Source organism: Dokdonella fugitiva (assembly GCF_004342425.1).
Taxonomy (GTDB): Bacteria; Pseudomonadota; Gammaproteobacteria; order Xanthomonadales; family Rhodanobacteraceae; genus Dokdonella_A; species Dokdonella_A fugitiva.
Window position 1 is genome coordinate 453,315 of sequence record NZ_SLWQ01000002.1, and the last position, 115,343, is coordinate 568,657.

Annotated in this window: 102 protein-coding genes (2 of these 102 cut by a window edge); 61 read left to right on the plus strand and 41 right to left on the minus strand. The window is 70.0% G+C overall.

Going from position 1 to position 115,343, the window contains the following annotated elements:
- Positions 1–260, minus strand: the beginning of a protein-coding gene (locus EV148_RS06335) for a TetR/AcrR family transcriptional regulator (RefSeq protein ID WP_131995153.1). Its footprint begins 454 nt before the window's first position; the window shows 260 of its 714 coding nt (coding positions 1–260); its start codon is at positions 258–260; its stop codon lies beyond the left edge, outside the window.
- A 624-nt stretch (positions 261–884) separates the two neighbouring features.
- Here EV148_RS06335 and EV148_RS06340 point away from each other — a divergent pair.
- The 6 genes from EV148_RS06340 to EV148_RS06365 all read left to right on the plus strand — a co-directional run bounded on the left by EV148_RS06340 (position 885) and on the right by EV148_RS06365 (position 8,452).
- On the plus strand, positions 885–1,892 hold the full coding sequence (locus EV148_RS06340) for a PhoH family protein (protein ID WP_131995155.1): 1,008 nt from the start codon (positions 885–887) through the stop codon (positions 1,890–1,892).
- Complete coding sequence (gene ybeY / locus EV148_RS06345) at positions 1,882–2,397, plus strand: rRNA maturation RNase YbeY (protein ID WP_131995158.1); 516 nt, start codon at positions 1,882–1,884, stop codon at positions 2,395–2,397. The genes EV148_RS06340 and ybeY overlap by 11 nt, the downstream gene beginning before the upstream one ends.
- A gap of 91 nt (positions 2,398–2,488) precedes the next feature.
- Positions 2,489–5,047, plus strand: a complete 2,559-nt coding sequence (locus tag EV148_RS06350) for a right-handed parallel beta-helix repeat-containing protein (protein WP_131995161.1) — start codon at positions 2,489–2,491, stop codon at positions 5,045–5,047.
- A 121-nt stretch (positions 5,048–5,168) separates the two neighbouring features.
- Positions 5,169–6,011, plus strand: a complete 843-nt coding sequence (locus tag EV148_RS06355) for a CorC family transporter (protein WP_131995164.1) — start codon at positions 5,169–5,171, stop codon at positions 6,009–6,011.
- 100 nt (positions 6,012–6,111) lie between these two features.
- Entirely contained in the window at positions 6,112–7,296 is a 1,185-nt protein-coding gene (locus tag EV148_RS06360; protein ID WP_241987997.1) for a lipoprotein N-acyltransferase Lnb domain-containing protein, read from the plus strand.
- A gap of 136 nt (positions 7,297–7,432) precedes the next feature.
- Positions 7,433–8,452: a magnesium and cobalt transport protein CorA gene (locus tag EV148_RS06365; RefSeq protein WP_241987998.1), complete on the plus strand. Its 1,020-nt coding sequence runs from the start codon at positions 7,433–7,435 to the stop codon at positions 8,450–8,452.
- 140 nt (positions 8,453–8,592) lie between these two features.
- Here EV148_RS06365 and EV148_RS06370 read toward each other — a convergent pair whose 3' ends face one another.
- The 3 genes from EV148_RS06370 to EV148_RS06380 all read right to left on the minus strand — a co-directional run bounded on the left by EV148_RS06370 (position 8,593) and on the right by EV148_RS06380 (position 14,346).
- On the minus strand, positions 8,593–10,902 hold the full coding sequence (locus tag EV148_RS06370) for a hypothetical protein (RefSeq protein WP_131995170.1): 2,310 nt from the start codon (positions 10,900–10,902) through the stop codon (positions 8,593–8,595).
- 90 nt (positions 10,903–10,992) lie between these two features.
- Complete coding sequence (locus EV148_RS06375; protein ID WP_131995173.1) at positions 10,993–13,749, minus strand: serine/threonine-protein kinase; 2,757 nt, start codon at positions 13,747–13,749, stop codon at positions 10,993–10,995.
- 30 nt (positions 13,750–13,779) lie between these two features.
- The gene (locus EV148_RS06380; RefSeq protein WP_131995176.1) at positions 13,780–14,346 is read right to left on the minus strand and encodes an ECF-type sigma factor; all 567 of its coding nucleotides are present in this window, start codon (positions 14,344–14,346) and stop codon (positions 13,780–13,782) included.
- A 185-nt stretch (positions 14,347–14,531) separates the two neighbouring features.
- Here EV148_RS06380 and EV148_RS06385 point away from each other — a divergent pair, with 185 nt between their 5' ends.
- A complete protein-coding gene (locus EV148_RS06385) occupies positions 14,532–16,610 on the plus strand; it encodes a carbon starvation CstA family protein (RefSeq protein ID WP_131995179.1) in 2,079 nt (692 codons plus the stop codon).
- Positions 16,611–16,720: 110 nt separating this feature from the next.
- Here the strand turns inward: EV148_RS06385 and EV148_RS06390 are convergent, their stop codons facing one another.
- The gene (locus tag EV148_RS06390) at positions 16,721–16,909 is read right to left on the minus strand and encodes a YbdD/YjiX family protein (RefSeq protein WP_131995544.1); all 189 of its coding nucleotides are present in this window, start codon (positions 16,907–16,909) and stop codon (positions 16,721–16,723) included.
- Between the two features lie 297 nt (positions 16,910–17,206).
- On the opposite strand from EV148_RS06390, the gene EV148_RS06395 reads away from it, so the two are divergent.
- The 7 genes from EV148_RS06395 (at position 17,207) to EV148_RS06425 (ending at position 26,525) form a co-directional block, all read left to right on the plus strand.
- On the plus strand, positions 17,207–18,181 hold the full coding sequence (locus EV148_RS06395) for a hypothetical protein (RefSeq protein WP_131995182.1): 975 nt from the start codon (positions 17,207–17,209) through the stop codon (positions 18,179–18,181).
- A gap of 90 nt (positions 18,182–18,271) precedes the next feature.
- Positions 18,272–18,412, plus strand: coding sequence for a DUF3096 domain-containing protein (locus EV148_RS06400; protein WP_131995185.1), 141 nt, complete (start codon positions 18,272–18,274; stop codon positions 18,410–18,412).
- A 6-nt stretch (positions 18,413–18,418) separates the two neighbouring features.
- The gene (locus tag EV148_RS06405) at positions 18,419–19,027 is read left to right on the plus strand and encodes a CU044_2847 family protein (protein ID WP_131995188.1); all 609 of its coding nucleotides are present in this window, start codon (positions 18,419–18,421) and stop codon (positions 19,025–19,027) included.
- A 22-nt stretch (positions 19,028–19,049) separates the two neighbouring features.
- Positions 19,050–20,858, plus strand: a complete 1,809-nt coding sequence (locus EV148_RS06410; protein WP_131995191.1) for an autotransporter assembly complex protein TamA — start codon at positions 19,050–19,052, stop codon at positions 20,856–20,858.
- A 59-nt stretch (positions 20,859–20,917) separates the two neighbouring features.
- Positions 20,918–24,763 (plus strand): translocation/assembly module TamB domain-containing protein, encoded by a 3,846-nt coding sequence (locus tag EV148_RS06415; RefSeq protein ID WP_131995194.1) that lies wholly within the window; start codon positions 20,918–20,920, stop codon positions 24,761–24,763.
- 2 nt (positions 24,764–24,765) lie between these two features.
- Entirely contained in the window at positions 24,766–26,139 is a 1,374-nt protein-coding gene (locus tag EV148_RS18640) for a class I SAM-dependent methyltransferase (protein ID WP_199222722.1), read from the plus strand.
- A gap of 32 nt (positions 26,140–26,171) precedes the next feature.
- Positions 26,172–26,525 (plus strand): hypothetical protein, encoded by a 354-nt coding sequence (locus EV148_RS06425; protein ID WP_131995197.1) that lies wholly within the window; start codon positions 26,172–26,174, stop codon positions 26,523–26,525.
- A 22-nt stretch (positions 26,526–26,547) separates the two neighbouring features.
- On the opposite strand, the gene EV148_RS06430 is transcribed toward EV148_RS06425, so the two are convergent.
- Together EV148_RS06430 and ubiH are read right to left on the minus strand one after the other, a co-directional pair.
- The gene (locus tag EV148_RS06430) at positions 26,548–27,819 is read right to left on the minus strand and encodes a UbiH/UbiF/VisC/COQ6 family ubiquinone biosynthesis hydroxylase (RefSeq protein WP_131995200.1); all 1,272 of its coding nucleotides are present in this window, start codon (positions 27,817–27,819) and stop codon (positions 26,548–26,550) included.
- Entirely contained in the window at positions 27,816–29,027 is a 1,212-nt protein-coding gene (ubiH, locus tag EV148_RS06435; protein ID WP_241987999.1) for a 2-octaprenyl-6-methoxyphenyl hydroxylase, read from the minus strand. The genes EV148_RS06430 and ubiH overlap by 4 nt, the downstream gene beginning before the upstream one ends.
- Before the next feature lie 94 nt (positions 29,028–29,121).
- On the opposite strand from ubiH, the gene EV148_RS06440 reads away from it, so the two are divergent.
- The 13 genes from EV148_RS06440 to EV148_RS06500 all read left to right on the plus strand — a co-directional run bounded on the left by EV148_RS06440 (position 29,122) and on the right by EV148_RS06500 (position 41,201).
- Positions 29,122–29,772, plus strand: a complete 651-nt coding sequence (locus EV148_RS06440) for a hypothetical protein (protein ID WP_131995203.1) — start codon at positions 29,122–29,124, stop codon at positions 29,770–29,772.
- Positions 29,773–29,809: 37 nt separating this feature from the next.
- Entirely contained in the window at positions 29,810–30,367 is a 558-nt protein-coding gene (locus EV148_RS06445; protein ID WP_131995550.1) for a cob(I)yrinic acid a,c-diamide adenosyltransferase, read from the plus strand.
- An 82-nt stretch (positions 30,368–30,449) separates the two neighbouring features.
- The gene (locus EV148_RS06450; RefSeq protein WP_131995206.1) at positions 30,450–30,935 is read left to right on the plus strand and encodes a hypothetical protein; all 486 of its coding nucleotides are present in this window, start codon (positions 30,450–30,452) and stop codon (positions 30,933–30,935) included.
- Positions 30,932–31,867, plus strand: a complete 936-nt coding sequence (locus EV148_RS06455) for a histone deacetylase family protein (RefSeq protein ID WP_131995209.1) — start codon at positions 30,932–30,934, stop codon at positions 31,865–31,867. The genes EV148_RS06450 and EV148_RS06455 overlap by 4 nt, the downstream gene beginning before the upstream one ends.
- A 134-nt stretch (positions 31,868–32,001) precedes the next feature.
- On the plus strand, positions 32,002–32,496 hold the full coding sequence (locus EV148_RS06460; RefSeq protein ID WP_131995212.1) for a hypothetical protein: 495 nt from the start codon (positions 32,002–32,004) through the stop codon (positions 32,494–32,496).
- A 78-nt stretch (positions 32,497–32,574) separates the two neighbouring features.
- Positions 32,575–34,935, plus strand: a complete 2,361-nt coding sequence (locus tag EV148_RS06465; RefSeq protein WP_131995215.1) for an LPS-assembly protein LptD — start codon at positions 32,575–32,577, stop codon at positions 34,933–34,935.
- Between the two features lie 116 nt (positions 34,936–35,051).
- Positions 35,052–36,371: a peptidylprolyl isomerase gene (locus EV148_RS06470; RefSeq protein WP_158287349.1), complete on the plus strand. Its 1,320-nt coding sequence runs from the start codon at positions 35,052–35,054 to the stop codon at positions 36,369–36,371.
- Positions 36,372–36,382: 11 nt separating this feature from the next.
- The gene (pdxA, locus tag EV148_RS06475) at positions 36,383–37,378 is read left to right on the plus strand and encodes a 4-hydroxythreonine-4-phosphate dehydrogenase PdxA (protein WP_131995221.1); all 996 of its coding nucleotides are present in this window, start codon (positions 36,383–36,385) and stop codon (positions 37,376–37,378) included.
- A gap of 254 nt (positions 37,379–37,632) precedes the next feature.
- A complete protein-coding gene (rsmA, locus tag EV148_RS06480) occupies positions 37,633–38,442 on the plus strand; it encodes a 16S rRNA (adenine(1518)-N(6)/adenine(1519)-N(6))-dimethyltransferase RsmA (RefSeq protein WP_131995224.1) in 810 nt (269 codons plus the stop codon).
- The gene (gene apaG, locus EV148_RS06485; RefSeq protein ID WP_131995227.1) at positions 38,439–38,822 is read left to right on the plus strand and encodes a Co2+/Mg2+ efflux protein ApaG; all 384 of its coding nucleotides are present in this window, start codon (positions 38,439–38,441) and stop codon (positions 38,820–38,822) included. The genes rsmA and apaG overlap by 4 nt, the downstream gene beginning before the upstream one ends.
- A 69-nt stretch (positions 38,823–38,891) precedes the next feature.
- Positions 38,892–39,740 (plus strand): symmetrical bis(5'-nucleosyl)-tetraphosphatase, encoded by an 849-nt coding sequence (locus EV148_RS06490; RefSeq protein ID WP_131995230.1) that lies wholly within the window; start codon positions 38,892–38,894, stop codon positions 39,738–39,740.
- 327 nt (positions 39,741–40,067) lie between these two features.
- Positions 40,068–40,361 carry an ArsR/SmtB family transcription factor gene (locus tag EV148_RS06495; RefSeq protein ID WP_131995233.1) on the plus strand — a complete coding sequence of 98 codons (294 nt, stop codon included), beginning with the start codon at positions 40,068–40,070 and terminating at the stop codon, positions 40,359–40,361.
- A 90-nt stretch (positions 40,362–40,451) separates the two neighbouring features.
- Positions 40,452–41,201, plus strand: coding sequence for an SDR family NAD(P)-dependent oxidoreductase (locus tag EV148_RS06500; protein ID WP_131995236.1), 750 nt, complete (start codon positions 40,452–40,454; stop codon positions 41,199–41,201).
- A gap of 42 nt (positions 41,202–41,243) precedes the next feature.
- On the opposite strand, the gene EV148_RS06505 is transcribed toward EV148_RS06500, so the two are convergent.
- Positions 41,244–41,732, minus strand: a complete 489-nt coding sequence (locus EV148_RS06505; protein WP_131995239.1) for a dihydrofolate reductase — start codon at positions 41,730–41,732, stop codon at positions 41,244–41,246.
- Positions 41,733–41,841: 109 nt separating this feature from the next.
- Here EV148_RS06505 and EV148_RS06510 point away from each other — a divergent pair, with 109 nt between their 5' ends.
- Positions 41,842–42,822 carry a hypothetical protein gene (locus EV148_RS06510; RefSeq protein ID WP_131995242.1) on the plus strand — a complete coding sequence of 327 codons (981 nt, stop codon included), beginning with the start codon at positions 41,842–41,844 and terminating at the stop codon, positions 42,820–42,822.
- Here EV148_RS06510 and EV148_RS06515 read toward each other — a convergent pair.
- The 4 genes from EV148_RS06515 to EV148_RS06530 all read right to left on the minus strand — a co-directional run bounded on the left by EV148_RS06515 (position 42,800) and on the right by EV148_RS06530 (position 46,594).
- A complete protein-coding gene (locus tag EV148_RS06515; protein WP_131995245.1) occupies positions 42,800–43,594 on the minus strand; it encodes a thymidylate synthase in 795 nt (264 codons plus the stop codon). The genes EV148_RS06510 and EV148_RS06515 overlap by 23 nt on opposite strands.
- 32 nt (positions 43,595–43,626) lie before the next feature.
- Positions 43,627–44,535 (minus strand): prolipoprotein diacylglyceryl transferase, encoded by a 909-nt coding sequence (lgt, locus tag EV148_RS06520; RefSeq protein ID WP_131995248.1) that lies wholly within the window; start codon positions 44,533–44,535, stop codon positions 43,627–43,629.
- A 296-nt stretch (positions 44,536–44,831) separates the two neighbouring features.
- Positions 44,832–46,037 carry a class I SAM-dependent rRNA methyltransferase gene (locus tag EV148_RS06525; protein WP_199222723.1) on the minus strand — a complete coding sequence of 402 codons (1,206 nt, stop codon included), beginning with the start codon at positions 46,035–46,037 and terminating at the stop codon, positions 44,832–44,834.
- A gap of 83 nt (positions 46,038–46,120) precedes the next feature.
- Positions 46,121–46,594 carry a transposase gene (locus tag EV148_RS06530; protein ID WP_220485052.1) on the minus strand — a complete coding sequence of 158 codons (474 nt, stop codon included), beginning with the start codon at positions 46,592–46,594 and terminating at the stop codon, positions 46,121–46,123.
- Positions 46,595–46,712: 118 nt separating this feature from the next.
- Here EV148_RS06530 and EV148_RS06535 point away from each other — a divergent pair, with 118 nt between their 5' ends.
- Entirely contained in the window at positions 46,713–48,731 is a 2,019-nt protein-coding gene (locus tag EV148_RS06535) for a thioredoxin domain-containing protein (protein WP_131995251.1), read from the plus strand.
- Between the two features lie 314 nt (positions 48,732–49,045).
- Positions 49,046–51,856 carry a PKD domain-containing protein gene (locus EV148_RS18870; RefSeq protein WP_241988000.1) on the plus strand — a complete coding sequence of 937 codons (2,811 nt, stop codon included), beginning with the start codon at positions 49,046–49,048 and terminating at the stop codon, positions 51,854–51,856.
- A 388-nt stretch (positions 51,857–52,244) separates the two neighbouring features.
- On the opposite strand, the gene EV148_RS06545 is transcribed toward EV148_RS18870, so the two are convergent.
- The 11 genes from EV148_RS06545 to EV148_RS06595 form a co-directional block, all read right to left on the minus strand.
- Positions 52,245–54,218: a ferritin-like domain-containing protein gene (locus EV148_RS06545; protein WP_158287350.1), complete on the minus strand. Its 1,974-nt coding sequence runs from the start codon at positions 54,216–54,218 to the stop codon at positions 52,245–52,247.
- Positions 54,219–54,339: 121 nt separating this feature from the next.
- A complete protein-coding gene (locus tag EV148_RS06550) occupies positions 54,340–55,767 on the minus strand; it encodes an acetamidase/formamidase family protein (protein WP_199222724.1) in 1,428 nt (475 codons plus the stop codon).
- A gap of 4 nt (positions 55,768–55,771) precedes the next feature.
- A complete protein-coding gene (locus EV148_RS06555) occupies positions 55,772–55,975 on the minus strand; it encodes a KTSC domain-containing protein (protein ID WP_131995262.1) in 204 nt (67 codons plus the stop codon).
- 78 nt (positions 55,976–56,053) lie between these two features.
- Positions 56,054–56,443, minus strand: a complete 390-nt coding sequence (locus EV148_RS06560) for a hypothetical protein (RefSeq protein ID WP_131995265.1) — start codon at positions 56,441–56,443, stop codon at positions 56,054–56,056.
- 100 nt (positions 56,444–56,543) lie between these two features.
- Positions 56,544–57,527: an aldo/keto reductase gene (locus tag EV148_RS06565; protein ID WP_131995268.1), complete on the minus strand. Its 984-nt coding sequence runs from the start codon at positions 57,525–57,527 to the stop codon at positions 56,544–56,546.
- A 16-nt stretch (positions 57,528–57,543) separates the two neighbouring features.
- Positions 57,544–58,599: an NAD(P)-dependent alcohol dehydrogenase gene (locus tag EV148_RS06570; RefSeq protein ID WP_131995271.1), complete on the minus strand. Its 1,056-nt coding sequence runs from the start codon at positions 58,597–58,599 to the stop codon at positions 57,544–57,546.
- 294 nt (positions 58,600–58,893) lie between these two features.
- A complete protein-coding gene (locus EV148_RS06575; protein WP_131995274.1) occupies positions 58,894–59,376 on the minus strand; it encodes a TPM domain-containing protein in 483 nt (160 codons plus the stop codon).
- A 1-nt stretch (position 59,377) separates the two neighbouring features.
- Positions 59,378–60,271 (minus strand): TPM domain-containing protein, encoded by an 894-nt coding sequence (locus tag EV148_RS06580; protein ID WP_131995277.1) that lies wholly within the window; start codon positions 60,269–60,271, stop codon positions 59,378–59,380.
- Between the two features lie 101 nt (positions 60,272–60,372).
- Positions 60,373–61,014, minus strand: a complete 642-nt coding sequence (locus tag EV148_RS06585) for a LemA family protein (protein WP_131995280.1) — start codon at positions 61,012–61,014, stop codon at positions 60,373–60,375.
- 353 nt (positions 61,015–61,367) lie between these two features.
- Positions 61,368–62,129 (minus strand): TerC family protein, encoded by a 762-nt coding sequence (locus EV148_RS06590; protein WP_131995283.1) that lies wholly within the window; start codon positions 62,127–62,129, stop codon positions 61,368–61,370.
- 8 nt (positions 62,130–62,137) lie between these two features.
- Positions 62,138–62,509, minus strand: coding sequence for a diacylglycerol kinase (locus EV148_RS06595; RefSeq protein ID WP_131995286.1), 372 nt, complete (start codon positions 62,507–62,509; stop codon positions 62,138–62,140).
- Between the two features lie 76 nt (positions 62,510–62,585).
- Between EV148_RS06595 and EV148_RS06600 the strand changes: the two genes are divergently transcribed.
- The 5 genes from EV148_RS06600 (at position 62,586) to EV148_RS06620 (ending at position 67,366) form a co-directional block, all read left to right on the plus strand.
- Positions 62,586–63,257: a phosphatase PAP2 family protein gene (locus tag EV148_RS06600; RefSeq protein WP_158287351.1), complete on the plus strand. Its 672-nt coding sequence runs from the start codon at positions 62,586–62,588 to the stop codon at positions 63,255–63,257.
- 115 nt (positions 63,258–63,372) lie between these two features.
- Positions 63,373–64,074 carry a response regulator transcription factor gene (locus tag EV148_RS06605; protein WP_131995293.1) on the plus strand — a complete coding sequence of 234 codons (702 nt, stop codon included), beginning with the start codon at positions 63,373–63,375 and terminating at the stop codon, positions 64,072–64,074.
- Positions 64,075–64,096: 22 nt separating this feature from the next.
- Positions 64,097–65,479, plus strand: a complete 1,383-nt coding sequence (locus EV148_RS06610; protein ID WP_131995296.1) for an ATP-binding protein — start codon at positions 64,097–64,099, stop codon at positions 65,477–65,479.
- A 55-nt stretch (positions 65,480–65,534) separates the two neighbouring features.
- The gene (locus EV148_RS06615; RefSeq protein WP_131995299.1) at positions 65,535–66,821 is read left to right on the plus strand and encodes an ATP-binding protein; all 1,287 of its coding nucleotides are present in this window, start codon (positions 65,535–65,537) and stop codon (positions 66,819–66,821) included.
- Positions 66,818–67,366, plus strand: coding sequence for a response regulator transcription factor (locus tag EV148_RS06620; RefSeq protein ID WP_131995302.1), 549 nt, complete (start codon positions 66,818–66,820; stop codon positions 67,364–67,366). Before EV148_RS06615 ends, EV148_RS06620 begins: the two co-directional genes overlap by 4 nt.
- 148 nt (positions 67,367–67,514) lie before the next feature.
- On the opposite strand, the gene EV148_RS06625 is transcribed toward EV148_RS06620, so the two are convergent.
- On the minus strand, positions 67,515–70,751 hold the full coding sequence (locus EV148_RS06625) for an Ig-like domain repeat protein (RefSeq protein ID WP_158287352.1): 3,237 nt from the start codon (positions 70,749–70,751) through the stop codon (positions 67,515–67,517).
- A 237-nt stretch (positions 70,752–70,988) separates the two neighbouring features.
- Here EV148_RS06625 and EV148_RS06630 point away from each other — a divergent pair, with 237 nt between their 5' ends.
- Positions 70,989–72,050 carry a choice-of-anchor Q domain-containing protein gene (locus tag EV148_RS06630; protein ID WP_131995308.1) on the plus strand — a complete coding sequence of 354 codons (1,062 nt, stop codon included), beginning with the start codon at positions 70,989–70,991 and terminating at the stop codon, positions 72,048–72,050.
- Positions 72,051–72,119: 69 nt separating this feature from the next.
- Here the strand turns inward: EV148_RS06630 and EV148_RS06635 are convergent, their stop codons facing one another.
- From EV148_RS06635 to EV148_RS06655, 5 genes are all read right to left on the minus strand, one after another.
- Positions 72,120–73,193, minus strand: coding sequence for a winged helix DNA-binding domain-containing protein (locus tag EV148_RS06635; RefSeq protein WP_131995311.1), 1,074 nt, complete (start codon positions 73,191–73,193; stop codon positions 72,120–72,122).
- Entirely contained in the window at positions 73,190–73,591 is a 402-nt protein-coding gene (locus EV148_RS06640; protein ID WP_241988001.1) for a DUF3037 domain-containing protein, read from the minus strand. Before EV148_RS06640 ends, EV148_RS06635 begins: the two co-directional genes overlap by 4 nt.
- On the minus strand, positions 73,578–74,345 hold the full coding sequence (locus tag EV148_RS06645) for a HipA family kinase (protein ID WP_131995317.1): 768 nt from the start codon (positions 74,343–74,345) through the stop codon (positions 73,578–73,580). The genes EV148_RS06640 and EV148_RS06645 overlap by 14 nt, the downstream gene beginning before the upstream one ends.
- 283 nt (positions 74,346–74,628) lie before the next feature.
- On the minus strand, positions 74,629–76,800 hold the full coding sequence (gene dcp / locus EV148_RS06650) for a peptidyl-dipeptidase Dcp (protein ID WP_131995320.1): 2,172 nt from the start codon (positions 76,798–76,800) through the stop codon (positions 74,629–74,631).
- A 194-nt stretch (positions 76,801–76,994) separates the two neighbouring features.
- Positions 76,995–77,603: an arylesterase gene (locus EV148_RS06655; protein WP_131995323.1), complete on the minus strand. Its 609-nt coding sequence runs from the start codon at positions 77,601–77,603 to the stop codon at positions 76,995–76,997.
- Between EV148_RS06655 and EV148_RS06660 the strand changes: the two genes are divergently transcribed.
- Positions 77,602–78,363, plus strand: a complete 762-nt coding sequence (locus EV148_RS06660) for an ABC transporter ATP-binding protein (protein ID WP_131995326.1) — start codon at positions 77,602–77,604, stop codon at positions 78,361–78,363. The two genes, EV148_RS06655 and EV148_RS06660, sit on opposite strands and share 2 nt — an antisense overlap.
- Positions 78,360–80,840 carry an ABC transporter permease gene (locus EV148_RS06665; protein WP_131995329.1) on the plus strand — a complete coding sequence of 827 codons (2,481 nt, stop codon included), beginning with the start codon at positions 78,360–78,362 and terminating at the stop codon, positions 80,838–80,840. The genes EV148_RS06660 and EV148_RS06665 overlap by 4 nt, the downstream gene beginning before the upstream one ends.
- Here EV148_RS06665 and EV148_RS06670 read toward each other — a convergent pair.
- Positions 80,729–81,274, minus strand: a complete 546-nt coding sequence (locus tag EV148_RS06670) for a hypothetical protein (RefSeq protein WP_131995333.1) — start codon at positions 81,272–81,274, stop codon at positions 80,729–80,731. The genes EV148_RS06665 and EV148_RS06670 overlap by 112 nt on opposite strands.
- A 178-nt stretch (positions 81,275–81,452) precedes the next feature.
- On the opposite strand from EV148_RS06670, the gene EV148_RS06675 reads away from it, so the two are divergent.
- Both EV148_RS06675 and EV148_RS06680 read left to right on the plus strand, forming a co-directional pair.
- Complete coding sequence (locus tag EV148_RS06675; RefSeq protein ID WP_131995336.1) at positions 81,453–82,712, plus strand: M24 family metallopeptidase; 1,260 nt, start codon at positions 81,453–81,455, stop codon at positions 82,710–82,712.
- A 286-nt stretch (positions 82,713–82,998) separates the two neighbouring features.
- A complete protein-coding gene (locus EV148_RS06680; protein WP_131995339.1) occupies positions 82,999–83,337 on the plus strand; it encodes a DMT family protein in 339 nt (112 codons plus the stop codon).
- 73 nt (positions 83,338–83,410) lie between these two features.
- Here EV148_RS06680 and EV148_RS06685 read toward each other — a convergent pair whose 3' ends face one another.
- The 5 genes from EV148_RS06685 to EV148_RS06705 all read right to left on the minus strand — a co-directional run bounded on the left by EV148_RS06685 (position 83,411) and on the right by EV148_RS06705 (position 87,759).
- On the minus strand, positions 83,411–84,550 hold the full coding sequence (locus EV148_RS06685; RefSeq protein WP_131995342.1) for a choice-of-anchor Q domain-containing protein: 1,140 nt from the start codon (positions 84,548–84,550) through the stop codon (positions 83,411–83,413).
- A 145-nt stretch (positions 84,551–84,695) separates the two neighbouring features.
- Positions 84,696–85,385, minus strand: a complete 690-nt coding sequence (gene hda, locus EV148_RS06690; RefSeq protein ID WP_131995345.1) for a DnaA regulatory inactivator Hda — start codon at positions 85,383–85,385, stop codon at positions 84,696–84,698.
- Between the two features lies 1 nt (position 85,386).
- Entirely contained in the window at positions 85,387–86,577 is a 1,191-nt protein-coding gene (locus tag EV148_RS06695; protein WP_131995348.1) for an AI-2E family transporter, read from the minus strand.
- Positions 86,574–87,137, minus strand: a complete 564-nt coding sequence (locus EV148_RS06700) for a CDP-alcohol phosphatidyltransferase family protein (RefSeq protein ID WP_131995351.1) — start codon at positions 87,135–87,137, stop codon at positions 86,574–86,576. The genes EV148_RS06695 and EV148_RS06700 overlap by 4 nt, the downstream gene beginning before the upstream one ends.
- A gap of 10 nt (positions 87,138–87,147) precedes the next feature.
- Positions 87,148–87,759, minus strand: coding sequence for a DUF2066 domain-containing protein (locus EV148_RS06705; RefSeq protein WP_158287353.1), 612 nt, complete (start codon positions 87,757–87,759; stop codon positions 87,148–87,150).
- Between the two features lie 265 nt (positions 87,760–88,024).
- Here EV148_RS06705 and purM point away from each other — a divergent pair, with 265 nt between their 5' ends.
- The 5 genes from purM to EV148_RS06730 all read left to right on the plus strand — a co-directional run bounded on the left by purM (position 88,025) and on the right by EV148_RS06730 (position 92,646).
- On the plus strand, positions 88,025–89,077 hold the full coding sequence (purM, locus tag EV148_RS06710; RefSeq protein ID WP_131995357.1) for a phosphoribosylformylglycinamidine cyclo-ligase: 1,053 nt from the start codon (positions 88,025–88,027) through the stop codon (positions 89,075–89,077).
- A 111-nt stretch (positions 89,078–89,188) separates the two neighbouring features.
- Positions 89,189–89,869 (plus strand): phosphoribosylglycinamide formyltransferase, encoded by a 681-nt coding sequence (gene purN / locus EV148_RS06715; RefSeq protein ID WP_131995360.1) that lies wholly within the window; start codon positions 89,189–89,191, stop codon positions 89,867–89,869.
- A gap of 278 nt (positions 89,870–90,147) precedes the next feature.
- Positions 90,148–90,858: a DUF3108 domain-containing protein gene (locus EV148_RS06720; protein ID WP_158287354.1), complete on the plus strand. Its 711-nt coding sequence runs from the start codon at positions 90,148–90,150 to the stop codon at positions 90,856–90,858.
- A 149-nt stretch (positions 90,859–91,007) separates the two neighbouring features.
- The gene (locus tag EV148_RS06725; RefSeq protein ID WP_131995366.1) at positions 91,008–91,565 is read left to right on the plus strand and encodes a hypothetical protein; all 558 of its coding nucleotides are present in this window, start codon (positions 91,008–91,010) and stop codon (positions 91,563–91,565) included.
- Complete coding sequence (locus tag EV148_RS06730; protein WP_131995369.1) at positions 91,549–92,646, plus strand: hypothetical protein; 1,098 nt, start codon at positions 91,549–91,551, stop codon at positions 92,644–92,646. Before EV148_RS06725 ends, EV148_RS06730 begins: the two co-directional genes overlap by 17 nt.
- A 207-nt stretch (positions 92,647–92,853) precedes the next feature.
- Here EV148_RS06730 and murA read toward each other — a convergent pair whose 3' ends face one another.
- Together murA and EV148_RS06740 are read right to left on the minus strand one after the other, a co-directional pair.
- The gene (gene murA / locus EV148_RS06735; protein WP_131995372.1) at positions 92,854–94,113 is read right to left on the minus strand and encodes a UDP-N-acetylglucosamine 1-carboxyvinyltransferase; all 1,260 of its coding nucleotides are present in this window, start codon (positions 94,111–94,113) and stop codon (positions 92,854–92,856) included.
- 123 nt (positions 94,114–94,236) lie between these two features.
- Entirely contained in the window at positions 94,237–94,476 is a 240-nt protein-coding gene (locus EV148_RS06740) for a BolA family protein (protein WP_131995375.1), read from the minus strand.
- A gap of 220 nt (positions 94,477–94,696) precedes the next feature.
- On the opposite strand from EV148_RS06740, the gene EV148_RS06745 reads away from it, so the two are divergent.
- The 16 genes from EV148_RS06745 (at position 94,697) to EV148_RS06820 (ending at position 110,518) form a co-directional block, all read left to right on the plus strand.
- The gene (locus EV148_RS06745; protein ID WP_425479846.1) at positions 94,697–95,710 is read left to right on the plus strand and encodes a KpsF/GutQ family sugar-phosphate isomerase; all 1,014 of its coding nucleotides are present in this window, start codon (positions 94,697–94,699) and stop codon (positions 95,708–95,710) included.
- An 84-nt stretch (positions 95,711–95,794) separates the two neighbouring features.
- On the plus strand, positions 95,795–96,337 hold the full coding sequence (locus EV148_RS06750; RefSeq protein WP_131995378.1) for a KdsC family phosphatase: 543 nt from the start codon (positions 95,795–95,797) through the stop codon (positions 96,335–96,337).
- A 6-nt stretch (positions 96,338–96,343) separates the two neighbouring features.
- Positions 96,344–96,928, plus strand: coding sequence for an LPS export ABC transporter periplasmic protein LptC (gene lptC / locus EV148_RS06755; protein WP_131995381.1), 585 nt, complete (start codon positions 96,344–96,346; stop codon positions 96,926–96,928).
- A complete protein-coding gene (lptA, locus tag EV148_RS06760) occupies positions 96,879–97,502 on the plus strand; it encodes a lipopolysaccharide transport periplasmic protein LptA (protein WP_131995384.1) in 624 nt (207 codons plus the stop codon). Before lptC ends, lptA begins: the two co-directional genes overlap by 50 nt.
- A complete protein-coding gene (gene lptB / locus EV148_RS06765) occupies positions 97,502–98,221 on the plus strand; it encodes an LPS export ABC transporter ATP-binding protein (RefSeq protein ID WP_131995387.1) in 720 nt (239 codons plus the stop codon). The genes lptA and lptB overlap by 1 nt, the downstream gene beginning before the upstream one ends.
- 156 nt (positions 98,222–98,377) lie before the next feature.
- Positions 98,378–99,799, plus strand: coding sequence for an RNA polymerase factor sigma-54 (locus tag EV148_RS06770; protein ID WP_131995390.1), 1,422 nt, complete (start codon positions 98,378–98,380; stop codon positions 99,797–99,799).
- Positions 99,800–99,957: 158 nt separating this feature from the next.
- On the plus strand, positions 99,958–100,278 hold the full coding sequence (gene hpf / locus EV148_RS06775) for a ribosome hibernation-promoting factor, HPF/YfiA family (RefSeq protein ID WP_131995393.1): 321 nt from the start codon (positions 99,958–99,960) through the stop codon (positions 100,276–100,278).
- A gap of 31 nt (positions 100,279–100,309) precedes the next feature.
- Positions 100,310–100,765: a PTS sugar transporter subunit IIA gene (locus EV148_RS06780; protein WP_131995396.1), complete on the plus strand. Its 456-nt coding sequence runs from the start codon at positions 100,310–100,312 to the stop codon at positions 100,763–100,765.
- Positions 100,766–100,943: 178 nt separating this feature from the next.
- Positions 100,944–101,897 (plus strand): HPr(Ser) kinase/phosphatase, encoded by a 954-nt coding sequence (gene hprK, locus EV148_RS06785; protein ID WP_131995399.1) that lies wholly within the window; start codon positions 100,944–100,946, stop codon positions 101,895–101,897.
- On the plus strand, positions 101,891–102,799 hold the full coding sequence (gene rapZ, locus EV148_RS06790; protein WP_131995402.1) for an RNase adapter RapZ: 909 nt from the start codon (positions 101,891–101,893) through the stop codon (positions 102,797–102,799). Before hprK ends, rapZ begins: the two co-directional genes overlap by 7 nt.
- Before the next feature lie 139 nt (positions 102,800–102,938).
- On the plus strand, positions 102,939–103,331 hold the full coding sequence (locus EV148_RS06795) for a PTS sugar transporter subunit IIA (protein ID WP_131995405.1): 393 nt from the start codon (positions 102,939–102,941) through the stop codon (positions 103,329–103,331).
- 99 nt (positions 103,332–103,430) lie between these two features.
- On the plus strand, positions 103,431–103,700 hold the full coding sequence (locus tag EV148_RS06800) for an HPr family phosphocarrier protein (RefSeq protein ID WP_131995408.1): 270 nt from the start codon (positions 103,431–103,433) through the stop codon (positions 103,698–103,700).
- A gap of 122 nt (positions 103,701–103,822) precedes the next feature.
- Positions 103,823–105,559, plus strand: coding sequence for a phosphoenolpyruvate--protein phosphotransferase (gene ptsP, locus EV148_RS06805; protein ID WP_131995411.1), 1,737 nt, complete (start codon positions 103,823–103,825; stop codon positions 105,557–105,559).
- 301 nt (positions 105,560–105,860) lie between these two features.
- Positions 105,861–106,796, plus strand: a complete 936-nt coding sequence (locus EV148_RS06810; RefSeq protein ID WP_241988002.1) for a 2OG-Fe(II) oxygenase — start codon at positions 105,861–105,863, stop codon at positions 106,794–106,796.
- A 64-nt stretch (positions 106,797–106,860) separates the two neighbouring features.
- Entirely contained in the window at positions 106,861–107,640 is a 780-nt protein-coding gene (locus tag EV148_RS06815) for a class I SAM-dependent methyltransferase (RefSeq protein ID WP_131995417.1), read from the plus strand.
- Positions 107,641–107,677: 37 nt separating this feature from the next.
- Entirely contained in the window at positions 107,678–110,518 is a 2,841-nt protein-coding gene (locus tag EV148_RS06820; RefSeq protein WP_131995420.1) for an acyltransferase family protein, read from the plus strand.
- A 30-nt stretch (positions 110,519–110,548) separates the two neighbouring features.
- On the opposite strand, the gene tsaB is transcribed toward EV148_RS06820, so the two are convergent.
- The 4 genes from tsaB to EV148_RS06840 all read right to left on the minus strand — a co-directional run.
- Positions 110,549–111,241, minus strand: a complete 693-nt coding sequence (tsaB, locus tag EV148_RS06825) for a tRNA (adenosine(37)-N6)-threonylcarbamoyltransferase complex dimerization subunit type 1 TsaB (protein WP_131995423.1) — start codon at positions 111,239–111,241, stop codon at positions 110,549–110,551.
- Between the two features lie 273 nt (positions 111,242–111,514).
- Positions 111,515–112,831, minus strand: coding sequence for a cell envelope integrity protein CreD (creD, locus tag EV148_RS06830; RefSeq protein WP_338419053.1), 1,317 nt, complete (start codon positions 112,829–112,831; stop codon positions 111,515–111,517).
- Between the two features lie 396 nt (positions 112,832–113,227).
- Positions 113,228–114,298 (minus strand): leucine-rich repeat domain-containing protein, encoded by a 1,071-nt coding sequence (locus EV148_RS06835; RefSeq protein WP_131995426.1) that lies wholly within the window; start codon positions 114,296–114,298, stop codon positions 113,228–113,230.
- 258 nt (positions 114,299–114,556) lie between these two features.
- A protein-coding gene (locus EV148_RS06840; RefSeq protein ID WP_131995429.1) for a hypothetical protein crosses the window boundary here: on the minus strand, positions 114,557–115,343 show its 3' portion. 164 nt of this gene lie beyond the right edge of the window; only the last 787 of its 951 coding nucleotides appear in the window; its start codon lies off the right edge, out of view — the gene reads right to left on this strand; it ends in the stop codon at positions 114,557–114,559.

Genomic DNA, 115,343 nt, shown 5'->3' on the forward strand with positions numbered 1-115,343 from the left:
TGCGCGTCGCCGAAGTAGTAGTGCAGCAGCGCCGGCGTGACGCCCGCCTCGCGCGCGATCGCGCGCAGCGATGTCGCCGCGATGCCGTCGCGCACGTAGCAGGCGAGCGCCGAGTCGAGCAGGTGCGGTCGCAGTTCCGGGCTGGCCGCGGCCGGGCGCCCGGGTGTACGCGGACGCCCGGAAGCAGCACCCGGGCGATCACTCGTGCGCCGCCCACCCGGGGCGGCGCGATTGGATGGGCTCTTCGTTTCCCTTGCCATGGGCCTAATTTAATTCATCGATTAATTATTTGCAACAGGCTGGACTGCCCTGGAATCGGGCCGCGCTGGCAGGTACACCTGTCTTCGCCCGCCGGCGTGCCGCGCGTATCCGTTCGCGCTGGGCGCAGCCCGCGAAGCGGGCGGAGTCGAAGCCCCGGCCATCGAGCGCGACAGCCCTTCGACTCCGGCCTGCGGCCTGCGCTCAGGGCGAACGGATGGACTCCCATCGCTCGCGCGGTGCGACTGCAGGAGCCCACCGCTTGAACGACCGAGTCTCGCAATGGACGACGTGTTCGGCCTCGGCCTCGGCGCGGATCGAGGCGCGACGGTCGCGCACAGGGCGCTCGCGCTCCTGCACAGGTCTCGCACGCGCGCCATTGGCAGCGACGGAAGCCGCGATGCCCTCAGCCCTCGGCCCTTGCTGCAGAGGCATCGGGCTTCCCGTGACGACGTCGCGGGCGTGTCGACGCCGCGTGCGATGCTCGCTGCGTTCAACACGAACGGAATTGGAAAAAAAACGCGAACCACTCAAACCGTTCGCCCTGGGCGCAGGCCCGAAGGGCGAGTCGAAGGGGGGGCACCCTGCTGGCGACCTCCGTGCCCGCGCGCTACCCTCGCCCGCCTATGACGGACCTCACCCATCACGACTTCGCGCTCGAGCCCGACGACGGCGAGCGCCTTTCCAACCTCGCCGGGCCATTCGATGAAAACCTGCGCCAGGTCGAGCTGCGCCTCGGCATCGAGATCGCCAACCGCGGCAACGTGTTCCGCGTGACCGGCAGCGAGCACGCGGTGAAACTCGGCGAGCGCGTACTGCGCGATCTCTATGCGGCGACCGAGCACGAAGTGCTGAGCGGCGCGCAGGTCAACCTGCGCCTGTCCGAGTCGGGCATCGATGCGCTCGACGCACGCGCGGCCGAGGGTGCGCAGGACGTCGCGATCAAGACCAAGCGCGGCACGATCCGCGGCCGCGGTGCGAACCAGCAACGTTACCTGCACGCGATCGCGACCAACGACGTCAACTTCGGCGTCGGCCCGGCCGGCACCGGCAAGACCTACCTCGCGGTCGCGATGGCGGTGGACGCGCTCAACGACAACCGCGTGCAGCGGCTCATCCTCGTGCGTCCTGCGGTGGAGGCCGGCGAGAAGCTCGGCTTCCTGCCCGGCGACCTCACCCAGAAGGTCGATCCGTACCTGCGCCCGCTGTACGACGCGCTGTACGAGATGCTCGGCATCGAGAAGGTCGGCAAGCTCATCGAGCGCAACGTGATCGAGATCGCGCCGCTCGCCTACATGCGCGGGCGCACGCTCAACGATGCGTTCGTGATCCTCGACGAGGCGCAGAACACCACGGTCGAGCAGATGAAGATGTTCCTCACGCGCATCGGCTTCGGTTCGGTCGCGGTCGTCACCGGCGACATGACGCAGAACGACCTGCCGCGCCACGTGAAATCCGGCCTGCGCGACGCGATCGAGGTGCTGCGCGACGTCGACGGCGTGAGTTTCACGTTCTTCACCGCGCGCGACGTCGTGCGCCACCCGCTCGTGCAGCGCATCGTGCGCGCGTACGAACAGCGCGAGGCGACCGCGGAATCGCTCGCCTCGAAGGCGACGCGCGCCGATGAAGGCTGAGGCGCGCCGCCGCGGCGCCACCCGGAGCGCGCCACGCGCGGAACGGGAGTCGCGCATCTGCCTGTGGCTGCGCAACGAAGCCGGACGCAAGGGGGTGCCGGTGCTGCGCACGTTCGAACGCTGGGTCGCCGCGATTCCCGAGCTGCAGCAGCGCCGCGGCTGGAGCGAACTCAACATCCTCATCGTCGGCCGCGCGGCCGGGCGCCGCTACAACCGGCAGTTCCGCGGCCGCGACTACGCGACCAACGTGCTGAGCTTCCCGTACGAGCCCGCACCCGGCGAACACAGCGGCCTGCTCGGCGACCTCGTCATCTGCGCGCCGGTCGTCGCGCGTGAAGCACGCGAACAGGGCAAGGACGCGCGCGACCATTTCGCGCACATGACGATCCACGGCGTGCTGCACCTGCTCGGCTACGACCACGAGGACGAGCGCGACGCCGACGCGATGGAAGCGCTGGAAACGCGCATCCTCGCCTCGCTCGGCATCGACGACCCATATCGATAGTCGGTCGCGACGCTGCGGCGTCGCGCGCGCAGGCGGTCCGTTGCTCCTCGATGGTGTACGCTCCGATACTGCACGCTCACGCGGGATTGCCATGCGCACCGGTCGCAGCGTTCGTCGCCCATTGCCATCCCGGCCGCTCGCTGCCGCCCTCGCCGTCCTCCTTTTCGCCGATCCGCTCGCGCACGATGCGCAGGCACGCGCGTCCACGCCGGTTCGGGCCGGCGCCACCGTCGCGGTCGGCGAATGCAGCGAAAGCGCGCTGCGCAATGCCGTCGCCACGGCCGGCAATGGCGCGACGATCGACCTCTCCGCGCTCGCCGGATGCACGATCACGCTCACGGCCGGCGAAATCGCCGTCACCGTCGACGACCTCACGCTGCAGGGGCCGGCGGACCGTTCGCTCACGTTGAGCGGCAACCAGGCGAGCCGCATCTTCGCCCACACCGGGCACGGCCTGCTCCGGCTCGACCACCTCGCGCTCACCGCCGGCAAGCACACCACGGCCTACGACCAGGGCAAGTACACCGTCCATCGGGGCACCGGCGGCGCGGTGCATTCGGACGGCAGCGTGACGCTTTCCAGCAGTTCGTTGACCGGTTCGTCCGTCTGCCACGCCACCGGCAGCAACGAATACAACGAGGGCTTCGGCGGCGGCGTGTTCGCGCAAGGCGACGTCGCCGTTATCCGCTCGACGGTCTCCGGCAACGTGGCATGCGGCACCGTGCTGCCCTCGGCGCTCGGCGTCGCGAGCTATCACGGCGGCGCGGGCGGCGGCATTTTCGCGGGCGGCGACGTCGACATCGCGTACAGCACGATCAGCGGCAACGGCGCGTACGCGACCGGTGGCGGAGGCGTGTATGCGCAAGGCAACGTCACCATCGCGCACAGCGCGATCACCGGCAACAGCGCCACGCAGAAGGGTGGTGGCGTGTCGATCCGCCAGGGGGGACCGCCCGTCGGCGATGCCTTGGTGGGACTGACCGTGAGGGCGAGCACGATCAGCGGCAACACGGCGATGGACGGCGGCGGCGTGGCATCCCTGTACGGAAGCCCGGTGTACGTGTACGACAGCACGATCGCTTTCAATACCGCATCGAGAACGCCCGTCCCGGGCTGGTTCGGCGGCGGCGGGGGCATCTGCGGCAACGGCCCGCTGCGACTGGCCAACAGCATCGTCGCCAACAACACCGCGCACAACAATGGCGCCGATATCACGCAGTTCCACCTGTCGGGTGACGCACCGCCGTTCGACGGCGACCACGACATCATCATGTCCGCCACGCCATCGCCGCCGGCCGGCACGATCAGTGCCGATCCCGGCTTGCTGCCGCTGGCCGACCACGGCGGTCCGACGCGGGCACACGGGCTGGCCGCGGGCAGCATCGCGATCGATGCCGGCCGCGTGACGTCGGGCACGTTCTTCGACCAGCGTGGCGCCGGATTCCCGCGCGTGCTCGGCGCCGTCGCCGACATCGGTGCGTTCGAGTCGGGCGCGCCGTCGCCACCGGTCGACGCCTGCTCGGAAGCTGCCGTGCGCGCGGCCGTCACCAACGCACCGCAAGGCGGCGTGGTCGACCTGTCGCTGCTGTCGCATTGCACGATCACGCTCGCCAACGGAGCGCTCACCGCGGATGTCGACGACATTGCGATCGTCGGCCCCGCCGATCGGACGCTGAAGCTGGACGGCGACCTGCGCGATCGCGTGATCCAGCACCGGGGCGGCGGCGTACTCGCGCTCGATCACCTCGACATCACGCGCGGCTTCATCGACGGCGGCAAGTACGCCGGCGGCGCGGTGTTCTCGAGCGGCAGCATCGTTCTCTCCGGCAGCCGCGTGACGCAGAGCATGATCGGTGGCACGGCCGGCAACGCGCAGGCCCTCGGCGGCGGCGGGCTCTACGCACTGCGCAATGTCACGCTCGATACCTCGGTGGTGTCGGGCAACCACAGCCGCGGCCGCGCCGCTGGAATTTGCAGCGTCGCCGGCGACGTCGTGATACGGAACAGCACGATCGCCGACAACCACGCCGATCTCGAAGGCGGCGGCGTGTTCGCGCCGGGCTGCTTCGGCGTGTGCACGGTCGGCCAGTTCACCACGACGATCGACAATTCGACGATCAGCGGCAACAGCGCCGGCAGCGTCGGCGGCGGCGTGCACCTGACCTATTCCGACCTGCTCGTGCGCAACAGCACGATCAGCGCGAATGCCGCCACGGGGTCCGGTGGTGGCGGCATCTTCGTGCGCAACATCGTCGACGGCGCTCCGCTCGCACCGTCGCTGGACATCACGAGTTCGATCGTCGCCGCCAACACGAGCGGTGGCCCCGCGGCGGACATCGGCAGTCTCGCGGCTGTCACCGTCATCGGCGACCACGACTTCATCACGGCGATGAACGGCACGCCGCCCGCCGGCACGCTGTCGGGCGACCCGGGGCTCCTGCCGCTGGGCGACTACGGCGGCCCGACGCCGACCCATGCGCTCGCCGATGGCAGCCCGGCGATCGACCAGGGTAGCAATGCGGGCCGTTTCGCGGCCGACCAGCGCGGCGACGGCTACCCGCGCGTGCACGGCGGCGCAGCCGACATCGGCGCATTCGAACGGTCCGGCCCCGTCGTCGTCGATCGGATTTTCGAGGATGGTTTCGAATGATCGGCCCGCCCCCGAGCCTGCACGTCCGTGCGTCATGCATGGCCGAATGCGCCCGCGGGAAAGCGCAATACGCCTTTGCTACACTCGCCGTTCCGCCTGAACGGGCGCCTGCAAGCAAGAGATGAGCGAGGATCCTCCCAGTACCCCCCCGCCACGATCGTGGTTCGAGCGCATCACCCAGGCGCTTTCCGGCGAACCGCAAAGTCGCGAGGAACTCATCGAGGAACTGCGCCACGCCCAGGCCAACGGCCTGCTGTCCAACGACACGCTGTCGATGGTCGAGGGCGCGATCGAGGTCGCCGATCTCACCGTGTCCGACGTGATGGTGCCACGGGCCCAGATGGTCTCGCTGCCGATCGATGCGCCGCTCAAGCAGATCCTCGCCGACGTGCTCGAGTCCGGCCACTCGCGTTTCCCCGTGCACGCGGGCGACAAGGACGAAATCCTCGGCATCCTGCTCGCCAAGGACCTGCTGCGCTGCTTCGCCGAAGGCGCCGACTGCGACATCCGCAAGCTGCTGCGCCCGGTCACCATGATCCCGGAATCGAAGCGGCTGAACATCCTTCTCAAGGAATTCCGGCTGTCGCGCAACCACATGGCGATCGTCGTCGACGAGTACGGCGGCGTCGCCGGCCTCATCACGATCGAGGACGTGCTCGAGCAGATCGTCGGCGACATCGGCGACGAGCACGACGACGACGACGACAAGCACACGATGATCCAGGCCGCCGCGAACGGCGATTTCCTCGTCAACGCGCTGACGCCGATCGCCGAGTTCAACGAACGTTTCGGCTGCAACCTCAGCGACGAGGCGTTCGACACCGTCGGCGGCATGATCACCTCGGAAATCGGCCACCTGCCCGAAGTCGGCGAAGAAACGACGCTCGGCGGTTTCCATTTCCAGGTCACGAAAGCCGACGCGCGTCGCGTGCAGCAGTTCGCGGTGCGGGTGCATGAGGCCTGACAGCCGGGAATCGGGAATCGGGAATGGCGAATGGGGAAGGCGGGATTTTCGCCGCCCGATCCTCGCCGCTCTCCTGGCGACCCTATGGCTGTTCGCGTGCGTGGTCTGCGCGCATGCGCAGGCGCCGGGCGAAGCCGTTTCGGTCGCCTCTCCGGTTTCCGATCCCCGATCCCAGCCGTCCGTCAGCCTGCTGACCATCGGCCCCGGCGAGATCTTCTTCGAGCGCTTCGGCCACAACGCGATCGTCGTGCGCGACCCGGCGAGCGGGCGCGCGGTCGCCTACAACTACGGCATCTTCGACTTCGACCAGCAGGACTTCCTGCTCAACTTCGCGCGCGGCCGCATGCGTTACCGCATGGCCGTCGACGAGCTCGAGGACGACCTCGACATGTACCGCGAGGAACGCCGCGAGATCGTCGAGCAACGCCTCGCCCTCACGCCCGAGCAGGCGCACGACCTCGTCGCGTTCCTCGAATGGAACGCGCAGCCGGAGAACGCGCAGTACCACTACGACTACTTCGAAGCGAACTGCTCGACGCGCGTGCGCGACGCGCTCGATCGCGCGCTCGGCGGCGCGCTGCACGCGCAGAGCGAAGGTCGTTCGCGCGGCTACACCTACCGCCTCGACGCGCTGCGCCTGATGGCGCCCGAGCCGGTGCTGATGCTGCTGATCGACCTCGGCCTCGGGCCGTACGCGGACCAGCGCATCGACTTCTGGCAGGAAAGCTTCGTGCCCGCGACGCTCGTCGACGTCGTCGCCGGCGCGGACAACGGCGGCGCCCCGCTCGCCGCGCCGCCCGTCACGCTCGCGCGTGGCGAGGTCGAACCGTCGCCGGTGCTGCCGCCCGACCTGCGCTGGCCGTTCCTCGGCCTCGGCATCGCGCTCGGCGCGATCCTCCACGCGCTCGGCGGTTCCGCGCGCGCGTCGCGCCGCGTGCCGTTCGCGACATTCGCGTTGCTGTTCGAACTGTTCTGCGGCATCGGCGGCCTGCTGCTGCTGTTCCTCTGGTTCGGCACCGAGCACCGCGCCGCCTGGCGCAACGAGAACCTGCTGCTGCTGAACCCGCTCTGCCTCGCGCTGCTGCCCGCCTGGTTCGCCGTCGCGCGCGGCCGGATGCGCGATCGCCCGCTGGCGCGCGCGCTCGCGTGGGTGGTCGTGGCGACCGCCGCATTCGCCCTGTTCTCGAAGATCCTGTCGACCTTCGCGCAGGCGAACCTGCACTGGATCGTGCTGTTCCTGCCGATCCACCTCGCGCTCGCCCTGCGCCTGCGTCGGGCGGCGTAGCACGATCGGCGCCGCTGCCCATCGGTGCGGCGCGGAACACGGGACAGGCCACGGCCGATCCGCGTCATGGTGCCGGGTCGATCGTCGCTGAACACGGGCGATTGCCGCCACTGCGCCGCACGCGGCATCATGCGGCATGGACCTCTCGATCAGCCCGCTGCCGACCGATCCGACCTGCAAGGATCCGATGGTCGTCAATTGCGTGGCCTACGCCGCGGACGGGCGCCGCCTGCGCGACATCACGGTCGAGGAGATCAGCGACGTGCTCGAGACGCCGGACGAATGGGTCTGGGTCGGCGTGCGCGAGCCGAGCGAGGAACTGCTCGACAAGCTCCAGGAGGAATTCGGCCTGCACGAACTCGCGGTCGAGGACGCGCACAACGCGCACCAGCGCCCGAAGATCGAGGTCTACGGCGACTCGCTGTTCATCGTTGCGCACACCGCCCAGGTCGTCGCGAGCAAGATCGCGTTCGGCGAGACCCACATCTTCATGGGCAAGCGCTACATCGTGACCATCCGCCATGGCGCCTCGCTGAGCTATGCGAGCGCGCGGCGCGGCTGCGAGCAGTCGCAGGACATGCTCGCGCTCGGCCCGAGCTATTCGCTGTACGCGGTGCTCGACTTCATCGTCGACAACTTCTTCCCGATCGTGCGCGAGTTCCGCGAGGAGCTGCAGGAACTCGAGGACGAGGTGTTCGAGGAGACGTTCAAGCGCGAGACGATCCGCCGCCTGTACGTGCTGAAGAAGGAGCTGGTCACCCTGCGCCTCGCGATCGCGCCGCTGCAGGACATCACCAACCAGCTGATCCGCCAGTACCCCGGCCTCATCCGCGACGAGGTGCGCCCGTACTTCCGAGACGTCTACGACCACGCCACGCGCATCAACGAGTCGACGGACACGATGCGCGAGATGCTTACCGCCGCGCTCAGCGTGAACCTCGCGCTCGTGACGGTGGCGCAGGGCGAAGTGGTCAAGCGCCTCGCCGGCTGGGCCGCGCTGCTCGCCGCACCGACCCTGCTCGCGAGCTGGTACGGCATGAACTTCCACCACATGCCCGAACTCGACCAGCCGTGGGCCTACCCCACGATGATCGCGGCCACGCTCGGCATCTGCGGCGTGCTCTATTGGCTGCTGCGCAAGGCGCGCTGGTTGTAGGGGTTGCGCACGCTGCAGAGAAGCTTGAAACGCGAAGCACGCCGGGCACCCGGAGAAGAAGCTTCCGGATTGCTTCCCTCGCGTACCGGGCGGGCGTGCTTCGTGTCGAAGGCTTCCGGTCCCGCGGCCCGAGGCGGCGCCTACAGCGGATCGAAGCCGTCGTCGAAGATCACGTCGTCGCCTTCGACGCCGAGCGTGATGCCGTCGAACCAGCCCGTCGCCGAGTTGTTGGGCGGCGCCGCGGTACCGTTGTCGACGACGCGCAGCAGGATCGTGATCGAGCTGTTGTGGGTCCAGTCGGACTCCGCCAGGTCGATCACCGCGGGATTCGCCGGCCGCACGAACGATCCGCTCGCCGACAGGAAATGCGTGCCGGACGCATCGGCCATGCCGGCATTGCACGCTTCACCGCCGTCGCGCCGCAGTTCCCATCGCAGCGACGTGCCGTCGCGCATCGCGCCGGAACCGCCACCGCGCCCCCAGCCGTTGAGGAGGTAGCGTCCCGGTCCGGGCAGGTGGATGCACTGCGCGGCGCCGTAGACCTCGAAACCGGGGAAATCGCTGAGCGTGACCTTGATCGAACCCGATCCTGCGGCGCCGGTCGCGTTCTGGGTGCCGTCCCGGGAGGTCGTGCCGGGCGTGACTTCGTCCCACAGGTTGAGGTCGATGTCGAATTCGCCATTCAACACCAGCGGCAGCAGCGCCTGGCGTTCGTACGCGCCGAGGTCCGCGGTTCCCATCCGGTTGGCCTTGATCGGCAGGTCGACCGCGCGCGCCCGGCCCTCGAGATCGGGGCCGGCACCGCTCGAGGCGAAGTCCACCGCCGGCGATGCGGCGCGCAGGTGGTAGTCGCCGCGCACGGGATCGACGAAGCGCGGGTCCGCCTCGAGCACATACGGCGTGTTGCCGCCGTCGAGCGAACCGCGTTCGCTCGTGACCACGTTCTGCGACGTCGACGATCCGCCCGAGTGGTGCAGGGAGGTGCGGCCCGGCTGCCAGAGGATCGAGCGCTGCATCTGGAAGTCGCCGTCGATGTCGAGGACCTGCGCCGCGCCGACGACGTTGCCGGTGATGGTCGAGCTCTCGATCGTGACGCCGGCGCCGTCCGACGCGCTGACGACGTTGCCGCTGAGCACGTTGCCGGCGACCAGCGAGTTGAAGATCGTCGCGGCATCGCCGCGCGAGCGGATCAGGTGCCGGCCATGGTTGTCGTGGACGTCGGCCGAGCCGAGATGGAACTCGTTGCGGTCCTCGACCGCGACCAGTGGATTGTCGACCGGGGTACCGTTCCCGTCCTGGACCACATTACCCGCGACCACCGAGCACGGCCGGCCCACCGGGCACGGCAGCTCGCCGGGCATCGGGGGCTCGTCGTCGTTGAGGAACACCGCGCTGTAGCCGACCGGGAACGCGCCGCCGGTTTCCTGCACCCACGCGATCGGCGCATGCGCCGACGCGTTGTCGACGATGTCGACGCCGCGCAGGTACGCTGCCGCGGCATAGCCGATCAGAAAACCGCCGCGGTCCTCCGCGTACAGATAGAGCGCGCCGCCGCCCTCGGAGGCGAAGTTGCCCTGCAGCTTGCTGCGTTGGTCGTACGACGTGCTGAACATGCGCAGCGTCGCGAAGCCATCGTCGCCCGCGTACACGCAGATGCCCCCGCCGCGGCGCGCGGTGTTCGATGCGATCGGGCCGGTCTGGTTGAAACCGCTGCTGCCGATCCGGGCATGACCATCGATCGAGCCGCCGTACAGGAACAGCCCGCCGCCACGCCCGCCGACCACCTGGCCGCCGACGACGGTGCCCGTCGCCTCGTTGAGGTAGATGAGGCTGTCCGGCTCGATCATCGTCATTTCGAGTCCGGCCGCCCAGACGCCGCCACCGTCGTAGCGCGCGGTGTTGTTGCTGATCCACACGTGTTCGCCGATCACGAGTCCGGCATTGCTGCCGGTGCCGGCGGCGCGGATGCCGCCGCCGCTGCCGCCGCTGTTGCCGGTGATGTCGCTGAAGCGGATTTCGAGGATGCCGTCGCCGCGGAAATCGACGCCGCCGCCGTCCGATCCGTCCTCGTCGCCGCCGCGGATCGCGAGGTAGGCGAGCTTCACGCGTGCGCCGGTGTTGGCCGTGATGCGCAAAACCGGCTCGGCCGCCCCGCCACTGCCGTCGATCGTCGTGTAACTGCCATTGCCCGCCGACTGCGCGCAATCGGCGAATCCGCCGGCGAGTTCGACCTCCTGGCTCGTCGTGAAGGCGATCGCCTGCGCCGTGTACGACTGGTTGTAGGCGATGTGGATCACGTCCGGGCCGGGATGGCTCTCCGCGGCGGCGAGTGCAGCCGGGATCGTGGTGTGCGTGCAGCTGCCGTCGGCGCCGACCGAGTACACGGCCGCGCGCGCCGAGCCGAACGACAGGATCGATGCGGACAGGACAAGAACGAAACGGAGGATCATGGACGGGCTCCCGGGATGCCACCTTGGCATCCCGGGTAACGCCGCCCGGGCGGCGCGCCTGCCACGTGCGCCCAGCGAGCCGCACCGCCGTCAACCGCCGCGGGCGATGCGCTCGAGTTCCGCCGGCAGCGCAGGGTCGAGCAACCGCGGTCGCGGCTCGATCGCGAGCGCCTCGACCGCCGCCGCGCGCGCTTCGTCGTGGCGGCGCGCACGGGAGAGTGCACGCGCCTGCAGCGCGAGCATCGCGAACAGCGTCGACTTCTCGTCCGGCGAGCGCTCCTTCTGCGCCGTGACCACCGCATTCGCGAGCTCCAGCGCCTCGGCGTTGCGGCCGAGCGCGAACAGCGCCTGCGCGCGCTGGAAGCGCGCATAGATCGCGTCCTTCGACGCGGCGCTGCCGTTGCGCGTCGCGATCGCGAGCAGCTCGTCGGTGGTCGCCAGCGCTTCGGCGTGGCGCCCCTGGGCGACCTGCGCGCGCGCGAGGAAGCCGAGGGGACCGACCAGCTGCGCGCTGCCGTCGCCGGTCAGCTCGCGCTGCATCGCGACCGCTTCGACGGCGCGCGCGCGCGCGCCATCGAAGTCGCCGGCGCCCGCGAGCACCTGCGACAGCGAGCCGAACAGGCGCGGGCAGACATTGTGACGGATGCGTTCGCGCCGGCAGACGGCGACGCCCTCCTCGAACGCCGCGCGCGCCTCGTCGCGGCGCAGCTGCCCCGAACGCAGGCGGCCGAGCGCGGCGATCGAGTTGAGCGTGTCCGGGTGCGCATCGCCGAACAGCGCGCGGCGCATCGCGAGCGCACGCAGCACGTAGGGCTCGGCGTCGTCGTAACGCGCCTTGGCGACGAGGAAGCTGCCGTAGGTGCCGATCGCCCACGCGGTATCCGGATGCGGCCGCACGTACAGACGCTCGGCCAGCGCGATCGCCTCGCGATAGGCGGCATCGGCGCGCGCGAGGTCGCCGGTCATTTCCGCGGCGAGGCTGATCGACGACCACAGGGCGAGCGCGTCGCGCGACGCCTCGCGTGGCCGCGCGGTCCAGCGCGCCCACGCCGCATCGGCGAGCGCGAGTCCCTGCGCGAACCGCTGGGCGTCGACGAGGATGCGCATGTGCGCGACGTCGACGTGCAGCAGCAGCGCGTCGCTACCGTCGCCGACCCGCTCGGCGACGGCGCGCGCATCGGCGACGACCGCGAGCGCATCGTCGCCGCGGTTCGCCGCGGAGAGTGCGTCCACCAGCACGAGCAGCGTTTCCACCGCGTCCGCGCCGCCTTCGGCGACGAGCGGCGCGCGCAGCGGCGCCAGCAAGGCGATCGCCTCGTCCTGTCGCGCCTGCGCGACCAGCGCGGATGCGCGCAGCACGCGCGCGCGGCGGGCCTCGGGCGCGGACGGCGACAGGCGGTCGATGTCCGGCAGCGCCCGGTCGAGCAGCGCGTGCTCGCGCTCGTACGCGCCAATCGCGCCGCTCACCTTCGCGAGCGTCAGCAGCAGGTCGGCGCGGGCGTCGGCGGCGAGCGCGGCATCACGCAGCACCTTCGCACCGGCGTCGTCGACGAGTTGCTCGACCGTCGGCCGGCGCTCGCGCGGCAGGTCCGGCTGCGCCGCCTCGAACAGCGAGACGAGGAAGTCGCGCACCGTCTCGGCCCGCTGCGTCTGCCGGTTCGCGCGGGCCGCCTCGTCGTGCGCGACGCGCGCCTGCCACAGCGCGACGCCGAGCGCGCCGACCAACGCGGCGAGGAATGCGCAGGTCGCGGCGACCGCGCCGCGATGGCGCGCGACGAAGCGGCGCAGGCGGTAGCGGCGCGTCTGCGGCCGCGCATGCACGGGCCGGCCCTCGAGCACGCGGCGGATCTCCTCGGCGAGCTCGCCCGCCGACGCGTAGCGTCGCGCCGGGTCCGGCTCGGTCGCCTTGGCGACGATCGCGCCGAGGTCGCCGCCGATGCGCGGCCGGGTCGGCGTGGCGGCATCGTTGCGCGCGCCGGCATGCGAGCCGCCGGATGCGGCGCCGCCACCGCGCTCGCCGGTCAGGAGTTCGCCGAGCACGATGCCGAGCGCATGCACGTCGGTGGCGGTCGTGATCGCGCCGCCGTCGATTTGTTCGGGCGCGGCGTACGCGGGCGTGAACGCAGGCAGCACGGTCGCGTCCGGCCCGGTTTCGTCGGCGAGCAGCTTGGCGATGCCGAAATCGAGCAGCTTGACCTCGCCGTCGGCGGTGACGAGCACGTTCGACGGCTTGAGGTCGCGATGCACGATCAAGGCGCGGTGCGCGGCATCGACGGCGCGGCACACCGTCGCGAACAGCTGCAGCCGCTCGCGCGCGGCCAGCCCACGCGCCTGCGCATGCTCGGTGATCGGCACGCCGTCGACGAGCTCGAGCGCGATGTAGGCGAGCCCCCCGGGCGCGACCCCGCCTTCGATCATGCGCGCGATGTTCGGATGCTGCAGGCGCAACAGCACGCGCTGTTCGCGGGCGAAGCGGCGCCTTGCCTCGGGCGACAGCAGGCTTTGGCGCAGCAGCTTGAGGGCGGCGTGCTGGGTCGCGCCATCGAACACGCGATGCGCCTCGAACACCGTCGAGGAACCGCCCTCGCCGATCACGCGCACGATCTCGAACGGACCGATGCGGCTGCCGGCCGGCGGCGCCGCCGGCTCGTCGCCGATCTCGTGCGCGAGGCACGCGAGCCGGCGTGGCGACACCGGCTCGCCGTCGGCCGCGTCCGCGCGCAGCAGCGCCTCGACGCGCGCGCGCAACGCCGCGTCCGGGCAATGCGCGTCGAGGAACGACGCGCGCTCGGCCGGAGCGAGCGCGACGGCGGACTCGAACAGGTCGCGCAGGTTCGTCGTCGACATGGTCGCTAGGGACAACGCCGGATCGCGCGCTCACGCGCCATCGTCGGCCGCATCCGGCTCGCCGAGCTCGCTCTTGAGGAAGGCGCGCGCGAAGCGCCAGTCGCGCGCGATCGTGCGCACGCCGATCCCGAGCGCTTCGGCGGCCTGCGCGTGGTCGAGCCCGGCGAAGCAGACGAGTTCGACCACGCGCGCGGCCCGTGCGTCGACCGCCTCGAGCCGCTTCAGCGCATCGTCGAGTTCGAGCGCCTGCTCGGCACTGTCGAGCGCGAGTCGGCCGTCGCTGCCGGTCAGGGTCGTGCGCACCCACTCGCCACCGGCGCGCTGGCGCAGCCGACCGCGCGCGCGGTCGGCCAGCAGATGGCGCATCGCGCGCGCGGCGTAGGCGAAGAACTGCTGCGGGTGGGCGAACACGAGCTCGCGGCCACGCCCACCGATGCGCAGGTACAGCTCGTGCACGAGGGCGGTCGCGTCGAGCGTGTGCCGGCCCGCGCCGAGCTGGCGCCCGGCCATCGCCTTCAGGCGATCGTAGACCTGCCGGAACAGCGCGTCCGTCTCGAGTCCCGCGGGTTCGCCATCCTGCTGCACGGGCGTCGCCATCGATTGCGTCGATGCAGTCTAGCGCAGCCGCGACGCCGGCCGCGCGAGGGCGCCGGCATCCGGGGTGGAGCCGCCCGGGGCGCGGATTCGACCAAAGTCGAACGCGCGTTCCCGGCGCAATGCATTGACCGTTCCAGCGTGAAAGCCCACGCTGGAACCATCGTCCGCCGTGCAGAACCGACACCATGAACGTGGCCACCATCGCTCCCTCGAGTCCGCTCGCCAAGGCCGGCTGGGCCGCTCTCGCCATCGTCGGCGCGTTCTGCCTCGGCGTCGTCGCGCTGAGCCGCGGCGAGTCGATCAACGCGATCTGGCTGGTCGGCGCGGCTGCCGCGATCTTCCTTACCGCGCAGCGCTTCTACGCGCGCTTCATCGCCGACCGCGCACTGGCCCTCGACGCCACGCGCGCGACGCCCGCGGTGCGCCGCAACGACGGCCTCGACTACGTGCCGACCGACCGCTGGATCGTGTTCGGCCACCACTTCGCCGCGATCGCCGGCGCAGGCCCCCTGGTTGGCCCCGTGCTCGCGGCGCAGATGGGCTACCTGCCCGGCACCTTGTGGATCCTCGTCGGTGTCGTGCTCGCCGGCGCGGTGCAGGATTTCATGATCCTCGGGCTCTCGATCCGCCGCGACGGCCGTTCGCTCGGCGAGATGGTGCGCGCGGAGATGGGGCCTGCCGCCGGCGTCATCGCGATGATCGGCGTGCTCATGATCATGTTCATCATCCTCGCCGTGCTCGCGCTCGTCGTGGTCAAGGCGCTCGCGATCAGCCCGTGGGGCACGTTCACGGTCGCGATGACGATCCCGATCGCGCTGCTGATGGGCCTGTACCTGCGCTTCCTGCGCCCGGGCCGCGTGCTCGAGGTGTCGGTGATCGGCCTCGTGCTGCTGCTCGTCTCGATCTGGCTCGGCGGCATCGTCGCGCACGATCCGGCATGGGCGAAGGCATTCACGTTCGACGGCAAGGCGCTCGCCTGGATGCTCATCGCCTACGGCTTCTGCGCCGCAGCGATGCCGGTCTGGCTGCTGCTCGCGCCCCGCGACTACCTCAGCACGTTCCTCAAGATCGGCACGATCCTGCTGCTCGCGGTCGGCATCGTGTTCGCGATGCCGGAGCTCAGGATGCCGGCGCTCACGAAGTTCATCGACGGCACCGGGCCGGTGTTCGCCGGCACGCTGTTCCCGTTCCTGTTCATCACGATCGCCTGCGGCGCGGTGTCCGGCTGGCACTCGCTGATCTCCTCCGGCACGACGCCCAAGCTCATCGCCAGCGAAGCCGACGCTCCGCTGGTCGGCTACGGCGCGATGCTGATGGAAGCGTTCGTCGCGGTGATGGCGCTGATCGCCGCATGCGTGCTGCAGCCGGGCGTGTATTTCGCGATGAATGCGCCGGCCGCGCTGATCGGCACGTCGGTCGAGAGCGCCGCGCAGGCGATCACCAACCTCGGTTTCGTCGTCACCCCCGAACTGCTCGCGCAGACCGCGAAGGACATCGGCGAAACGAGCATCCTCTCGCGCGCCGGCGGCGCACCGACGCTCGCGGTCGGCATGGCGCAGATCCTCCACGGCCTCGTGCCGGGCGAAGGCATGATGGCGTTCTGGTACCACTACGCGATCCTGTTCGAGGCGCTGTTCATCCTCACCACGGTCGACGCCGGCACGCGCGTGGGCCGCTTCATGATCCAGGAACTCGCCGGCCTCGCCGTGCCGTCGCTGAAGAAGACCGAGTCGTGGGCGGCGAACCTCGTCGCCACCGCGCTCTGCGTCGCCTGCTGGGGTTACTTCCTCTACCAGGGCGTGGTCGACCCGCTCGGCGGCATCAACACGCTGTGGCCGCTGTTCGGCATCGCCAACCAGATGCTCGCCGCGATCGCGCTGATCTTCGCCTGCGTGTGCCTGGTCAAGCTCAAGCGCGAGAAGTACCTGTGGATCCCGCTGCTGCCGACGGCCTGGCTCGTCGTCTGCACCGTCACCGCCGGCTGGCAGAAGGCGTTCGGCGCCGACCCGAAGATCAGCTTCACCGCGCACGCATCGAAGTTCCAGGCCGCGCTCGACGCGAACCAGGTGCTCGCACCGGCGAAGACGCTGGACGACATGCATCGCATCGTCTTCAACGACTACGTCGACGCGACGCTCGCCGCCGCGTTCACCACGCTCGTGGTCGTGATGATCATCTTCGGCGTGCGCGCCGCGCTCGCCGCGCGGCGCTCGCCGACGCCGACCGCACAGGAGACGCCACGGGTGGCCCTGGCCGGCACCTGAGGCCGGCAACGTCCGGCGCAACGCGACGTCATTCCCGCGAAAGCGGGAATGACGAATCGTACCGGTGTACCGCCACCGACCCGGCCATGGCCGGGGACGACGTCGTTCGCTCAGCAGCAGCGTCCGCCGCCACCGCGATAGCGCGCTTCCTGGCGTTCGTTGAAGAACTCCGCATACGTCGGGATCGGGCGCTCGGGATGGTGCTCGCGCAGGTGCGCGACGTAGGTGTCGTAGTCGGGAACGCCGATGATGCGCCGCGCCAGCTGCACCAGGTTGCGCCAGATTGCCTGCCCGTCCATCCGGAAAATCCCTCGTTGCGCCGGAATGTGATCGTCCGCCCGGAATGCGCCGTGCGCAAGTCGCCATTCGTCGACGCACGGTGCCGAGCGGTCGATCGGGGCCACCGGGCGGCAGCGGGCGCGGGCCGTTTCCGGTGCAGGGGTCACATTATTCCGGGCTCGTGTCCGGATAATGGCGGCCACTGCGCCCCCTGATGCGCCGTCCCGAAACTCGCCAAGACCATGAAACCCCGCAAGCACCTCGTCGTGGCCGGTGCCGCTCCCGCCGACGTTTCGGAAATCGGCACGTTCATGCGCGTGGCCCAGACGCAGCTCGACCATGCCTGGCGCTTCGCGAAGGACGATGACGAAATCGACTTCGTGCTCACCGACCTCACCGATTTCGGCGGCCGCTGCGCGCGCGTGCGCGCGCTCGACGAGGGCAAGCACTTCGCCGTGATCGCCAACGCCGGCGACGACGTGCTCGGCGCCGACCTCGTGCTGCACCGCCCGTTCAGCGCGAAGGCGATCGTCGGCCTGCTCAACCACGTCGGCCGCGCCGCGCCGCCGGAGCCACGCCGCCTGATCGACTTCAGCGCGGTCGAACGGCGCATCGTGCCGCAGACGCGCAAGACCAAGCGGCAAGACGACGAGGAAAAGGACGCCGGACCCGAATCGACGCGCGCGTCGTTCATCGACGTGCAACGCGAGCGCCGCTGCACGGACCTCGACGCGCTGGTCAAGCGCGGCGCGGTGCTCGTGCAGCGGCATGGCATCCCGCCGCTGCTGATCGACCCGGTCACCGACACGTTCCACACCAGCGCACGCCTGGTCGAGCTCGAGCCGTATTTCCTCGAGCCACTGGGCGGCCACGAACGCAAGCGCGTCGGCGGTGCGCAACTGGCCGAGCTGCGCAAGCAGCATCCGGGCCGGCCGCTCGTGCGCCTGCGCTGGCTGCACGCGTTCCTGCGCTCGAACGGCTGGCTCGCCGCGCACCTCGACCCGAGCGCGAGCTACAAGCTCAAGCGCTGGCTGCCGCTCGACAACGACTACCGCAAGCAGCACCGCATCGCACTCACCCTCATGCGCGAGGCACCGCTGCACGAGATCGCCAGGGCGGCGAAGGCGAAGATGGCCGACGTGTTCGACGTCGTGAACGCCTACGACGCGCTCGGCCTCATCGAGACGCGCCGCCTCGGCAACTGGGACCCGAGCCCGGAGACGATCGGCAAGCGCAAGCGCTCGACACGCAAGACGCAGCGCCTGCTCGCCGCGACGGTGTTCACGCGCTGACGCGCGGGCGCGCACTCCGGCGCGGTGTCCTTCATCCACGCGACAGGACGACCTGCTACCTTTCGATCTCCCCATCGCGGAGGTCGACCCATGCACCTTGCACTGCAACCGCTGATCGCGCTGATTGCCGGCATCCTCATCCTGATCCGCCCGCGCCTGCTCAACTACGTGGTCGCGATCTACCTCATCATCATCGGCCTGCTCGGCCTGTTCCCCAACCTGCGCGTCTGATTCATCGTGGACGCAAGCCGGCCGGGTGCGCGCCTGGGCGAGCGCCTGCGCGACAAGCTCCCCGAGATCTTCATCGAGTCCGGCTCGGTCGTGCTCGCCCTCCTGCTCGCCTTCGCGGTCAACGAATGGCACGACCGGCGCCAGGAGGACGAGCGCGCCGCTGTAGCGCGCGAGGCGATCGTGCGTGAGCTCCACGCCAACGCGAAGGAGATCGAGTCGACGCGCAGCGCGCTCGCGCCGGTCCTGGCGTCGCTGCATGGCGCACTCGACGCAGCGCAGGCCGAACCGCATGAACTCAAGGTCGAGCTCGGCCTGTCGCTGCTGTCGCCCGCGGCGTGGCGCGCCGCGCTCGCGACGCAGTCGAGCCAGCGCATCGATTTCGAATGGACGATGCGCGTCGCGAAAGTTTACGAACTGCAGGACAGCTTCCTGCACGTGCAGGAAGCCGCGGTCGACCAGCTCGCGGCATTGCCGCCGGGCGGCGATGCCGACGGCCGGCGCATCGCGGCGGCGCTCCTGCCGCGCCTGGGCGCGCTCGCGCAACTCGCCGACGGGCTCGCGGCGAGTTACGCCGACGTGCTCGGCGGCGACACGACACGCGATGCCGCACACTGAGCCAGCCTGCTATAACTGCACGATGCGCCTACGTCTTCGCCCGCACCGCCTCGCCACGCCGACCTGCCTCGCGTTGCTGCTCGGCGCGGGCGTCGCGCACGCGGGTCGCGTCTCGGTCGAACTGGACGGCGTCGACGGCTTGCTGCGCGACGCCGCGCTCGGCGGGCTCGAGCTGCAGCAGTACACGTCGCGCGACGTCACCGCGGCGCAGGCGCGCCGCCTCTACGAACATGCGGCCGCGCAGGTGCGCAAGGCGCTCGAGCCGTACGGCTACTACTCGGTCACCGTCGACGGCGAGTTGCGCGAGAACGGCGACGCCTACGTCGCGGTGCTGCACGTCACGCCCGGCGAACCGGTCAAGGTCGCGACGGTCGACGTGCAGATCGACGGCGACGCCGACGGCCAGCGCCCCGTGCGCCAGGCGCTCGCCGCATTCGCGCCTGCGAAGGGCGCGTCGCTCGACCATGCCGCCTACGAGAAGAGCAAGGCGACGATCCAGGCTGCGCTGTTCGCCAGCGGCTACCTCGACGCCGAACTCGTCACGCATCAGGTCGAGGTCACGCAGTCGGCGAACAGCGCCGATATCCATCTCGCCTGGAAGGTCGGCCCGCGCTACCGGCTCGGCACGACGACGTTCGAGGGCGCGCAGTTCCCGGACGAATTCCTCGAGCGCTACATCCCGTGGGCGAAGGGCGACTTCTACACGCAGGACCAGGTGCTCGCGCTGCAGCAGCGCCTGATCGACGCGGACTACTTCGCGGTCGTGCAGGTCGAGCCGGACGTGGAGCATGCGGCCGACGGGACCGTGCCGATCAAGGTCATGCTCGCCCCGGCCAAGCGCACGATCTACACCGGCGGCGTGTTCATCGGCACCGACACCGGCCCGGGCGTGCGCGGCGGCATCGAACGCCGCTGGATCAATTCGCGCGGGCACAAGTTCAAGGTCGAGACGATCGTCGCGACGCGCCTGAAGACCGCGTCCGCGCAGTACCGCATCCCGCTCGCCGGGCCCGACAACCACAGCCTCGCCTTCGGCGCGACATTCCGCGACGAGGACACCGACACGAGCACCGCGCGCACCTTCGGCCTCGCCGCGACCGATTCGCGCCAGTGGCGTGGCTGGACGCGCACGCTCGGCCTCAAGTTCCTCACCGGTGACTTCAAGGTCGCCAACATCGAAGGTGACACGACCCTGCTCTATCCCGAGGCGTCGCTCGCACGCAAGAAGGCCGACGACCCTGCCTTCGTGCGCGACGGCTGGTCGCTCACGTTCGCCGCGCGTGCGGGCCAGAAGGGTCTCGTCTCCGACACGAGCTTCCTGCAGGCGAGCGCCGATGCGAAATGGATCCATGGCCTCGGCGAACACGGCCGCTTCATCGCGCGCGGCTCGCTCGGCGCGACCCACGTCGGCGATTTCGACAAGCTGCCGCCGGAACTGCGCTTCTTCGCCGGCGGCGACCGCTCGATCCGCGGCTACTCGTTCCAGACGATCGGCCCGCCGCTGCCGGACGACCTGCGCGGGCAGGCGACCGCCTACTGCGCCGCACACCCGAAGAGCGATTGCCAGGACTTCATCATCGGCGGCAAGAATCTCGCGGTCGCGAGCGCCGAGTACGAGTACTACTTCAAGCCGAACTGGGGCATCGCGACGTTCATCGACACCGGCGATGCATTCTCGAGCTTCGCGAGCTACCGCCAGAAGATCGGCGTCGGCGTCGGCGCGCGCTGGCGCTCGCCGGTCGGCATGGTGCGCGTCGACCTCGGCGTGCCCGTGCGCGATGACCAGAACCACGGCGTCGAGCTGCACATCGTGATCGGGCCGGATCTATGACCGCACGGCACGCTTGGAAGGCCCTCTCCCGCCGGGGGAGGCTTTTGGGAGAGGGTCCGGTGCCGCTGCGCCCCGGCCGAAACCTCGCCCGCGCCTTCGGCGCTCCTTCTCCCGCCGGGAGGGGGAAAAATGCGGGCTTCGCCTGGCCCCGCCTGCTCGCCCGCCTCGGCATCGCGCTCGCGGTGCTGCTCGTGCTCGTCGGCCTGCTCGCCTTCTGGCTGCTGCGCACCGAATCGGGCCTGCAGTTCGTGCTCGCGCGCGCGGTCGGCGCGACCGACGGCAAGCTCACGATCGCGCGCTCGAGCGGCAGCCTCGCCGGCCCCGCGACGATCGAGGACCTGCGCTACCGCGATGCCGAAGCCGGGCTCGACGTGCACGCGCAGCGCGCGACGATCGCGTTCGCGCCGCTCGAACTCATCGCCTCGCGCCTGCACCTCACGCGCCTCCAGCTCGACGGCCTCGACGTCGCACTGACCAGCGTGCCGCCGCCGGCCGAACCCGCACCGCCCACCGGCGGGTTCTCGCTCGTCGCGCCGCTCGACATCGTGCTCGACCGCCTCGTGCTCGCGCGCGCGAAGATCACCAGCGACGGCGCGCCATTGCTCGCGATCGACACGCTCGACGTGATCGGCCGCTGGACGCACGACGGCATCAAGCTCGATTCGATCGCGCTGCGTTCGCCCGACGGCCAACTCGACCTGCATGGCACCGTTTCCGCGCTGCCCGGTTATCCCGGCGACGGTGCGCTCGACTTCCGCTGGAACGTCGCCGACGTCACTTGCGCGGGCACGCTGGCGGCGAACAGCGACGGCAAGCTCGCCCATCTCGCGGTGACGCTCAGCGAGCCGATCGCCGCCAACGTCGATGCGCAGCTCACCCAGGCGAAGGACTGGCCGTGGACCGCGAAGGTCGCCGTGCCACGCTTCGATCCCAAGCGCGTGCTGAAGGATTCGGCGCTCGCCGCGCTCGAGCTTTCGCTGGAGGGCGGCGGCAACCTGCACGGCGGCACGATCACCGGCGACCTCGCCGCGAACGACCACCGCGTCCGCATCGAACCGCTGCGCTTCGCGCTCGACGGCCAGCGCTTCACGATCGACGCACTGACCGTGCGCAGCCCCGAAGCCGCCGGCACACTCGAGGCAAACGGCGAGGTGCAGCTCGACGCGAAACCGGTTGCGGCGTCGCTCGCGCTGCATTGGACCGATGTCGTGCTGCCCGCCGACCTCGTCGGCCAGGCGCTCGCGACGCATGGCCAACTCGATGCGAACGGCAGTGCCGAACGCTTCCATGCCGCCGGCAACCTGTCGCTCGGACCGCCGGGCCAGCTCGCCGATCTCGCGCTCGACCTCGACGGCACGCCCGAAACGATCACGCTCAAGCAGCTCGCGCTGCAGCAGCCGAAGGGCGGCCTCGATGCGCACGGCACGGTGACGCTGAAGCCCGCGATCGGCTGGCAGATCGATGCGAAGGCGAACCGGCTCGACCCCGGCGCGTTCGCGGCCGCGTGGCCGGGCGCGCTCGATTTCGATCTCGCCACACAAGGCACGCTGACCGACCGTGGTCCCGACGCGACGATCAAGCTCGACCATCTCGGCGGCACGCTGCGCAAGCGCGCGCTGTCCGGCCATGCGGACCTCGCGATCAAGCCCGACTACGTCGTCGACGGCACGCTCGAACTCGCCTCGGGCAGCAGCCGCGTCGCCGTCGTCGGCCGCGGCGGCGACCGGACCGACGCGACGATCACGCTCGCGATCGCCTCGCTCGGCGACTGGCTGCCCGATGCAGGCGGTCGCCTCGACGGCGATTTCCGCGTGCAGGGGCATTGGCCGGAACTCGCGGTGAGCGGCCACGCGCATGGCGCGAAGATCGCGTCGGGCGGGAGTACGGTCGAGGCGCTCGACCTCGTCACCGACATCGCGAGCCTCGACCCGCCGCACGGCACGCTTTCGCTGAAGGCGCAGGGCATCGCGAGCGGCGCGCTCGCGTTCGAGGCGATCGATCTTGACGGCAGTGGCAACCGCGACGCGCACCAGCTCGCCGTCGATGCACGTGGTTCGCCGCTCGGCCTGCGCCTCGCCCTCTCCGGCAGTGCGAACGAGCAGGGGCGCTGGGCCGGCAGCCTGAAGACGCTCGACCTCGCGATCAAGGACGCGCCACCGCTCGCCCTCGAGCAGCCCGCCGCGATGAGCTGGGACGGCAAGCAGTTCAACGCGACGGACATCTGCCTCGCCAGCGGCGGCCCGCGCGTGTGCGTCGGCGGCAATGGCGGCGCCGACGGCGCGCTCGCGGCACATTACCGCATCGAGCAGTTGCCGCTCGCGCTCGTCATGAAGCTCGCTTCGCCCGACATGCCGGTGCGCGTCGAAGGTCTCATCGGTGGCCATGGCGACGTGCGTCGCAGCGCAGCGGGCGCGCTCGACGGGACCGCGACGCTCGCATCGGAGCGCGGCAGCGTCGCCTATCCCGACAACGCGAACCAGCCATTGCTCGCGTACACCGGCCTCGCCCTCGACGCGACGCTGTCGCCGCAGTCGACGCACGCGAACGTGCGCGCCGCGCTCGACCACGACGGCCGCCTCGACGGCGACGTCACCCTGAGCGGGCCGGCCGGATCCGCACAGGCGCTCGGCGGCCACCTCGACCTCGCCCTCAACAGCCTCGCGTTCGTCGAGCTGCTGACGCCGGAGGTCGCGAATGCGAAGGGCAGGCTCGTAGCGAACTACACGTTCGGCGGCACGACCGCGGCACCGCAGCTCAATGGCGCGCTCACCTTGAAGGAACTCGCCGCGGAACTGCCGTCGGCCGGCCTCAAGCTGCACGACGGCGACATCACGGCGCGCGCGACCGACGCCGACCACTTCGCGCTCGACGGCACGCTGAAGTCCGGCGACGGCACGCTCACGCTGTCCGGCAGCGGCGGCATCGGCGCGGATGCGCCGTTGCACGCGACGATCAACGGCGACAACTTCCTCGCCGCGGACATCCCCGCGGCGAAGGTCGTGATCTCGCCCGACCTCGTGATCGAGCGCACGCGCGAGAACCTCAGCGTCGGCGGCAGCGTGACGATCCCGAAGACCGATGTCGACCTCGCCAAGCTGCCCGGCGGCGGCACCGCGAAGACCTCGCCCGACGTCGACGTCGTCGACGCCGAACAGCCCGCGCCGGGCAAGCCGTTGCCGGTCGTCGTCGGCGTCGAGATCCGCCTCGGCGACGATGTCAGGCTCGCCGGCCTCGGCCTCGACGGCCGCGTCCACGGCCAGCTGCGCATCGACCAGCGCCCCGGCAAGCTCGCGACCGGCACCGGCACGATGAACGTCGAAGGCACGTACCGCGCATACGGGCAGGACCTCAAGATCGAGAGCGGCCGCCTGCTGTTCGCCGGCACTGCGCTCGACAACCCCGGGCTCGACATCCGCGCCGCGCGCACGATCCTCGGTGCCTCGGGCGGACAGAGCGACGACACGATCATCGCCGGCCTGCAGGTGCGCGGCACGGCGCAGGTGCCCGTGCTCACGGTGTATTCGCAGCCCGCGATGGAGCAGTCCGAGGCGCTGTCCTACCTCGTCACCGGCAAGCCCCTGTCCGGCCTCAAGAGCGGTGAAGGCGACATGCTCGGCACCGCCGCGCGCGCGCTCGGCAGCGCGACCGGCGACCTGCTCGCGAAAGGCATCGGCGCGCGCATGGGCGTCGAAGCGGGCGTCTCGGACAACGCCGCCGTCGGCGGTGCCGCGTTCACGGTCGGCAAGTACCTTTCTCCCAAGCTCTACCTCAGTTACGGCGTCGGCCTGTTCACGCCGGGCGAGGTCGTGAGCCTCAAGTACATCTTCAACAAGCGCTGGAACTTCGAAGCACAGAACGCGACGAGCGGCAACCGCGCCGGCATCAACTACCGCTGGGAGCGCTGAGCGTGCGTCGGCTGCGGCGCGAGGACGAAGTCGCGCGCATCCGCGAACGCCTGCTGCGCTTCGGTTTCCCGCGCGCACGCATGCTGCTGCTCGTGCTCGTCACCGGCGGCAGCGGCCTGCTCGCCTCATGGCTGCTGCTGCGCGCGGGGCTCGTCTCGATGCCGCAGCGCTACCTGCTCGCGCTGTGCATCGCATACGTCGTTTTCCTCGCCCTCGTGCGCGCGTTCGCGCTACGCGGCGACCCGAACCTCGACTTGCCCGGTTCGGGCGACAGCCATGCGCAGGCGGGCGGCCCCGGCGGCACTCACGCCGAAGCGGGCGTCCCTGGCGCGCATGCGCACGGCCCGGGCTGGCTCGACGGCGCGGGCGCGCTCGAAGCCCTGCCGCTGCTGCTCGTGATCGCGGTGATCGCGATCGCATGCGCGTCGCTGTGGATCGTCGTCTCCGCACCGACGCTGTTCGCAGAACTGCTCGTCGATGGCGCGCTGTCGGCGACGCTGTATCGCCGTCTGCGCGTGCTCGAGCGGCGCCACTGGCTCGACACGGCGCTGCGCCACACGATCGGGCCGTTCCTCGTCACCGCGATCGTGGTCGTCGGCTTCGCGTTCGGGGTACAGCACTACCGGCCGCATGCGCATTCGCTCGGCGAAGCGCTCGCGCGCGGGCAGCGACGTCTCGGCGCAATGACGGCTTCGCCCGGCGACGACGCGGCCGCGCGGCTGCAGCGAAGCTGGCAGGCGAACGCGCGCGCTGGACGCGCGCAGTGCACGAGCAGCGCATCGCGAGCCGCCGCGCAGGCACGGATGCCGCCATCGTCGAAGCGCTGCTCGCCAGCGGCGCGCGCCGCATCCTCGACCTGGGCTGCGGCGAGGGCTGGCTCGCGCGCGCTCGCGGCGCGCGGCCTCGAGGTCATCGGCATCGACGCGAGCGTCGCGCTGGTCGACGCCGCGCGCGCGCTCGGCGGTGCACGTTTCGAATGCGCCAGTTACGCCGACCTCGCAGCCGACCCAGTCGCCTACGGCACGTTCGACGCGGTCGCCTGCAACTTCGCCCTGCTCGATGCCGACCTGGACTCGCCGCTGCGCGCCGCGCGCGCATGCCTGCAATCGCGCGGCCACCTCTTCGTGCAGACCCTGCACCCGTTCGCCGTCGAGCCGCCCTACGCCGACGGCTGGCGCGTCGAGCACTTCGCCGGCCTCGACGGTTTCAGCGAAGCGATGCCATGGTATTTCCGCGCGCTGTCCGGCTGGTTCGACGCGCTGCACGCAGGCGGCTTCGCCGTCGACGGCGTGGGCGAGCCGGTAGACCCCGCCTCGGGGCGGCTGCTTTCGCTGCTGCTGCGCGCGTCTTTACAACAATTGCGCGCCGCGCAGTGAACTCGGCGGACGGCGCGCGAGTCCGAGCGCCCATGTCGGCCGTTTTCACGCCACGCCCCTCGTCGCCCGCGCCGGACCGCGCGTTCGAGGCGGACCTGTGCATCCACATCTTCACCGCGTCGGCCGCGCTCGTCGGCGTCTGCCTCACGGTGATCGGCCTCATCCGCATCGTCGTGACGACGACCAAGGTCGGCACGATCGCCGACGACCTGCTCGCCGGCGACGCGACGCTGTTCATGGTCTCGTGCCTGCTGTCCTACTGGGCGCTGCGCGCGCGCAGCGCGCGCCGCATGCACCGCATCGAACAGGCGGCCGACGCGATCTTCCTCGTCGGCCTGCTACTGATGACCATCGCCTGCGCGGTCATCACGTTCGCGATGCTCTGATGCGCCACCCCGTCGTGCACGATCATCGCCGGCCGGCGGCGATAGCGGCGAGCATTCCGCGCACGGGCGCGAATCGCCCCGCCAGCGCAAGCGCCGCGCCGCGTAACGTCGCGACCGGCTCGCTCGCCAAACCGTACACGCGCTCGATCGCGTCGAAGCCGCGCGCGGCCAGCGTGTTGTCGCTGCGCCGCTCGCGTTCGTAGCGGCGTAGCACGTGGGCGGCGCCGAGGTCGCTGCCGCGGTCGCGCGCGTCGCGCAGCACGCGGCGCAGGCAGGCGACGTCGCGCAGGCCGAGGTTCATGCCCTGCCCGGCGAGCGGATGGACGACGTGCGCGGCGTCGCCGGCGAGCACGCAGCGGCCGGCGACATAGCGCGCGGCGAGGCGCAACCTCAGCGGGAACGCGGCGCGCGGCGTGGTGGCGGTGATCGCGCCGAGGCGGAAATCGAACGCGCAACCGAGTTCGGCGCGGAACGCGTCGTCGTCGAGCGCAAGCAGGCGCACGGCGTCGGCTTCCGGCAGCGACCAGACGATCGAACAGCGACCGTCGGCGAGCGGCAGGAACGCGAGCGGACCGCCGGGCTGGAAGCGTTGCCATGCGGTGCCCGCGTGCGGCCGTTCCGTCGCGACGTGCGCGACGACCGCGCGCTGCGCGTAGTCACGGCCTTCGAACGCGATGCCGAGGCGCTTGCGCACTGGGGACTCGGCGCCTTCGGCGGCGACGAGCACGCGCGCGCGCAGGCGCGTGCCATCGGCGAGCGTCGCGGTCACGCCGCTCTCGCCGTCTTCGATTTCCGCGACTTCGCCGGGGCAGTGGATCATGGGCCTGGTGGCAGCGGCATCAGCCGCGATGCTTTTGCGCACGCCCTTCGAATGCTCCGCGGCAGCGCGGGTAAAGCCGTTCCTGCCGACACTGTCTTCGTGCAGGGCCTGCCACAGCGCCCATTGCACGAGCTTGTTCTCGACGATCCAGCCGAGCGCGGCTTCGCCCCGTTCGGCCGCATCGAAATGCAGCTCGCCCGGCGCCAGTGCGTCCCAGACGCGCATGTGCCGGTAGGGACCGATGCGGGCGGCGGCGATCGATCGCCACACGCCGAGATCCTCGAGCAGTGCGCGCGCGTCCGGTGCGAGCGCGACGACGCGCAGGTCGACCTCGTCTTCGGCACGCCACGGCTTCGGCTCGCGCGCCTCGACCAGCGCGACCTCGAAACCGTCCTGCGCGAGGGCGAGTGCGAGCGCACCGCCGACCGCTCCGGCACCGACGACGACGACGTCGAGTTCACCGCGCCGGCTCATGGGCGCAGCCCGAGCATCGACGCGTCGCCGCGGAAACCCATGCCGCGCAGCACGAAGCGGCGCTTGAGCGCGGTGCTGCGTTCGAGCGCGTGGAAACCGAGCGAGCGCAGCACGCGCAGCGGCAGGTGTTCGTTGCCCATGAGATGCACGAGGTCGTCACTGAATGCGGTGGTCGCCGCGCGATCCTCCGCGCGCCGCTCGACGTGGCGCGCGAGGAGCGAAGCGTCGCCGGGATCGGCACCATGCGACGCCGCCTCGCGCAGCAGCTCGGCGAGCGTGAGCGCGTCGCGCAGGCCGAGATTGAACCCCTGCGCGCCGAGCGGGTGGACCGTCTGCGCCGCGTTGCCGACCAGCACGCTGCGCGCGGCGGTCGTGCGTTCGGCCAAGGCGCGCGCGAGCGGATACGGCTTGCGTCGTCCGGGCCGCGAAAGGCGCCCGGCGCGCCAGCCGAAACGCTCGTGCACGAAGGCGATGAAGGCGTCGTCGTCGAGCGCGGCGACGCGCGCCGCCTCGTCCCTCGGCACGCTGAGCACGAGGCCCGCGCGCCGGTCGGCGAGCGGCAACAGCGCGACCGGGCCGGAATCGGTGAAGCGCTCGTAGGCGAGCCCGTCGAGCGGCCATTCCGTGGTCACGGTCGTCACCAGCGCGGACTGCGCGTAATCGTGCCGCTGCACGCCGATGCCGAGCGCGGTGCGCACGAACGATTCGCTGCCGTCCGCACCGACGACGAGGCGCGCGCGGACGTCGCGCGTCGCATCGCCGCTGCGCAGGGTCACCGCGACCCCGTCGGGTCGCGGCGCCAGCGCGACGGCTTGCGCCGGGGCGATGCGTTGCAGGTCATGGCAGGCATCGAGCCGGCGCAGCAGCGCGTTGCCCAGTTCACGCGCCGGCAGCACCGCGCCGAGATCACCTAGGCCCAATTCGGCCGCGTCGAGGCGCACGGCACCGAAATCGCCGCGGCGGCTCACGTGGATGCGCCGGATCGGCGCGAGCGGCGTGTCCGCCGCGAACACGCTGAGCGCACGCAGCGCGTTGACGCTCGCCTGGGCGAGCGCGAGGTTGCGTTCGTCGTAGCTCGGCTGCAGCTCGACGCGCGGCGGCACCGCCTCGGCGAGCGCCACGCCGAGGCCGGCGCCGTCGAGCGCGATGGCGAGGCTGGCGCCGACGAGGCCGCCGCCGATGATGAGGACGTCGAAATCGCTGTTCACCCGCCGATCATACCCGGCGCACAGCCCCGCCATGGCGCGGCGCATCGACGCGCGTTGGGCTAAACTCGGCGACCTGCTTCCAGGGCCTCGAACCATGACCGAAACTGCCTCCCCCCTCGCCAAAGACCTGCGCCTCGGCCTGTTCCTGCTGCTCGGCCTCGTCATGGTCGCCACGCGCAGCCATCACTTCGGCCCGTTGCCGGACGCGTCGTGGGCGATGTTCTTCATCGCCGGCTTCTACCTGTCGCCGGGCAAGCCGCAGCAGCCGGTCACGCTCGCCGGCGGCGCGTTCCGCTGGGCGTTCCCGTTGCTCATGGTGCTCGCGATCGCGGTCGACTACGCGGTGATCAGCGCGCAGGGCCTCGACTTCTGGAGCCATTACTGCGTGTCGCCGGCTTACTGGTTCCTCGTGCCGAGCTATGCGGTGCTGTGGTTCGGCGGCGCCTGGCTGCGCGCGCGTTACCGCGGCCTGCACGCGCGCGAAGGCGCGCTGCTCGTGGCCAGCGCGATCGTCGCCGCGAGCGCGTGCTACCTCGTCTCCAACGGCAGCTTCTACTGGATCAGCCCGAGCGTGCCCGTGCGCAGTTTCGGCGGCTGGGTCGCCAACCTCGGCGATTGGTACCTGCCGTTCATGCAGACGACGCTCGTCTACGTCGGCATCGCCGCGGCGCTGCACGTCGGCGCGACGCTCGCGCTTCGCGCGCTCGGCGGCGCCGCGCAGCGCTCGCCGCAGTCGCACCGCTGAGCGGTTGCGACACTCGCTCGCCGAAGTCGACCCGGCCGTGGGCAACCGCCTTTCCAAGATCTACACGCGCACGGGCGACGACGGCAGCACCGGCCTCGGTGACGGCACGCGCACGGCCAAGGACTCGGCGCGCGTCACCGCCTACGGCACCGTCGACGAACTCAACAGCGCGATCGGCATCGTGCTCGCCTGCGCGATCCCGGAGCGCGTGCGCGAGGTGCTGACCCAGGTGCAGCACGACCTGTTCGATCTCGGTGGCGAGCTGTGCATTCCCGGCATGGCGATGGTGCACGCCGGCGACATCGAGCGCCTCGAGCAGGTGCTCGACGCCTTCAACGAAGACCTGCCGCCGCTGAAGGATTTCATCCTGCCCGGCGGCGGTCTCGCCGCCGCGCATTGCCATCTCGCCCGCACGATCTGCCGTCGCGCCGAGCGCGAAGTCGTGACGCTCGCGCGCCAGGACACGGTCCGCGGCGAGGCGGTGCGCTACCTCAACCGCCTGTCCGACCTCCTGTTCGTGATCGCGCGCGTGCTCGCGCGCGACTCCGGCCACGGCGAAGTGCTGTGGCAGCACGAGCGGCGCAAGCGCGGATAGCCGGGCATCGCAGGCGCAGCATGGCCGGTCGCAGTCACGTCCATTCCGTCCCGATCGCGTCCCGCACCTGCGCCCCGCGCCGATGAGCACGCGTGATGCCCCGGCATGCACGACGGGCGGACTGACGCCCGCCGAGGCGATGGCATTCGTCGCGCAGCACGGGATCGTGCTCGAGGCTGCGCGACGCGGCGCGATCCCCTCACTCGCCGATGCCGTCGCCGGCGAAGCCATTGCCGGCAACTGGTGGGCGCACGCGCAGGGCAAGCTCATCTTCGCCGCGACGCGCGCGGTGCGTGAAGCCGCCGACGTGCTCGTCTGCCGCCTCGTCGACGGCAAGATCAGCTTCGTGCACGCGCGCCTGTGGCCCGCGCTCGCGCGCCTCGCCGACCGGTTCCCGCGCGAACGGCTCGCGCGCCTGCGCGAAGTGCACGGCAGCGACGGCCGGCACCGCGTCGAGGAAATCCCGTTCCCGGACTGGCTCGACGCGGCGACGCTCGCAGCGGGCCGGCGCCTCGACGAAGTCGCTGCGCGCGACGCGCTCGCCGCCGTGCTGGATGTGCCGGCATGAGCGTCGCGCTCTACACGCACGCGAGCTGCCTCGCGCACGACCCGGGTCCCGGCCATCCCGAAGCGCCGTCGCGGCTGGCCGCCGTGCTCGACGCGCTCGAGGACGAGCTGTTCGCGCCGCTCGTGCGCATCGAGGCCCCGCGCGCGACGCGTGCGCAGCTCACGCGCGTGCATCGCGAGGACTACACCGACGACCTGCTCGCGAACGCCCCGCGCAACGGCTGGCTCGAACTCGATCCCGATACGCGCATGTCGCCGGACTCCGCCGAAGCCGCGCTGCGCGCCGCCGGCGCGGCGTGCGCTGCGGTCGATGCGGTCGTCGCGGGCAGGGTGCGGCGCGCGTTCTGCGCGGTGCGACCGCCCGGGCACCACGCGACACCGGCCAGCGCGATGGGCTTCTGCCTGTTCAACAACGTCGCGGTCGCCGCGGCGCACGCGATCGCCGCGCACCGCCTCGAACGCATCGCCATCGTCGACTTCGACGTCCACCACGGCAATGGCACGCAGGACATCTTCTGGGGCGACGCGCGCGTGCTCTACGCGTCGACGCATCAGTGGCCGCACTACCCGGGGACCGGCGCGCAGGACGAGCGCGGCACCGCGGGCAACATCGTCAATGCGCCGCTGCGTCCCGGCGCAGGCAGCATCGAGTTCCGCGATGCCTGCATCCGCACCGTGCTGCCGGCGGTCGACGCGTTCGCGCCGCAGCTCGTGATCATTTCGGCCGGCTTCGACGCGCACCGGCAGGATCCGCTCGCCAGCCTCGAACTCGAAACCGACGACTACGCCTGGATCACGCGCTGCCTCGTCGACCTCGCCGAGCGGCACGCGTCCGGCCGCCTCGTGTCGAGCCTGGAGGGCGGCTACGACCTCCAGGCCCTGCGCGCCTCGACCCAGGCCCACGTCGCTGCGCTGATGGATCCAGCGGCATAACACCGCGCACGGCGTGCGCCGTGTCCGTCGGCAGAGCGACACATCGTTACCCGGCACGCAGCGACTCGGCCGCCGGTCGATCCCGCCGCCCGTCCGGGATGGCCAGGACGGAACCTGTCCCAGGAGCGATGATCATGAACGGACCTTTTCGCAGCCTTTTCGTCCGTGCGTACGCGGGCGCGCTCGCCTTGTCGTTCGCCTCGGCGAACGCACAGACATGCCCGGCGCCGATGGCGATGCTGTGGATGTTCAACCAGTTTTCGGCGCAGACGTGCGGCGGCGAGGCCGCCGGATTGTCCTTGTGCAACGGCTTATTGTTCACGAACGCACCCGCGTTCGTCGCCACCGTGCAGGTCGGCGAGAGCGCCACGGCCGAGCTGAGCCTCGGCGGCGTGGACGCGCTTCCGATGATCATGGTGCTCGTCGGCCCCTCCTGCGACGAGGGCGGATGCGTGATCGGCGATCCGACCACGCCGATCTCGCTGGCGAAGGTGCCCCCGGGCGAATACGACCTCCTCGTGACGACGAGCCCTGCGGATGGCGCGCCCGACGCCTGCGGCCCGTTCACGCTGACCTACATCGGCGACTTCGGCGTGTTCGACCGAATCTTCGCCGACGGCTTCGACTGAGCCGGGAGGCGCGGACGTTTGCCGGGCGGCGCCGGTTTCGGCAAGCTACCGGCTTTGCACCGCCATAGACGGACCTCCGTGCATCCCACTCTCTCCGCTCCCGCCCGGCGTCATCTCGCGCTCGCGATCCTGCTCGCCCTGCCGCTGTCGCCCGCGTGGGCGGTCGATGCGCCGTCGTGCCCTGCCGGGACGCTCAAATGCCCGAAGAAGCCGGTCGACTGGGGCATGTGCGGCAAGAACGACCTGCTCGACTTCTACGTCGCGGGCCTGCCCACGACGGGCGACCGCAGCGCGGCACCGCGTGACGCGAGCGCGCTCAAGGTGAGCACGACCGACAAGAACCACTACGTGCTGGAAGGCAAGGCGGAGATCCGCCAGCTCGACCTGTTCCTGCACGCCGAGAAGATCACCTACGACGCCGAGACGACCGACTTCACCGCGGCCGGCCCGGTCACCTACCAGGACCGCGGCCTGCTGCTCTCGGCCGCGAACGCCAAAGGCAACACCGATCTCGACCAGTGCACGCTCGACGGCGTGCGCTACCAGCTGCTGCAGTCGCGTGGCAACGGCGTCGCCGAGGTCGCGGTCATCGACGACGTCGACCACGCGCGCCTCACGCGCGCGACCTATTCGACCTGCAACCTCCGCGACCAGCAGTGGGCATTCGCCGCGCGCGACCTCGACCTCGACCGCGCCGAAGGCATCGGCCGCGCGCACGACGTCACGTTCCGCGTCCACAACGTGCCGGTGTTCTGGCTGCCGTACCTGCGCTTCCCGCTCGACGACCGCCGCGTCAGCGGCTTGCTTTATCCGACGATCGGCTACGGCGAACGGCGCGGGCTCGACTTCGCGCTGCCGTACTACTTCAACATCGCGCCGAACTACGACGCGACGGTCACGCCGCGCATCATGACCGAGCGCGGGCTCATGCTGGGCGGCGAGTTCCGCTACCTCACGGACGGCAGCAGCGGCACGTTCAGCGCCGACTTCCTCGCGCACGACAGCCGCGCCGCCAACGAATCGCTCGAGGTCGGCGACGAGGTGCCGGGTCGCCGCTGGTGGTACCAGTGGAAGGACACCACGACGTTCAATGCCAACTGGGGCGCTAACGTCAACCTCAACCGCGTCTCGGACGACCGCTACTTCGAGGATTTCGGCCGCGGCCTGTACAGCTCGGCGATCGGTTTCCTGCCCTCGAGCGCGTACGTCAACGGCCACGGCTCGTGGTGGACCGCGTCGATCGGCGGCGATCAGTACCAGATCACCGATCCGACGCTGCCCTCGCAGTACGAGCCGTACCGCCGCCTGCCGCGCATGACGTTCAGCGGCCAGCACGGCCTCGCCGGCCTGCTCGAAGGCGGCATCGACGCCGAAGCCGTCGCCTTCTCGAAGGACCATGCACTCGACGGACGCCGCGTCGATCTCTACCCGCACCTCGACCTGCCGCTCGAGAGCGCGGCGTGGTTCGTGCGCCCGGAACTCGGTTACCGCTGGACGAGCTACAGTCTCGACCACCTCGACGAAGGCGACGACCCCCTGCTGCGCGACCGCCATCCGAACCGCGGCGTGCCGATCTTCAGCGTCGACAGCGGCCTCGTGTTCGAGCGCTCGCTCGACATCGGCGGCGAGGCGTACACGCAGACCTTCGAACCGCGCGCGTACTACCTGCGCGTGCCGTACCGCAACCAGGACGACCTGCCGGTCTTCGACACGCAGGAAGTGCCGTTCAGCTTCAGCCAGCTGTTCCGCAGCAACCGCTTCGTCGGCGCCGACCGCCAGATGGATGCGAACAACCTCTCGCTCGCGCTGACCACGCGCTTCCTCGAGGATGCGAGCGGCGTCGAGCGCCTGTCGGCGAGCATCGGCCAGATCCACTACTTCGACGAGCAGCGCGTGCAGCTGCCCACGGCCGGAGGCGTGCCGCGGCCACCCACCGATTACGACGGTTCGATCTACGCGGGCGAGATCGACCTGCACCTCAATGACCGCTGGCGCATCGTGCTCGACCAGCAGTGGGACCCGAACGCGCACCGCACCGAGCTGTCGACGTTCACCCTGCAGAACCGCTTCGGCGACGATGGCATCGTCAACTTCTCGTATCGCTACCGGCGCGACTTCCTCGAGCAGGTCGACGTTTCCGCCGCGATCCCGCTGACGCCCGCCTGGCGGCTCATCGCGCGCGAGAACTACGCGCTGAACGACCCGCTCGCGAGCGCGAACGATCCGCGCGGACGCGACGGCCGCACGCTCGAGCGCTTCATCGGCATCGAGCACGACACCTGCTGCGTCGCCTGGCGCGTGATCGCGCGCCACTGGATCCGCAGCGCGAGCGGCGAAGCCGACAATGCGATCTACTTCGAGCTCGAGTTCAAGGGCGTCGGTTCGATCGGCCAGCAGACGGACTCGTTCCTGCGGCGTGGTATCCTAGGTTATCAATGACTTGCCGGCTCCGGCCGGCCCGTCCCGTGGCTCCCCCGGAACCAACCGGCGGCGCCGGGGTCGATTCGACATCCTTCGCATTTCGCGGCGTCGCAAGCGCCCTGACCGGAATTCCCATGAAACGAACCCTGCCCGGCCTCGCCCTCGCCTTCGCCCTGCTGACCCCGTTCGCCACGCCCGCGTTCGCGCAGGCGGTCGCGAGCGAACCGATCGACCGCATCGTCGCGGTCGTCGACGAGGACGTCGTGCTGCAGAGCGAGCTCGACCGCCAGGTCGCCGCGGTTACCGCGCAGTTCGCCAACAATCCGCAGCAGCTGCCGCCGCACGACGTGCTCGAGCGCCAGCTGCTCGACCGCCTCATCATGCAGAAGCTGCAGGTCGCGCGCGCCGATTCGACCGGCGTGAAGGTGTCGGACGCGCAGATCGACCAGGCACTCGGCACGATCGCGCAGCAGAACCGCATGGACGTGAGCCAGCTGCGCGTCGCGATCGAACGCCAGGGCATGAGCTACGACGGCTTCCGCGACAACGTGCGCGAGCAGCTCATCATGCAGCAGCTGCGCCAGCGCGTCGCGCAGAGCCGCGTGCAGGTCAGCGACGCCGAGGTCGACAGCCTGATCAGGAACGGCAACCTGCACCCGGGCCAGATGCACATCGGCTATATCATGATCAACGTGCCCGACGGCGCGACGCCCGAGCAGGTCGACGAAGCGCGCGCCAAGGCCGACGACGTCAAGAAGCAGATCGACGAGGGCATGGACTTCGCCGCGGCCGCGATCCGTTATTCCAACGCGGAGAACGCGCTGCAGGGCGGCGACCTCGGCTGGCGCAGCGCCAACGAGCTGCCGCCGGCGATGGTCGACGCCGCCGACAAGATGCAGGAAGGCGAGGTGTCGCGCCCGATCCGCGGCGCGAACGGCTTCCACATCATCAAGCTCATCGGCAAGCGCGATACCGCCACGCACATGGTCACCGAGTACGAGGCGAGCCACATCCTCGTCAAGACGAGCGAACTCGTCACCAACGAGCAGGCCGAGAAGAAGATCAACGAGATCCGCGCTCGCGTCGTCGGCGGCGAGGACTTCGCCAAGGTCGCCAAGGAGACGTCCGACGACGAGCAGACCGCCGGCCTCGGCGGTGACCTCGGCTGGTTCGTCGGCGAGGCCTACGGCACGAGCATCGCCAATACGGTCAAGGACATGAAGCCGGGTGACATCTCGCAGCCGTTCCAGACCAACGCGGGCTGGCACATCCTCAAGCTCGTCGACGTGCGCGAGACCGACAAGGCCGGCGAGATGCAGCGCGACGAGGCGAAGAACATGCTGTTCGGCCGCAAGGCCGAAGACGAGTATGCGAGCTTCCTGCGCCAGCTTCGCAGCGAGGCGTTCATCGAGATCCGCCTGCCCGGCGCCGCCGGCGGCACGAACGGCGGCTGACCGCGCGCGGCATGAGCCTGCCGCGCCTCGCGCTGACCGCCGGCGAACCGGCCGGCATCGGCCCCGAACTCGTCGCGAGGCTTGCCGCGAGCGACCTCCCGGCCGACCTCGTCGCGATCGCCGATCCCGCCCTGCTCGCGCAGGCTGCACGCGCAGCCGGCATCGAGCTCTCCCTGCGCAGCTACGACGGCGCCCCGGTCACGGCGCGCGCACGCGGTGAGCTGCGCGTCGTCGCGACCACGCTGTCCGCAGCCGCCACGCCGGGGCGGCTCGATCCGCGCAATGCGCCGTACGTGCTCGCGACGCTCGCGCGTGCGGCCGACGGTGCCGGCAGCGGGGAATTCGCCGCGATCGTCACCGCGCCCGTGCACAAGGGCGTGATCAACGACGCCGGCATCCCGTTCACCGGCCACACCGAGTTCTTCGCCGCGCGCGCCGGCCGCGACGTCGTCATGATGCTTACCGCGCCCGGCGGCGCGCGCAACGGCGGCGACCTGCGCGTCGCGCTCGCGACGACGCACCTGCCGCTCGCGGCCGTGCCTGCGGCGATCACGCGCGCCGGGCTCGTGCAGACGCTGCGCATCCTCTGCGATGACCTCATCGCGCATTTCCGCATCGCCGCACCGCGCATTGCCGTGCTCGGCCTCAACCCGCACGCGGGCGAAGGCGGCCATCTCGGCCGCGAGGAAATCGACGTGATCGCGCCCGCGATCGGCCAGCTGCGCGCGGCCGGTTTCGACGTGCAGGGACCGATCCCCGCCGACACCGCCTTCGTGCCGACCCAGCTGCAACGCTACGACGCGGTGCTCGCGATGTACCACGACCAGGGCCTGCCCGTGCTCAAGCACGCGGGCTTCGGCCATGCGGTCAACGTCACGCTCGGCCTGCCGTACCTTCGCACCTCGGTCGACCACGGCACCGCGCTCGACCTCGCCGGCACCGGCCGCGCCGACCCCGGCAGCCTCTTCGCCGCGGCCCGCCTCGCGCTGGCCCTTGCGAGAAGCTGAAAAGCAGAAGCGTCCAAGGATTGAAACACGAAGGAAGAGCGAAAAAAGCGTTCAAGAGATTGAAACACGGAGCACACGAAGCACACGGAGAGGAGCAAGAGAACCTTCCTGGCTTTTACTCCGCATGCTCCGTGTGCTCGGCGTCGAAGGCTTTCACTTGATCCGCTTTCCTTCGCGTCCTTCGTGTCCTTCGTGTTTCAGTCATGCCCTGCTCTTTGAACGCGCACATGGGCACGCTCGGCTACGATAGGCGCATGCACGAGACGAACGTTCCGCACCAGCACAAGAAGCGCTTCGGCCAGCACTTCCTGCACGACGCCGGCGTACTCGCGCGGATCGTGCAGGCGATCGCGCCCAGGCCGGGTGAGCGCGTCGTCGAGATCGGGCCGGGCGACGGTGCGCTCACGCTGCCGCTGCTGCGCGCACTCGGGCGCCTCACCGTGATCGAGCTCGATCGCGACCTCATCCCGCGCCTGCGCGCCGCCGCCGAGGGCGTCGGCGAGCTCGAGATCGTCAACGCCGACGTGCTTTCGGTCGACCTCGGCCGGCTCGCCGGCGACGCGTCGCTGCGCGTGGTCGGCAACCTGCCTTACAACATCTCCTCGCCGATCCTGTTCCATTGCATCGGGCAGATCGACGCGATCCGCGACATGCACTTCATGCTGCAGAAGGAAGTCGTCGACCGCATGGCCGCGGCGCCGGGGAGCAAGGTCTACGGGCGGTTGTCGGTGATGCTGCAGCTCGCCTGCCGCGTCGAGCCGCTGATCGAGGTGCCGCCGGGCGCATTCCGCCCGCCGCCGAAAGTCGACTCGGCGGTGGTGCGCCTGCGGCCGCGCCCGCCGGCCGAACGGCCGGATGCGGATGCGGCGATGATCGAGCGCGTGGTCAAGGCCGCGTTCGGCCAGCGCCGCAAGACACTGTCCAATGCGCTGCACGGCCTGCTCGTGCCCGAGCGCATCGCCCTCGCCGGGGTCGACCCGCGCGCGCGCGCCGAACAGCTGGCGCCGGCCGCCTTCGTCGAACTTGCCCGCGTGGCCAGCCTCCCCGACAATCCCCCTCCATGACCGGCAAGAAGCCCTACGACATCACCATTTCCGTCAATACGCGCTTCCTCGACGACCAGTCGGCGCCCGGGGACAACCGCTACGCCTTCGCCTACACGATCACGATCGTCAACGAGGGCACGGTCGGCGCGCGCCTGCTGTCGCGCCACTGGATCATCACCGACGGCAACGGCAAGGTGCACGAGGTTCGCGGCGACGGCGTCGTCGGCGAGCAGCCGTGGGTGCGCCCGGGCGACGACTACGAATACACCTCCGGCGCCGTGCTCGAAACCTCCCTCGGCACGATGCGCGGCAGCTACCAGATGATCGCCGACGACGGCACGCATTTCGACGCGATGATCCCCGCGTTCGTGCTGTCGATACCCAGGACGCTGCACTGACCATGGACGCCGACCTCCGCATGAACCCCGCCCCGCGCGCGCAGCGCCCCGCCGAGCCGGCGCGCTGACATGGCAGTCTGGGCCGTCGGCGACATCCAGGGTTGCCACGACGAACTGACTCGCCTGATCGACAAGCTCCAGTTCGATCCCGCACGCGACACGCTGTGGTTCTGCGGCGACCTCGTCAACCGCGGCGGCCAGTCGCTCGCCGTGCTGCGCACGGTGAAGGCGCTCGGCGAGCGCGCGGTCGTCGCGCTCGGCAACCACGACCTGTCGCTGCTCGCGATCGCCGAGCGCAAACGCGAGGATCAGCAGCGCGTCAATCCGGAATTGCGCGAAATCCTGTTCGCACCCGACCGCGACGAGTTGCTCGCCTGGCTGCGCCGGCAGAACCTCCTGCACGTCGACCGCACGCTCGGGTTCGCGCTCGTGCACGCGGGCCTGTTCCCGCGCTGGACGATCGCGCAGGCGATGGAGATGGCGCAGGAAATCGAAGACAAGCTGCGCAGCGACGGCTACCGGCGCCTGTTGAAGCAGTTGTTCGGCAACAAGCCGGACCTGTGGACACCGAAGCTGCGCGGCGTCGACCGCTGGCGTGCGGGCATCAACGTGTTCACGCGCATGCGCTACTGTGACGTGCGCGGCCGCATCGGCTTCGGCGACAAGGGCGCGCCGGGCACGCAGCGCCCCGGCCTGTACCCCTGGTACGAGGTGCCGGGCCAGGTGAAGCGCGACGTGCGCGTCGTCTGCGGGCACTGGTCGACGCTCGGCCGCTTCGCCGGCCTCGGCGTGCACGCGATCGACACCGGTTGCGTCTGGGGCGGCTGGCTCACCGCGCTGCGCCTAGACACCGAAGAACCCGAGTACGTCACGATCAAGTCGGATCGCAAGCCCGCGCCGGGCAAGGAAATGGACTGACCTCGGCGCTTGCCGGTTGCGTGCGCTTCGGCCTGGCGGGACCCGCGACCGCAGCGTCGCAATGCACCGATGCGCGACGGTCGCGCACAGGCTGCGCCTACAGCGTGTCCTGGTGGCTGGGGGTCCACCGCTGCGCTGCGACGCCGTTGTAGGAGTCCACCCTGTGGGCGACCCGGCGTGCGGCGGAGCTCGAGTCTGGGATCGCACGCATGGGTTGCGCTCCGGTACCGATGCGCCTCGCGGGCGGCGCCTCGCCTCCTGTCGCTCGTCCCGCGCTTCGCTTTCCCCCAGCAGGTACCATCCGGGAAGTGGATGTGAGGTGAAACGATGGCGACGGCGAAGAAGAAGCGATTGAGCGAGCTGCAGTTTTCGCTGGTCGCGCGCGCGCTGGCCGAGCCCCGGCGCTACCAGATGCTGCGGGCGATCGGCGAGCACCCGGAGCCGATGCCGTGTTGCGCGCTGCAGGAAACGCACAACGTAAGCGCGGCGACCATCTCCCATCACATCAAGGAGTTGGAGGCCGCGGGGCTGATCCGCATCGTGCGCGAAGGCAAGTTCGCCCGCCTCAGCGTGCAGCGCGACGTCCTGCGCGCCTACCTCGAACAGCTCGCGGAAATCTGAGCCCTCCCCTTGAAAGCCGTTCCGGCGCCCCCTTGTCGGTACGACGATTAGACACTTGTCTAATCGTCAAACCAATGAAAAGGATCCGACATGAGCAAGCTGGCAGGCAAGGTGGCAGTGGTGACGGGCGCATCGAAGGGCATCGGCGCGGGGATCGCGAAAGGGCTGGCGGCCGCGGGCGCGTCCGTCGTCGTCAACTACGCGACGAGCAAGGAAGGCGCCGATCGCGTGGTCGCGCAGATCGTCGCCGGCGGCGGCAAGGCGATCGCGGTACAGGGCGACGTCGCCAAGTCCGCCGACGTGCAGCGCCTGTTCGCCGAGACGAAGCGTGCGTTCGGCAAGGTCGACGTGCTGGTCAACAATGCGGGCGTGTACCGCTTCGCCTCGCTCGACGAAGTGACCGAGGAGGAATTCCACCGGCAGTTCAACACGAACGTGCTCGGCCTGCTGCTGTCGACGCAGGAAGCCTCCAAACACTTCACGGGCGACGGTGGCAGCGTCATCAACATCAGCTCCGTGGCGAGCCAGCTCGGCATGGCGGGTACGTCGATCTACGCGGCGACCAAGAGTTCGGTCGATGCGATCACGCACGTCCTCTCCAAGGAACTCGGCCCGCGCAACATCCGCGTCAACGCGATCAATCCGGGCGGCGTCGAAACCGAAGGCACGCATGCGATCGGCGTCATCGGCAGCGACTTCGAGAAAGACATGGTCGCCAAGACACCACTGGGCCGCATCGGCCAGCCGGACGACATTGCGTCGATCGCCGTATTCCTCGCCTCGGCGGATTCGGGCTGGATCACCGGTGAGACACTGCGTGCGTCCGGCGGCATGCGCTGACCCACGCTGCAACAGCGCGCGGGCCACGGCTCGTGCGCCGCATCAGCGCCGCGCGTAGTCGACGAAGGTCATCGCGAACGCATGCCGCGCATCGGCGGCGCGCGTTTCGCGCGAGGTTTCGACCCAGTCGCGCGCATCGAATGCAGGGAAATACGCATCGGCGCCCGCGACCTCGGTGTCGACCCAGGTCAGGTCCAGGTGCGTCGCGCGCGGCAACGCGAGCGCGTACACCTCGCCGCCGCCGATCACCGCGAGCTCGCCGGCGTCGCGCGCGCGATCGATCGCCTCGACGAGCGAATGCACGACGCGCTGGCCCGCATACGGCGCGACGTCGCCGCGCGTGAGCACGAGGTTGTCGCGACCCGGCAATGCGCGGCCGATCGCCAGCGCGGTTTTCCGGCCCATCAGCACCGGCTTGCCGAGCGTGAGTGCCTTGAAGCGGCGCAGGTCGTCGGGCAGGTGCCACGGCATCGTGCCCTCGCGGCCGATCGCGAGCCGGCGGTCGAGCGCGGCGATCAACGAGATCTTCATCCGCGTAGTGTGACGGCCCGGCGCGCGGAAGTCAGCGGGCGATGACTTCCGACACTGCATCGCACATGCGGATCGCGTCGAGACTGGCGCCGCCTTCCGGAGGACTTCGATGCCGATCCTGCCGTCACTGCTGCCGATCCTTGCACTCGCCGCTTCGAGCGCGCACGCCACGTCACATGACCTGCACGCGCGCTTCGAAGCCGACCTCGTGCACCTGGACGCGCCGCTCGCGCACGGCGGCACGCTGCACTTCTACACCGACAGCGGCGGCGGCCTGTTCGTGACCGAGGCCGCGGTGGAGCGGCTCGGTCTGCCGACGGTCGAACTGCCCGCAGGCGGCGACGCGCCACCCGGCGCGCGCGGCGTGCGGTGGCCCGCGTTGCGCGACGCCTCGATTCCGCCTCCGCCCGGCAACGGCGTCCTGCCGGTCATGCCGCCGAACCCGAAAGCGCCCGCATGGATCGCCTGGGACGGCATGCTCGGGGAGAGCTGGTTCGGCGGGCACGTCTGGACCTGGGACTATCCGGCCAAGCGTCTCGTGCTCGAAGGCAGGGACTGGAAACCCGCGCCCGGCGCGACGCGCGTCGCGCTCGGTTTCAAGGCGGGCGCCAACGGCACGCGCGAGACGAACTTCCCGCGTATCGGCGTACGCATCGACGGCAAGCCGATCGACCTCCTGCTCGATACCGGCGCGATGACGCGCCTGACGCCCGCGGCGATGACCGCGCTCGCCGACGCGCAGCCGGCGGTGCGCGCGACGAGCATGATCGCGGACATGCAGTTCAAGGCGTGGCGCACTGCCCACCCGGACTGGCGCGTGATCGAGGATGCGCAGGACGGCACGCATGCGGCGATGATCGAGGTGCCGAGCGTGGAAATCGCCGGCCACGCGATCGGCCCGGTCTGGTTCACCTGGCGTCCGGATCGTGCCTTCCACGAATTCATGTCCGGCATGATGGACGCGAGAGTCGAAGGCGCTCTCGGCGGCAATGCGCTGCGCCACTTCGCGATGACGATCGACTACCCCGGCAGCGCGGCGTGGTTCCGCTGCACCGCCGACTGCACGCTCACACCGCGACCGGCGCCTTGATCGCCGGGTGCGGCGTGTAGTCGACGATCGCGACGTCCTCGTAACGGAAGTCGATGAGCGAACGCACGTCGGGGTTCAGCACGAGTTTCGGCAGCGGCCGCGGCTCGCGCGCGAGCTGCTCGCGCGCCTGGTCGAAGTGATTGGAATACAGGTGCGCATCGCCGAGCGTGTGCACGAAGTCGCCCGGCGCCAGGCCGGTCACCTGCGCGACCATGTGCGTGAGCAGCGCGTAGCTCGCGATGTTGAACGGCACGCCGAGGAAGATGTCGCCCGAACGCTGGTAGAGCTGGCACGACAGGCGCCCGTCCGCGACGTAGAACTGGAACATCGTGTGGCACGGCTGCAGCGCCATGCGCGGCAGGTCGGCGACGTTCCACGCGCTGACGACGAGGCGGCGCGAATCGGGATTGCGGCGAATCTCGTCGACGACCCAGGCGATCTGGTCGATCGTGCTTCCGTCCGGCGCGGACCAGCTGCGCCACTGCTTGCCATAGACCGGTCCGAGCTCGCCGTCCGCATCCGCCCATTCGTCCCAGATCGAGACGCCGTTTTCCTTGAGGTAACGCACGTTGGTCTCGCCACGCAGGAACCAGATCAGCTCGTGCACGATCGACTTCAGGTGCAGCTTCTTCGTCGTGACGAGCGGGAATCCGTCGGCGAGGTCGTAACGCATCTGCCAGCCGAACACGCTGCGCGTGCCGGTGCCGGTGCGGTCGGCTTTCGCGGTGCCGTGTTCGAGCACGTGGCGGAGCAGGTCGAGATAGGGGCGCATTGCGAAAATCGCTCTCTTTGGCGGGAGCGGCTTCAGCCGCGATGCTTTTCCGAGGGACTGCCAGCAGCGTCCGGCAGCGCCACCGAGTACAGGCTCGCCGTCGGCGCCGATCGCGAGCGCCAAAGGAGGACCAATCCCACGGCGATCAACGGCAGCGACAGTATCTGCCCCATGGTCAACCAGTCGAACGCGAGGAAGCCGAGCTGCACGTCCGGCTCGCGCACGAACTCGACCGCGAAGCGGAAGCAGCCGTAGAGCAGTGCGAACAGCCCCGAGACCGCATAGCGCGGGCGCGGCTTGCGCGAGTAGAACCAGAGCACCGTGAACAGCACGACACCCTCGAGGCCGAACTCGTACAGCTGCGAGGGATGGCGCGCCTCGTGCTCGAGCTGGCCCGCGAGATACATCGCGTGCAGTTCCTCGCGCGTCTTGTCGAGCGCATCGAGCGCGCGCGGGAAGACCATGCCCCAGGCGACGTCGGTGTGGCGTCCCCAGAGCTCGCCGCCGATGAAGTTGCCGAGGCGCCCGAGACCGAGGCCGATCGGCACGAGCGGCGCGACGAAGTCGATCACGTCGAAATAGTTCAAGGCGCGCCGGCGCGTCCACAGCCAGCCAGCGACGAGCACGCCGAGCAGGCCGCCATGGAACGACATGCCGCCTTCCCAGACGCGGATCAGGCTGAGCGGATGCGCGACGAGTTCGGCCGTGTTGTAGAACACCATGTAGCCGATGCGCCCGCCGAGGATCACGCCGAGCATGAGGTAGAAGCAGAGGTCGGAGAACTCGTCGTGCGTGACCGCGAGCCGTCCCGCGGCGCGGCGGCGCTGGCCGAGCCACCAGGCGATGCCGAAGCCGACGAGGTACATGATGCCGTACCAGTGCACCTGCACCGGGCCTAGCGAGAAGGCGATGGGGTCGATGTCGACGAAGTAGTGGGTCACGAAGGGGGCGGCATGGCGAGTATCGCGGGGATTGTGCACGCTTCGGCGTCGGCCGCCCACTCCCCGCAATCGTTGCCTTGGGGTGCGCTTCCGGGAAGATCCACGGCTTGGCAACCGCCGGTCGACAGACCCGTAGGGTGCCGCGGCCACTCGGGATTCCAGGGGATGATCGAAAACGGTTCTTTCTCCCGGCGTTTGCGGGCGACCAGATCCGGCACGGCGCCACTTCGCGCATGGCTGGCGATGCTCGCGTAGCTGATGGACCGCGCGAAAGGCGATGCGGCGCGCGTACTGCCCTACGCAGGCAGCACGCGCAGGATGTAGCCCTTCAGGTAGTCGGTCTCGGGGATCGCCGGGTGCACGGGATGGTCGGGTCCCTGCTGCAGCGAGACGAGCATCTGCACCTGGCGGTCGAGATGGCGTGCGCCCTGCTGCACGCCGTCGAGCAGTGCCTGGCGTGGCATGTGATGCGAGCACGAACAGGTGACGAGGATGCCGTCGCGCGCGAGCACCTGCATGCCGAGTTCGTTGAGGCGGCGGTAGGCGAGGCTGCCTTCCTTGAAATCCTTGCGGCGCTTGATGAACGCGGGCGGGTCGAGGATCACGACGTCGTAGCGCTCGCGCGCCTCGCGCAGCGCCTTGAGATGGTCGAACGCATCGGCACGCAGCGCGTTCACGCGATTGGCGAGGCCGTTGCGCTCGATGTTGCGCAGGGTCGCCTCGACCGCGCCGGCGGACGCGTCGACGCAATCGACCTCGCGCGCGCCGTAGGCCGCGGCGCGGATGCCCCAGCCGCCGAGGTAGCTGAACATGTCGAGCACGCGCTTGCCGGTCACGAAGCGCGCGAGCTCGTCGCGGTTCTCGCGCTGGTCGTAGAACCAGCCGGTCTTCTGCCCACCAACGGGATCGACGCCGAACTCGAGGCCGCCCTCCTTCGCGACGACCTCCCCGCCATACTCGCCGTAGCCGAGGTCGGCGTATTCGGGCAGCTGTTCCATCGCGCGGATGCCGGCGTCGTTCTTCCACCAGAGCTGGCGCGGCGAGAGCACCTTGACGATCGCGTCGGTGATCGCCTCCTTCTGCCGTTCCATCCCGGCCGTCGTGATCTGGCCGACGACGACGTCGCCGAAGCGATCGAGCACGAGGCCCGGCAGGCCATCGCTTTCGCCGTAGGCCAACCGATAGTACGGCTCCGCGTAGAGCTGCTCGCGCAGCGCGAGCGCGATATTGAGACGATGCACGATCAGCGAGCGATCGAACGGATGGGCGAGGCCGCGCACGACGAGGCGCGCGGCGATCAGCGACTTCGGATTGACGTAGCCGATGCCGATCGGCTTGCCGCGATGGTCGACGATCGCGGCGACGTCGCCGGGCGCGAACGCGCCAAGCGGCGAGCGGGCGACGTCGATCTCGTTCGAGAACACCCACAGGTGCCCCGCGCGCAGGCGCGCATCCTCTCCGCGCTTGAGGTAGAGGGCGGGATACTCGATCGACTCGGACACGGCGGGACCTTGGGAACGCGGAATTCCGCACGGTAGCGCGCCGGTGCCGGCGCCACAACTCGGCGCGGCGCGATGCCGCGGCGTCACGCGAGCCACGAGGCATCCCAGAACGGGTACTCGCCGACGCGACGGCACAAGCCCGCGCGCACCGGCTGGCGCACGATCTCGCGCGCGAGCGCGAAACAGTCCTCGTCGGGCCGCAGCGCCCGCTCGTGGTACCCGCGCGCCCACACCGCGCCACTGCGCGCCGCGGCGAGGTTGACCGAGCCGGCCGCCACGGCCTTGAGGCGCGCGACGAGGATCGGCAGCGAATCGAGCCCGCCAAGGCGCACGAGGCCGTGCCAGCGGTCCGGGAGCAGGGCCCAGCAAAGCAGTCGCGAGGTGCGCCAGACGCGGGGCTCGCCGAATGCGCGCGCAGCCGCACAGGCGAGCGTCCAGTCGTCGAACGTACTCGCCTGGCCCGCGGTACCGAAGTCGATGCGATAGATGCGGCCCTCGCCGATCGCATCGCAGCGACGACGCACGTGCACGGGTTCAATGCAGGTCCGGATGTCCATGCGGTGATCGTCGCAAGCACGCGGGCGGCGCGGCGATCGGCGCCGCGTGCGCGCACCTGTACGAATTGCCCGGCGCCGCGCGCACGCCCCCGTCCGGCTCGCGGCGTAGACTCCCGGCATGAGCAACCGCCTCGCCTGCGAAACGAGCCCGTACCTGCGCCAGCACGCGGACAATCCGGTCGACTGGTGGCCGTGGTGCGAGGACGCGCTCGCGACCGCGCGGCGCGAACGCAAGCCGATCCTGCTGTCGATCGGCTACGCCGCGTGCCACTGGTGCCACGTGATGGCGCACGAGAGCTTCGAGGATGCAGCGACCGCGGCGCTCATGAACGCCCTCTACGTGAACATCAAGGTCGATCGCGAAGAGCGGCCCGACATCGACAAGGTGTACCAGCTCGCGCACCAGGCACTCGCGCAGCGAGGCGGCGGTTGGCCACTGACCGTGTTCCTCGCGCCCGACGATCGCGTGCCGTTCTTCTCCGGCACGTACTTCCCGACCACGCCGCGCTACGGCCTGCCCGCCTTCGCGCAGGTACTGCGCGCCGTGCGCGCCTGGCACGACGACCGGCCGGACGAGCTGCGTGCACGGAACGATGCGCTTGCGCACTTCCTCGCCGGGTACGGACAGGAGGCCGCGCACGCCGGCGCGCTCGACGCCGCACCGCTGCACGACGCGCTCGCGCGCATCGCGCGGAACTTCGACCATGCCAACGGAGGCCATGCAGGCGGACCGAAGTTCCCGCATGCGAGCGAGATCGAGTGGCTGCTGGCGCGGGACGACGGGGCACGCGCGATGGCGCGCCGCACGCTCGAGTGCATGGCTGCACGCGGCCTCGCCGACCACCTCGGTGGCGGCTTCTTCCGCTACTGCGTCGACGAGCGCTGGGAGATCCCGCATTTCGAGAAGATGCTGTACGACAACGCGCAGCTGCTGCCGCTCTACGCACGCGCGGCGCGCCTGTTCGGCGAACCCGCCTTCGCGCAGGCGGCGGATGCCTGCGCGCGCTGGCTCGAACGCGAACTGCAGGCGCCCACGGGTGGCTTCATGAGTTCCTACGACGCCGATTCGGAGGGCGACGAGGGTCGCTACTACGTGTGGCAGCGCGACGAGGTGCGGGGCGTGCTCGACGCCGGCGAGTTCGCGCTGGTCGAGTCGCTCTACGGCCTCGACCAGCCACCGAATTTCGAAGGCCATGCCTGGCACCTCGTCGTCAAGCGATCGCCCGACGACGTCGCGGCGGCGCTCGGCATCGACGTCGGCTGCGCGTCGGCGCGGCGCGCGCGCGCCGAGGCGAAGCTGCTCGCCGCGCGCGAACGCCGCGTGCGGCCGGGACTCGACGACAAGATCCTCACGGCGTGGAACGCGCTCGCGATCGGCGGCGCCGCCCGCGCGGCGCGCGACATGGCACAGGCGCCCCTGCTCGCCGCCGCCGAGCGCGCGCTCGACTTCCTGCACGCGAATGCGTGGATCGGCGGCCGGCTGTACGCGTGCCATGCCGGCGGCCGCGCGCGCTTTCCGGCCTACCTCGACGACCACGCCTTCCTGCTCGATGCATTGCTCGCGATGCTGCAGGTCCGCTGGCGCGAACGCGACTTCGCCTGGGCGATCGCGCTCGCCGAAGCGCTGCTCGAGCATTTCGAGGACCGCGACCGTGGCGGCTTCTGGTTCACCGCGCACGACGCGGAGCCGTTGCCGCAGCGACCCAAGCCGTTCGTCGACGAGTCGTTGCCCGCGGGCAACGGCGTCGCCGCGCGCGCGCTGTCCACCATCGGCCACCTGCTCGGCGAGCCGCGCTGGCTGCAGGCCGCCGAGCGCTGCCTGCGCGCGGCGTGGCCCGTGCTCGCCGAGTCGCCGCATGCCTGCTGCGGCCTGCTGCTCGCGCTCGGCGACGCGCTCGAGCCGCGCACGACCCTCGTGCTGCGCGCCGACGACGCGGAAGCGCGACGCTGGGTCGCGGCAATCGCGCACGCCGACGCGATCGGCATCGACCGCTGGCGCATTCCGCCCGGCGCGAGCCTGTCCGGCGCACTCGCTGCGCAGGTCCACTCGCCCGGCGGCGTCGCCCACCTCTGCCGCGGCGCCGCCTGCCTGCCACCGATCACGACGCCGGACGATCTGCTCACACGACTCGCCTGAGCCGCGCGCGCGCCCGCAATGGGCAGCCGTGCTGCATCGCAACGTGCCGAACCGTGAACTAGGCCTCAAGGCTCAGGCGTATCCGCTTTGAGACGGATATCGCATGGTGCTATGGTCCCATCGCTTCGTGTCGAAGGCTGACACAAGACCGGTACCCGGTTCCGGGCCTGCCCGGATCTTTCGCAGAAACGGCTTCCCGTGCCGCCAAGAGAGGGGCGATGCGACGAAGTGGACGCGACCGCGGGGCGCAAGGGAGTTGCGACGGTGCCGCGGCGTGCCGCGGCGTTGCCTGCTTCCTGATGGGGAGATCAATCGTGAACTTCGAAACCGGTCCACGCCGCGGCCTGCTCGCCGCGGCGACGCTCGTGATGCTGGGCGGCCTCGCGCCGTCCGTCGCATCGGCGTCCTCGTATACGCGGCTTCCACCCGAGCTGCAGCCGAATGCGGTCGTCAACGCCCACGGCCAGACGGTCGTCTACGGAACCTCGTACCAGAGCGACACCTCGCTGCCGCTTTATTACCTGCCCGAGTGGAAAGGCTCGGTCAGCGAGCGCTCGTCCGACGAACGCGAAGCCGCCGAGAACTGGCGCATCCCGGGTCGCCATATCGACGGCAAGGACCCGATCGTGCAGAACATCGGCAACCTCACCGCCGCGGCGATGCCCGCGCCGATCATCAGCTTCGACGGCATGGGCGTCGGCTCCTGCGGCTGCGCGCCGCCCGATCCCAACGGCGAGGTCGGCCGCACGCAATACGTGCAGATGACGAACGCGGGCTACCAGGTGTTCGACAAGGTCACTGGCGCCTCGCTGCTCGGCCCGCGCGCGACCTCGTCGATCTGGGCCGGCTTCGGCGGCGTCTGCGAGACGTCCGGCCATGGCGACCCGATCGTGCTGTACGACCAGATCGCCGACCGCTGGGTCATCACGCAGTTCGCCGGCGGCAGCACGATCACCGACGAGTGCATCGCGGTGTCGACGAGTTCCGATGCGACCGGCAGCTACAAGCGCTACGGCTATCACCTCGGCTCGGAGTTCTACGACTATCCGCACCTCGGCGTGTGGCCGGACGGCTACTACATGTCGATGAACGTGTTCAACGCGGCCGGTACCGCATACCTTCGGCCGCAACCGTTCGCGTTCGATCGCGCGGCGATGATCGCGGGCGCGACCAGCGCCGCCTACGTGACCACGACCTCGCTCGGCTCGGGCAATGCACCGCTGATGCCGGCCGACCTCGACGGCTCGACCTTGCCGCCGACCGGCGCGCCGGGCGTGTTCGTCGAGTATCCGGACACCAACACGTACAAGACCTACCGCTTCCACGCCGACTTCGTGACGCCGTCGAATACGACGTTCACGCTCGCCGGCAGCCCGTCCGCGGCCGCGTTCACCCAGCCCTGCGGCAGCAACGCGAAATGCGTGCCGACCAAGGGCGGCTCGTCGAACTACCTCAACGGCCTCGACGACCGCCTGATGTTCCGCCTCGCCTACCGCAACTTCGGCGACCACGAATCGCTGGTCGGCAACTACACCGTCAAGGCGAACAACGTCGCCGGCATCCGCTGGTTCGAACTGCGCAACGTGACCTCGGGTACGCCGACCAAGTACCAGGAAAGCACCTACCAGCCCGACTCGACGTGGCGCTGGATGGGCAGCGCGGCGATGGACCGGCAGGGCAACCTCGCTCTCGCCTACTCGGCGTCGAGCAGTTCGATCAACCCGCAGATCCGCTACGCGGGACGCCTCGCGGGCGACGCGCTGAACACGATCACGCAGACGGAGACGCACCTGTTCGACGGCGGCGGCAGCCAGACCGGTTCGGGCAACCGCTGGGGCGATTACAGCGACCTCACGGTCGATCCGGTCGACGACTGCACGTTCTGGTACACCCAGGAGTACTACGCGTCGAACAGCAGCTTCAACTGGCGCACGCGCATCGGCAGCTTCAAGTTCGCCGGCTGCGGCGGCGGTGGCGGCAACGTGCCGCCGGTCGCGAACTTCGGCGTATCGACCAATGGCCTCACCGCGAACTTCACCGACAGCTCCACCGACAGCGACGGCACGATCGCCTCGCGCGCGTGGAACTTCGGCGACGGCGGCACGTCGACCGCGACCAATCCGAGCCACACCTATGCGAGCGCGGGCACCTACAGCGTGTCGCTCACGGTGACCGACAACGGCGGCGCGACCAACACGAAGACGACGTCCGTCCCGGTCAGCTCGCCGACCAACACGCCGCCGGTCGCCAACTTCAGCTTCACGACCAGCGGCCTCACCGCGAACTTCACCGACAGCTCCACCGACAGCGACGGCACGATCGCCTCGCGTTCGTGGAGCTTCGGCGATGGCGGCACGTCGACGGCGACCAACCCGAGCCACACCTATGCGAGCGCCGGCACCTACAGCGTCTCGCTGACGGTCACCGACAACGGCGGCGCGGGCAACACGAAGACGAGCTCGGTCACCGTGTCCAGCAGCGGCAACGTGCTGCAGAACGGCGTACCGGTGACCGGCCTCTCGGCGACGACCGGCAACACCACGGCCGTCTACACGATGACCGTGCCGGCCGGCGCGACCAACCTCGTGTTCGCGACCTCGGGCAGCAATGGCGACGCCGACCTCTACGTGCGCTTCGGCTCCGCGCCGACCACGTCGAGCTACGACTGCCGCCCGTACACGGGTTCGTCGAGCGAAACCTGCTCGTTCCCGTCGCCGCAGGCCGGTACCTACTACGTGATGGTGCGCGCCTACTCGAGCTTTACCGGCCTCAGCCTCACCGGCAGCTACTCGACGGGTGGTGGCGGCGGTACCGTGCTCACCAGCGGCGTGCCGGTCACCAGCGTCTCGGCGGGCCTGCATGCATACTCGACCACGTACACGATCGTCGTGCCGTCGGGGCGCACGAACCTCACCGTGACGACGAGCGGCGGCAGCGGCGACGGCGACCTTTACGTGCGGCGCGGCGCCGCGCCGACCACGTCGACGTACACCTGCCGCTCGTGGGCGAGCGGCAACACCGAGTCGTGCTCGATCAATTCGCCGGTCGCAGACACGTACTACATCCGCATCTACGGCTACACCGCCGCCTCGGGCATCACGCTCAAGGCGACGTACACACCCTAGACCCGACGACGCTTCGCGTGAAGGCGGCCGGCCACCCGGCCGCCTTCAATCCCCACGCGATGCACGAAGGGGCACAACGACAACAAGGCCTGGGGCCACAGCGACACTTCGACTCCCAGCCGCAGCGATGCGGCTTTCTTTTTTTCTTGCCCGGTGGGTTCCCCGCCCGATGGACCACCGCTGCTCCCGGCTCACCACGTGTGGCCGCTGGGGCATGGCGCGTGGCGTTGCAGCGTCGTGCGTGGGTCGACTTCATGGGCTTGATGCTCCGCGACGCCATCGCTCCGTCCTTCATGTCTCCATGGCCCCATGGCGCCGTTCCCGCGAGAGCGGGAACACGTCGTGCGGGCCGGAGACGTTCGGGTCCGCGCTGCGACGCCGCGTGGCCTCAGCTCTTGAAGCCGATACGCGCGTGCGTCCCGTCGCAGAACGGCTTGGTCGCGCTGCCGCCGCAGCGGCACAGGCGCACGTCGGTCACGCGGCTCACCATGCGGCCGGTGCCGCTGACGATCTCGAGGTTGCCGCGCACGCGCAGCGGCCCGTCTTGCTGCGGATCGATCGTGAGCGGACCGTCGCGCTGTGCAAGCATGTCGGTATCGCTCGTCGTCGCCGGCTCGCCGGTAGCCGCAAAGGCGACATCGTGATGGCTGCCGTCGCAGAACGGCTTATTCTTCGACGCGCCGCAGCGGCACAGGGTCGCGCGGTAACCGGCAGGCTGGCCGTCGATGCGCAGTTCGCCGTGGAAGGCGTACGGCCCCGCTTCGCGCACGCGCGCGAGGTTGACCGGCGGCGCGGACTCGCCGGGCCTGCCGTCCTTGCGCGCGTAGCGGATCGCGCCCGACGGGCAGGCGTGCGCGACCTCGATGAGGCGATCGACGCCGAGTGTTTCCGGATGCAACCACGGTCCCTGCACGTTGGCGAGGAACACGGTGGGCGCGCCGGTGACACAGAAGCGCGCATGGATGCAGCGCTTGCCTTCGAACATCAGCGTCACGTCGTCGGCTTCGACCACTTCGATCGCGGGCGCGGCGGGTGCCGTCGCCGCGGCCGCAGCCGGTCCGCTCGCCGGCGTCGCAGGGACGGCATCCGCCGGCTTCGGCGCCGTTGCACCGAGGTCGAACTCCGCGAGCGCGCGCGCGGCAAGCCGCGCGATCACCGCATGCGCCGCCCGCGCGCGCGCATGCGGCTGCCGCGCGAGTGCCTGCGCCGCGTCGGCGATCTGCTCGAACCGCTCGCAGAACATGCGCCGCGCCGACGGCCCCGGCGGCAACGCCGCCGCGTCGCGCAACGCGATGAACGACACGCCCGCGTTGACGCTCGCGCCGGGCGCCGCGGGCAGCCGCGCGGCGAGTTCGGCCAGCGGCACGAGTGCATGCATGAGGCCGATCGCGAGATCGAGGCTGAGCGACTTGTCGGCTTCGCCCGAGCGAACCGCGTACGCATGCGCGAGCAGGCGCAACATGAGGCCGTAGCAACTGCTCGCGAGGTCGACCACCGCGACGGCGAGCGGCTCTTCGATGTGCACGCGCCCTTCCGCACGCGGCGGGCTGCGCAGGACGGGGTTCACCGCCGCCGGGTAGGCCGGCTGGAAACCCGGCGCCCGTGCGCGCAAGGCGGCGAGCTCGCTGCGGATCGCCGCGAACTTCTGGTAGTGCGAGCCCTCGACATGGCTCGGCGCGCCCTCGCCCTGCGTGACGATCGCGTTGAACGCGGCCAGCGCGGTCTTCGAGCAGATCACGCGGGCGGCGCTCGGCAACCCCGCTTCCGCCGCGGTCAGTTGCAGCGCGGGATCGCCGCAGAACGTCGTCGCCTCGCCCCATTGGTCGGCGAGATCGCGCAGGCCCTGGCCGATCGCCTCGTAGAACGCGCCGACCGTCTCGTAGTCCATCGCCATCGGCGTGATGCGCTTGCCCGGCGCACCACGCGTGAACCAGCGTTCGGCGGCGAAGCCTTCGCCGTCGTGTTCGTCCGATTCGGCGGGCCGCTCGAGGAAGATGAAATGCTGCAGCGTGTCCTCGTCGAACGGCGCGAGCTTGACCACCACGCTCGCCGGCAACGCACCCGGATCGAGCGGCAGGTTGAAGCGCCCGATGCGTGGCGCGCCGCCGAGCGCCGAGGTGATGTTCCACACCGCGACGAGATGACCCATCTCTTCGATCGCGACCTGCAGCAGCACGTCGTGCCAGCGCCGCGTCGCCTCGAGCTGCGCGGGCGAAAGGCCGTCGCCTTCGTCGGTCTTGAGCGAGAACGCGGCGTAGAGGTAGGTGCACATGAGGCAGTGCTCGAGCTCGGCCGCCTCGTAGAGCTGGTGCAACACCTGTTCGCGGGTACTCGTGGTTTCGCGGTCACTGAGGCGGGTCATGCGGGCTCCGGCACGTCGGCGCGATGGACGGACGGCAGCGCGTCCGCGAAGGGCTGGCGTGCGGACTCTACGCCGCCGCGGCATTCCGCGACAGTCGCGCGTGCACACGCGCACGAGGCGTTCAAGGGACGATGCGCCCGATACGCGCGAGCAAGGCCTTGTCGAGCTTCGCGGCGACGCCGACGTTGCGACCGGCCAGGTTGGCGATGCGGTACTCGACCGCACTGCCGAGCACCTGCGCGCTCTCCGACAGGTCGAGCCCGTAGCCCTCGTGCAGCCATTCGACGAGGCCGCTGGTCGCCGCGCGTACCGCGTCCTCGAGCGAGCCGGCCTGGCCGAGCACCATGATCTGCGTCGCCGACTCGACGCGCGGCGACGACGGCGCCTTGCCGTGCACGACGTCGATGCGGAACTCGACGTCCATCGAGGTCTCGAGCGCGTACTGCGACGTCTCGCCATCGCCCTGGCGCGCATGCGCATCGCCGAGGTAGAGCAGCGCGCCGGGCTGGTACACCGGCAGGTACACGGTCGTGCCTTCGACGATCTCGTTGAAGTCCATGTTGCCGCCGAAGCGGCCGGTATCGCCGGTGGAAACCGGCGCGAAGCCGAACGGCGGCGCGACCGCGAGGCCGCCGAGCATCGGCCGCAGCGGCACTTCGAAATGGCGCAGCCGCTCGCCCGGTGCCTGCGGGCGTGCCGTGCCGCGTTCGCGATCGAGCAGCCAGCGCACCGGCTTGCCGAGGCCGCGCGCGTCGCCGGCAAGACGCGCACCGAGCGCGCGGCCGACGATCGCGTCGAGGCTGTCGGCGTAGTCGCGGTTCGGATGCAGACGCACGACGTGCACGACGAGCGTGTCGCCCGGTGCGGCGCCGTCGACGTAGAACGGCCCCGTCTGCGGATTGCCGTACAGCGCGCGCGTGACGTCGTGCGCGTCGATGCCGCCGGAGTCGATCGTCCGCGTGCGCACGCTGTCGCCTGGCCAGATCGTCAGCACGGGCGCGCGATGCGGCGAGAACTCGTTCGAGAACGTGGTCGGCTCGAACACGACCGTGCGCGGCGGGCCGGGCGGCCGCTCGGCGATGCGCCGCGCGACGAACGCATGCGGCACGCGGCGGCCCGGATGGTTGCTGTCGGGCCAGTCCGCCATCCCGCGCATCGCGTCACCGCGGCGCTCGCCGTCGAACGCGTACGCCGTTCCGTCGCCGGCCGTCACGTGGAAGCGGATCGTGTCGCCATGGCGCTCGCCCGCGAGCGGATCGCCGTCGAACGTGCCGCTCAGCGCATCGCCTTCGCGCCCCCATTCGAGCAGCGCGTAGCTCGGGTTGCCCCAGAGGTCGGTCGTGACGAGCCAGCGCTCGCGTGCCGGCGACGCAGCGAGCGCGAGCGCCGGAAGGTACAGGAAGAGGAGAACGCCGATGCGCATGGCGATGTCCTTGATCGGATCACCACCGGATGCGCGAAAGCGATGCAGCGTCGCACCGCGCGTCACCTCGTCCCACCGCTGCGGCTCCAACGTGCGCGCGAGCGTGTAGCCGCCGGCCCGCGACATGCGCTCAATGGCAGGGGTAGCGGTCGCGGATGTGCTCGCTGTAATAGCTGCCCTTCGACGCGGCGTGCAGCAGTCCGTCGAACACGCCCCGCGGCACGTTGCAGAAATCGTAGGTATTGCCCTCGACGAAGCGGATCTTCATGAGGCGCGTCGACGCGTCGTAGCCGACGGCGGCGATCGCGGAGGACTGCACGGGAATCATGTCCATGGGGAGTTGCTGTTCAGGCGCGCCGGGACATCGTGCGCCCGGCTTCGCGCCGCGGTCAAACCGCGACGGACGTGACCGTCATGTGTCGATCCCGCTCACGCGGCAGGTGACGTGGCTTTCCGACGGCCGCAGGAAGCCGCTGTCGAAATCCGCGTGGGTCGCGCTCGCCTGCGGCTCGACCGGGCCGGCGACGACGAGGCTCCTGCTGCCGAGGTGCGCGCCCGACAACGTGGTCTGGTAGCAGGTGATGCGCACCGCGCGCAAGGCTGCGGTGCCGATGTTCGTCACCGTGAAATCGGTGACGAGGCTCGGCACCGGCGCGGTTCGCTTGAAGCGGTAGTCGAGGCGGACCGTCTTCGCGTACGGGTCCGGCGGCGGCGGCGCGGGCGCCTGCTGCGTGCACGCGGAAGCGACGGCCGCCAGCACGAGCGCGATCGCGCGGCGGCCGGCTCTCGTTCGATGGGTCATGGGCGGCACTCTTCGGTGGATTGCGCGGAGATTGAAGCACGGAGTGGGCGACAAGAGGCAGCGGCACGCGAGATCCCTTGAAGGCGCTTGCTCCGTTGCCTCAGCGCCCGACCTGGCGCTGCCGGTCGGGTGGATACCGATCGCCGTGGACGGCGACGTCCGCGAGCGCGGCGTCGATGCCGTCGAGTTCGGCGGACGACAGTTCGATCGCGGCCGCCGCGATGTTCTCGTCGAGGCGATGGCGTTTCGTCGTGCCCGGGATCGGCACGATCCACGGCTTGCGCGCGAGCAGCCAGGCGAGCGCGATCTGCGCGCTCGTTGCGCCCTTGCCTGCGGCGATCGCCGCAATGCGCTCGACCAGTGCCTGGTTCGCGCGGCGTGCCTCGACCGAGAAGCGCGGCAGGATGTTGCGGAAGTCGTTGCTCGCGAATGGCGTGTCCGCGTCGATCGCACCGGTGAGGAAGCCGCGACCGAGCGGACTGAACGGCACGAAGCCGATGCCGAGCTCCTCCAGCACGGGCATCACGCTCGTCTCCGGTTCACGCCACCAGAGCGAGTATTCGCTCTGCAGCGCCGTGACGGGATGCACCGCGTGCGCGCGGCGGATCGTCTCGCCACCGGCTTCCGACAAGCCGAAATGCAGCACCTTGCCTTCCTCGACGAGCCGGCCGACCGTGCCGGCGACGTCCTCGATCGGCACCGCGGGATCGACGCGGTGCTGGTAGAACAGGTCGATGCGATCGGTGCGCAGGCGTCGCAGCGAGGCCTCGGCGACCGCGCGGATATGCGCCGGATGGCTGTCGAGCCCGGCGTTCGCATCGGCATCGCGGAAACCGAACTTCGTCGCGATCACGACGCGCTCGCGCAGCGGCGCGAGTGCTTCGCCGACGAGGTCCTCGTTGGTGAACGGGCCGTATACCTCGGCCGTGTCGAACAAGGTCACGCCGCGTTCGACCGCGTGGCGCAGCAACGCGATCGCCTCGGCGCGATCGGTCGCGGGGCCGTAGGCATGGCTGAGGCCCATGCAGCCGAAACCGATCGCCGAAACCTCGAGGCCGCCGCGGCCGAGCGTGCGCGTCTTCATGCGTCGTTGCCCCGCTTCAGCGACCGATGCTCGCGCTGTCGATGACGAAGCGGTATTTCACGTCGCTCTTCTGCATGCGGTCGTAAGCCTCGTCGATCTTCTGGATCGGGATCATCTCGATCTCGGCAACGATGCCGCGCTCGGCGCAGAAATCGAGCATTTCCTGCGTTTCCGGCAGGCCGCCGATGAGCGAGCCGGCAATCGCCTTGCGGCCGAAGATGATCGCGCCGACGTTCGGGCTCGGGTGCGGGTGCTCGGGCACGCCGACGAGGCAGAGCGTGCCGTCGCGCTTGAGCAGTTGCGTGAAGGCGTCGAGGTCGTGGCTCGCCGCGACCGTGTCGAGGATGAAGTCGAAGCTGCCCGCGTGCGCGCGCATCTCCGCGGCATTGCGCGACACGACGACTGCGTCGGCACCGAGATCGAGCGCATCCTGGCGCTTGCCTTCGCTGGTCGTGAAGGCGACCGTGTGCGCACCCATCGCGTGCGCGATCTTGATGCCCATGTGGCCAAGCCCGCCGATGCCGACGATGCCGACCTTGCTGCCGGGACCGACCTTCCAGTGGCGCAGAGGCGAATAGGTCGTGATGCCGGCGCAGAGCAGCGGCGCGACCGCGGCGAGCTGTTCCTTCGGATGCCGGATCTTCAGCACGAACTTCTCGTCGACGACGATGCGCTGCGAATAGCCACCGAGCGTGTGGCCCGGCGGGTCCGCGGTCGGTCCATTGTAGGTGCCGACGAAGCCGTTCTCGCAGTACTGCTCGAGCCCTTCGGCGCACGACGGGCAGCGCTGGCAACTGCCGACGAGGCAGCCGACGCCGACCGTGTCGCCGACCTTGAACGCGGTGACCGCGTCGCCGACCGCGGTGACCTCGCCGACGATCTCGTGGCCGGGCACGCAGGGGTAGCGCGTGCCGCCCCACTCCGAACGCACCGTGTGCAGGTCGGAATGGCAGACACCGCAGTACGCGATCTCGATCTGCACGTCACGCGCGCCCGGCGTGCGGCGAGCGATGTCCATCGGCTCGAGCGGCTTGTCGCCGGCGCGGGCGCCCCAGGCTTTGGTGTTGTTCATGCAATGCTCCGTGGTGGGCCAGGTCGCACAAGGTAATCCCCGGCGGCACTTTTCTCCATCGATGCCATCGCTCCAGCCCGTTCGCGCCGGGCGCAGCGCCGAAGCGCGGAGTCGAACGGGCGCTTCGCGGCGTTTCGACCGCGCTCGCTGCGCGAGCTCCGCCCAACGCGAACGGAGGATGGCTCGACGCATGCCGCATGCGCGCGCGAAGCACGCCAGCCCGCCCGGCGCGCATCCCCGCGCGCCGCGAGAGCTCACCCGATGCCATGGATGGGCGGCGAACGAACTCCGGCGCTACAGCAGGACCGGCCGGTCCGGCAACTCGTCGGGATTGCGTTCGCCGTCGGCGGGGAAATGCCGCGCGAGCAGCTCGCCCACCGCGGCGACGCCTTCGAGCGCGCCATGCTCGTAGTCGGCCTTGCGGAAATAGTCCTGCATGAGCGCGCAGACCGGCACCCATTCGTGCTCGGGGATTTCCTTCGCGACACCGCGATCGGCGACGATTTCGATCGCGTGGTCGGCGAGCAGCAGGTAGATCAGCACGCCGGTATTGCGCTCGGTGTTCCACACGCGCAGGCGCGCGAACACCTCTTCCGCGCGATCGCGTGCACTGCGCCCGCGCACGACGTGGGTGAACGGCAGGCTGCCTTCGACCGCGAACACGATCTCGCCGTGATGGCGATGCTCGCTCGCCGCGATCGCGTGCTGGATCGCGTCGAGCCGCGCGGGCGGGAAGTGCCGTTTCGCCGAGGCGAACAGATGACGGATCAGGCGCATGTCACCAGCTCCCCGAGGCGCCGCCGCCGCTGAAGCCGCCGCCGCCACCACTGAACCCACCGCCGCCACTGCTCCAGCCTCCACCACCGCTGCCCCAGCCGCCACCTCCGCCGCCGAAACCGCCCGAGCCGCCGCGATTGGCAAAACCGCCGCCACCACCGCCGCCGATCAGGCCGAAGAGCAGGCCGAATACGCCCAGGCCGAGACCGAGCGGCAGCAGGCCGCTGATGAGCCAGCCGATGCCGCCGGCGCCGAGGCCGACGATCGGTGCGCGCACGCCGGCCGGCGCGCCGCCGAACAGGCCGCGCAGGAACAGCGCGGCGAACCACGCCGCGACGACGGCCGGGGCGAAGGCGTCACCTTCATTGCCGTGTTCCTCGGTCAGGGGCGGCGGCAGCGGCTCGTCGTTGACGAGCTTGGTCAAGGCGCCGATCGCATCGTGCACCCCGCCGTAGTAGTCGTTGTTGCGGAAGCGTGGCGCGATGTACTCGCGGATGATGCGCGCGGCGGCCGCGTCGGGAATCGCGCCCTCGAGGCCGCGGCCGACTTCGATGCGCACGCGCCGGTCGTCCTTGGCGACGATGAGGATGACGCCGTCGTCGGTGCCCTTGCGCCCGAGCTTCCATGCATCGGCGACGCGGATGCCGTATTGCGCGATGTCCTCCGGCTGCGTCGTCGGCACGATGAGCACGCCGACCTGCGCGCCCTTCGCCTTCTCCAGCGCGGCGAGTTCGTCCTCCAGCGACTGGCGCTGGGCCGGATCGAGGGTGCCGGTGTAGTCGCTCACGCGCGCGGTCAGCGCAGGGATCGGCTTGACGTCACCATCGGCGGCGAATGCGCTCGCGCACGCTGCCAGCAGCGTGGCGAGGAATGCCGGGGCGCAGAGGGATCGCATCGGGGAGGCCCGTCGTGGGAGCGGCGGAAGCCGTGCTGCGTTCGCTTCGTATCGACGAAGGGCATCGCGGCTGCTGCCGCTCCCGCAGGAGGCTTGTCCGCTCAGTGCGCCGGTTCCGGCTGCGGCTGCGCCGGCGGCTGTTGCGGCGGCGCGGGCTTGCTGAAATCGACCGTCGGTGCGGTCGATATCTGCTTTTCGTTCTCGACCGTGAAGTTCGCCTTCGCCTTGTAGCCGAACATCATCGCGGTGAGGTTCTGCGGGAACTGCCGCACGAAGGTGTTGTATTCCTGCGTGCTCTGGATGAAGCGGTTGCGCGCGACCGTCACGCGATTCTCGGTACCCTCGAGCTGCGCCTGCAGGTTCTGGAACAGGCCGTCCGCCTTCAGCTGCGGATAGTTCTCCGACACCACCATGAGCCGTGACAGCGCGCTCGACAACTCGCCCTGCGCCTGCTGGAACGCCCGCATCTTGTTTTCGTCGGTGAGGTCGTCGGCGGTCAGGTTGATCTGCCCGACCTTCGCGCGCGCCTCGGTGACCTTGGTGAACACCTCTTCCTCGTGCGCGGCGTAACCCTTCACCGTGTTGACGAGGTTCGGCACGAGGTCGGCACGCCGCTGGTACTGGTTCAGCACCTCGGACCAGGCCGCCTTCACCGCTTCATCCTTCGACTGGATCGCGTTGTAGCCGCAACCGGACAGCAGGCTCGACGCGACGAGCACGCACGCCAGAATCAGGTACCGCATGGGACGTCCTCCCTCGTGAACGACGCTGCCTACACTGTGGAGCCGGACGCCCCCGCGCGCAAGTGGCCCACCGCCCCGGCCCCGGGACGGCATCGACCAAAGACCAAAGACCAAAAGATTGAAACACGAAGGAAAGCAAGGCAGCTCAAAGATTGAAACACGGAGCACACGGAGGAGAAGCTCCAAACAGTAAAGCCCTTGCTTGCTTTGCTTTCTCCGTGTGCTCCATGTGCTCCGTGTTTCAAGCTCTGACGCTTTCCCTGATCTTGCTTTTCCTTCGTGTCCTTCGTGTCCTTCGTGTCCTTCGTGTCAAAAGCTCTGGCTTGGCTTGGGATTGGGCTTCAGCCCGGCCTTCAGGCGCCATCCGCGCGCTGCGCGGCGCGTTCCGCGGCGCGGCGGCGGCGACGGCGGCGGGCGAGCAGGTTGAGCGACTCGACCGCGGCCGAGAAGGCCATCGCGAAGTAGAGGTAGGCGCGCGGCACGTGCACGCCGAAGCCGTCGCAGAGCAGCACCGCGCCGACGAGGATGATGAACGCGAGCGCGAGCATCTTGATGGTCGGGTTGCGATCGATGAAATTGCCGATCGCGTCGGCGACCGTGATCATCACGAGCACGGCGAGGACGATCGCGCCGACCATCGCCGGCAGCATGTTGACCATGCCGACCGCGGTGATGACCGAGTCGAGCGAGAACACGATGTCGATGAGGGCGATCTGCGCGATCACCAGCGCGAAGCTCGCCGACGCCTGCGACGCCTGCTGCTCGGCCGCGTCCTCGTTGAGCGCTTCCCACGTTTCCATCACGCCCTTGACGACGAGGAAGATGCCGCCGCCGATGAGCACGAGGTCGCGGATCGAGATGACCTGGCCGAACAGGCGGAACAGTCCCGAGGTGCGGTCGTCCATGCGCGCGAGGTGGGCGAGCGAGAGCAGCAGCAGGATGCGCGTGACGCAGGCGAACGCGAGGCCGATGCGCCGCGCGGCCGGGCGCCGCGCGGGCGGCAGTTCGCTCACCGCGATCGAGATGAAGACGAGGTTGTCGACGCCGAGCACGATCTCGAGCGTCGCGAGCGTGAGCAGGGCGATCCACGCCTGCGGGTCGGTGAGCAGTTCCACGCGTCAGCTCAACCGAGCCGCGGCGCGAGGACGAGTCCCCAGCACAGCACGACGTTGGCCATCATCAGCAGCACCGCCGCCGACCCCATGTCCTTGGCACGCCCGGCGAGCTCGTGGAATTCGGGGGACGCCTTGTCGACGATCGCCTCGACCGCGGAATTGAGCAGTTCGGCCGACAGCACGAGGAAGAGGCTGCCGGTGAGCAGTGCCTTCTCGATCGGCCCGTGGCCGATCCACAGGCCGAGCGGAAACAGGACCACGAACAGGTAGCCTTCGAGGCGGAACGAGGCCTCGTGACGCCACGCCGCGCGCAACCCCATCATCGACCATCTGAAGGCACGGGCGATCTGGCGCGGGCCGCGCGGTTCGTTACTCGGCATGGACGTTCGGAGGCTGCAGGATGCGAGCTATCATGCCATAGGCCGGCCTTTCGCCGGCGCCTGCCCCCGGGGACGAATGGACCGCCGCCTGCTTGCCTGGACCGCGCTCGCCGCGGCATTGCTGATGTTGCTGGGCCTTGCCGGCGTCGACCGGCCGCTCGCCGAATGGGTGCACGCGAGCGGGATCGAAGACGCTGCTTTCTTCGCCGTCGGCCTCGGCGCGCTCGACACGCTATCCGGCATGCGGCTCTGGTTCTGGCTGGCCGGTTGCGTCGCGCTCGCGCTCGGCGCGCTCGGCTGGGCCGTCCGGCACGACGCGCGCTGGCCGCGCGCGTTGCTCGCCGCCGGCGTCGTGCAGCTTGCAACGATGCACACGATGAGCTTCGGCAAGGGCCTGTTCGGCCGCCTCCGGCCGCACGAGGTCCTCGCCGGCGGCGACTGGTCGCACGTCTGGCATGCGGGCGGCGGCTCGTTCCCGTCGGGTCATTCGGCGTTCTATTTCGGCCTGCTGCTGCCGCTCGCGGCCGCCTGCCCGCGCGCATGGCAACGCGCGCTGCTCGTCGCCGTGGCGGTGTTCGCGATCCTCGCGCGCATCGACCTGGCCAAGCATTTCCTGTCCGACGTTTCCGCCTCGGCGCTGATCGCGGCGTCGTACGCGCTGCTCGTCGCGAGCGTGCTGCGCCGCTGGCTGCCGGCGCCGGTCCGGGCCGGGGCGGCGGCGGAAGCGCTGCCGGCCGCGGCCGCGTGAGGGCAATCCGTACCGCCCGACAGGCGGCGACGCAGCGCGCGTAAAACCATGCAAAGGCGTGTCGTGGCGTGAACCTGCGCCGCTCGCCGGCGCGGGCCGGCGCTATGCTTGTGGCATGGCCCGCAACCGCATCCTGATCGCCGACGACGACGAGGAACTCGCCCAACTGCTGCGCGACTTCCTCACCCGCGAAGGCTTCGACGTCGTCATCGCGCACACGGCCGACGCCGCGCTCGCGGCCGCGCGTGCGCAGGCATTCGATGCGCTCGTGCTCGACGTCATGATGCCGGGCCGCTCCGGCCTCGACGCGCTGCGCGAGCTGCGCCGCGAATCGGCGCTGCCCGTGCTCATGCTGACCGCGCTCGGCGAGGATATCGACCGCATCCTCGGCCTCGAGCTCGGCGCCGACGACTACATCCCCAAGCCGTGCAACCCGCGCGAGCTCGCGGCGCGACTGCGAGCGGTGCTGCGTCGCGTGCGCGGCGAAGGCGGAGACACGCTCACCGACCTGCACAACGGGCCGATCTGGCTGCGCGCCGCCTCGCGCAGCGTGACCGTCGACGGCCGGCCGCTGTCGCTCACGGCGACCGAATTCGACCTGCTCGCGCTGCTGCTGCGCGAGGCGGGCCGCGTGGTCAGCAAGGAACGCATCTCGCAGAGCGTGCTCGGCCGTCCGCTCGGGCCGTTCGACCGCTCGATCGACGTGCACGTGTCCAACCTGCGCCGCAAGCTCGGCGACGCGCCCGACGGCGGCTCGCCGATCACGACGATCCACCGCAGCGGCTACCTGCTGCGGCAGCTCGGCGAAGCCGCTTGAACGCGGCGAGAATGGCACGACCATGATGCAGCGATTGTTCTGGCGCATCTTCGCCGCGCTGTGGATCGCGACCGTCTTCCTGCTCGTCGTGTTCTCGTGGGTGGCGACGAGCAATTTCGAAACCGAGAAGATGCCCGGCCTCGACATCACGCGGCTGCAGGCGTCGATGGACGACCTGCTCGCCCGCACCGGCCGCGAGCTGCGCCACGAGGGCATCGAGTCGACGCGGCAATGGCTGCGCGCGGCGAGCGGCTTCGGCCCGGTCAGCGTCTACGTGTTCGGCCCCGACGGTCACGAGCTGATCGGCCGGTCCACGTCCGAAACCGTCGCGCGCGCGGCCGCCGCCGCGTTTTCGAACCTGCCCGCGGGCGCCGCGCCCTACGGGGCGATCCAGAGTGCCGAACGCCTGCGCGCATTTTCGGTGCGCACGCGCACGATCGGCGTCTACGCCGTGGTCGCTGCGCTCGAGGGCAGCTTCCTGTCGCGCCTCGCCTCGCGCCGGCCGACCTGGTTCTGGCAGAACATCTTCGTCGCGATGGCGGTCAGCGCCGCGTTCAGCCTGCTGTTCGCGTGGTACGTCGCGGCGCCGCTGCAGCGCATCCGCGCCAGCGCGCATCGCTTCGCCGAGGGCGACCTCGATGCGCGCGTCGGGCGCCTGCGCTTCGGCCGCAGCACGGAGATCAACGCGCTCGCGACGGAATTCGACGCGATGGCCGAACGCATCAAGGCGTTCATCGAAAGCCATCGCCGGCTCGTGCGCGACGTCTCGCACGAACTGCGCTCGCCGCTCGCGCGCCAGCGCGTCGCGCTGGAACTCGCGCGCGGCGGCGATGCCGCGCAGGTGAACGCTTCGCTCGACCGCATCGAATGCGAATCGGACCGGCTCGAGGCGATGCTCGCGCAGGCGCTCGAATTGTCGCGGCTGGAGACCGCGATCATGCCGATGGACGACCACGTCGAACTCGACGCGCTGCTCGACGACGTGATCACCAACGCGGACTATGAAGGCGTGCCGCGCGGGCGCAAGGTCGTGCTGCTCGAACGCACGCGGCTTTCCCTGGTCGGCTCGCATCCCGCGCTGTACAGCGCCTTCGAGAACGTGATCCGCAATGCGCTCGCCTACACCGCCGACGGCAGCGCGGTCGGCGTACGGCTCGCACGCGTCGGCGCATGGGCGTCGGTCAAGGTGCGCGACCACGGTCCCGGCGTGCCGCCGGGCGAACTCGCACGCATCTTCGAACCGTTCTATCGCACCGACACCGCCCGCGCGCGTTCGAGCGGCGGCACCGGCCTCGGCCTCGCGATCGCGCGCCGCGCGATCGAGCGCCACGGCGGCACGATCCTCGCGCAGAACGCCGACGGCGGCGGGCTCGAGGTGACGATCGAACTGCCGATCGGGCCCTGACGCGCCCCCCTCCTTCACGCCGGCAGCGCGGCCGCCGCGCTGGCACAATGCCGCGATGACCACCTCAACCGCCACCCGCCGCGGCTTCTTCCAGCGTGCGCGCGGCCTCGCCGAAACGCTCGCCTGGCTGCGCCTGTGCGCGGTCGCGGGCCAGGCGCTCACGGTCGCGGTGGTCGCGCTCGGCCTGCGCCTGCCGATCTCGGTCGCGCCGCTCGCGTTCGGCATCGGCGTACTCGGCCTGTTCGCCCTGTTCGCGTTCTGGCGGCTCGAGCAACCGTGGCCGGTGACGCTGGCCGAGGCCTTCGGCCACGTCGCGGTCGACATCCTCGTGCTGTCCTACCTGCTGTACTGGTCGGGCGGCGTCGAGAATCCATTCGTCTCGCTGCTGGTGATGCCGATCGCGCTCGCCGCGGCCGCGCTGTCGCTGCGCTACGTCGCGGCGGTCGCGCTGCTCGCCTCGACCTGCTTCGTGCTGCTGATCGGCTGGCATGCGCCGCTGCCCTCGCTGCACGAAGTGCGCATCGCAGGCTCCGACCTGCACGTGATCGCCGTCTGCGCGAACTTCGTCGTCACCGCGGCCGTGCTCGCGTTCTTCATCGCGCGCCTGTCGCGCGCGCTGCGCGCACGCGAGGCCGAGGTGCAACGCGAACGCGAACGCACCTTGCGCGACGAGGGCATCCTCGCGATCGCGACGCAGGCGGCGGGCACCGCGCACGAACTCAACACGCCGCTGTCGACGATCCGCACCCTGCTCGCCGAGCTGCAGCGCGAGCGCGCCGGCGAACCCGCGCTCGCCGCGGACCTCGCCCTGCTCGCGGGCCAGGCCGAGCGTTGCCGCGACATCCTGCGCCAGCTCGTCGAGGTCGGCAGCCGGCGCCTGGCCGGCGTGCCCGAGCGGCTCACCCTCGCCGCCTTCGTCGACGGCTGCGAGCACCAGTTCCGCCTGCTGCGGCCGGAGATCGCGCTCGACATCGACTTCGACGGCGATGCCGGCGAGCGCCGCATCGAAGCGCCGCCCGACCTCAGCCACGCGCTCATCAACCTGCTCAGCAACGCCGCCGATGCCTCGCGCGCGGCCGGCTCCGACGCGGTCGAACTGCGTGTCGCGGCGACGCGCTCGCTGGTCGAATTCGCCGTGCGCGACCACGGCAGCGGCATCGCGCCGGGCGCGGGCGTCGCGTTCCGCACCAGCAAGCGCGACGGCCTCGGCCTCGGCCTCGCCCTCGCCCATGCGACCGCCGAGCGCCTCGGCGGCGAGCTGTCCGCGCATGCGGCCGAGGGCGGCGGCCTGCGCCAGCGATTGCGCCTGCCACTGCTTGCGAACGACAATCCATCCCGATGAACGATCCGCGCCCGCTCCTGCTCATCGACGACGACGCCGTCTTCGCGGCCGTGCTCGGCCGCGCGCTCGGCGCGCGCGGCTTCTCGGTCGACATCGCCAACGACGGCGCGCGCGCCCTCGCGCTCGCACGCGAGAAGGCGCCGGACTATGCGGTGCTCGACCTCAAGCTCGGTGCGGAAAACGGCCTTGCGCTGATCCCGGACCTGCTCGCGCTGCGGCCGAACCTGCGCATCCTGCTGCTCACCGGCTACGCCTCGATCGCAACCGCGGTCGAGGCGATCAAGCGCGGCGCGCACGACTACCTCGCCAAGCCGGTCGACGCCGACCAGGTCGTCGGCGCGCTGCTCGGCGACGGCAACAGCGAAGTCGAACGCGTGGTGCCCGGCCATGCGCCGCCGCTCAAGCGCCTCGAATGGGAGCACATCCAGCGCGTGCTCGCCGAGTGCGACAACAACATCTCCGAAGCCGCGCGCAGGCTCGGCCTGCACCGCCGCACGCTCCAGCGCAAGCTGGCCAAGCGGCCCGTGCGCGAAGCGCACGACTGAGGGCGATCGAAGCGGACCTCCGGTCGCGCAGTTGCCCGACTCCCCGCAGGAGCCCACCCCGTGGGCGACCGCGCGTCACACTACTACGCCGAAGCGCTGCGGTCGCGCTCGGTGCGCACTGCGTGGATGGCGTGGCCTTTGGCCGGGCCTACGACTCGAAGCCGTCGCGGAACAGCACGAGCACGTCGCTGTCGCTCGCATTCGCATCGAGTGCGCTCGCGCTGAACACCGCCGCGGGTCCGGTCGCCTGCTGAGGAACCGTGACGTCCACGCTCCACGTCAATGAGCTGCCCGGCGGCAACGTGACCGTGTCGGCGAGCGTCGTGCCGCCGCCGCTCGCGGTGCAGGTCGCGCCGCTGTCCGCCACGCAGGTCCAGGCGAGCGTCGCGCCGTCGAACGCCGCGCCAGGCACGCCGCTGATGCCGATATCGGTCGCCGGTCCGTTGCCGCTGTTGGTCAACACGATCGTGTACGTCAGGGCTTCGCCGTAGCGCGCGTGATCGCGGCCGTCGTCGATCGTGAGCGCGAGCTGCGCGGGCGCTTCGAGCACGACGAGCGCGACCGAGCCACTGCTGCCGGCGAAGCCGGCGTCACCGGCGTAACTCGCTGTCACCGTCTTCTGGCCGGCGCTCGTCGGCGTGAGCTCGCAGCTCGTCGAGGGCAGCACGATCGTGCAGCTGTCACCCGCACCGTCGTCGCCGTCGCCGACGGTGATCGAGCCGCCGGGCAGCGCGAGCGCGGCCGGCACGTCGCTGGCGATGCTCGCGGTGACGAGGACCGACGCGCCGAACTCGATCGTGTCGGCTGACAGCGACACGGCCGTCATCGTCGGCGCCTGCGCGACCTGCAACGCGGCCGGGGCCGAGGCGCTCGCGGCGAAGTTGCCGTCGCCCGCATAGCTCGCCGTGAACGCATGCGTGCCGCCGCTCGTCGGCACCAGCGTGCAATCCGTCGCGGGCAGCACGATCGTGCAGCTCGCGCCCGCGCCGTCGCCGACTTCGACGGTTCCACCGGGCACGGCCAGCTGCGGATCGACCGACGTGGCGATGTCGATCATCGCCGTCGCGGCTTCGCCGAACACGATCGCCGGCGGTGCGAGCGTGACACTGGCCTGGGTGGGCGCGCGCGCGATCGTGCGCGAGCCACTCGCGGAACTCGACAGCATGTCGCTACCGCCGTGGAACGTCACCTGCAGCGGATGCACGCCCGCACTCGCTGGCGTGAGGGGGCATCCCGGCTGTGCACCGTCCAGCGAATAGACGCAGGTCGTATCGTCGGCGAGATCATGTATTTCGACCACGCCCGATGGCGGGGCCTCGCTGGGTGCCGCCAGGCTCACATCGGCGGCGACCGTGAACGGTTCGCCGAGCGTGCCGGGTGGCTGCGGCGCCAGCGTCGTCACCGACGTCGCGGGCAACACGGTCAGCGACTGCAGCGCCGACTGTGTCGCGCCGTAGCGCGAATCGCCCACGTAGGTGACGCGGAACTGGCGCTGTCCCGCCCGGAGGTACGGCGCGCCACCCGTGCCGGGCACGCAGTCCGCCTGTCCCTCGGTCCCCGAACCGGTGTCGAGCGTGCGATCGGCACAAAGCGGTGCGAAGCCGCCGTCGGTCGCATCGACGAAGGTGACCTTGCCGCCGGGTGGCGGGCTTACGGGCCCGGTCAGGCGCGCGCGCAGGCGCAGGGGTTCGCCGTAGACCGGCACGTGCGCGAGCGGCTGGCCATTGGCCTCCTGCAGCAGGAGCGTTGCGCTGGCCAGCACCTTCGCGCCGCAGAACTCGTTGTTGAGCGGATCGGACGGGAGTGCGCAGAACCAGCTCCACGGCCCCGAACCGAAGAAGCCCTGCAAGGTCGCACCCGACGAACACAGGTTCGGCGAGCTCGCGGTGAGGCTCGCGAAGCTGCCGCCCTGCGCGCTGCCGCACAGCCCCGCCTGCTGCAGTTCGAACGCGCCGATGTCGGGCGCGCTGCCGACCGACCGCGAGAAGTCCGCGCCGCGCTGGTCGCGCGCGAGCGCGTGCGGATTGCTGCCGGTATTGCGCGCTGGGCTGGTCGTCGCGATCGGGTGCACCTGCGTCCGGCCACCGAGCGATTGCAGCGGCCCGAGCTGCGGATCGCCGAACGCGGTGTCGGCGGGGAACGGCATCGTCGCGTCGATCGCGCCCGGCGTGACGAGCAGGTTGTGATCGCCCTGGACGTGGCCCGGGCCGCTGCCGACGACTTCGATCTCGCGACTGGTTCCTTGCGCGGGGCAGAGCGCATTGGGGGTATCGGCGAAGATGGTGCTCGACACCGAAAAATCGGTGCTGGTCGGCATCGTCAGCACGTGTATCGCCGCCGAGCCCGCGGGCGCGTCGTTGCACGCGAACGTGCTGTTGGCGATCGTCACGCGCGCGGCGAACGGCGCCGAGATCGCCGCGCCCCAACCCTCCGCGTTCGGCGCGCGGTTGCCGCTCACGGTCGAGTTGACGATGTTGAGCTTGGACGTGGTGATCGCGGTGAACGGCACGAGCATGATGCCGATGCCGGCCGCGCCGCCGCCCATCGGGCCCTGCACGACATTGCCGCTGATGATCGAATCGATGATCGAGACCGTGCCGAGCTGCGAGTAGACGCCCGCGGCCATCGACCCCGGGCCCTTCGCCTCGTTGCCGCTGATGATCGAGGAGCGGATCGTGAGGTTGTTGCCGGCCATCACGCCCGCGCCCTTCGCGCCGCCCGCCGGCGAATGCACGGTGTTGTCGGCGATCGTGCAGCGATCCAGCGTGAGGTGGCCGTAGATCACGCCGACGCCGGCACCCGCCGAGTTGAAGCCGCCGAAGCTGTACTTGTTGAGCTTGCCGTTGAGCGCGCCGCGCGTGTCGTCGAGATAGCCGTTGCGCAACGTCATCCCGTACAAGCGCATCGTGATGTTGCCGTTCTGCAAGGCCTCGCCGAACAGGATCGGGAACTTGTTCTGCGCATTCGCCGGCCGCTGCACGGTGACGTTGCGGCCGGTGCCGGCGTCGATCGTGACGATGCCGTTGGAGGCCACATGCAGGTAGTTGTCCGGCAGGTCGGCGAGGGTGATCGTCGCGTTGCCAGCGCTGAAGAGGGAGGCGTCGAAGCGGATCGTGTCGTCGACACCGAAGCCCGGGCTGCCGCTGTTGGCGCAGGCAGTGCCTGCGACCGAGCCGGTATTGGTCGAGACGATCGCCTGGCGCAACGTGCAGGTGCCCGGGTTGCCCGGGTCCGCCGTGGACGTGACGGTGATCGTCGCCGCCTGCGCGGGCGTGGGCAGTGCGGCCGGCACCGCGAGCGCGGCCGCGGACGACCAGAGCAGGCGTTCCACCAGCACCGACAAGGGCTTGCGGCGCAGGCGCGCGGCGGGTTTGCGAGACGGCATGACGATTCCCCTGTAGTAACCCCGTGACGCCTTCATCGGAAGACAGCGGCGAAACGGATCATCGAGCCTCCCCGAAGCCACCCGGTCCCCGTCGCCCGGGTCGCAGGCCGGCGCGCGCGGACGGCCTGTCGGATTCCGGTCGCTCTTCCGTTTCGACCGATAGCGGTACGACGCGCGTGGCAGCGCAGGCGTACCGCGGCCCGCGACATCCATCGCCGCACCGCCCCGAGGACCGCCATGTTCCGTTCCGCCCGCCGCTTCCTGTCCTGCCTCGTCTTCGCCCTGCCGGGCCTCGCCCACGCCTACACCGCCTGCGTCGGCACGGCCGACGAGCTCGACGCCGCGATGAGCCAGGCGACCACGTCGACCGACCCGTCGATCACGATCAGGATCCGCGAGGGCACCTACGCCGCGGGTGGGGGCAATGCGTTCTACCTGGTCCTCACGCATTCGAACCAGGCCGTGAGCATCAGCGGCGGCTGGAGCGGCGCGAGCTGCGCGACCCATCGCCTCGGCGCGGAATCGGGCACGGTGCTGGTGGGCACGACGGCCCTCACGGCGCTGGAGTTGAACGCGGGCTTGAGCACGAGCGGCAACACGATCAACGTGACCGACCTGACCCTGCGCAACGTCCAGGGCATCATCAACGTGGACATTGGTGCCTGCCTGGACGTCGTAATGAACCCGGGTTCCACTGCACGCCTCCATCGCCTGCGGCTGGATGGCTGCGCCGGCGGGTCGGCCGCGATCCTGAACAATGCGGGCGGCGATCTCGTTCTCGCCAACAGCGTCGTGCGAGGCGGCTTCAACTCCAATGCACCCGTGCGCTCGCTCAACAACAACGCCGTCACGCGCCTCGCGCATCTCACGATCACCGGCAATGCGGGGATCTCGACGAGCCAGGAGGCGACCGGCCTGTCGATCTTCGCTGCGGCCAACTTCCCGAGCCAGATCACGCTCGACGACAGCATCGTGTGGGGTGGCACCGGGCCGGAAGGGATCCCGGACATCGCCACCAATGGTCCCGGCATCGTATTCACGCGCGTGCACTACGAAACGCGCAGCTTCCTCAATGCGACGATCACCGACAACGTGCCGAGCCATGGCAATCCCGGCTTCCTGACGCCCACCCACCCGCGCCTGCGCGCGGACTCGCCACTCGTCGACAGCGGCGTCGCGACCGGCATCGGCGGCAGCAATGACGTCGACGGCGATGCGCGCATGCAAGGCGCCGCCGTGGACGTCGGCGCCTACGAAACCAATCCCGACCGTATCCATGCCGACGGCTTCGATCATTGAGTGCGCGTGGCGCGTGCTCTCCGGCCGTGCCGGTCGCGCATCACGGCGACCACGCCGTCCCCGCTGCCGTCACTTGCGCATTCGTCCGCTGAAGGCCGCGTAGCGAGCTGCCGCGGCATCGAACGCTTTGATCGCGGCGGCGGATGGCGGGTCGAACCAGTCCGGCTCGATCGCGACCGTGGTTTTCGCGAGCGTGCGCTTCCAGCTGCCGGCGATGCGGCCGTCGAGGAGCAACGCGGGCTTGAAGATGCCGTTGCCGGCGCGCTCCGCATGGGCGGCGTCGAGGAATGCGCTGCGATCGTGGTAGGCGACCGTGTATTCGTCGTAAGCGGGCAGCAGGTGCACGCGGGCCGGCCTGGCCGGGATGACGTCGTCGCGCGTGGGCAGGTGCCAGTACGCGCGACCATCGATGTCGATGCGTTCGAGCGCGCCGCGCACGGCCTCGTGTGCGGCGGCGGCCTCCGCCGCGGCAAGTCCCGACCACCACGCGAAGTCCTGCACGCTGGCCGGGCCGCGGCTCGCGAAATAGCGGCGCGCGAGTTCGGCCAGTGCATCGTCGCGCGGGCGCGATGGAGCGGGCGGCAACCAGTCGTCGAGCAGCACGAAGGAGTGCTGCTTGCCGATGCGCGTGCCGAAGCAGAGCACGCCCGCATGCGCGAGCCACCAGACGAGGTGCAGGCCGCGCGAGCCCGCAGTCGGAATGCGCGCGTCGTCGAAGGCCGCGTAGAGCGCCTCGCGCGCGAGCGCGCGACCACCGTCCAGTACGCGTTCGCAGATGGCGCGTGCGCGCTCCATCACGCGATCATCGAGGTCGAACTCGTCCTTCAGGCGACGCCGGCTGCGCTCTAGCACGCGCGGCGCGAGCAGCTCGAGCAGCCAGCGATGGTCGGCGCCCGCGACGACGTGCAGGGTGCCGCGCAGCGGCCAACCACGCACGATGCTGCGCTCGGCGAACGCATGTTCGACCGACGCCTCGGTTGCGCCCTGCACGCGCTGGCCGAGGCCCCACAGCATGCCGAGGTAGTCCTGTGCCTGCACCGCGAGCTGCGCCGTCACGGCTTGCGCAACCGCAGGGAAACCGTCGCCGACGAGGCGTTGGCGGCGCAAACGCGCGCCGGGCAGGTCGAAGCCGCGTCGCTTCACGCGCGCGGTGCCCTCAGCGCCGGCGCGCGCACCATCGTGTCGAGCAGGCGTTCGAGCATCGTCGCGTGGTCCTCGCAGCGGCCACCGTGCACGGGCGAGGTCTGGATCATCGTGCTGCGCGGCGCGGTGAGCCAGCGGAAGCGCTCGCGCGCGGGCAGCCGGCCGATCGGCCCGGCGTCGTCGCCGCCGGCGCAGATCGCCGCGAACGCGGCGAGGTGCGCGCGCACGGTATCGAGATCGACATCGGGGTCGAGCATACGCAGGCGCGCCTCGTCGAGTTCGATGCGCGCCTCGAGGAAGCGCCCGGCCCGACACGACAGCACGACGCCCGCATTGACGAACTCGCCGCGTTCGACGCGCGGCACGACGCGGATCACCGCATAGTCATACACGTGCACGCAGCGCCTCCTCGACGAACGCGCGCGGCGCTTCGAGCCGCCGGCAGAGGTAATCCGCATAGGCCGCGCGATGCGCCGCGGCGTCGGCGAACGGTGCATCGCCGCCGAGCCACGCGTCGGGGATCCGCGCGACGACGTTCTCGATCACGTCATGCGACAACAGCGTGACGAGACGCGCGTCGGCCTCGCGCAACTGCGTCGCGAACGGCAGCAGGACGTGGTCCCTGATGCGCGTGAACGGATCACCCGCGCGCGCGGGGTAGCCGTCCCACGCATGATGGAAGTACAGCGCGGCGCCGTGGTCGATCAGCCAGAGCTTGCGATGCCAGACGAGCAGGTTGGTGTTGCGCGGCGTGCGGTCGACATTGGTCACGAACGCATCGAACCAGACGATCGCCGAGGCGAGCGCGGCGTCCGGCCGGTCGACGACGGGATCGAACGTGATCGACCCGGGCAGGTAGTCGAGCGCGAGGTTGAGCCCGCCGCTCGCACGGATCAGGTGCTGGATCTCCGGGTCGGGCTCCGTGCGCGCCAGTTCGGGATCGAGTTCGACGAACACGATCTCCGGCACCGGCAGGCCGATCGCGCGCGCGAGTTCGCCGGCGACGAGTTCGGCGATCAACGCCTTCGGCCCCTGCCCCGCACCGCGGAACTTCAGCACGTACAGGCCCATGTCGTCGCCCTCGACGATCGCCGGCAGCGAGCCGCCTTCGCGCAGCGGGGTGACGTAGCGGGTCGCGGTGATGGTCCTCATGCGCGAAGGATACGGTATGAGGGCTGGAGGCATCGCGGGCTCCACCGCTCCACGTTAGCGCGGCGTACCGTGCAGGAGCGCACCCTGCGCGCGACGGTCCGCGACGTTCGGGTTCCCACCACGCATCCGGCGAGCGGAAGGGCGGTGTGTCCGCGCGAAGGCCGTTGCGCCCGCAGACCCGCAGGGCGGATCCGCCTTCATCCCACAGCCGTCGCGCCTCCATGGACAAGAAAAAGGGAGGGACCGAAGTCCCTCCCTCGCATGCTTCGAAAAACGCGAGCGCCTACTTCGCGGCCGGCGATTCTTCCTTGAGGCCACGCTGCTCGAGCAGCGGCTCGACGCTCGGATCGCGGCCGCGGAAGTCGCGGTACATCTTCGCCATGTCCTCGGTGCTGCCGCGCGAGAGCACCATGTCGCGGAAACGCTGGCCGTTCTCGCGCGTCATGCCGCCGTGCTCGCGGAACCAGTAGAACGCGTCGTGGTCGAGCACCTCGCTCCAGAGGTAGGCGTAGTAGCCGGCCGCGTAGCCGCCGCCCCAGATGTGCGCGAAGTACGAGGTGCGGTAGCGCGGCGGGACTTCGTACATGTCGATCTTGAAGTCGTGCAGCGTCTTCTTCTCGAATGCATCGACGTCCTGCTTGCCGGCGTCGGCGGGGAGCGAATGCCAGCTCATGTCGAGCAGCGCGGCGGCGAGGTACTCGACCGTCGCGAAGCCCTGGTCGAAGGTCTTGGACTTCTTGATCTTCTCGACCAGCTCGGCCGGCATCGGCGCGCCGGTCTGGTAGTGCTTGGCGAAGTTCGCGAACACCTTCGGATCGCTTGCCCAGTGCTCGTTGAACTGCGACGGGAACTCGACGAAGTCGCGCGGCACGCCGGTGCCGGACAGGGTCGGGTACTTCACGTTCGAGAACATGCCGTGCAGCGCATGGCCGAACTCGTGGAACATCGTCGTCGCGTCGTCCCAGCTGATCAGCGCCGGCTGGCCCGCGGCCGGCTTGGTGAAGTTGCAGACGTTGAACACGACCGGCTTGGTGCCGAGCAGGCCCGACTGGCCGACGAAGTTGTCCATCCACGCGCCGCCGCGCTTGCTGTCGCGCTTCCAGTAGTCCGCGTAGAACAGTGCCAGCGACGTGCCGTCCTTGTCGAACACTTCGAATACGCGCACGTCCGGGTGGTAGACCGGAATGTCCTTGCGCTCCTTGAACGTGAGTCCGTACATCTGGTTGGCGGCGTAGAACACGCCATCCTGCAGCACGCGGTTGATCTCGAGGTACGGCTTGATCTGCGACTCGTCGAGGTCGTACTGCGCCTTGCGCACCTTCTCGGCGTAGTGCTGCCAGTCCCAAGGCGCGAGCTTGAAGCCGCCGTTTTCCTTGTCGATGAGCGCCTGCATCGCGGCCGCCTCACCGCGCGCCTTCGCGGTCGCCGCAGGCACCATGTCGGTCATGAGCTTCTCGGCCGCCTCGGGCGTCTTCGCCATCTGGTCTTCGAGCGTGTAGGCGGCGTAGTTCGGGTAGCCGAGCAGCTTGGCGCGCTCGGCGCGCAGCACGGCGAGGCGCTGGATGATCGCGCGCGTATCGTTCGCATCGCCGTGCTCGGCGCGCATCGTCGAAGCCTCGAACAGCTTCTCGCGCGTGGCGCGGTTCTCGAGCGAAACCTGCGCCGGCTGCTGCGTGGTGTTCTGCAGGGTGAGCGCGTACTTGCCCTCCTGCTTGCGCGCCTTCGCCGCATCGGCCGCGGCGGCGATGTCGGCATCGGAGAGACCGGCGAGTTCCGCCTTGTCGGACACGATCACCGCGCCCGCGTTGCTGGCCGCGAGCAGCTTGGTGCCAAACTCGGTCGTGAGCGTCGACTCTTCCTTGTTGAGCTCGCGCAGCTTCGCCTTGTCGGCCTCGCCGAGCTGGGCGCCCGCGCGCACAAAGTTGCGGTAGTAGCGCTCGACCAGCTCGGTCTGCTCGGCATCGAGGCCGAGCGACGCGCGCGCGTCGTAGAGCTTCTTCACGCGCTGGAACAGCTTGTCGTTGAGATAAATCGCATCCTGGTGCTCGGCGAGCTTCGGAGCGACTGCCGCCTGCACCTTCTGCAGCGTCTCGTTGGTGTTGGCGCTCGTGATCGCGCCGAACACCGCGCCGACGCGGTTCAGGGTCTGGCCGCTGCGCTCCATCGCTTCGATCGTGTTGGCGAACGTCGGCTCGTCCTTCGACGCGGCGATCTTCCCGATCTCGGCGATCTGCTCGCGCATGCCCGCCTCGATCGCCGGCTGGTAGTCGGCGTCCTTGATCTTGTCGAACGGCGGCGCGTGGAACGGCAGCGTGCTCTCGTGCGCGAACGGATTGCTCGCCGGCAGCGCCGCGGTGGCAGCCTTGGCGAACACCTCGGCCGGTTGCAGCACGGCGGCGGTGGCGCCGAACAGGATCAGGTTCATCGTCGTCGTGAGGATCTTCGTTCGCAGCATTGGGGTTCCCCGTAGCGGAAAAAGGCGGCGGAGCGGACGCAAACCGACGCATGGCCGGCCAGCCTAGTCGCGGGCCGGGGCGGCCGCCATGTGCCATTCGGCCCATGCGGCGGCCGAGGGCCGAAGGCCCCGGGGCTGAGGGCCGCGCCCCCTGCAGGAGCGCACCCCGTGCGCGACCACCGCAGGGCGGGCTCCTACATCAACGCAGGCTCGAGGACCTTCCACACGTTCTCGAGCACCCGCGGCTCGGCTGCGGCGCGTGGATGGAGGCCGTCGTCCTGCATCAGCGCGGGGTCGAGCGCGACGCCGTCGAGCAGGAACGGGACCAACGGCACGTTGAATTCGCCGGCGAGGCCCCGATACAACTCGCGCAGGCCGTCGCGGTAGTGCGGCCCGTAGTTCACGGGCAGCTCGATGCCGACCAGCACGGCGCGCGCGCCGGCCCCGCGCACGGCCTCGAGGATCTTCGCGAGGTTCGCGCGCAACTGCGCGAGCGGCAACCCGCGCAGGCCGTCGTTGGCACCGAGTTCGACCACGACGAGCGCCGGCGCATGCTCCTTCAGCAACGCCGGCAGGCGCGCGAGGCCGCCGGCACTGGTCTCGCCGCTGATGCTGGCGTTGACGACTTTACGTATGGGCTTGGCGGACGCGAGGCGTTCTTCGAGCAACGCGACCCAGCCTTCCCTCGGCGAGATGCCGTAGGCGGCCGACAGCGAATCGCCGAGCACGAGCACCGGGCCCGGCGCGGCGACGGCGGGCGTAGCGGACAACGACAACAGCAACACGAAAAGGATACGCAGCATGAGTGACGGCACCGGATCGGCCTTGTATGCGAGCGAGGTTAGCAAAACCGTCGACGGCCCCGACGGCCGCCTGACGATCCTCGACCGCGTGAGCCTCGCGGTCGAACGCGGCGACAGCCTCGCGATCGTCGGCGCATCGGGTTCGGGCAAGACCACCCTGCTCGGCCTGCTCGCCGGCCTCGACCGGCCGAGTTCGGGCACGATCGCACTCGCCGGCGAGCGCCTTGACGCGCTCGACGAGGAAGCGCGCGCACGCCTTCGCCGCAGCCGCGTCGGCTTCGTATTCCAGAGCTTCCACCTGTTACCGGCGCTGAACGCCGAAGAAAACGTCATGCTGCCGCTCGAACTCGACGGCCGCGACGACGCGCGCGAACGCGCCGCCGACGCACTCGCTCGGGTCGGCCTCGGCGCGCGCCGCCATCACTATCCCGCGCAACTCTCCGGCGGCGAGCAGCAGCGCGTCGCGCTCGCGCGCGCGTTCGTGCATGGTCCCGACATCCTGTTCGCGGACGAGCCGACCGGCAACCTCGACCAGCGCACCGGCGCCGGCATCGGCGATCTCCTTTTCGCGCTCAACCGCGAGCACGCGACCACCCTCGTGCTTGTCACGCACGACGCCACCCTCGCGGCGCGCTGCGCGCGCAGCCTGCGCTTGCGGGAGGGCCGCATAGAGGCCTCTGCCGCCGCAGGAGAGGGGGAGACCATTGGCAAAGCGGATGGCGGGATGAGCGAAGCCACGCGACGAGAGTCCCAGGCATGAGGCCCCTTGCTTTCGCCGCACGCAGCCTGCGCCGCGAATTCCGCCACGCGGAACTCGCGACGCTCGCGATGGCGCTCGTGCTCGCGGTCGCCGCGATGGCTGCGGTCGCGACGCTCGCCGCGCGCGTCGAACGCGCGCTCGTCGCCTCGGCCGCCGAACTCATCGGCGGCGATCTCGCGCTTGGTTCGCCGCGCGCGTTGCCGACCGGACTCGCAGAAGAAGCGCAGCGACGCGGCCTCGCGATCAACCACCTCGCCCAGTTTCCGAGCGTCCTGTTCGCCAACGAACGCAGCCAGCTGTGCGAGGTGCGCGCGAGCGACGCCGCGTTCCCGCTGCGCGGCGCGCTCAGCGTGCGCGGCGCCGACGGCGTCGAGCGCGACGCGCACGCGCCGCCGCCGGGGTCGATCTACGCCGACCATGCCGCGCTCGTCGCGCTCGGCGTCGCGGTCGGCGCGAACGTGCAGCTCGGTGGCCGCGAACTCGCCGTCGCCGGCGAGATCGCCAAGGCACCCGACAGCGGCAACCCGTTCCGCATCGCGCCGCGCGTGCTCATGAACCTCGGCGACGCCGAGGCGGGTGGCCTGCTCGGCGCGGGCAGCCGCGCCGGCCATCGCCTGCTGCTCGCCGGCGACAGCGATGCGATCGCCGCGTTCGCGGCCTGGGCGAAACCGAACCTGCCCGCGGGCGCGCGCATCACGACCGTGCAGGACGCGCAGCAGAACCTGCGCAACGCGTTCGAACGCGGCGAGGGCTTCCTGCGCCTCGCCGCGCTGCTCGCCGCGCTGCTTTCGGGCGTCGCGATCGCGCTCGGCGCACAGCGCTTCGCGCGACGCAAGAGCGAGGAAGTCGCGCTGCTGCGTTGCCTCGGCGCGCGCCGTGGCGAGATCCTCGCCGCGCTGCTGCTCGAACTTGCGTTGCTCGCGGTGCCGGCGTGCCTCGCCGGGCTCGCGCTCGGCCTCGGCCTGCAGCAGCTCGTGTTCGAACTCGCGAGCGGCCTCCTGCCCGGCGCGCCACCGGAACTGCCGTGGGGCCCGCCGCTCGCCGCGCTGCTCGTCGGCGTAGCCGTGCTGTTCGGCTTCGCATTGCCGCCGCTGCTGCGCCTGCGCGACGTCGAGCCGCTGCGCGTGTTCCGCCACGACCTCGTCGCGCGCGTGCGCCGCTTCGATGTGCTTTATCTCTTGCCCGTCGCGGTCGGCGCCTTGCTCGTGTTGGTCGGTGCCGGCAGCGCGCGCCTCGCCGGCACGCTCGGCATCGGTTTCGCCGCGGTCGCGCTCGCGACGTTGGTGCTCGGCCTCGCCCTGCTCTGGTGCGTGCGCCGCGTCTCCACGCGCCTGCGCGGCGCGCTGCGCTTCGGCCTCGCCAACCTGCCGCGCCGGCGCGCGCTGACCCTGCTGCAGACCGGCGCGCTCGCTCTCAGCCTCACCGCGCTCGCCGTGCTCGGCGTGATCGGCCCGTCGCTGCTCGAACGCTGGCGCGCCGACCTGCCGCCCGACACGCCGAACTGGTTCGCGATCAACCTGCAGCCCGAGCAGGAAGCTTCGTTGCGCGAGCGCCTGCAGGCAATGGACGCATCGAACGTCAACCTGCTGCCGCTCGCCTCCGGCAAGCTCGTCGCGATCAACGGCCACGCGCCCGTGGCCGCCGAGAAGGGCGACCGCCGCGCGGGCGACTTCATCGAAGGCGAAGTGCGCGCGAGCTGGAGCGATACCCTGCCGGAAGCGAACCGGCTCGTGCAGGGACGCTGGTTCGACGCCGCGACCAGGCGACCGGCGATCTCGGTCGAACAGGTCTGGGTCGAGCTGTTCGACCTCAAGCTCGGCGATACCCTCACCTTGCGCTTCGGCGATCGCGAGATCGCCGCCGAGGTCACGAGCATCCGCAAGGTCGAGTGGGATTCGTTCCGCGCGAACTTCTTCCTCATGCTCGATCCCGCGACCGGCGCAGAACTGCCGCACAGCATGGTCGCGAGCTTTCATCTCGCCGGCGATGGCGCCGCTCCCCTCGCGGCGCTGTCTCGCGACTTCCCCAACCTGTCGCTGATCGACCTCAACGCCGTGCTCGACCGCATCCGCGACATCATCGGCCGCGTCACCAGCGCGGCGAGCTGGGTGCTCGGCTTCAGCCTCGTCGCCGGCATGCTCGTGCTGCTCGCCGCCCTCGCCGCGACCGCCGACGAACGGCGCTTCGAGGCCGCGCTGCTGCGCACGCTCGGCGCGCACGGCCGCCAGCTCGCGATCGCGGTGCTCGCCGAGTTCGTCGCGCTCGGCCTGCTCGCGGGCGGCATCGCCGTCGCCGCCGCCGCCGCGCTCGGCAACGCGCTCGCCGCCGGCGTGTTCAAACTGGAAGGGTATACACCGCCGCTCGGTCAGCTCGCCCTGCTGGTCGCGGCCGCGGCGGCGCTGGTCGCGTTCGCCGGCTGGGCCGGCACGCGGCGCATTGCGCGCACGTCGCCGATGGCGGTGCTGCGCCGCGCCTGAACGGAAGGCGAAGCGCCACGCGCGCTGGCTGGCGGGCGCTCGTCGCGGGTTTCCTCGTGCTGCCGGGCCTCGTCGCGCTGGGCTTCGCGCTCGCGGGCGCATGGGATGCGCTCGTCTATTGCACGCTCACGCACAACGTCGTGCGCAAGCCCGTACCACGGCACGACCGCGAGGCGCATCAGGCGGATCACGTCCGCGTTCTCGCCGATCGCCGCGAACAGCGGCGCGCTCAGCAACTGGAACAGCGGCGCATGGTTGTCGAACACGTCGCGGTACGGCAGCAGCCCCTGCGTCCACGCCCACACGACGTGCAGGTGCTGCGCCTCGTCGGTGTCGAACGGCAGGTGCCAGGCGAACAGCATGCGCAAGGCAGCCAGCGCCGCGAGGAAAGCCCAGGCCGCACGGCGCCCCGGTGCTGCATCGATCGATCCCATCGGTCCTCCGGCCGCCGACCATGGCGGCGTCGGATCATAGCGGCGCCAGGCTCGCCCGGGACTGAGTTGCCCCGAACGCATCGCCGCTTGCGTCACTCAAGCGGCGGCGGACGCTTCCTGTTCCGCGCACGGGCGTTTGCGGATACTGTGGACCGACCTTTCGCCAGTCGGGGCCACGATGGACAGACGTCGCTTCTTCTCCGCAGGTGCCGGTGTCGCCTTGGCTGGACTGGCAGCCGGCCGCGCAATGGCCGGCGAGCGCGCCGACACGGCCAAGGCCCGTTTCGACGCGGCTACGGTCAAGGCGCTGCGCGATCGCATCCGGCCGATCACCGCCGACGAGTACCGCGCTCGCCAGGAGAACGCGCGGCGCCTGATGAAGGCGAACGGGCTCGATGCCGTGTTCGTCGAGGGCGGCACGACGTTGTCCTATTTCACCGGCTTGCACTGGTGGCTGAGCGAGCGGCTGTTCGCGATGGTGCTGCCGCAGCGGGGCGAGCCGTTCTTCGTCGCGCCGGCGTTCGAGGAAGGTCGTGCGCGCGAGAAGCTCGGCAGCGAGGTGAAGGTCTACGCCTGGGAAGAACACGAGAAGCCGATCGAACGGATTCGCGCGGGGTTGAAGGATCGCGGCTTGCTCACGGCCAGGCTCGGCATCGAGGAAACGACGCGCTACTACGCGGTGGAGCAGTTGCAGCGCCTGTCCACGCTGACGCTCGGCAGCGCGACGGGCGTGACGGCCGGATGCCGCAGCGTGAAGTCGCCGCATGAAATCGAGTTGATGCAGGTCGCCAACGACATCACCGCGCAGGTCTACCGGCAGGTGCAGCGCGAGTTGCGCGAAGGCATGAGCGAGAGCGAACTCGCGGGGATCATCAGTGCACGCTACGCCGAATTCGGCGTCGAGGACGACACGCTCGTGCTGTTCGGCGAAGCGTCCGCCTATCCGCACGGATTGACCCGCGACGTCACGTTGAAGGACGGCGACGTCGTGCTCATCGACGGCGGCTGCAAGGTGGAAGGTTACAACTCCGACATCACGCGCACGATGGCGTTCGGCAAGCCGAGCGCGAAGATGGAGCGCGTGTTCGAGATCGTGCGCGGCGCCCAGGACGCCGGCCTCAAGGCCGCGAGGCCCGGCGTCGCCGCTGAGAAGGTCGACGCCGCGGCACGCCGCCACATCGCCGAGCACGGCTATGGCCCGGGCTACAAGTACTTCACCCATCGCCTCGGCCACGGCATCGGCATGGACGGCCACGAGTGGTACTACCTCGTCGGCGGCAACACGCGCGCGCTGGCGCCGGGCAACATGTTCAGCAACGAACCCGGCATCTACCTCGTCGGCGAATTCGGCATCCGCACCGAGGACGAAATGCTTGTCACCGACGACGGTGCCCGCTTGCTGCTGCCGCCCGCCAAGAGCCTGCAGGAAATATTCTGAGCGCGCCGGCGACGTCGCCGGCGCGCGATGCGTGATGAACGCGGGTCGTTCGGAACCCGGTGTGGGCCCGGCCCGGAGGCGGCTCCAGGGGCCGCCACGGAGGTTCACGGTCGGTTGCCCGGGCGCTCCGACTCCGCCCGCTTCGCGGGCTGCGCCCAGCGCAAACGGGGGATGGGGCCGCCGTCCCTGACGCGTGCTGCCGCGACGAAGCAGGCCCCGCGGCGAAGCTGCGCGCGGGAGATCGCGTCCGGCTAGGATGCGCGCACCCGACCCTCGAGCTGCCTCCATGTGGAACGCCCTGCTGCCCGTCATGCTGCTGATCGGCTCGAACGTGTTCATGACGTTCGCCTGGTACGGCCACCTCAAGTTCACCGGCCGCCCGCTGTGGCTCGTCGTGCTCGTGAGCTGGGGCATCGCGTTCTTCGAGTACTGCCTGCAGGTGCCGGCGAACCGCTACGGCTTCGCCGTGTACAACCCGGCCCAGCTCAAGGCGATGCAGGAGATGATCACGCTCGCGGTGTTCGTGGTGTTCTCGATCACCTACCTCGGCGCGCCGATCCGCTGGAACCATCTCGCGGGCTTCGCGCTGATCGTCGTCGCCGGCTTCCTGATCTTCAAGGAGTGACGGCAGCCGGCATCGGGTCCCGGCTTTCGCCGGGACGACGAATGACTTCGGTCGGTGCGGCGCCGGCGGTGGCTCAGTCGAAGCCGTCCTGGAAGATCAGGTCGATCACGCTGCCGACCTCGACGGCGCCGCTGTCGCAGCCGCCGCTCGGCAGGACCGGTTGCGGACGGACTGCGCCGCGCTGGTCATACGGGTAGGCGCACTGTGCTACGGGGATGCGATTGATCGCCGCGCTGCCGCTACCGGGGGCCATCGTCTGCGTCGGACCGCCATTGTTGGCGAGTGCGCCGAGCACCGGGTTGCCGCTGCCGTCGCCGGGCTGCGAGAACGGGCATGAAGTGGCGCCGGACCAGACGTTGTAGCCACCGGAGGTCAGCACGCCGTCGCAATTGCCGTTGGTGTTGCCGGCGATGATCGAGCGGCTGAGGATCAAGGCCGCGTTGCCGCCACCGTCGTTGTAGATGCCGCCACCGAACACCCCGCCGGTATTGCCGGCGATCGTCGAATACATCACGGTGCTGGTACCGGCGCCGGTCTGGTAGATCGCGCCGCCGCCGGTGCCGGCGCCGTTGCCCGTGAACGTGGAATTGACCACGTCGAGCGTGGAATTGCTGAAGATCGCACCGCCATAACGTCCGGTGGAGTTGCCGCTGAACGTGCTGGACGTGATCGTCGCGTCGCCGCCGTCGTTGGCGATCGCGCCGCCGTCGCCGCCGATGCCCGTCGCCGTGTTCTGGTTGGCGGTGAACGTACTCCAGCGCACGCGCAGGCTGCCGCCGTTGGCGACCGTGGGTCCGGTCGACACGTTGTTCTGCACGCGCACGTGGTCGAGCGTGAGCATGCCGAAGTTCTCCAGCGCGTGCGCGCCGCTGAACTTCGCGTGCTGCAGCGTGAGGCCCTTGAGCGTCACGTGCGCGCTCGCGAACACCTGGAACAGGGCCGAGCTGTTGCCGCCGTCGAACGTGATCGCGCTGCCGCCGTCGATGACGACATCGTGGGCGATCGTCTTGTAGCCGGTGAACGTGATCGTCGCCGTGCCGCAGTTGAACGTGATCGTGCCGCCGCCGCTGTTGTCGACGGTGTTGAGCGCGGTGGTGAAACCGGCTTCGTTGCAGTTCGGCGGGGAGACGACCGCGTTGGTCGCGGCGGCGTCGCCCGCGGCGAGCAGCAGCGATGCGAACAGAAAGCGGGAGATCCTTGCGCGAGCGTTCATCGATTCCTCCGGTACGCGTGAAGCGGGCTCGAAGAGTGGAACGTCAAAGCGGGGCGGAAGGAGACACGCCCGCGGCGGATCGTCGCCAAACGGCGCGCGCGACGCAAGCCGCGCCGCGGGCGGCGGGCGCCGCGGCCTGCCCGCCTCAGTCGAACAGTGAGCGCAGGAACGGCAGGGTCACGCGCCGCTTCGCCGCGAGCGAGGCGCGGTCGATGCGATCGAGCACGTCGAACAGGGTCGCGAGGTCGCGCTTGCTGCGCGCGAACAGCCAGTCGAGCGCGGCGGCGTCGAGTTCGATGCCGCGCGCGAGCGCGCGCTCGCGCAGCAGCGCGCGGCGTTCGCCTTCGTCCAGCGGTCGCAATGCGAGCTGGGTGCAGGCCGACAGGCGCGAGACGAGGTCGGGCAAGCCGATGCCGAGCTGCGCCGGCGGCGCCGAGGCGGCGAACAGCAGCAGCGATCCTTCGGCGCGACAGCGGTTGTAGAGGTCGAACAGCGCATGCTCGGCGTCGCGCTCGCCGGCGATCGCGTCGAGGTCATCGAGCGCGAGAAGGTCGCTGCCGCCGAAGCCGCGGATCGCTTCCGCGCGCCGCGTGCGCAGGCTGGCGAGCGAGAGGTACTGCGCGGTGCGGCCATCCGCGCTCGCCGCCGCGCAGGTGGCGACGAGGAGGTGCGTGCGGCCGCTGCCCGGTGCGCCGTGCAGATACAGCCAGGCGGCGTCCTCGCCACGCGATGCACGACGCAGCGCCTCGAGCGCAACGCCGTTGGCGCCGGTGACGAAGCCTTCGAGGCGCTGGTGCGCCGGCCAGCGCAGCGCGAGCGGCAACTGCGAACTCATGTCAGGCCGGCGGCGCGCCTGCCGGGGGCGGGACCGGCCCCGGCGCCGGCGCGGCCGAGGCGGCCGCCTCCGCGACGGCGGCCTGCTGCGTGCCTTTCGCGACGACCACGATGCCGGGCGCCGAGCCCGTCGTGTAGAGCTCGCTGGAGGTGTAGCGCTCGTACACGTAGCGCAGCACGACCATCACCACGGACGCCGCGGGCAACGCGAGCAGCACGCCGAGGAAGCCGAACAGCTCGCCGCCGGCGAGCACCGCGAAGATGACCGCGACCGGATGCAGGCCGATCTTGTCGCCGACGAGCTTGGGCACGAGTACGTAGCCTTCGAGCGTCTGGCCGACCGCGAACACGCCGAGCACGAGCAGCACGTGCGCCCAGTCCTGGTACTGCACGAGCGCGGCGACGACGCCCATGACGACGCCGGTGATCGCGCCGAGGTACGGCACGAAGCTGATGAGGCCGGCGATCATGCCGATCAGCGGGCCGACACTGACGCCGACCAGCCACAGGCCGATGCCGTAGAACGCGCCGAGCACGAGCATGACGCTGAGCTGGCCGCGCAGGAACGCGCCGAGCACGTCGTCGGATTCGCGCGCGAGGCGCGCGACCACCGGTTCGATCGAACGCGGGATCAGCGCGTGGATGCGTTCGACGAGCACGTCCCAGTCGCGCAGCAGGTAGAACGCGACGACCGGCACCATGACGAGGTTGAGCACCCAGCCGACCACGGTCATGCCGGACTTCGACACCTTCGCGAGCACGCCCGCGGCGACGCCGCCGGCTTCCTTCCAGTGCGCCTGCAGCGCAGCCAGGATGCGCTGCGTGTCGAGCACGTCGGGCGAGATGCCGAACTGCGTCTCGAGCCATGGCGTCGCGCGCGTCTGGAACCAGTCGAGCCAGACCGGCAACTGGCCGAGGAACGCGCCGATCTGCCGCTCGGTGAACGGCACGAGCAGCAGCAGGATCACGATGACGACGAGTGCGACGACGAGGAACACGAGGCTCACCGCGAGGCCGCGGCTCATCCAGCGCTCGAGGCGGTCGACGATCGGGTCGGCGAGATAGGCGAACAGCGCCGCGGCGACGAATGGCATCAATACCGGCGCGAGCAGCCAGACCACGAAGCCGACCGAAACGAGCAGGATCAGCCACTGCCAGCGCAGGTGCAGGCCGTCGCCGGCGGGGGTGTTCATCGTGACCTTCCTTCACGCAGGGTGCGGCGCGCGCGCGTGCCCCATACGACGATGTAGTGCAGGCCGCTCGCGAGCGTGATCGCCGCGGTGACGGCGATCATCGCGCTGCGCACCGCGGGCGACACGGCGAGCCAATTCGACAGGCGCAGGAGCTCGGCCAGCACGAACGCGAGCTGCACCGCGGTGGTCGCCTTCGACAGCCGGCTCGGCGCCGCGTCGAACCGACCGACGAGGTTGTGGTACGCGATCGCACCCGAGACGATCGCGACGTCGCGGCCGACGACGAGCACGGGCAGCCAGCCCGGCAGCTCGCCCGACAGCGCGAGCGAGACGAACGCGGCCATCAGCAGCAGCTTGTCGGCGATCGGGTCGAGCATGCCACCGATCCAGGTCTGCCAACCGAAATGCTTGGCGAGCCAGCCGTCCAGCGCATCGCTCGCCGCGGCGACCGCGGCGACGAGCAGCGCGCCGTCGTAGCGGCCGGCATCGATGAGCCAGCACAACGGCAGCACCAGCAGCATGCGCAGCGCGGTGATGAGGTTGGGCAGGTGGCGCAGCACGGCCGCCGCTTCAGTGGCCGAGCACGAGCGCCGCGTCCGCGCCGTCGACGCGGCTGGTGCCTTCCGCGAGCGTGCGCTCCATCGCGACCACGCCGAGGAAATGGGCGACGTCGGTCGACAGCGACAGGTGGACGAGGATGCCGTCCGAGGTCGCCGCGGTCGGCTGCACCGCCTTCACGAAGTTGTTGCGGTTGAGGTAGCCGATCACGCGCGCGTAGTCGTCGGCGTCGCGGATGCCGCCGATCCACACGGTCGCCTCGGTCGGCGTCTCCGGCGCGAGCGGGACTGCGCCGAGCGCGCCGAGGCCGAACTTCTGCAGCATCTGGTCGACCGCGCCGGCGTCGAACTGCACGACCAGGGTCATCGGCGCGTCGCCCTGCGGGTTGCGCCGGTACGAGTACTGCAGCATGTAGCGCTCGGCCTTCTCGATCGCCTTGGCGAGGTCGGGGCGCGCGATCACGCTGCTGTCGCCGGTTTGCTCGATCACGACGTTGGCGAGCGCGGTCTGCAGCGCGCCCGTGCGTTCCTCGTCGGACTGCGAATTGACCGGCGCGGTGCCGGTATAGGTCGAAGGAGCGGCGCCCGCCAGCACCGGCAACAGCGCCGCCAGCAACGCCAGCACAATCCCCGTCACGGGGCGGGACACGCGCGGAACAGGGATTCGCACGGGGTCTTCCATAAGCCTGTCGATGGGCGCAAGTCTGCCCAAAGGGCGCCAGCGCGTCCATGCACGGGCGCCGCGCGGCGGCGGCGGAGCGGGCGAAAACGGCGTATGGCGGCGTGTTCCGGCGCGTCCGGCCGCGAAGATCCGCACCCCGCCGGCCGCGCAAGGAGCACTTTCGCGGCACCCTGCTAGAATGCGCGGCCCCGCGCCGCCTCCCGCCGTCATGCCCGTCGAACTCGAATCCCTGAGCTACCGCGCCGCCGGTGTCGACATCGACGCCGGCAACGAAGTCGTCGAGCGGATCAAGCCGCTCGTGCGCCGCACGTTCCGCCCCGAAGTCATGGCCGGCCTCGGCGGCTTCGGCGCGCTGTTCGAACTGGGCGGGCGCTACCGCGAACCCGTGCTCGTCTCAGGCACCGACGGCGTCGGCACCAAGCTCAAGCTCGCCCAGATGCTCGGCCGCCACGACACGATCGGCATCGACCTCGTCGGCATGTGCGTCAACGACGTGCTCGTGCAGGGCGCGGAGCCGCTGTTCTTCCTCGATTACTTCGCGACCGGCAAGCTCGACGTCGACACCACGGTCAGCGTCGTCGGCGGCATCGCCAAGGGCTGCGAGCTCGCCGGCTGCGCGCTCGTCGGCGGCGAAACCGCGGAGATGCCCGACATGTATCCGCCCGGCGAGTACGACCTCGCGGGCTTCACGGTCGGCGTGGTCGAGAAGTCCGCGCTGGTCGACGGTTCGCAGATCCAGGCCGGCGACGCGATCATCGGCATCGCCTCGAGCGGCGCGCACTCCAATGGCTACTCGCTGATCCGCAGGATCGTCGCACGCGCCGGGATCACGCCCGACAACGGCGGCTTCGACCTCGACGTCGGCGGCGTGCGCCTCGGCGACGCGCTGCTCGCGCCGACCACGATCTACGTCAAGCCGATCCTCGCCCTGCTGCGCCAGCAGACGCTGCACGGCATGGCGCACATCACCGGCGGCGGCCTCAAGGAAAACATCATCCGCGTCGTGCCGGACGGCCTCGGCATCGCGCTCGACAGCGCGACCTGGAAATTCCCGCCGCTGTTCGACTGGCTGCAGCGCGAAGGCAACGTCGCGCGCGACGAAATGCTGCGCACGTTCAACTGCGGCATCGGATTCACGCTGATCGTGCAGCGCGACCAGGCCGGCATGACACTCGACGCGCTCGAGGCGCTCGGGCTCACCGCGTGGACGATCGGGGCAGTCGAGGCGCAGCAGGGGGACGAAAGGGTGCATATTGCGTGAGGACCGGGGGCTGAGGGCTGGAGAGCATCGCGGCTTCCGCCGCTCCCACGAAAGAGAGGCAGCGCCGACGCCTTGCCTGCTCCGCCTGGAAACAACCCGGCACGCACTCCGATGACGCTCGCCTCCCAACCCCACCCCCTGCGCGTCGCCGTGCTCGCCTCCGGGCGCGGCTCGAACCTGCAGGCGCTGATCGATGCACAGCGCGCGGGCACGCTGCCGATCGAATTCGTGCTCGTCGCCAGCGACAAGGTGCATGCGCATGCGCTGCGGCGCGCGGAGGCGGTCGGCATCCCGACGCTCGCGCTCGCGCCGAAGTCCGCACCGACGCGCGCCGCCTATGATGCCGAACTGTTCGCGCGCATCGCTGTCGCGGATCCGCAGCTGATCGTGCTGGCCGGCTTCATGCGCATCATCGACCCGGCCGTGCTCGAGCCGTGGGCCGGGCGCATCGTCAACATCCATCCCTCGCTGCTGCCGAAGTACCCCGGCCTGCATACGCACCGGCGCGCGATCGACGCCGGCGACGCACTGCACGGCGCGACCGTGCACTACGTGACCGCCGAACTCGACGGCGGCCCGCCGATCGCGCGCGCCGAGATCCCCATCCACGCTGGCGACACGCCCGAGATCCTCGCCGAACGCCTGCTCGCCGAAGAACACCGCCTGCTCGTCGCCGTCGTCGCCCTGATCGCCGCTGGCCGCATCGCCCTCGACGGCACCCGGGTCCGCCTCGATGGCACCGCGCTCGGCGCCCCGCTCCGCCTCGGCACCGACTTGCCGGTGGTGGACTGAGGCCGGCGGCAAAGCGGAAAGCCCGGACCAAGGACACGAGGGAAAAGCAGGACCAGGGAAAGGCCTGGAAGACGGAGCGCATGGGGCACACGGAGAAGAGCAAGGCAAGGAACAGCTTTCGTGTCCGGAATGGTTTTACTCCGGCTGCCTCGTGTTGTTTCAATCCCTGAAACCCCTTGGTTTTTCCTTCGTGTCCTTCGTGTTTCAATCTTCCGCCTGCACGCTTCGTTCAGGCACGAGCGCCGATACTGCGACGTCCCGTCGTCGTGAACATGACCATGAAGATTCCGTTCGTTGCCGCGCTCCTGTTCGCCTTCGCCGCCCCTTCGTTCGCGGCCGATGCGATCAAGCCGTTCCGTGCCGAGTACGCGACCCTGCGCAATGGCGACGAAGTCGGCCGGACCACGCTCGAGCTTGCCGACAACGGCGACGGCAGTTGGACGCTTTGCAGCGAGACGCGCGGGACCTCGGGGCTGGCCAGGCTCGCGGGCATCCATATCGTCGAGACCTCGCGCTTCCGCTGGAAGGATGGGCGGCCCGAGGCGCTCGCCTACGACTACAAGCAGGAAGGCACGTTCAAGCAGCGCACGCGGCATGCGGCGTTCGACTGGCAGGCGGGCTCGGTCTCGGTGAGCGAAGGCGGCAAGGACTACCATTACGCGACCGTGCCGGGCCTGATCGATCGCCAGTCGGTGACGCTCGCGCTGGCGAGCGACCTCGTGCACGGCGCGGGCACGTTCGAGTATCCGGTCGCGGTGAAGGACCGCGTGGAGACGATGCGCTACGTGCGCGGAGCGGTCGAGTCGCGCAAGGTGCCCGCGGGCGAATACCGGGCGCAGCTCATGCAGCGCGACGGCGAGCCCGGCGAGGACCGCAAGCGCGTCGCGCGCAGCTGGTTCGCCGAATCGCTCGGCTGGCTCCCGGTCGAGATCGAGCAAACCGAGAAGAAGGGCGATACGGTCACGTTGCGCCTGGTTGCGGTGCGCTAGGCGCGACGGTTCCCGGCTCCGGGCTTTCGCCGGGGCACCTCTTTGCCCCGCCGGGCGGCTGTCGGTCCGTGCAGGTTCTTGCGTTTTTCCCAGAGGCAGGCGAGCCAGCGTATGCTGGCGTCGCTGTTGCAGCGCGGGGAGAACGTGCGATGGCGAAGACGCTGGCGAAGATCCTGCTCGCGCTAGGCGTGGGCCTCATGGTGGCCGGCGCGGGGGCCGAACCGGCCGCCGCCGACTACGGCTGGCCGAACCTGGCCGATTTCCTGCAGCAGCTCATCGGCAAGGTCGGTGCGCCGGTGAAGGTGTACAAGCTCGAGATGGATCGGGACGGCAAGGTCGACCTGTGGATCCAGCAGCAGGCGCATCCCGACCTCGTCGACAGCTGGGAGTACGATCACGGCCGCATCGACGGGCCGATCCCGGTGAAGTTCGACCACTACCCGTCGGTCGCTGCGCTCGACTACCACGTGATCGAGCTGACCATGATCGATTTCCCGCGCCTGCCCGCGATGCTCGCGACCGCACGCGCGAAGCTCGGCCTTCCCGATGCGCGCGTCGTCTACATCAAGCTCGAACGCGGCGACTCGAGTGGGTTCTTCTCGGTGACCGACACGCCGATCTGGACGTTCGCGCTGGACGGTCCGCGCCATGACGGCCGCGTCGAGTTCGACCTGAAAGGGAGGGTGCTCGATGTCGACAAGGACTGAGCTTCGCCACGGCATCGCGCTCGCCACGCTGTGCAGCCTGCATGCCGCGGCCTCGGATGCGCCGGTCGCGCCCGTGCATCCGCTCGAGGCGACCGCGGCGCTGAAGGCCGCGTTCGCCGAGCGCATCGGCCATCCCGCCGACGTGCTGGCCTTCGACCTCGGCGAGCACTACGCGCGGGCGCTGGTGCAGAACGTCGCCGCACCGGACGAGTACGACGAGTTCGCGGCGGTGCCGGGCCAGCCGCTCGAACCGGGCCGGCCGAAGAAGGTCGGCGACATCGATTGCCGCAGGAAGATCCCGTTCGCCGCGCTCGACCTCGATGCCGGCGCGCGCGCGCTCGCGCAGGCGCGCACGATCGCGGCCGCCAATGGCTACAAGACGCCCGAAAGCATTTCGCTCGGCGCGGACATCTTCTGCCGCGACTTCGGCTGGCGCGCGATCCTTACCAGCGATGCCGACGACGATGCAATGCTGCAGGTTACGTGGACGCCCGACGGCACGTTGCCGAAGGCGCAGGAGATGCACGAGGACGGCTGGCGCAAGGTCGACGTCACCAGGCTCCTCGCCGGTGGCGCGAAGGTGACGCCGGCTGCACCGAAGCCTCCGCCGAAGACGGTCGCGGGTGACGGCCGCACGCGCGACTTCCTGCTCGGCATCGAGGCTGATCTCGCGCGCGTGCAGGCCGAGGTCGGCGCGCCGCTCGGCTTCAGGCACATCAGCATCGGCCACACGCAGCTCTCGCTCGACGTCTACCAGCCCGCGAACCGCAAGCGCGTGTCGACCTGGCTCGTCGGCGACGACGGCGCGATCAAGCTCTGGCGCGAGGACGACACGATCCCGTTCGACTGCAACAAGCCGTTCGCGAGCGCCGATTTCCCGCTCGCGCAACTGGCCGACCTCATCGCCGAGGCGCCCGCGCAGATCCCGTCGATGCCGCAGGCCGAGGTCAAGGACGCCGCGGTCCGCCGCAGCGGGTTTTGCGGCAAGCCACATGTGTACATCAAGCTCGAGGACGACCGCGGCTACGGCAACGTCGAGTACGACGAGCGTGGGCGGCTCGTCTCCGCCGAGATCCAGTAGGGCGGTACGCGCGCGGCGCGTGCCGCCGGTGCGATGGCGCGATCACCACGACTCCCGCGGACGCGGGAATCCGCGGCTTCGAGCACGAGCAAAATGGATTCCCGCCTTCGCGGGAATGACGTCGATGGCGAGCAATGCAGGTTCGTAGGCTGGATCAAGCCAAAGCATCGCGGCCTGCGCCGCTCCCACAAACGCGCCGCAACCTGGTCATGCCGGCAGACGGCGGATATGCGCTCCGAGCCCACCGAGTTTTTCCTCGATGTTCTCGTAGCCGCGGTCGATGTGATAGATGCGGTCGATCATCGTGTCGCCGCTGGCGACAAGGCCGGCGAGTACGAGCGAGGCGGATGCGCGCAGGTCGGTCGCCATCATCGGCGCGCCGGACATCTTCTCGACGCCCTTGATGATCGCGCTGTTGCCTTCGAGCTGGATGTCGGCGCCGAGGCGCTGCAGTTCGAGCGCGTGCATGAAGCGGTTCTCGAACACCGTCTCGGTGATGATGCCGACGCCTTCGGCGACGCAGTTGAGCGCGGTGAACTGCGCCTGCATGTCGGTCGGGAACGCCGGATACGGCGCGGTCGTGACGTTGACCGCCTTCGGCCGGCGTCCGCGCATGTCGAGCTCGATCCAGTCCTCGCCGGTATTGAGGTGGGCGCCGGCATCCTCGAGCTTGGCCAGCACCGCGTCGAGCGTCTTCGGTCGCGCGTGCTTGGCCGTGACCTTGCCGCCGGTGATCGCGCCGGCGACGAGGAAGGTGCCGGTCTCGATGCGGTCGGGCAACACCTCGTAGGTGGTTCCGGACAGGCGCTCGACCCCGTCGATGACGAGCGTGGCGGTGCCTGCGCCGCTGATCCTCGCGCCCATCGAGTTGAGGCAGTTGGCGAGATCGACGACTTCGGGCTCCTGCGCCGCGTTCTCGATGATCGTGGTGCCCTGGGCGAGGACGGCGGCCATCATGAGGTTTTCGGTGCCGGTGACGGTGACGAGGTCCATGTTGATGCGCGCGCCTTTCAGGCGTTTCGCGCGCGCCTTGATGTAGCCGGCCTCGACGCTGACCTCGGCGCCGAGTGCCTGCAGGCCGCGCAGGTGCAGGTCGACCGGGCGTGAGCCGATCGCGCAGCCGCCCGGCAGCGAGACGACCGCTTCGCCGAAGCGCGCGACCAGCGGGCCGAGCACGAGGATCGACGCGCGCATCGTCTTGACCAGGTCGTACGGCGCGAAATAGTGGCGCGCCGGACGCGGGTCGACGTGGATCTTCATGCGCTCGTCGATGACGAGCTCGACGCCCATCTGGCCGAGCAGCTCCATCGTCGTGGTGACGTCGTGCAGGTGGGGCACATTGCTGATCGTGACCGGGCCGTCGGCGAGCAGGGTCGCGGCGAGGATCGGCAGCACGGCGTTCTTGGCGCCGGAAATCCACACGTCGCCGTTGAGGGGTTGGCCCCCGTTGATCACGATTTTTGCCATGGTCCGGGAATCGAGAGGGGAATGGGAATTGGGAATTGGGAACTGGGAATTGGGAATGGGGAATGGGGAATGGGGAAAGCGGCAGGGAGTAGAGTGCGACTCCTTGTCCCCATTCCCTATTCCCTATTCCCCATTCCCCGCTTCTTCGGGCGTCAACGTCCGCAACGACAGCGCGTGGATCGCGCCGCCCATGAGGTCGCCGAGCGTCGCGTAGACCATGCGGTGGCGCGCCAGCGGCAGTTTGCCGGCGAAGGCCGGGCTGACCACGAGCGCCTCGAAATGCACGCCGTCCGGACCGTGCACCTCGACTTTCGCCTCCGGCATGCCCTGCTGGATCAGACTCTGCACGGTGGAACTGTCCATCTTCTGCGTTTCCTCGGGCGATCGGTGGGCGGGGTGGGCGGCGGCCGGCTGCGACGCTGTGGCCGCATGACCCGTCCTGTAGCCGGCCTGCCGGACCATCCCGGCGGGGAAGCGGCTACAATGGAGGCGGCGCATGGTACTCAAAATCCTTGGGCAGCGCAGAAATCCCGACATCTTCCACGCCTATGCAGCCCTCCATCTCGCCACGATGAACGCTTCGATGCTTGCCGCCGCCCGCCCCCTGAGCAACCCGCTGCTCGACGCGACCGCCCTCGTGCGCAGCGCCCAGGCCGTGATCGCGACCGAGGCGCAGGCGATCGAGGCGCTGCACGGGCGCATCGACGCCAATTTCCTGCGCGCCTGCCAGCTCATGTTCGAATGCAACGGGCGCGTGGTCGTCTCGGGCATGGGCAAGTCGGGCCACATCGCGCGCAAGATCGCCGCGACGCTCGCCTCGACCGGCACGCCCGCGTTCTTCGTCCACCCGGGCGAAGCGAGCCACGGCGACCTCGGCATGATCACGCAGAAGGACGTCGTGCTCGCGCTCAGCAATTCGGGCGAGACCGACGAGCTGCTGACGATCCTGCCGCTGATCAAGCGCCAGGGCATCCCGCTGATCGCGATGAGCGGCAACAACGGTTCCTCGCTCGCGCGCCTCGCCGACGTGCACCTCGACACGAGCGTGCCGGCCGAAGCCTGCCCGCTCGGTCTCGCGCCCACCTCGAGCACGACCGCCGCGCTCGTCATGGGCGACGCGCTCGCGATCGCGCTGCTCGAAGCGCGCGGCTTCACCGACGAGGACTTCGCGCGCTCGCACCCGGCCGGCAGCCTCGGCCGCCAATTGCTGCTCAAGATCAGTGACGTCATGCACCGCGACGGCCAGATCCCGACCGTCGGCCCCGACGTCACGCTGACCGAAGCGCTCGTCGAAATGACGCGCAAGGGCCTCGGCATGACCGCGATCGTCGATCCGGCCGACCAGCGCCTGCTCGGCGTGTTCACGGACGGCGACCTGCGCCGCGCGGTCGACGACGACGACATCGACCTGCGCACGACGCCGGTCATGCGCCTGATGACCCCGCAGCCGAAGACGATCACCGCCGACAAGCTCGCCGTCGAAGCCGCGCAGCTCATGGAAGCGCACAAGATCCACGCGCTGCTCGTCGTCGACACGGACAACCGCGTCGTCGGCGCGCTCAATATCCACGACTTGTTGCGGGCGAGGGTGGTGTAAGAGCCGGGAATGGGGAATGGAGAATAGAGAATCGTCCCCATTCCCCATTCCCCATTCCCCATTCCCCTTCCCAGCGTTCCACGCATGCTCCCCAACGACCTCCCCGCCGACATCCGCGACCGCGCCGCGCGCGTGAAGCTCGCCGTGTTCGACGTCGACGGCGTTCTTACCGACGGCAAGTTGTTCTTCGCCGCCGACGGGCACGAGATCAAGGCGTTCCACGTGCTCGACGGGCTCGGTTTCAAGCGCCTGCTCGCCAACGGCATCGAGGTCGCGGTGATCACGTCGCGGATGAGCCACGTCGTGACCGAACGCATGGCCACGCTCGGCGTCGCGCACGTCTACCAGGACCAGCAGGACAAGCGCGCCTGCCTCGACGAGCTGCTGCACGCGCTCAAGCTCGACGCGAGCCAGGTCGCCTACACCGGCGACGACCTGCCCGACCTCGCGCCGATGCAGAAGGTCGGCCTCGCGATCGCGGTGGCCAATGCGCATCCGTGGGTGCGCGAGCGAGCGCACTGGCGCACGCGCCTGGCCGGCGGCAATGGCGCCGCGCGCGAGGTGTGTGACCTGCTGCTCGGCGCGCAGGGTCGCGCCGAGACCGAGCTCGCCGCGTTCCTGCGCTGACCGACGATGGAGCGTCGCTACTGGGCGATCGTGTTCGTGCTCGGCCTGCTCGTCGTGGGCACCGAGGCACTGCTCTGGCTCGTGCGCGACCGCACCAACGAACAGACCTTCGCCGGGCCGCCGCGCTCGGACTACACGCTGAGCGAATTCACGCTCGATGCGCTCGACGGCGAAGGCAAGCGCACGTTCCAGGTCAGCGGCCCGCGCCTCGCGCGCCGCGGCGACGATGGTTCGATCTTCGTCGACGCGCCCGACTACCGGCTCGTCGACGGCGCCGGCCATCCATGGACGGGCAAATCCGATTCGGCGTGGGTCAACAAGGACGGCACGATCATGAAGCTGCTCGGCCACGTCGAGATGCATCGCGCGGGCGACGACACGTCCGAGCCGGTCGACGTCGTCACGAGCGACCTCACGACCTGGCCCAGGGACAAGAAGATGGAAACCGCGGCGGCGGCGACGATCAACCAGCCCGGCTCTATACTGCAAGGCATCGGCCTTCGTGGCGACCTCAACGACAAGACCCTGGAGCTCCTCTCCGATGTCCGTTCGACCCTGCAATCGAGGCACGCGCGCGACGGCGCGCAATGACCACCTGCGGCGCCTGTGCGCCGCCCTGCTCGCCTGCGCGGCGCTCCCCGCGGCGCACGCGCTCGGCACCGACCGCGACAAGCCGATGGACGTCACGGCCGACTACTCGAAGATCAACCAGGGCCGGGACAAGCAGCCCGGCACGACCTACCTGCGCGGCAACGTGCGCGTCGTGCAGGGCACGATGAAGGCGAGCGCGGCCGAGGCGACGATCCACCAGAAGTCGAACGGCGACGTGCTGCGCGTGGTCATGAAGGGCAAGCAGGCGCACGTCGAGCAGCAGCAGGACGGCGGCGGCACGATGACCGCCGACGCCGACCAGATCGACTTCGACAACCAGACGAGCATCGCGGTGCTGACCGGCAACGTGAAGGTCGTGCAGTCGGGCCGCGGTGAATTCCACGGCGAGAAGATGACCTACAACACCAACACCGGCGAGATGGAAAGCGGCGACGCGAGCGGCAGCAGCCGCGCGCACATCATCCTGCAGCCGAAGGCCAAATCGGGCGCTGCGAAGCCCGCCGATGCGCAGCCGGAAGCGAAGCCCGCCGGCGAACCGGGCGCGCCGCTCTGATGCTGAGTGCGTCGGGCCTGCGCAAGAGCTTCCGCGGCCGCGCCGTCGTGCGCGATTTCGCGTTCCACCTGCGCCAAGGCGAGATCGTCGGCCTGCTCGGACCAAACGGCGCCGGCAAGACCACGTCGTTCTACATGATCGTCGGCCTCGTCGCCGCGGAGACCGGCTCGATCCGCGTCGACGACCGCGACGTGACCGCGCTGCCGATGCACGCGCGCGCGCGCCTCGGCGTGGGCTACCTGCCGCAGGAACCGTCGGTGTTCCGGCGCCTGAGCGTGGCGGACAACATCCTCGCGATCCTCGAGCTGCGCGACGACCTCGGCCAGGCCGGCCGCCAGGCCGAGCTCGAGGCGCTGCTGGACGACCTGCAGATCGGCCACATCGCCGGCCAGAAGGGCATCAGCCTGTCCGGTGGCGAGCGCCGCCGCGTCGAGATCGCGCGCGCGCTCGCGGCCAAGCCGCGCTACATGCTGCTCGACGAGCCCTTCGCGGGCATCGATCCGATCTCCGTCGTCGACATCCAGCGCATCGTGCGCCAGCTCAAGTCGCGCGGCATCGGCATCCTTATCACCGACCACAACGTGCGCGAGACGCTCGGCATCTGCGAGCGCGCGTACATCATGAGCGAAGGCAGCGTGCTCGCGCAGGGCACGCCGGCGGAAATCCTCGCCAACGAGCAGGTGCGCGAGGTCTACCTGGGACGCGAATTCCGCATGTGAGCGGTCCGCCCGGGCGGCGGCGCGCGGACGCGGACACGGCCGGATACGGGCAACGATTCGGATGAGGTTCCGCCGGTCGCGGCGCCACGTCAAGCCCTGCCCTCGGCGGATCTTTGGCGCTAGGATGACCGAAACGCCACTTGGCACGTTTTCGGCATGAAACCCGCTCTCCAACTCCGCCTCGGCCAGTCGCTGGCCCTGACGCCGCAGCTGCAACAGGCGATCAGGCTGCTGCAGCTGTCGCGCATGGAGCTGGAGCTGGAGCTGAACACCGCGCTCGAATCGAACCCGCTGCTCGACATGGCCGAGGACGGTGGCGAAGGCGAGGACGGCGACGGCGAAGGCCTCGACGCGGTCGACGAGGCGCCCGCCGAGTCGGCCGATTCCGCCGAAGCGGACGAGCCGCTCGACCTCGACCTCGAACCCGATCCGACCGACTACCGCGGCAGCGGCTCGGGCGACGAGGACGGCCTCGAGCCGCAGGACGCCGAGATCGAGGACCTGCGCGACCACCTGCTCTGGCAGCTCAACCTCACGCCGATGTCGCCGCGTGACCGTGCGATCGCCACTGCGATCATCGAGGCGGTCGACGACGACGGCTATCTCGCCGAGAGCGACGACACGATCCGCGACGCGCTCGCCGCGCTGTACACCGTGACCTCCGAGGAAATCGAATCGGTGCGCCACCGCGTGCAGCACTTCGATCCGGTCGGCGTCGCCAGCCGCAACCTGCGCGAATGCCTCGCCGTGCAGCTGGATGCGTTCGACGTGCAGACGCCGGGCCTGTCGCTGGCGCAACTGCTCGTCGCCGATCATCTCGAAGCGCTCGCCCGGCAGGATCGCGCGCGCATCTGCCAGCGCCTGCAGACCGACGAGGCGGAGTTCGAAACCGCGCTCGCGCTGATCCGCTCGCTCGTGCCCAAGCCCGGCGGCGCCTTCGCGAGCACGAATGCCGAATACGTCGCGCCCGACGCGTACGCGCGCAAGGTCGGCGGCCGCTGGCAGGTCGCGCTCGCACCGGGCTGCCAGCCGCGCCTGGGCATCAACGAACACTACGCGAGCCTGATCGCGAAGGCGCGCCGGGAGGACGCGAGTTACCTCAAGGGCCAGTTGCAGGAGGCGCGCTGGCTCATCAAGAGCCTCAAGACGCGCGCCGAAACGATGCTCAAGGTCGCCGGCGCGATCGTGCGCGCGCAGGAGGCGTTCCTCGAGTTCGGCCCGGAAGCGATGCGCCCGCTCGTGCTCAAGGACGTCGCCGACGAGATCGGCATGCACGAATCGACGATCAGCCGCGTGACCACGCGCAAGTTCCTGCACACGCCGCGTGGTACGTTCGAATTCAAGTATTTCTTCTCGAGCGGCGTCGGCACCGTCGACGGCGGCGCCGCCTCGGCGACCGCGATCCAGGCGATGATCAAGCGCCTCATCGACGAGGAGCACGCGACACGGCCGTTGTCCGACCAGCTGCTCGCGACCGAGCTGAACCGCCGCGGCATCAACGTCGCGCGGCGCACGGTGGCGAAGTACCGCGAGGCGATGAACATTCCCTCATCGAACGACCGCAGCCGGCTTGGATGAACGCGCGGCACCACCACATTCCGCATTGGCAGCGGCGAAACGACGGAGGGAACGCAGGCAACGTATGAAGTGTCGAATGATGGAGCCGCACGCCCGAGCGACGCGCGGTGTTCTATTCGGGGCCCGGCGTCGCCGTGCCCGTCCATGAGGAGCCAGTCATGCAGATCAACGTCAAGGGCCACCAGGTCGAAGTCACCGCCGCGTTGCGCGATTACGCCGCCGGCAAGTTCGAGCGCGTCACGCGCGTCTTCGACCAGCTGCATGACGTCACGGTCGTGCTCGGCATCGAGAAGCTGCTGCACAAGGCCGAGGTGACGATGCAGCTCTCGGGCAAGACCCTGCATGCGGACGCGACCGCGCCCGACATGTACGCGGCGATCGACGCACTGGTCGACAAGGTCGAGACGCAACTGCGCAAGCACAAGGAGAAGCTGACCGACCACCACGCGGACACCGTGCGCGCGACGCGGTACAGTTGAGTTTCATCCGCAACGGATTCCGCGCCCGCCCATGCCATTCCTCGACTTGCTGCCCGCCGAGCGGGTGCGGACCGACCTTGCCGCGGCCGACAAGGGCGAACTGATCGAGCAGCTCGCACGGCTGCTCTCCGACGGCGTGGATCCTGCGGTCGCACGCGAGGCGCTCGCCGCGCGCGAGCGCCTCGGCAGCACTGGCCTCGGCCACGGCGTGGCGATTCCACACGGCCGCAGCGCGAAGATCGACGAGGCGCGCGCGGCCTTCGTGCGCCTCGCCACCCCGGTCGATTTCAGCGCCGACGACGGGCGCGCGGTCGACCTCGTCGCCGCGCTGCTCGTGCCGGCCCATTTCACCGACCAGCACCTCAAGTTGCTCGCCGAGCTCGCCGAGCTGTTCTCGGACGAGGCGATCACGGCCGAGCTGCGCGCGGCGCCGGACGCGGCGACCTTGCGCGAGGTGCTGGAGCGAGGGCTGAGGGCCGAGGGCTGAGGGCAGAGGCCCCGAGGCAGCGCCGATCCCCGCTCCGCGGCTTGATCCGCCCTGCGGCTGCGGGCCGCGTTGCAACGACACGAGGCGACTGCAGCAGGCAATGCCTTACACTTTGCCATCGCCCGGACATGCGCGTGCCCATGGCCCCCAGCCCCCAGCCCCCAGCCCTCCCGACCCCATGGACCGCCTGACCGCGCGCCAGCTGTTCGACGCCGTCAGCGAGCGCCTGTCGCTGCGCTGGGCGGCCGGGCTGCGTGGCGAGCAGCGGGCGATCGACACCGGCGACACGCTCGAGCGGCGCCCGTCGCTGGTCGGCTACCTCAACATCATCTATCCGAACAAGGTGCAGATCGTCGGCACCGAGGAACTCAAGTACCTCGACGGCCTCGATTCGCGCCAGCGCTGGGAGACCGTCGAGAAGATCATGGCCTACCAGCCGACCGCGCTGCTGGTGAGCAAGGACCAGGCCGTGCCGGCCGACCTGCGCCAGGCCGCGGAAGAGTCGAACACGCCGCTGTGGATCAGCCCCAAGCGCGGGCACGAGCTGCTCACCTACCTGCAATACCAGCTCGCGCGCACGCTCGCGCGCCAGGTCACCCTGCACGGCGTGCTGATGGAGGTGTACTCGATCGGCGTGCTGATCACCGGCGAGAGCGGCACGGGCAAGAGCGAGCTCGCGCTGGAACTGCTCACGCGCGGCCATCGCCTCGTCGCCGACGACGCGCCGGAATTCACCCTGATCGCCCCCGACGTCATCGACGGCACCTGTCCCGAGATGCTGCGCGACCTGCTCGAAGTGCGCGGCCTCGGCGTGCTCAACGTACGCGAGATGTTCGGCCATACCGCGGTGAAGCCGTCGAAATACCTGCGCCTGATCGTGCACCTCAAGCCGCAGAAGCTCGACGTGCCGCACGGCGACGCGATGACGCGCCTGACCGGCGACGTCGGCTACCGCGAGGTGCTCGACGTGCACGTGCCGCAGATCACGATCCCGGTCGCCCCGGGCCGCAACATCGCGGTGCTGGCGGAAGCCGCGGTGCGCAGCCACATGCTCAAGAGCAAGGGCTTCGATCCCGCGCAGACCTTCATCGACCGCCAGGCGCACCAGATGCGCCGACTGCCGCCATGGTAGACACCGCGACCACGACCACGCCGGGCGAAACGCCGCACGCCAACGGCCCCGACCAGCTCATCGTCGTGAGCGGCCTGTCGGGGTCGGGCAAGACGGTCGCGCTGCGCACGCTCGAGGACCTCGGCTACTACTGCGTCGACAACCTGCCCGCGGCGCTGATGCCCGCGTTCGTGCAGGCGCTGTCGCATTCGACGGTCGGCCACCGCAAGCTCGCGGTCGGCGTCGACGTGCGCAATCGCGCCGAGAACCTCAACCGCCTGCCGCAGATCCTCGCCGAGCTCGCGCGCTCGGACATCGGCTACCGGCTCGTGTTCCTCGACACGCGTGACGAGGTGCTGATCAAGCGCTATTCGGAGACGCGCCGTCGCCACCCGTTGTCGGTCGACGGCCTCGGCCTCGCCGAGGCGATCGCCGAGGAACGCCGCCTGCTCAAGCCGATGCTCGCGCTCGCCGACCGCGTCGTCGACACGAGTGACCTGAACGTGCACCAGTTGCGCCGCCTCGTCATCACCGAGATGGGGCTGACACCGGGCGCGATGACCCTGCTGTTTGAATCGTTCGCCTACCGCCGCGGCGTGCCGACGGACGCCGATTTCGTGTTCGACGCACGCTGCCTGCCCAACCCGCACTGGGATTCGAAACTGCGCCCGCTGTCGGGCAAGGACGCGCCGGTGCGTGAATGGCTCGAGTCCAAGCCCGAGGTGAAGCAGTTCGGCGACGACCTGCTCGCCTTCCTCGACCGCTGGTTGCCGCGCTTCGAGGCGGACGGTCGCAGCTATGTGACGATCTGTCTCGGCTGCACCGGCGGCCGGCACCGCTCGGTGTATCTTGCCGAGCGCCTCGCCGAGCAACTGCGCCAGCGTTACGGCCAGGTGCTGACGTATCACCGGGAGATGGAGTGATGAGAGCCGGGAATGGGGAATGGGGAATCGAGAATGGTTCAAAGCGAATGGCTGGCGCGCCCACGCCAGCGTCGGATCGCGACATGCTTTTCCCATTCCCCATTCCCCATTCCCCATTCCCGGCACGCGGAGCGTGCCCATGAGCGTCGGCGTCCTCCTCATGACCCACGAATCGATGGGGGCCGCGCTCGTGAGTGCGGCACGCCATGTGCTCGGCCGCCTGCCGCTGCCGGTCGAGGTGCAGGAAGTCGCCGCGAACGCCGATCCCGACCAGATGCTGCGCGCGGCGGCGGCCAACGCGCGCGATCTCGATCACGGCGACGGCGTGCTCGTGCTGTCCGACCTCTACGGGGCGACGCCGTGCAATATCGCCCAGCGCCTGCCCGACCTCGGCGTGCGCATGCACTGCGTGTCGGGATTGAACCTGCCGATGCTGCTGCGTGTCCTCAACTACCCGGAACAGTCGCTCGACGAACTCGCGCAGACCGCCGCCAGCGGCGGCCGCGGCGGCATCGTCGTCGACAACCCCTGACCGGGGCCGACGTCCCGCCCTTGCCCCGGCGACCACCCGCCCACATCACTGCCCGGCCCTCAGCCCTCAGCTCTCAGCCCTCAGCCCTCAGCCCAAACCATGCTCGAAAAGGACATCACGATCAGCAACAAACTGGGACTGCATGCGCGCGCGTCGGCCAAGCTCGTGCAGGCGCTGCACGCGTTCCAGGCCAGTGCGTTCATCGCGTGCCGCGGCAAGGAAGTCAATGCGAAGAGCATCATGGGCGTGATGATGCTCGCCGCCGGGCTCGGCACGCCGATCCGCCTGCGCACCGACGGCGTCGACGAGCAGGCGGCGATGGATGCGATGGTCGACCTGTTCGAGCGCAAGTTCGACGAAGGCCAGTAGAAAAACCGCCCTAGCGGCACGGCATGCCGCGAAGGCCCGCCGCAGCGACCCTGCGGCAAGGATGCGGATCGGCGCGGCGATCGTCGCGCGGATGTCTCTTCGACACGGAGGATGGAAAGCGCGTGCGACTCGTACTGACCGGCCTCGGCGCATCGCGCGGCATGGCGCTCGGTCGCGCACGCCTCGAACAACCGAGCCGCTACCTCGTCGATGACCGCCCGCTCGCCGAAGCCGAAGTCGACGCCGAGGTCGAGCGCCTCAGGCAGGCGATCGCCGCCGCGCGCGAGGAGCTCGCGCTGCTGCGCGAGAAGGTGCACGGCGCGATGGCGCGCGAAGTCGCCGAGTTCATCGACGCGCACAGCCTCATGCTCGCCGACCGCGAGCTGACCAGCGGCCTGTTCGACCTCATCCGCATCGGCCGCTACCGCGCGAGTGCCGCGCTCAAGATGCAGAAGGACCGTCTCGTCGCCGTGTTCGAGGCGATGGACGACCCCTACCTGCGCAGCCGCAAGGAGGACGTCGAGCACGTCATCGCGCGCGTGCAGGCCGGGCTCTCGCGCGAGTCGAGCCGCGCCGAGCGCCAGCTCGCCTCGCGCGTCGGCGAGATCCTCATCAGCGACTCGGTCGCGCCGTCCGAGCTAGTGCCGCTGGCCGAGCACGGCGTGCTCGGCGTCGTACTCACCTCCGGCAGCCAGGTGTCGCACAGCGCGATCCTCGCGCGCTCGCTGCGCCTGCCGATGATCGTCGCCGCACACGACGCGCTCGCGCGCATCCAGGACGACGACCTCATCCTCGTCGATGGCGACCGCGGCGAAGCGATCGTGCACCCGGCGGCACCCGACCTCGCGCGTTATCGCGCCTGGCAGCGCGAGATGGCGCAGAAGGGCAAGCGCCTCGCGCTGCTGCGCGATGCCGAGACGCGCACGCTCGACGGCGTGCCGATCGCGCTCCATGCGAACGCGGAATCCGCGGCCGACATCGCCCAGGCCCGCGCCTGCGGCGCCGCCGGCATCGGGCTCTACCGCACGGAATTCCTGTTCCTGCAGCGGCGCGAAGTGCCCGACGAGGACGAGCAGTTCCTCTGCTACCGCGACCTCGTACTCGGCATGGGCGGCCTGCCGGTGACGATCCGCACGCTCGACCTCGGTGCCGACAAGGCCGATTCGAGCGGACTCGTGCTCGACGACGAGGAGAACCCCGCGCTCGGCGTGCGCGGCGTGCGCCTGTCGCTGCGCCATCCGCAGCTCATGCGCACGCAGCTGCGAGCGATCCTGCGCGCGTCCGCCTACGGCCCGGTGCGCGTGCTCGTGCCGATGGTTTCGGCCGCGGAGGAAATGGCCAGCGTGCGCCACCTGCTGCGCGACTGCGCGCGCGACCTGCGTTCGGCCGGCCACGAGATCGCCGAGAATGTCGAGCTCGGCGCGATGATCGAGGTGCCGGCCGCGGCGATCGCCCTGCAGGGCATGATCCGCTCACTCGACTTCGTCGCGATCGGTACCAACGATCTCGTGCAGTACACGCTCGCGGTCGATCGCAACAACGACCAGCTCGCCAACCTCTACGACCCGCTCCACCCGGCCGTGCTGAAGCTCCTCGCGCAGACGATCGCGTGCGCGCGGCGCGCCGGCAAGCGCGTCACGCTGTGCGGCGAGATGGCCGGCGACCGCCGCTACACCGCCCTGCTGCTCGCGCTCGGTCTCACCGATTTCAGCATGCACCCGGCCGTGCTGCTGGAGATCCGCGAGGCGATCATCGGCCTCGACTGCGCCGCCGCGCGTGCGCAGGCGAAGGCGCTGCTGCGTGCGCCCACGCGCGAACGCATCGGCCGCGTGCTCGCGCGCATGGGTACCACCCCGTAGGGCACGTCGAGCGATCCAGGGCGGGTCGAGCGCGCAGCGCGAGTCCCGCCCGGGCTGCCGCTGCGTCACGACGAGCCCCGCACTCCAGTGCTTTTCCACGGTGTGCCCGGTGTGCTTCGTGTTCCAGTCCTTCCGCTCGGCCCCATCGCAAGCGGCGGCACGCGCTGCGCGCGTACCGCCCTACGAGGCATCGGGGCGTAACCGCGGTCGAGCACGCAACGTGGGCGTCCTCCAACACGGCAGAAGGCCATGCCACACGGCCTGCCACATGGCATCATGTGCACTTATGTCCGATTCCCCCTTGTCCCGGTGCATCGATGCGCGCGTCCTCGCGGACGCCGGCCGCCACGCCGCCGCGTTCGCGCGGCGCGAACCGTTCCGCCACGTCGTCATCGACGGCTTCTTCGATGCGGACTACGCCGCGGCGCTGCTCGCGCAGTTCCCCGCATTCGAGCGCGGCAATGCGCGCAACGAGGCCGGCGAACTCGGCGGCAAGTCGACGATCGAGCGCATCCGCGGCCTCGGCGAGCCGTACGCGCAGCTCGACGACCTGATCCGCACGCCGGACTTCCTCGGCCTCGTCGGTCGCATCACCGGCATCCCCGACCTGCTCTACGACGCCGACTATTTCGGCGGCGGCACGCACGAGAACCGCGAAGGCCAGGATCTCGACCCGCACGTCGACTTCAACCGCCACCCGCGCGAGCCGTGGCATCGCCGCCTCAACCTCATCGTCTACCTCAATCCGGAATGGGAGGACGGTTGGGGCGGCTCGCTCGAACTGCATTCCGACCCGCGCTCGCCGGACGACCGCGTGACGCTCGTCACGCCGCTGTTCAACCGCTGCGTGATCTTCGAGACGACCGAATGGAGCTGGCACGGCTTCAGCCGCATCACCCTGCCGCCGGACCGGCGCGCGCTGTCGCGCAAGTCGATCGCGCTGTACTTCTACACGCGCGAACGGCCCGCCGAGGAACTCGCCGACACGCACTCGACCATCTACGTCGACCGTCCGCTGCCCGCACGCTTCCGCGCCGGACTCACGCTCGACGAACGCGACGTCGAGGAGTTGCGCGTCCTGCTCGCGCGCCGCGACCAGCACAACCAGCGCCTGTACCGCGACATCACGCGCCTGACCCGCGACCTCGAGCGCACGCAGGCGGCGTTGTACGCCGGCCGGCTCGGCCGCCTGCGCTACCTCGCGCAGCGCCTGCTGCGCGGACGCGGCGCGGGCTAATGCGCCGGCGCGGCGCCCGTTGCGTCGCGGCCTCCCCCTGATCATCTCCGCTGCCGGAATCGCCATGAACATCGACGACATCGCACGACAGGCGCTCGCCTTCCGCACCGAACTCGACGCACTCAAGGAGCGCATCGCACCGACGGACTTCGGCTGGTATCCCTACGGCACGCTCGACAACTTCCACATCCTGACCCTGCTGCTGCAAGGCGAACGGCGCGACCTGCTCGATTTCGTCGGCGATGCGCCGATCGTCGACATCGGCGCTGCCGATGGCGATACGGCGTTCTTCATGGAGAGGCTCGGCTGCCGCGCCGACGTGGTCGACTACGCGCCGACCAACTTCAACGGCTGTCGCGGCGTGCGCGCGCTCAAGGCCGAGCTCGGCTCGCGCGTGGACATCCGCGAGGTCGACCTCGACGCGCGCTTCGACCTGCCGGGCGAGCGTTATGGCCTTGCGTTCTTCCTCGGCATCCTCTACCACCTGAAGAATCCGCTCGGCGCGCTCGAGAGCCTCGCGCGCAACACGCGCCATGCGCTGGTCAGCACGCGCATCGTGCGCTACAACCTCGCGCCGGACGCGTCCCCGGGGGACCACGTCAACCGCTCGCGCGTGGAGCTGCAGAGCGTGCCGCTCGCCTATCTCGTCGACACCTGCGAGACCAATGGCGACGCGACCAATTTCTGGATGTTCTCCGACGCGGGCCTGCGCCGCGCTCTCGACCGTACCGGCTGGGACGTGCTCGACTACATCACGCTCGGCAATACGGAGGCGTCGGACCCGGCCACGGCCGCCGGCGACGAGCGTGCGTTCTGCTTCGTGCGCAGCCGCCATTTCGGTTGAGCTGCCGTGCGCGCCGACGTGAAGGAAGGACCCTCGCATGTCGAGCCATGACACCCTCCCGGCCGGGGACGCCACCGCCGGAACGGCAAGCCGACCGCAATGGTTCGCGCGCCTGCGCGCGCATGTGACGACGCCGGCCGACGGGCTCGCCGCGCGCGTCGACAATTTCCTGCTACTGCGCTTCCTCGCCGCGGCGCTCGTCATCTACGGCCACGGCTACGCGATGGTGGTGCATGCACCGGACGCGGCGGACGTGTTCATCAGCCTCGGCTGGAGCAGCTATTCCGGCACGATCGGCGTCGACCTGTTCTTCGTCATCAGCGGCTTCCTCGTCACTGGCAGTTTCGTGCGCCGGCGCGATCTGCTCGCGTTCGCTTGGGCACGCGCGCTGCGCCTGCTGCCCGCGTACGTCGCCTGCCTGCTGCTGTCGACATTCGTGCTCGGCACGCTTTACACCACGCTCGCACCCGGCGACTACCTGCGCGACCCGCACACGACAGGCTACGTGCTCGACAACCTCCAGCTCGGTCGCAACATGCGCTGGAGCCTGCCCGGCGTGTTCACGGACAATCCGCGGCGCGACACGATCAACGGCTCGATCTGGACCCTGCCGATCGAAGTGCGCATGTATGCCTGGGTCGCGCTGCTCGGCGCGGTCGGCCTGCTCGCGCGACGCGGCGTGGCGACGCTCGCGGTCCTCGCCCTGCTGCTCGCCGGCTGGTTGATGCCGGAGTACGTGCCCGCGCTGGGCATGCCCGGCGCGACGCGCCTAGGCGGGATGTTCGCGCTCGGCGCGCTGTGCTGGTTGTACCGCGACGTCGTGCCGGTACACGGCGCGCTGCTCGCGCTGCTCGCCGCGGCATGCTGGGCGCTGCGCGCGACATCGCTGCATCCGCTCGTCTTCGCGCTGGCGGAAGTGCAGTTCGTGTTCTGGTTCGCCTATCGCCTGCGCTGGCACGGCTTCAACCGCTTCGGCGACTATTCCTACGGGCTCTACCTGTGGGGCTTCCCGATGCAGCAGGTCGTTGCGCACCACTGGCCGCAGGCATCGCCGACCTTCAACTCGGTCGTCGCGTTCGTGCCGGCGATGCTGCTCGGGGTGGCGTCGTGGCACGCGCTCGAAAAGCCCCTGCTCGCATTCAAGGACGCGTCGGCGCGCGCGCGCGCCTGGATCGGTACGCGCCTGCGACGCGCCGGCGCTCGCGCCCCGCGGCTGCATGACGCGCTTGCCGCGTTCGGCAGCTCGACGCGCCTGCAGTACGCGGGCGTTGCCGGCTTCGTCCTGGCCGCGGCTTTCTACGCCGCGACTGCACTGGCGGTGGTCGCGAACTTCCGCCTGCCACTGCCCGGCGCGAGCCCGATGCTGCACGTCGCACTCGGCGCATTCGCCGTGGCGCTGGCGGCCGCGCTCGTCGTGGCGACGATCCTGCGCGAGCGCACGTGGCCGCGGCTCGTGCGGGCCGCCGCCTGCGCGCTCGTCGTGCTCGCCTTCGGCTGGCTCGGCAACGCGCGCATGCTCGTGTACGGCGACACGCCGGTACGGGCGTTTCTCGTCGTGGTCGGTTGCGTCCTTGCGTTGCTCTCGACCCGTGCCGCCGCCGGCAGCGATCGACCGCTGCCCTGGCTGATCGGCGCCGGCCTTGCGGCCACCGCGGCGACAGCGTCGGCCCGAGCCGGCGTCGCGGTGTTCATGGGCGTTCTCGCACTCGGCACCGTGCTGCGGCTGCGCCGGCGTGATCTCGCGCTCGTCGTGGCGTGGGCCGTCGGGATCCTGCTCGTGTACGGGTTCGCGCGCTCCGGCGATGACAGTGCGAGCGCAAGCCTCGCACTCGATCCGCTCGTCGGCGGCGCCGCGGTGCTGCGCTGGCTCGCCTCACCCTGGATGCATGCCCTGTTCGGGCTCGGGGACCCGACGGTGCAGGCGTGGATGCCGGCTGCCGTCGCACCGCGCGCCGGCGAGGTGCCGCTGGTGGATGCGGCGCGCTCGCTCGGTGTCCGATTCGGCGCGCGTCCCGCGCTGCTCGAAGGCCTGCTGCTCGGCGCCGCGGGGCTGGCGGCATGGGTATTCGTCGCCGTGCAGGCGTGGCGCAGCGGCCGCGACTTCGCGCGCATGCGTGTGCTCGCGTTCGGTTTGTCGAGCTTCGCGCTCGGCGCAGCCATCGTGACCGGCTTCGCGCACGCGGACAGGTTCGCGACGACGCCGGAGCTTGCGTACGCGGCCCCCTACCTGCCGTGGAGCAGCCTGTTCTGGCTCGGCCTCGGTCTGTACGCGCTGGGCAGCGTGACGGTGAATGCGCGTGCGGCGGCGACGTTCGCCGTCGCCATGGTGCTGATGCTGTTCCTGCCGAGCCATCGCATGATCGCCGATGCTTGCGCCGTCGCCTACCGCCAGACGGCACGGTCGATGCTGGTGGCGCGCCTCGGCATGCGCGACGCGGGGCACGTCCCCGACACAATGCCCGCGGGCCTGCAGCACGGCTTCGCGTCACCGCCCGAACAATCGCCCGGCTGGCACGCACCCGCGCGGCCGTGGCCGCCGGCACCCGACGGCGCGGCGCGCTTCGTCCGCGGCTTCGACGACGCGCCGTCGGGTCACCGCGTAGCGGCGTTCGAGGGCTGGTTCCCCCGCGTTCGCGGGCGCGGGCGTGATCCGCTCGTCGCGGTCGTGGATGCGGACGGGGCGCTGCGCGGTCTCGCAGCGATCGACTTCATCGGGCCGGGCCGCCGTTCGCTGCGCCTGAACGTCCCTGCCAAGCGTGGCTTCGACGGCTACGTGATCGATCCGCGCCCGGGCGAGCAGCTCACGGTCGTCATGCTCGACGATGAACGTCGGCGCGTGCTCGCCGCGATCCCGTTGACGGTCGACCCGGAGCCGTGACGAAGGTGCGCAACGCGCACACGGCGCGCCTCAGGAAGCGGCGCCGCGGCGCTGTTCGTCGAGCGTGAGCGCGACCTTGTCGCGCAGGTAGACCGGCAGGGCGAGCTCGGGCGCGACGCCGTCGCGCACGCGCGGCAGCGCGAGGCGAGCGATGTCGACTGCCTGCGGATAGTGGTCGCCTTCGGCCCACACAGATTCGACGCCGAGGCGCGCGCGCAGCACGTCGCCGTAAGTGGACCAGCCGCTGCCGACGACGTTGCACGCTTCGCGCGCGGCGAGCGGCAGGTCCGCGGCCGCACACACGGTCTCGTCGGCGATGGGTTCGACCAGGCCGTCCGGCGTGCGGCGGAACCAGCCCGCGTAGATCTCGCCCATGCGCGCGTCGATGACGGCGAGGACCGGCGCATCGTTTTCCGGCGCCTGCAGCGCGAGCGCCGCGAGCGATGAAACCGGCACGACCGGGATGCCGAGCGCAAACGCGATGCCCTGCGCGGCGGATATCGCGAGGCGCACGCCCGTGAACGCGCCCGGCCCGCAGCCGACCGCGATCGCATCGAGGCCGCGCCGCGCGAGGCCGGCCTCGGCGAGCACTTCGTCGCACATCGGCAGCAGCAACTCGGCATGGCGACGCGGCGCGAGTTCGCTGCGCGCGAACAGGCGTTCGCCTGACAGCAGGGCGACCGAACAGGATTCGGTCGCGGTTTCGATCGCGAGCAGGTTCATGGCGTGCGGGATTCTAGCGCGCGGGGCGCGGCGAAAGGGCTGAGGGGCGATGGGTCGAGGCGGTCGGGTTTTGTGCGGGTGGCGTAAGCGCGATGCCGCCAAGTCCACGACGTAGGGCGGATCAAGGCGCGCATGCGCCGGATCCGCCGTTTCGCGGCCATGATCCGGCCTACGCGCTCCTGCGATCGCGATCCCCGTAGGGCGGTACGCGCGCAGCGCGTGCCGCCGCCCGCGACGCGCATGGCCTGCCGGCGCTGCCGCCGCGCATGCGCTTCACGCCGGCTCCTTCGCTCCCGTCGCGTACCAGTCCACCCGCCGCGTCAGCGCCATCAAGGCCACGACCGTCGCGAGCATCGCGAGCGAACCCATGAGCAGCGCGTAGTCCTCGCTGCGCACGAGCCCGTACAGCAAGGCGTAGACGAGCGCGAGCATGCCACCGAGCGCGATGCCCGCGCGCCGTTGCGCGAGGATCGCCGCGGCATAGCCGCCGACGATGAACGCGGTCGCTCCCGCCGCGGTTGCATACGCGATGCTGAAACCGACATGCTCGGACAACGCGAGCAGCACGAGGTAGAACGTGCACAACGCCGCGCCGACGAGCAGGTACTGCACCGGATGCACGCGCAACCCGCGCAGCACTTCGAACAGGAAGAACGCGACGAAGGTCAGCGCGATGAACACGAGGCCGTACTTGCCCGCACGCACGTTCTGCTGGTACGCGTTCGCGGGGCGCACGAGGTTCACGCCGTAGCTGCTCGAGACCAGGTCCACCGATGCGGCCTCGAGCGACGACCAGTGCTGCGGCACGGGGCGGTTGAGGTCGAGCACCTGCCAGTCCGCGCGGAAGCCGTTCGCGTCGATGCGCCGCTCGGCGGGCACGAAGGCGCCGTCGAATCCCGGATCGCCCCACGCGCCGTCGACGTGCGTTTCGGTCTGCCGCGCGAGCGGAAGCACGGCGAAGCGTTCGCTGCCGGCCACCGTCAGCTCGAACGCGAACGGTAGCGGCTGCGTGGCCAGCGTCGGATCGAACGCGAATGGCGCGCTGATCGCCGTAAGTCCGCCGACGCCGGCGCCGTCAGGCCCGAACTCCGGCGCATCCGCACCGATGCGCAGCGGCGACGCGCGCCGGATGCCGTGCACGTCGGCGACCGGCACGCGCAGCTCGGCACGCCGCCACTGCGCGCTGCAGCCGTCGCCGCCGACGCGCGCGACGTCGCCCGGCATGAAACGACCCTCCGCCTTGATCGTCGCGGTGTAGACGACGCTCTCGTAGATGCCGTAGCTACGCAACTCGGGCGCAAGCGTCGCGCCGAGCGCGAGGCGGTCGGGCAGCACGAAGTCGGTGCGTTCGATCGTCGCCGGCTTGCCGTCGCGTTCGACCTCGCAGCGCACCGGCACCGCGAGCACCGGCCCGCCGACGACCTGCGGCGCACCCCAGCGCACGGCGATCTGCCGCGCCGCTTCCTGCGCGCGACCGGCGCGCTCACCGATGAGATCATTGACCTGCGCGAGCGGGATGAGCATCAACAGCGCGAGCAACGCGACCCCGAGCACCTTCGCGGTGACGCCGGGCGTGAATCGCGGAATCATGGTCTGCCTCCGTTCGTCGGGAGCAACCATTGCACCCGCGCCGCGCGGCGCAGCGCGGGCGGATTCGGGCCGATTGCGGGCGGAATGCGCTACCGGCGTGGCTTCAGGGGCAGTGGATTCGGCGGACGCGCTTCGTTGCCGCCGAGCCGACGCCAGTTTCGCTGCGCGACATGGGCCGGTATCCACGACTCGAGACCGAGCGTCTCGAGCGGCGCAAGTGACGAGAAATCCACGCCCTTCAGCGGCGACCCGAGGCGGAGGGATCCCGATTCCCAGTCGTCAGGTCTTCAACTCCAGGTACGGAATGCAGTACTCGACGATTTCGTCCATCGCCACCGCAACGGCTCGAATACGACGCGCCTCATTACAACCTCACCCAGCCGTCCATTCGAGCGATCAATGCACCGGCACTTCCCCGTCCGACGGATCCTTCCAGAACCAGAGATTCTGCGTGGATCCTTCCGGGCGGAACTCGACGACGAATCCCCGTGGCCGCGCCGGCGCGCCCATGGGCTGGACGCTGGTCGGGCGCAGGCCGCGCTCCGTCGCAGCGCTTCGTACATCGTCCATCGTCGCGCGCAAAGGCCGGGTGAATGTCACCGCGATCTTCTTCAATTCCCTGGAGGCGAACAAGGCATCCCAGTCGAGCGGCACGACATTGGACAGGCCGAGCACGTGGAGGCGCACCATGTCCCTGAGCCAGGCGATGCCGTCGTGACGACCGGCGAAGCCACGAAGATCGAGCCGGCGCAGATCCGCTCTTGCCTGTACGGCACCGATGTCATGGATGAGGGGCAGGGACTCGACGAGTTCGATCTCCCTGACCGACGCCATGTCGCCGATCGTGGCGATGTCGGACAGCTTTCTCAGATGGGCAAGCTGCAGCGCGCGCAGCTTCGTGCATCCGGCCAATCCCCCGAGGCTGGCCAGCTTTCCGCGCACCAGCGAAAGCCCTTCCAGGGTGCCCAGCCGCCCGATGTGCTCGCAGTCCGGCTCGGCGAAGCCTTCGATGTGCAGCCACTCGAGACGCGTGCATTCGAACAAGGTCTTCGCATAGGCCGGGGTCCATGATTCGAGCCCGAGCGTCTGCAGCGAGGCGAGTGACGCGAAATCGACACCCTTGAGCGGCGGCCCGAGCCGGAGCGCACGCAACGACGTCAGTTCCTCCAGCCCCCGGGCACTTTTCCACGCGCCGCTCGGGATCGCCAGCGACGCGATCTTCGCGGCCCAAGGTCGGAGGAAGCGGAAGTCCTCATACTCGCCACCGTGGAATTCCAGACGATCAAAATCGTGCCGCGCCATGCAGGCGACAGCGCCTTCGGACCAGCCTCCACTCACGACGAGGCGAGTCCCGTTGCCATCCAGTGATTCGATGATGCATGCGTCGGGCACGACTTCCCCATCTTCAACGGCATCAAGAACGTCGTTGCTGCGATCGCGCCCGATGGCGAGGTCACGGAGCATCATCGCGACCGTCGCGACTATCGATAGGCCGATTCAAGACGCGACACGGGATACTCGACACAGCGGCTGATATCCTGATGGCGGCTCCCGACGTCACCAATGGCTTCTCGGCACGGATCCGTTCCACCTCCACGCAATAGATTCAGCCCGAATCAGGTACCGATAAGTGAACCCGCCCACGTTTTGTGTCCGTTTTGGTCTTGCGCGGACAAACCGAAGCGCACCCCAACGCGAAACCTGGCTACTTGATACGCAAGTTCGCTATCGGCCCTCCTGAAGCGGGTTTGTGCTAATGAACCCATAGTTGCACAGCCGACGGTCGATGCCTTCGACCAATTGCTCACGCAGGTCGACAAACTCCAACGAATGCCAATTAGGGTCATCAAGTCCACGCCGCAATCTGCTCAATGCGCCCAAAGGAAGGAACCTGACCGCGAACTCGCAGCGGAACCGCAGGACCTTCGACGCATCCTTGACGAAATCCCTGGTGTACGGTGCCGGATACGCCACGGACGTCGATATGCCGCGATCGTAGTACTCGAGATGCTTGAGATGTCGCGAACACCATTCGTCCGGGTCAGCCAGCGCGGCGTCCGCCTCACCGGCAATGCGCCTCAGCTCGTCCGTCTCGACCGCGCCGACAGGAGCTTCCAACACCGTCAGGAAAGGCCTGGATTTGCGCCGCTCGGTGGGTAGCCCGAGAAGCGTCAGGCATACATCCTCATCACAACGCCGCAGGGCCTCTGGACCGAGCGCATCCACTTGTCGTTGCAGGTAGCGGGAAACCATTGGAACGCAGCCGTCAGGGACGACAAAACCCATGTGCCTCCGGTCCAGCAGACAATACTCCGATAGCGGCACGTGTGACACGAAGTGGTCGCCGAGTATCCGCGTCAGCGCACCGAGCAGTATCGTTGCGTAGGCCGAATGCGTGGACGCCCCCACTTCGGCGCACATCTCCCGGATGCGCTCCTGCAACCCGCCGCGCGTGCGCAGCCGCTCCAGGAAATCCGAGTGCGCTCGATCCATCGCCGGATGCACATCCAAT

Coding starts and splice junctions, on each gene's coding strand:
- EV148_RS06585 (WP_131995280.1), bottom strand. CDS start 61,014: ATGCGGTACCTGATTCTGGCGTGCGTGCTCGTCGCGTCGAGCCTGCTG.
- EV148_RS06510 (WP_131995242.1), top strand. CDS start 41,842: ATGCCGATCCTGCCGTCACTGCTGCCGATCCTTGCACTCGCCGCTTCG.
- EV148_RS06400 (WP_131995185.1), top strand. CDS start 18,272: ATGCACCTTGCACTGCAACCGCTGATCGCGCTGATTGCCGGCATCCTC.
- EV148_RS06340 (WP_131995155.1), top strand. CDS start 885: ATGACGGACCTCACCCATCACGACTTCGCGCTCGAGCCCGACGACGGC.
- EV148_RS06630 (WP_131995308.1), top strand. CDS start 70,989: ATGTTCCGTTCCGCCCGCCGCTTCCTGTCCTGCCTCGTCTTCGCCCTG.
- rapZ (WP_131995402.1), top strand. CDS start 101,891: ATGGTAGACACCGCGACCACGACCACGCCGGGCGAAACGCCGCACGCC.
- creD (WP_338419053.1), bottom strand. CDS start 112,831: ATGATTCCGCGATTCACGCCCGGCGTCACCGCGAAGGTGCTCGGGGTC.
- EV148_RS06795 (WP_131995405.1), top strand. CDS start 102,939: ATGAGCGTCGGCGTCCTCCTCATGACCCACGAATCGATGGGGGCCGCG.
- EV148_RS06570 (WP_131995271.1), bottom strand. CDS start 58,599: ATGAACAACACCAAAGCCTGGGGCGCCCGCGCCGGCGACAAGCCGCTC.
- purN (WP_131995360.1), top strand. CDS start 89,189: ATGACGCTCGCCTCCCAACCCCACCCCCTGCGCGTCGCCGTGCTCGCC.
- EV148_RS06665 (WP_131995329.1), top strand. CDS start 78,360: ATGAGGCCCCTTGCTTTCGCCGCACGCAGCCTGCGCCGCGAATTCCGC.
- EV148_RS06385 (WP_131995179.1), top strand. CDS start 14,532: ATGAACGTGGCCACCATCGCTCCCTCGAGTCCGCTCGCCAAGGCCGGC.
- EV148_RS06500 (WP_131995236.1), top strand. CDS start 40,452: ATGAGCAAGCTGGCAGGCAAGGTGGCAGTGGTGACGGGCGCATCGAAG.
- EV148_RS06835 (WP_131995426.1), bottom strand. CDS start 114,298: ATGATGCTCCGTGACCTCGCCATCGGGCGCGATCGCAGCAACGACGTT.
- EV148_RS06695 (WP_131995348.1), bottom strand. CDS start 86,577: ATGAACACCCCCGCCGGCGACGGCCTGCACCTGCGCTGGCAGTGGCTG.
- EV148_RS06425 (WP_131995197.1), top strand. CDS start 26,172: ATGTCGGCCGTTTTCACGCCACGCCCCTCGTCGCCCGCGCCGGACCGC.
- EV148_RS06725 (WP_131995366.1), top strand. CDS start 91,008: ATGGCGAAGACGCTGGCGAAGATCCTGCTCGCGCTAGGCGTGGGCCTC.
- EV148_RS06745 (WP_425479846.1), top strand. CDS start 94,697: ATGCTTGCCGCCGCCCGCCCCCTGAGCAACCCGCTGCTCGACGCGACC.
- apaG (WP_131995227.1), top strand. CDS start 38,439: ATGACCGGCAAGAAGCCCTACGACATCACCATTTCCGTCAATACGCGC.
- EV148_RS06750 (WP_131995378.1), top strand. CDS start 95,795: ATGCTCCCCAACGACCTCCCCGCCGACATCCGCGACCGCGCCGCGCGC.
- EV148_RS06515 (WP_131995245.1), bottom strand. CDS start 43,594: ATGCGCCCCTATCTCGACCTGCTCCGCCACGTGCTCGAACACGGCACC.
- EV148_RS06450 (WP_131995206.1), top strand. CDS start 30,450: ATGAGCACGCGTGATGCCCCGGCATGCACGACGGGCGGACTGACGCCC.
- EV148_RS06555 (WP_131995262.1), bottom strand. CDS start 55,975: ATGGACATGATTCCCGTGCAGTCCTCCGCGATCGCCGCCGTCGGCTAC.
- EV148_RS06575 (WP_131995274.1), bottom strand. CDS start 59,376: ATGCGCCTGATCCGTCATCTGTTCGCCTCGGCGAAACGGCACTTCCCG.
- dcp (WP_131995320.1), bottom strand. CDS start 76,800: ATGCTGCGAACGAAGATCCTCACGACGACGATGAACCTGATCCTGTTC.
- EV148_RS06770 (WP_131995390.1), top strand. CDS start 98,378: ATGAAACCCGCTCTCCAACTCCGCCTCGGCCAGTCGCTGGCCCTGACG.
- EV148_RS06780 (WP_131995396.1), top strand. CDS start 100,310: ATGCCATTCCTCGACTTGCTGCCCGCCGAGCGGGTGCGGACCGACCTT.
- EV148_RS06350 (WP_131995161.1), top strand. CDS start 2,489: ATGCGCACCGGTCGCAGCGTTCGTCGCCCATTGCCATCCCGGCCGCTC.
- EV148_RS06530 (WP_220485052.1), bottom strand. CDS start 46,594: ATGGACATCCGGACCTGCATTGAACCCGTGCACGTGCGTCGTCGCTGC.
- EV148_RS06370 (WP_131995170.1), bottom strand. CDS start 10,902: ATGATCCTCCGTTTCGTTCTTGTCCTGTCCGCATCGATCCTGTCGTTC.
- EV148_RS06495 (WP_131995233.1), top strand. CDS start 40,068: ATGGCGACGGCGAAGAAGAAGCGATTGAGCGAGCTGCAGTTTTCGCTG.
- purM (WP_131995357.1), top strand. CDS start 88,025: ATGCCCGTCGAACTCGAATCCCTGAGCTACCGCGCCGCCGGTGTCGAC.
- EV148_RS06545 (WP_158287350.1), bottom strand. CDS start 54,218: ATGACCCGCCTCAGTGACCGCGAAACCACGAGTACCCGCGAACAGGTG.
- EV148_RS06375 (WP_131995173.1), bottom strand. CDS start 13,749: ATGTCGACGACGAACCTGCGCGACCTGTTCGAGTCCGCCGTCGCGCTC.
- EV148_RS06615 (WP_131995299.1), top strand. CDS start 65,535: ATGACCACCTCAACCGCCACCCGCCGCGGCTTCTTCCAGCGTGCGCGC.
- EV148_RS06490 (WP_131995230.1), top strand. CDS start 38,892: ATGGCAGTCTGGGCCGTCGGCGACATCCAGGGTTGCCACGACGAACTG.
- EV148_RS06655 (WP_131995323.1), bottom strand. CDS start 77,603: ATGCTGCGTATCCTTTTCGTGTTGCTGTTGTCGTTGTCCGCTACGCCC.
- EV148_RS06625 (WP_158287352.1), bottom strand. CDS start 70,751: ATGCCGTCTCGCAAACCCGCCGCGCGCCTGCGCCGCAAGCCCTTGTCG.
- EV148_RS06800 (WP_131995408.1), top strand. CDS start 103,431: ATGCTCGAAAAGGACATCACGATCAGCAACAAACTGGGACTGCATGCG.
- lptA (WP_131995384.1), top strand. CDS start 96,879: ATGTCCGTTCGACCCTGCAATCGAGGCACGCGCGCGACGGCGCGCAAT.
- tsaB (WP_131995423.1), bottom strand. CDS start 111,241: ATGAACCTGCTCGCGATCGAAACCGCGACCGAATCCTGTTCGGTCGCC.
- EV148_RS06660 (WP_131995326.1), top strand. CDS start 77,602: ATGAGTGACGGCACCGGATCGGCCTTGTATGCGAGCGAGGTTAGCAAA.
- EV148_RS06720 (WP_158287354.1), top strand. CDS start 90,148: ATGAAGATTCCGTTCGTTGCCGCGCTCCTGTTCGCCTTCGCCGCCCCT.
- EV148_RS06605 (WP_131995293.1), top strand. CDS start 63,373: ATGGCCCGCAACCGCATCCTGATCGCCGACGACGACGAGGAACTCGCC.
- hprK (WP_131995399.1), top strand. CDS start 100,944: ATGGACCGCCTGACCGCGCGCCAGCTGTTCGACGCCGTCAGCGAGCGC.
- EV148_RS06595 (WP_131995286.1), bottom strand. CDS start 62,509: ATGCCGAGTAACGAACCGCGCGGCCCGCGCCAGATCGCCCGTGCCTTC.
- EV148_RS06675 (WP_131995336.1), top strand. CDS start 81,453: ATGGACAGACGTCGCTTCTTCTCCGCAGGTGCCGGTGTCGCCTTGGCT.
- EV148_RS06460 (WP_131995212.1), top strand. CDS start 32,002: ATGAACGGACCTTTTCGCAGCCTTTTCGTCCGTGCGTACGCGGGCGCG.
- EV148_RS06440 (WP_131995203.1), top strand. CDS start 29,122: ATGACCGAAACTGCCTCCCCCCTCGCCAAAGACCTGCGCCTCGGCCTG.
- EV148_RS06670 (WP_131995333.1), bottom strand. CDS start 81,274: ATGGGATCGATCGATGCAGCACCGGGGCGCCGTGCGGCCTGGGCTTTC.
- EV148_RS06740 (WP_131995375.1), bottom strand. CDS start 94,476: ATGGACAGTTCCACCGTGCAGAGTCTGATCCAGCAGGGCATGCCGGAG.
- EV148_RS06645 (WP_131995317.1), bottom strand. CDS start 74,345: ATGAGGACCATCACCGCGACCCGCTACGTCACCCCGCTGCGCGAAGGC.
- EV148_RS06815 (WP_131995417.1), top strand. CDS start 106,861: ATGAACATCGACGACATCGCACGACAGGCGCTCGCCTTCCGCACCGAA.
- hda (WP_131995345.1), bottom strand. CDS start 85,385: ATGAGTTCGCAGTTGCCGCTCGCGCTGCGCTGGCCGGCGCACCAGCGC.
- EV148_RS06730 (WP_131995369.1), top strand. CDS start 91,549: ATGTCGACAAGGACTGAGCTTCGCCACGGCATCGCGCTCGCCACGCTG.
- EV148_RS06685 (WP_131995342.1), bottom strand. CDS start 84,550: ATGAACGCTCGCGCAAGGATCTCCCGCTTTCTGTTCGCATCGCTGCTG.
- EV148_RS06365 (WP_241987998.1), top strand. CDS start 7,433: ATGGACCTCTCGATCAGCCCGCTGCCGACCGATCCGACCTGCAAGGAT.
- hpf (WP_131995393.1), top strand. CDS start 99,958: ATGCAGATCAACGTCAAGGGCCACCAGGTCGAAGTCACCGCCGCGTTG.
- EV148_RS06600 (WP_158287351.1), top strand. CDS start 62,586: ATGGACCGCCGCCTGCTTGCCTGGACCGCGCTCGCCGCGGCATTGCTG.
- lptB (WP_131995387.1), top strand. CDS start 97,502: ATGCTGAGTGCGTCGGGCCTGCGCAAGAGCTTCCGCGGCCGCGCCGTC.
- rsmA (WP_131995224.1), top strand. CDS start 37,633: ATGCACGAGACGAACGTTCCGCACCAGCACAAGAAGCGCTTCGGCCAG.
- pdxA (WP_131995221.1), top strand. CDS start 36,383: ATGAGCCTGCCGCGCCTCGCGCTGACCGCCGGCGAACCGGCCGGCATC.
- ybeY (WP_131995158.1), top strand. CDS start 1,882: ATGAAGGCTGAGGCGCGCCGCCGCGGCGCCACCCGGAGCGCGCCACGC.
- EV148_RS06680 (WP_131995339.1), top strand. CDS start 82,999: ATGTGGAACGCCCTGCTGCCCGTCATGCTGCTGATCGGCTCGAACGTG.
- EV148_RS06620 (WP_131995302.1), top strand. CDS start 66,818: ATGAACGATCCGCGCCCGCTCCTGCTCATCGACGACGACGCCGTCTTC.
- EV148_RS06430 (WP_131995200.1), bottom strand. CDS start 27,819: ATGAGCCGGCGCGGTGAACTCGACGTCGTCGTCGTCGGTGCCGGAGCG.
- lptC (WP_131995381.1), top strand. CDS start 96,344: ATGGAGCGTCGCTACTGGGCGATCGTGTTCGTGCTCGGCCTGCTCGTC.
- murA (WP_131995372.1), bottom strand. CDS start 94,113: ATGGCAAAAATCGTGATCAACGGGGGCCAACCCCTCAACGGCGACGTG.
- EV148_RS06580 (WP_131995277.1), bottom strand. CDS start 60,271: ATGCGATCCCTCTGCGCCCCGGCATTCCTCGCCACGCTGCTGGCAGCG.
- EV148_RS06470 (WP_158287349.1), top strand. CDS start 35,052: ATGAAACGAACCCTGCCCGGCCTCGCCCTCGCCTTCGCCCTGCTGACC.
- EV148_RS06565 (WP_131995268.1), bottom strand. CDS start 57,527: ATGAAGACGCGCACGCTCGGCCGCGGCGGCCTCGAGGTTTCGGCGATC.
- EV148_RS06355 (WP_131995164.1), top strand. CDS start 5,169: ATGAGCGAGGATCCTCCCAGTACCCCCCCGCCACGATCGTGGTTCGAG.
- EV148_RS06610 (WP_131995296.1), top strand. CDS start 64,097: ATGATGCAGCGATTGTTCTGGCGCATCTTCGCCGCGCTGTGGATCGCG.
- EV148_RS06380 (WP_131995176.1), bottom strand. CDS start 14,346: ATGGCGACGCCCGTGCAGCAGGATGGCGAACCCGCGGGACTCGAGACG.
- EV148_RS06820 (WP_131995420.1), top strand. CDS start 107,678: ATGTCGAGCCATGACACCCTCCCGGCCGGGGACGCCACCGCCGGAACG.
- EV148_RS06505 (WP_131995239.1), bottom strand. CDS start 41,732: ATGAAGATCTCGTTGATCGCCGCGCTCGACCGCCGGCTCGCGATCGGC.
- EV148_RS06455 (WP_131995209.1), top strand. CDS start 30,932: ATGAGCGTCGCGCTCTACACGCACGCGAGCTGCCTCGCGCACGACCCG.
- EV148_RS06550 (WP_199222724.1), bottom strand. CDS start 55,767: ATGTCGCGGGCCGGCGGCTACACGCTCGCGCGCACGTTGGAGCCGCAG.
- EV148_RS06560 (WP_131995265.1), bottom strand. CDS start 56,443: ATGACCCATCGAACGAGAGCCGGCCGCCGCGCGATCGCGCTCGTGCTG.
- EV148_RS06410 (WP_131995191.1), top strand. CDS start 19,050: ATGCGCCTACGTCTTCGCCCGCACCGCCTCGCCACGCCGACCTGCCTC.
- EV148_RS06390 (WP_131995544.1), bottom strand. CDS start 16,909: ATGGACGGGCAGGCAATCTGGCGCAACCTGGTGCAGCTGGCGCGGCGC.
- EV148_RS06535 (WP_131995251.1), top strand. CDS start 46,713: ATGAGCAACCGCCTCGCCTGCGAAACGAGCCCGTACCTGCGCCAGCAC.